General features: G+C 65.6%; 92 protein-coding genes (2 of these 92 only partly in view). 46 read left to right on the top strand and 46 right to left on the bottom strand.

The window, feature by feature from the left end; translation table 11 throughout:
- A protein-coding gene (locus DLM85_RS13070; RefSeq protein ID WP_111478544.1) for a DUF5723 family protein crosses the window boundary here: on the bottom strand, window positions 1–752 show its 5' portion. It extends 649 nt beyond the left edge of the window; only the first 752 of its 1401 coding nucleotides appear in the window; the start codon lies at window positions 750–752; its stop codon lies beyond the left edge, outside the window.
- A gap of 159 nt (window positions 753–911) precedes the next feature.
- Between DLM85_RS13070 and meaB the strand changes: the two genes are divergently transcribed.
- Window positions 912–1898 (top strand): methylmalonyl Co-A mutase-associated GTPase MeaB, encoded by a 987-nt coding sequence (gene meaB / locus DLM85_RS13065; protein WP_111478543.1) that lies wholly within the window; start codon window positions 912–914, stop codon window positions 1896–1898.
- 384 nt (window positions 1899–2282) lie between these two features.
- Here the strand turns inward: meaB and DLM85_RS13060 are convergent, their stop codons facing one another.
- From DLM85_RS13060 to DLM85_RS13045, 4 genes are all read right to left on the bottom strand, one after another.
- The gene (locus DLM85_RS13060) at window positions 2283–2672 is read right to left on the bottom strand and encodes a VOC family protein (RefSeq protein ID WP_111478583.1); all 390 of its coding nucleotides are present in this window, start codon (window positions 2670–2672) and stop codon (window positions 2283–2285) included.
- Between the two features lie 753 nt (window positions 2673–3425).
- On the bottom strand, window positions 3426–6014 hold the full coding sequence (locus tag DLM85_RS13055) for a DUF5916 domain-containing protein (RefSeq protein WP_111478542.1): 2589 nt from the start codon (window positions 6012–6014) through the stop codon (window positions 3426–3428).
- 214 nt (window positions 6015–6228) lie between these two features.
- Window positions 6229–8838 (bottom strand): M56 family metallopeptidase, encoded by a 2610-nt coding sequence (locus DLM85_RS26215; protein WP_111478541.1) that lies wholly within the window; start codon window positions 8836–8838, stop codon window positions 6229–6231.
- Window positions 8825–9247: a BlaI/MecI/CopY family transcriptional regulator gene (locus tag DLM85_RS13045; RefSeq protein ID WP_111478540.1), complete on the bottom strand. Its 423-nt coding sequence runs from the start codon at window positions 9245–9247 to the stop codon at window positions 8825–8827. Before DLM85_RS13045 ends, DLM85_RS26215 begins: the two co-directional genes overlap by 14 nt.
- 190 nt (window positions 9248–9437) lie before the next feature.
- Here DLM85_RS13045 and DLM85_RS13040 point away from each other — a divergent pair, with 190 nt between their 5' ends.
- Window positions 9438–10082, top strand: a complete 645-nt coding sequence (locus tag DLM85_RS13040; RefSeq protein WP_111478539.1) for a hypothetical protein — start codon at window positions 9438–9440, stop codon at window positions 10080–10082.
- Between the two features lie 4 nt (window positions 10083–10086).
- On the opposite strand, the gene folB is transcribed toward DLM85_RS13040, so the two are convergent.
- The 3 genes from folB to DLM85_RS13025 form a co-directional block, all read right to left on the bottom strand.
- Window positions 10087–10458: a dihydroneopterin aldolase gene (folB, locus tag DLM85_RS13035; RefSeq protein WP_111478538.1), complete on the bottom strand. Its 372-nt coding sequence runs from the start codon at window positions 10456–10458 to the stop codon at window positions 10087–10089.
- Between the two features lie 289 nt (window positions 10459–10747).
- Window positions 10748–11755 (bottom strand): DivIVA domain-containing protein, encoded by a 1008-nt coding sequence (locus DLM85_RS13030; protein WP_111478537.1) that lies wholly within the window; start codon window positions 11753–11755, stop codon window positions 10748–10750.
- Window positions 11756–11855: 100 nt separating this feature from the next.
- Entirely contained in the window at window positions 11856–12803 is a 948-nt protein-coding gene (locus DLM85_RS13025) for a WD40 repeat domain-containing protein (RefSeq protein ID WP_111478536.1), read from the bottom strand.
- Between the two features lie 127 nt (window positions 12804–12930).
- On the opposite strand from DLM85_RS13025, the gene DLM85_RS13020 reads away from it, so the two are divergent.
- Together DLM85_RS13020 and DLM85_RS13015 are read left to right on the top strand one after the other, a co-directional pair.
- Entirely contained in the window at window positions 12931–13602 is a 672-nt protein-coding gene (locus tag DLM85_RS13020) for a 4'-phosphopantetheinyl transferase family protein (RefSeq protein WP_111478535.1), read from the top strand.
- Window positions 13603–13617: 15 nt separating this feature from the next.
- Window positions 13618–14226 carry a redoxin domain-containing protein gene (locus DLM85_RS13015; protein ID WP_111478534.1) on the top strand — a complete coding sequence of 203 codons (609 nt, stop codon included), beginning with the start codon at window positions 13618–13620 and terminating at the stop codon, window positions 14224–14226.
- Window positions 14227–14422: 196 nt separating this feature from the next.
- Here DLM85_RS13015 and DLM85_RS13010 read toward each other — a convergent pair whose 3' ends face one another.
- Window positions 14423–15310 carry a transglutaminase-like domain-containing protein gene (locus DLM85_RS13010; RefSeq protein ID WP_111478533.1) on the bottom strand — a complete coding sequence of 296 codons (888 nt, stop codon included), beginning with the start codon at window positions 15308–15310 and terminating at the stop codon, window positions 14423–14425.
- A gap of 305 nt (window positions 15311–15615) precedes the next feature.
- Between DLM85_RS13010 and DLM85_RS13005 the strand changes: the two genes are divergently transcribed.
- Window positions 15616–15966, top strand: a complete 351-nt coding sequence (locus DLM85_RS13005; protein ID WP_111478532.1) for a hypothetical protein — start codon at window positions 15616–15618, stop codon at window positions 15964–15966.
- An 82-nt stretch (window positions 15967–16048) separates the two neighbouring features.
- Here the strand turns inward: DLM85_RS13005 and poxB are convergent, their stop codons facing one another.
- The 3 genes from poxB to DLM85_RS12990 form a co-directional block, all read right to left on the bottom strand.
- Window positions 16049–17776, bottom strand: a complete 1728-nt coding sequence (gene poxB, locus DLM85_RS13000; protein ID WP_111478531.1) for a ubiquinone-dependent pyruvate dehydrogenase — start codon at window positions 17774–17776, stop codon at window positions 16049–16051.
- A 96-nt stretch (window positions 17777–17872) separates the two neighbouring features.
- Window positions 17873–18247 (bottom strand): phosphotyrosine protein phosphatase, encoded by a 375-nt coding sequence (locus tag DLM85_RS12995; protein ID WP_111478530.1) that lies wholly within the window; start codon window positions 18245–18247, stop codon window positions 17873–17875.
- 67 nt (window positions 18248–18314) lie between these two features.
- Window positions 18315–19349: a LacI family DNA-binding transcriptional regulator gene (locus DLM85_RS12990; RefSeq protein WP_111478529.1), complete on the bottom strand. Its 1035-nt coding sequence runs from the start codon at window positions 19347–19349 to the stop codon at window positions 18315–18317.
- A gap of 455 nt (window positions 19350–19804) precedes the next feature.
- Here DLM85_RS12990 and DLM85_RS12985 point away from each other — a divergent pair, with 455 nt between their 5' ends.
- From DLM85_RS12985 to DLM85_RS12965, 5 genes are all read left to right on the top strand, one after another.
- Complete coding sequence (locus tag DLM85_RS12985) at window positions 19805–20305, top strand: helix-turn-helix domain-containing protein (RefSeq protein WP_111478528.1); 501 nt, start codon at window positions 19805–19807, stop codon at window positions 20303–20305.
- Between the two features lie 465 nt (window positions 20306–20770).
- Window positions 20771–21949 carry a galactokinase gene (gene galK / locus DLM85_RS12980; RefSeq protein WP_111478527.1) on the top strand — a complete coding sequence of 393 codons (1179 nt, stop codon included), beginning with the start codon at window positions 20771–20773 and terminating at the stop codon, window positions 21947–21949.
- A 166-nt stretch (window positions 21950–22115) separates the two neighbouring features.
- Window positions 22116–23174 carry a UDP-glucose--hexose-1-phosphate uridylyltransferase gene (locus DLM85_RS12975; protein ID WP_111478526.1) on the top strand — a complete coding sequence of 353 codons (1059 nt, stop codon included), beginning with the start codon at window positions 22116–22118 and terminating at the stop codon, window positions 23172–23174.
- A gap of 238 nt (window positions 23175–23412) precedes the next feature.
- Window positions 23413–24447, top strand: a complete 1035-nt coding sequence (locus DLM85_RS12970) for a LacI family DNA-binding transcriptional regulator (RefSeq protein WP_165822130.1) — start codon at window positions 23413–23415, stop codon at window positions 24445–24447.
- Window positions 24448–24711: 264 nt separating this feature from the next.
- Complete coding sequence (locus DLM85_RS12965) at window positions 24712–26199, top strand: serine hydrolase domain-containing protein (protein ID WP_111478524.1); 1488 nt, start codon at window positions 24712–24714, stop codon at window positions 26197–26199.
- 185 nt (window positions 26200–26384) lie between these two features.
- Here DLM85_RS12965 and DLM85_RS12960 read toward each other — a convergent pair whose 3' ends face one another.
- From DLM85_RS12960 to DLM85_RS12945, 4 genes are all read right to left on the bottom strand, one after another.
- Window positions 26385–26825, bottom strand: coding sequence for a hypothetical protein (locus DLM85_RS12960; RefSeq protein WP_133257042.1), 441 nt, complete (start codon window positions 26823–26825; stop codon window positions 26385–26387).
- Between the two features lie 118 nt (window positions 26826–26943).
- Entirely contained in the window at window positions 26944–28599 is a 1656-nt protein-coding gene (locus tag DLM85_RS12955) for an acyl-CoA carboxylase subunit beta (protein WP_111478522.1), read from the bottom strand.
- A 258-nt stretch (window positions 28600–28857) separates the two neighbouring features.
- Window positions 28858–29889 carry an MlaD family protein gene (locus tag DLM85_RS12950; RefSeq protein ID WP_165822129.1) on the bottom strand — a complete coding sequence of 344 codons (1032 nt, stop codon included), beginning with the start codon at window positions 29887–29889 and terminating at the stop codon, window positions 28858–28860.
- An 82-nt stretch (window positions 29890–29971) separates the two neighbouring features.
- Window positions 29972–30805, bottom strand: coding sequence for an N-acetylmuramoyl-L-alanine amidase family protein (locus tag DLM85_RS12945; protein WP_111478520.1), 834 nt, complete (start codon window positions 30803–30805; stop codon window positions 29972–29974).
- 178 nt (window positions 30806–30983) lie between these two features.
- Here DLM85_RS12945 and DLM85_RS12940 point away from each other — a divergent pair, with 178 nt between their 5' ends.
- The 8 genes from DLM85_RS12940 (at window position 30984) to rplS (ending at window position 39531) form a co-directional block, all read left to right on the top strand.
- Entirely contained in the window at window positions 30984–33710 is a 2727-nt protein-coding gene (locus DLM85_RS12940) for a putative LPS assembly protein LptD (RefSeq protein WP_243635951.1), read from the top strand.
- A 114-nt stretch (window positions 33711–33824) separates the two neighbouring features.
- On the top strand, window positions 33825–34640 hold the full coding sequence (gene panB, locus DLM85_RS12935; protein WP_111478518.1) for a 3-methyl-2-oxobutanoate hydroxymethyltransferase: 816 nt from the start codon (window positions 33825–33827) through the stop codon (window positions 34638–34640).
- A 261-nt stretch (window positions 34641–34901) separates the two neighbouring features.
- Window positions 34902–35618, top strand: a complete 717-nt coding sequence (locus DLM85_RS12930; RefSeq protein ID WP_111478517.1) for an RluA family pseudouridine synthase — start codon at window positions 34902–34904, stop codon at window positions 35616–35618.
- 200 nt (window positions 35619–35818) lie between these two features.
- Window positions 35819–36586: an acyl-CoA desaturase gene (locus tag DLM85_RS12925; protein ID WP_111478516.1), complete on the top strand. Its 768-nt coding sequence runs from the start codon at window positions 35819–35821 to the stop codon at window positions 36584–36586.
- 388 nt (window positions 36587–36974) lie between these two features.
- Complete coding sequence (locus DLM85_RS12920) at window positions 36975–37517, top strand: 30S ribosomal protein S16 (RefSeq protein WP_111478515.1); 543 nt, start codon at window positions 36975–36977, stop codon at window positions 37515–37517.
- Window positions 37518–37664: 147 nt separating this feature from the next.
- Window positions 37665–38264, top strand: coding sequence for a ribosome maturation factor RimM (gene rimM, locus DLM85_RS12915; RefSeq protein ID WP_111478514.1), 600 nt, complete (start codon window positions 37665–37667; stop codon window positions 38262–38264).
- An 80-nt stretch (window positions 38265–38344) separates the two neighbouring features.
- On the top strand, window positions 38345–39082 hold the full coding sequence (trmD, locus tag DLM85_RS12910) for a tRNA (guanosine(37)-N1)-methyltransferase TrmD (RefSeq protein WP_111478513.1): 738 nt from the start codon (window positions 38345–38347) through the stop codon (window positions 39080–39082).
- Window positions 39083–39174: 92 nt separating this feature from the next.
- Entirely contained in the window at window positions 39175–39531 is a 357-nt protein-coding gene (gene rplS, locus DLM85_RS12905; RefSeq protein ID WP_111478512.1) for a 50S ribosomal protein L19, read from the top strand.
- A 94-nt stretch (window positions 39532–39625) separates the two neighbouring features.
- Here rplS and DLM85_RS12900 read toward each other — a convergent pair whose 3' ends face one another.
- Window positions 39626–40000, bottom strand: coding sequence for a hypothetical protein (locus DLM85_RS12900; protein ID WP_133257040.1), 375 nt, complete (start codon window positions 39998–40000; stop codon window positions 39626–39628).
- A gap of 150 nt (window positions 40001–40150) precedes the next feature.
- Between DLM85_RS12900 and DLM85_RS25480 the strand changes: the two genes are divergently transcribed.
- Together DLM85_RS25480 and DLM85_RS12895 are read left to right on the top strand one after the other, a co-directional pair.
- Entirely contained in the window at window positions 40151–43144 is a 2994-nt protein-coding gene (locus DLM85_RS25480; protein WP_165822128.1) for a M1 family metallopeptidase, read from the top strand.
- A 19-nt stretch (window positions 43145–43163) separates the two neighbouring features.
- Window positions 43164–43751 (top strand): inorganic diphosphatase, encoded by a 588-nt coding sequence (locus tag DLM85_RS12895; RefSeq protein ID WP_165822127.1) that lies wholly within the window; start codon window positions 43164–43166, stop codon window positions 43749–43751.
- Between the two features lie 78 nt (window positions 43752–43829).
- Here DLM85_RS12895 and DLM85_RS12890 read toward each other — a convergent pair whose 3' ends face one another.
- Window positions 43830–44534: a hypothetical protein gene (locus DLM85_RS12890; RefSeq protein ID WP_133257039.1), complete on the bottom strand. Its 705-nt coding sequence runs from the start codon at window positions 44532–44534 to the stop codon at window positions 43830–43832.
- A 266-nt stretch (window positions 44535–44800) separates the two neighbouring features.
- On the opposite strand from DLM85_RS12890, the gene DLM85_RS12885 reads away from it, so the two are divergent.
- The 4 genes from DLM85_RS12885 (at window position 44801) to DLM85_RS12870 (ending at window position 48184) form a co-directional block, all read left to right on the top strand.
- The gene (locus tag DLM85_RS12885; protein ID WP_111478508.1) at window positions 44801–45208 is read left to right on the top strand and encodes a 6-pyruvoyl trahydropterin synthase family protein; all 408 of its coding nucleotides are present in this window, start codon (window positions 44801–44803) and stop codon (window positions 45206–45208) included.
- Window positions 45201–45866, top strand: a complete 666-nt coding sequence (folE, locus tag DLM85_RS12880; protein WP_111478507.1) for a GTP cyclohydrolase I FolE — start codon at window positions 45201–45203, stop codon at window positions 45864–45866. Before DLM85_RS12885 ends, folE begins: the two co-directional genes overlap by 8 nt.
- 94 nt (window positions 45867–45960) lie before the next feature.
- The gene (locus tag DLM85_RS12875) at window positions 45961–46890 is read left to right on the top strand and encodes a TIGR01777 family oxidoreductase (RefSeq protein ID WP_111478506.1); all 930 of its coding nucleotides are present in this window, start codon (window positions 45961–45963) and stop codon (window positions 46888–46890) included.
- 25 nt (window positions 46891–46915) lie between these two features.
- Window positions 46916–48184 carry a hypothetical protein gene (locus DLM85_RS12870; RefSeq protein WP_133257038.1) on the top strand — a complete coding sequence of 423 codons (1269 nt, stop codon included), beginning with the start codon at window positions 46916–46918 and terminating at the stop codon, window positions 48182–48184.
- A 56-nt stretch (window positions 48185–48240) separates the two neighbouring features.
- Here the strand turns inward: DLM85_RS12870 and DLM85_RS12865 are convergent, their stop codons facing one another.
- The 9 genes from DLM85_RS12865 to DLM85_RS12825 all read right to left on the bottom strand — a co-directional run bounded on the left by DLM85_RS12865 (window position 48241) and on the right by DLM85_RS12825 (window position 55946).
- Window positions 48241–50637, bottom strand: coding sequence for a transglycosylase domain-containing protein (locus DLM85_RS12865; RefSeq protein WP_111478504.1), 2397 nt, complete (start codon window positions 50635–50637; stop codon window positions 48241–48243).
- Window positions 50638–50727: 90 nt separating this feature from the next.
- Window positions 50728–51078, bottom strand: coding sequence for a hypothetical protein (locus DLM85_RS12860; RefSeq protein ID WP_111478503.1), 351 nt, complete (start codon window positions 51076–51078; stop codon window positions 50728–50730).
- Window positions 51075–51839: a hypothetical protein gene (locus tag DLM85_RS12855; RefSeq protein ID WP_111478502.1), complete on the bottom strand. Its 765-nt coding sequence runs from the start codon at window positions 51837–51839 to the stop codon at window positions 51075–51077. The genes DLM85_RS12860 and DLM85_RS12855 overlap by 4 nt, the downstream gene beginning before the upstream one ends.
- A gap of 105 nt (window positions 51840–51944) precedes the next feature.
- Window positions 51945–52283, bottom strand: a complete 339-nt coding sequence (locus DLM85_RS12850; RefSeq protein WP_133257037.1) for a hypothetical protein — start codon at window positions 52281–52283, stop codon at window positions 51945–51947.
- 71 nt (window positions 52284–52354) lie between these two features.
- On the bottom strand, window positions 52355–52684 hold the full coding sequence (locus DLM85_RS12845; protein ID WP_111478500.1) for a hypothetical protein: 330 nt from the start codon (window positions 52682–52684) through the stop codon (window positions 52355–52357).
- A gap of 12 nt (window positions 52685–52696) precedes the next feature.
- Window positions 52697–54364, bottom strand: a complete 1668-nt coding sequence (locus DLM85_RS12840) for a DUF4153 domain-containing protein (RefSeq protein WP_111478499.1) — start codon at window positions 54362–54364, stop codon at window positions 52697–52699.
- Window positions 54365–54420: 56 nt separating this feature from the next.
- Window positions 54421–54819, bottom strand: coding sequence for a hypothetical protein (locus DLM85_RS12835; RefSeq protein WP_133257036.1), 399 nt, complete (start codon window positions 54817–54819; stop codon window positions 54421–54423).
- An 18-nt stretch (window positions 54820–54837) separates the two neighbouring features.
- On the bottom strand, window positions 54838–55137 hold the full coding sequence (locus DLM85_RS12830; protein WP_111478497.1) for a winged helix-turn-helix domain-containing protein: 300 nt from the start codon (window positions 55135–55137) through the stop codon (window positions 54838–54840).
- Between the two features lie 92 nt (window positions 55138–55229).
- The gene (locus DLM85_RS12825) at window positions 55230–55946 is read right to left on the bottom strand and encodes a hypothetical protein (protein ID WP_111478496.1); all 717 of its coding nucleotides are present in this window, start codon (window positions 55944–55946) and stop codon (window positions 55230–55232) included.
- Window positions 55947–56099: 153 nt separating this feature from the next.
- On the opposite strand from DLM85_RS12825, the gene DLM85_RS12820 reads away from it, so the two are divergent.
- The 3 genes from DLM85_RS12820 (at window position 56100) to DLM85_RS12810 (ending at window position 58630) form a co-directional block, all read left to right on the top strand.
- Complete coding sequence (locus DLM85_RS12820; protein ID WP_111478495.1) at window positions 56100–56903, top strand: class I SAM-dependent methyltransferase; 804 nt, start codon at window positions 56100–56102, stop codon at window positions 56901–56903.
- Window positions 56904–57034: 131 nt separating this feature from the next.
- Window positions 57035–57928, top strand: a complete 894-nt coding sequence (locus tag DLM85_RS12815) for a UbiA family prenyltransferase (protein ID WP_111478494.1) — start codon at window positions 57035–57037, stop codon at window positions 57926–57928.
- 54 nt (window positions 57929–57982) lie between these two features.
- The gene (locus DLM85_RS12810) at window positions 57983–58630 is read left to right on the top strand and encodes a hypothetical protein (RefSeq protein WP_111478493.1); all 648 of its coding nucleotides are present in this window, start codon (window positions 57983–57985) and stop codon (window positions 58628–58630) included.
- A gap of 4 nt (window positions 58631–58634) precedes the next feature.
- Here DLM85_RS12810 and DLM85_RS12805 read toward each other — a convergent pair whose 3' ends face one another.
- On the bottom strand, window positions 58635–59504 hold the full coding sequence (locus DLM85_RS12805) for an SDR family oxidoreductase (protein ID WP_111478492.1): 870 nt from the start codon (window positions 59502–59504) through the stop codon (window positions 58635–58637).
- Window position 59505: 1 nt separating this feature from the next.
- Complete coding sequence (locus DLM85_RS12800) at window positions 59506–60168, bottom strand: DsbA family protein (RefSeq protein WP_111478491.1); 663 nt, start codon at window positions 60166–60168, stop codon at window positions 59506–59508.
- Window positions 60169–60367: 199 nt separating this feature from the next.
- Here DLM85_RS12800 and DLM85_RS12795 point away from each other — a divergent pair, with 199 nt between their 5' ends.
- Entirely contained in the window at window positions 60368–61597 is a 1230-nt protein-coding gene (locus tag DLM85_RS12795) for a T9SS type A sorting domain-containing protein (protein ID WP_165822126.1), read from the top strand.
- Between the two features lie 88 nt (window positions 61598–61685).
- Here DLM85_RS12795 and rho read toward each other — a convergent pair whose 3' ends face one another.
- Window positions 61686–63956 carry a transcription termination factor Rho gene (rho, locus tag DLM85_RS12790; protein ID WP_111478489.1) on the bottom strand — a complete coding sequence of 757 codons (2271 nt, stop codon included), beginning with the start codon at window positions 63954–63956 and terminating at the stop codon, window positions 61686–61688.
- 523 nt (window positions 63957–64479) lie between these two features.
- On the opposite strand from rho, the gene serS reads away from it, so the two are divergent.
- Entirely contained in the window at window positions 64480–65757 is a 1278-nt protein-coding gene (gene serS / locus DLM85_RS12785; protein WP_111478488.1) for a serine--tRNA ligase, read from the top strand.
- Between the two features lie 248 nt (window positions 65758–66005).
- Here the strand turns inward: serS and DLM85_RS12780 are convergent, their stop codons facing one another.
- Both DLM85_RS12780 and DLM85_RS12775 read right to left on the bottom strand, forming a co-directional pair.
- Window positions 66006–66278 (bottom strand): UBP-type zinc finger domain-containing protein, encoded by a 273-nt coding sequence (locus tag DLM85_RS12780; RefSeq protein WP_111478487.1) that lies wholly within the window; start codon window positions 66276–66278, stop codon window positions 66006–66008.
- 25 nt (window positions 66279–66303) lie between these two features.
- Window positions 66304–66777 (bottom strand): OsmC family protein, encoded by a 474-nt coding sequence (locus DLM85_RS12775; RefSeq protein ID WP_111478486.1) that lies wholly within the window; start codon window positions 66775–66777, stop codon window positions 66304–66306.
- A gap of 163 nt (window positions 66778–66940) precedes the next feature.
- Between DLM85_RS12775 and DLM85_RS12770 the strand changes: the two genes are divergently transcribed.
- Window positions 66941–67243 carry a DUF2695 domain-containing protein gene (locus DLM85_RS12770; protein ID WP_111478485.1) on the top strand — a complete coding sequence of 101 codons (303 nt, stop codon included), beginning with the start codon at window positions 66941–66943 and terminating at the stop codon, window positions 67241–67243.
- Between the two features lie 12 nt (window positions 67244–67255).
- Here the strand turns inward: DLM85_RS12770 and DLM85_RS12765 are convergent, their stop codons facing one another.
- Complete coding sequence (locus DLM85_RS12765) at window positions 67256–68326, bottom strand: glycosyltransferase family 9 protein (protein ID WP_111478484.1); 1071 nt, start codon at window positions 68324–68326, stop codon at window positions 67256–67258.
- Between the two features lie 120 nt (window positions 68327–68446).
- Window positions 68447–70216, bottom strand: a complete 1770-nt coding sequence (gene polX / locus DLM85_RS12760) for a DNA polymerase/3'-5' exonuclease PolX (protein WP_111478483.1) — start codon at window positions 70214–70216, stop codon at window positions 68447–68449.
- Window positions 70217–70342: 126 nt separating this feature from the next.
- On the opposite strand from polX, the gene DLM85_RS12755 reads away from it, so the two are divergent.
- The 4 genes from DLM85_RS12755 to DLM85_RS12740 all read left to right on the top strand — a co-directional run bounded on the left by DLM85_RS12755 (window position 70343) and on the right by DLM85_RS12740 (window position 73725).
- The gene (locus DLM85_RS12755; RefSeq protein WP_243635946.1) at window positions 70343–70729 is read left to right on the top strand and encodes a hypothetical protein; all 387 of its coding nucleotides are present in this window, start codon (window positions 70343–70345) and stop codon (window positions 70727–70729) included.
- Between the two features lie 177 nt (window positions 70730–70906).
- Window positions 70907–71314: an EVE domain-containing protein gene (locus DLM85_RS12750; RefSeq protein WP_111478481.1), complete on the top strand. Its 408-nt coding sequence runs from the start codon at window positions 70907–70909 to the stop codon at window positions 71312–71314.
- Window positions 71315–71565: 251 nt separating this feature from the next.
- Complete coding sequence (locus tag DLM85_RS12745; protein ID WP_133257035.1) at window positions 71566–73098, top strand: hypothetical protein; 1533 nt, start codon at window positions 71566–71568, stop codon at window positions 73096–73098.
- A 66-nt stretch (window positions 73099–73164) separates the two neighbouring features.
- A complete protein-coding gene (locus DLM85_RS12740; RefSeq protein ID WP_111478479.1) occupies window positions 73165–73725 on the top strand; it encodes a DUF4252 domain-containing protein in 561 nt (186 codons plus the stop codon).
- 304 nt (window positions 73726–74029) lie between these two features.
- Here DLM85_RS12740 and DLM85_RS26210 read toward each other — a convergent pair whose 3' ends face one another.
- From DLM85_RS26210 to DLM85_RS12725, 3 genes are all read right to left on the bottom strand, one after another.
- Entirely contained in the window at window positions 74030–75496 is a 1467-nt protein-coding gene (locus tag DLM85_RS26210; protein WP_111478478.1) for an OmpA family protein, read from the bottom strand.
- Between the two features lie 276 nt (window positions 75497–75772).
- Window positions 75773–77065 (bottom strand): aminopeptidase P N-terminal domain-containing protein, encoded by a 1293-nt coding sequence (locus tag DLM85_RS12730; RefSeq protein ID WP_111478477.1) that lies wholly within the window; start codon window positions 77063–77065, stop codon window positions 75773–75775.
- A 176-nt stretch (window positions 77066–77241) separates the two neighbouring features.
- On the bottom strand, window positions 77242–84021 hold the full coding sequence (locus DLM85_RS12725; RefSeq protein ID WP_133257034.1) for a T9SS type A sorting domain-containing protein: 6780 nt from the start codon (window positions 84019–84021) through the stop codon (window positions 77242–77244).
- A gap of 379 nt (window positions 84022–84400) precedes the next feature.
- Here DLM85_RS12725 and DLM85_RS12720 point away from each other — a divergent pair, with 379 nt between their 5' ends.
- From DLM85_RS12720 to DLM85_RS12685, 8 genes are all read left to right on the top strand, one after another.
- A complete protein-coding gene (locus DLM85_RS12720) occupies window positions 84401–85453 on the top strand; it encodes a glycosyltransferase family 9 protein (protein ID WP_111478475.1) in 1053 nt (350 codons plus the stop codon).
- A gap of 214 nt (window positions 85454–85667) precedes the next feature.
- Window positions 85668–86915, top strand: a complete 1248-nt coding sequence (locus DLM85_RS12715) for a M16 family metallopeptidase (protein WP_111478474.1) — start codon at window positions 85668–85670, stop codon at window positions 86913–86915.
- Between the two features lie 5 nt (window positions 86916–86920).
- Window positions 86921–87379 (top strand): YDG/SRA domain-containing protein, encoded by a 459-nt coding sequence (locus DLM85_RS12710; RefSeq protein WP_111478473.1) that lies wholly within the window; start codon window positions 86921–86923, stop codon window positions 87377–87379.
- A complete protein-coding gene (locus DLM85_RS12705; RefSeq protein ID WP_111478472.1) occupies window positions 87376–87723 on the top strand; it encodes a hypothetical protein in 348 nt (115 codons plus the stop codon). The genes DLM85_RS12710 and DLM85_RS12705 overlap by 4 nt, the downstream gene beginning before the upstream one ends.
- Window positions 87724–87898: 175 nt before the next feature.
- The gene (locus tag DLM85_RS12700; protein WP_207891021.1) at window positions 87899–88561 is read left to right on the top strand and encodes an O-methyltransferase; all 663 of its coding nucleotides are present in this window, start codon (window positions 87899–87901) and stop codon (window positions 88559–88561) included.
- Window positions 88562–88674: 113 nt separating this feature from the next.
- On the top strand, window positions 88675–91677 hold the full coding sequence (locus DLM85_RS12695) for a TonB-dependent receptor (RefSeq protein ID WP_111478471.1): 3003 nt from the start codon (window positions 88675–88677) through the stop codon (window positions 91675–91677).
- 325 nt (window positions 91678–92002) lie between these two features.
- Window positions 92003–94345, top strand: coding sequence for a LysM peptidoglycan-binding domain-containing protein (locus tag DLM85_RS12690; protein WP_111478470.1), 2343 nt, complete (start codon window positions 92003–92005; stop codon window positions 94343–94345).
- A 146-nt stretch (window positions 94346–94491) separates the two neighbouring features.
- Entirely contained in the window at window positions 94492–95709 is a 1218-nt protein-coding gene (locus DLM85_RS12685; RefSeq protein ID WP_111478469.1) for an NAD(P)/FAD-dependent oxidoreductase, read from the top strand.
- Window positions 95710–95812: 103 nt separating this feature from the next.
- Here the strand turns inward: DLM85_RS12685 and DLM85_RS12680 are convergent, their stop codons facing one another.
- Window positions 95813–96880, bottom strand: coding sequence for a fatty acid desaturase family protein (locus tag DLM85_RS12680; RefSeq protein ID WP_111478468.1), 1068 nt, complete (start codon window positions 96878–96880; stop codon window positions 95813–95815).
- A 377-nt stretch (window positions 96881–97257) separates the two neighbouring features.
- Between DLM85_RS12680 and DLM85_RS12675 the strand changes: the two genes are divergently transcribed.
- Window positions 97258–97740: a hypothetical protein gene (locus tag DLM85_RS12675; RefSeq protein ID WP_111478467.1), complete on the top strand. Its 483-nt coding sequence runs from the start codon at window positions 97258–97260 to the stop codon at window positions 97738–97740.
- A gap of 7 nt (window positions 97741–97747) precedes the next feature.
- On the opposite strand, the gene DLM85_RS12670 is transcribed toward DLM85_RS12675, so the two are convergent.
- From DLM85_RS12670 to DLM85_RS12660, 3 genes are all read right to left on the bottom strand, one after another.
- Window positions 97748–98884, bottom strand: coding sequence for a DUF4249 domain-containing protein (locus DLM85_RS12670; RefSeq protein WP_111478466.1), 1137 nt, complete (start codon window positions 98882–98884; stop codon window positions 97748–97750).
- 172 nt (window positions 98885–99056) lie between these two features.
- The gene (locus tag DLM85_RS12665) at window positions 99057–100205 is read right to left on the bottom strand and encodes a DUF4249 domain-containing protein (RefSeq protein ID WP_111478465.1); all 1149 of its coding nucleotides are present in this window, start codon (window positions 100203–100205) and stop codon (window positions 99057–99059) included.
- Window positions 100206–100370: 165 nt separating this feature from the next.
- The gene (locus DLM85_RS12660) at window positions 100371–101480 is read right to left on the bottom strand and encodes a DUF4249 domain-containing protein (RefSeq protein WP_165822125.1); all 1110 of its coding nucleotides are present in this window, start codon (window positions 101478–101480) and stop codon (window positions 100371–100373) included.
- Between the two features lie 301 nt (window positions 101481–101781).
- Between DLM85_RS12660 and dnaE the strand changes: the two genes are divergently transcribed.
- A complete protein-coding gene (gene dnaE / locus DLM85_RS12655) occupies window positions 101782–105498 on the top strand; it encodes a DNA polymerase III subunit alpha (protein ID WP_111478463.1) in 3717 nt (1238 codons plus the stop codon).
- Between the two features lie 274 nt (window positions 105499–105772).
- Complete coding sequence (gene trxA, locus DLM85_RS12650) at window positions 105773–106102, top strand: thioredoxin (RefSeq protein ID WP_111478462.1); 330 nt, start codon at window positions 105773–105775, stop codon at window positions 106100–106102.
- Window positions 106103–106182: 80 nt separating this feature from the next.
- Here trxA and DLM85_RS12645 read toward each other — a convergent pair whose 3' ends face one another.
- The 5 genes from DLM85_RS12645 to DLM85_RS12625 form a co-directional block, all read right to left on the bottom strand.
- The gene (locus DLM85_RS12645) at window positions 106183–107124 is read right to left on the bottom strand and encodes an energy transducer TonB (protein ID WP_111478461.1); all 942 of its coding nucleotides are present in this window, start codon (window positions 107122–107124) and stop codon (window positions 106183–106185) included.
- A 127-nt stretch (window positions 107125–107251) separates the two neighbouring features.
- Window positions 107252–110212: a T9SS type A sorting domain-containing protein gene (locus DLM85_RS12640; RefSeq protein ID WP_111478460.1), complete on the bottom strand. Its 2961-nt coding sequence runs from the start codon at window positions 110210–110212 to the stop codon at window positions 107252–107254.
- A gap of 249 nt (window positions 110213–110461) precedes the next feature.
- Complete coding sequence (locus DLM85_RS12635) at window positions 110462–110926, bottom strand: Lrp/AsnC ligand binding domain-containing protein (protein ID WP_111478459.1); 465 nt, start codon at window positions 110924–110926, stop codon at window positions 110462–110464.
- Between the two features lie 598 nt (window positions 110927–111524).
- Window positions 111525–112628 carry an isoaspartyl peptidase/L-asparaginase family protein gene (locus DLM85_RS12630; protein WP_111478458.1) on the bottom strand — a complete coding sequence of 368 codons (1104 nt, stop codon included), beginning with the start codon at window positions 112626–112628 and terminating at the stop codon, window positions 111525–111527.
- 108 nt (window positions 112629–112736) lie between these two features.
- A complete protein-coding gene (locus DLM85_RS12625) occupies window positions 112737–114956 on the bottom strand; it encodes a protein-disulfide reductase DsbD family protein (protein ID WP_111478457.1) in 2220 nt (739 codons plus the stop codon).
- Between the two features lie 147 nt (window positions 114957–115103).
- Between DLM85_RS12625 and DLM85_RS12620 the strand changes: the two genes are divergently transcribed.
- Window positions 115104–115343, top strand: the start of a protein-coding gene (locus tag DLM85_RS12620; RefSeq protein WP_111478581.1) for a hemolysin family protein. It continues 1095 nt past the right edge of the window; only the first 240 of its 1335 coding nucleotides appear in the window; it begins with the start codon at window positions 115104–115106; the stop codon falls past the right edge of the window.

The raw sequence follows: 115343 nt of genomic DNA, 5'->3' as shown, positions 1-115343 counted from the left end.
AGCTTGCCGTAGTTGATGTCGAACAGCGGCGAGACGGCTCCGAAGGCTTCGAGCTTGCCGTCCTCAGCCCGGATGTCGACCACGCCCACGCCCTCGATGTAGCGGTAGCCCACCCCGGCCGAAAGCTGAAACATGTCGTTGTCGAGCAGGCGGCGGCCGAAGGCCACGTTGAACTCGTTCAGCCAGCTCATCTGCAGGCGCGTGCCCTGCAGGGCCGTCGACACCAGCGGAATGGTGGTGCCGGAGGTGTATTGCTGGTAAATCGGCGCGTTCTTGCCCAGGAACAGGATTTCGGCCATGTTCTTGTTCAGCCCCATGTGCGTCACCACGCGCTGCTGGTTGCTGATGGCCACCGTACCGATGCCCAGCAAATCCACCGAAGCCCCGAAGGTCATCACGTCGGCGTTCAGGTTCAGGGCGTTGTCGGAGGTGAAGGCCTTGGCCAGCTCCTGCTTTTCGGCCGTGGTCAGCTTGTCGTCCACGCGCTTGACGAAGCGCAGCATTTGCTCGCGCGTGAGCGACTGGGAGCCGATGCCCACCCCGTACTGCAGCAGGCCGATGGAAAACTTGGGGCTGCCGATGCGGGCCAGGTTGGCCGGGTTGATGCCGATGGCCTGGTAGTCGCTCACGAAGGTATTGGCCACGCCGCCGCGGCCCGTCGAGCCGAAGTTGCTCAGCTCGTTTTGCGCGTGCAGGCTTAGCGGCGCCAGCGCCAGGGCGCCCAGGGCCAGGCCGGGTAACAGTAGTTTCATGCGAAGGAGGTAGGGAGAAGAGAACAGGAACGACGCCGAAGGATAACAGCACATGGGCGCAACGCCGGGGCAAGTAGCTACATTTAAGCGTCCGAACCAAAGCCGCCGCGTTACGAATCGATGAGTAGCCGCTGAAAATCGGCCTATTACCCGCTCGCTTTGCCCAAACGCCTCACCGCCGACCAGTACATCCAGGGCCTGCTTGCCCACGACCGGCTCGTGCTCAGCCGCGCCATTACCCTGGTCGAAAGCACCCTGCCCGCCGACCAGGCCCTGGCGCAGCAGGTGCTGGCCGCCGTGCTGCCGCACACTGGCCGCTCGGTGCGCGTGGGCATTACCGGCGTGCCGGGCGTGGGAAAAAGCACCTTTATCGAAGCCCTCGGGATGCACCTCGTCGGGCAGGGCCACCGCCTGGCCGTGCTGGCCGTCGACCCCACCAGCCAGCGCAGCGGCGGCAGCATCCTGGGCGACAAAACGCGCATGAATCAGCTGGCGGCTCACCCGCAGGCCTTCATCCGCCCCTCGCCCGCCGGCCGCTCCCTGGGCGGCGTGGCCCGCGCCACCCGCGAGGCGCTGCTGCTCTGCGAGGCGGCGGGCTTCGACGTCATCTTCGTGGAAACCGTGGGCGTGGGCCAGAGTGAAACCGCCGTGCACGGCATGGTCGACTTCTTCCTGCTGCTGATGCTGGCCGGCGCCGGCGACGAGCTGCAGGGCGTCAAGCGCGGCATCATGGAAATGGCCGATGCGGTGGTCATCACCAAGGCCGACTCGGGCAACGAACTGGCCGCCAAGCGGGCGCGGGTGGAGTACCAGTCGGCCCTGCGGCTGTTTCCGCACGCCGCCTCGGGCTGGGCGCCGGTGGCCCGCACCTGCTCGGCCCTCACGGGCGACGGGGTGGCGGGCGTGTGGGAGGAAATCGGCCGCTACCTAACGCTGACGCAGGGCAACGGCTACTTCGAGCAGCGGCGGCAGGAGCAGAATCTGCAGTGGCTGCGGCACAGCATTCGGGAGGCGCTGGAAGAGCGGTTCTACGCCCGGCCCGAGGTGGCAGCCCGCCTCGCCGACGTGCAGCAGCGGGTGATGAGCGGGCAGCAGTCGGCCTTTGCGGCGGCGGCCGAGCTGCTCGGGCTGGACGGCGGGGCTTAGTCCGTAGTCGTCGGCAGCGCTGGCGGCTTCTGCCGGAAGGTTCGGAAGTCGTTTCCTAACCTTCGGAACTTACTCCCGAACCTTCCCAAGTCACTTCCGAACCCTCGGAAACTGTTAGCTAATCCTCGGAAGTTCTTCCCGAACCCTTGGAAGTCCTTAGCTAATCCTCAGAAGTCACTTCCGAGGGTTTGGAAGTTCTTAACTAAACCTCGGAAAGTCTTCCCGAACCTTCGGAAACGACTTTTAAACCTTCCCAAACAAGTATATAACCCCGAGAAGCTGCTTTTGGGGCTTAATCAAGCCGATTGCTTGCCTGTACAGCCTACACTTTCAGCCTCAATATTCGGTTGGCAGCTCCGGCTACCGGTCACGCAACGACGCCGCTTATTTCAGCTGCAGCAGGTCCCACTTGTTGCCGTAGAGGTCGGCGAAGACCACTACCGAGCCGTAGTCCTCGTGGCGCGGCGCCTCCAGAAACTGCACCCCGGCGGCCTGGTAGCGAGCGTAGTCGCCTTGGAAGTCGTCGGTGTTGAGGAAGAGGAAGACACGGCCGCCAGCCTGGTTGCCGATGTGGGCGCGCTGCTCGTCGGTAGCGGCCTGGGCCAGCAGCAGCGCCGGAGCCCCCGCACTGGCCGGTGCTACGCGCACCCAGCGTTTGCCCTCTCCGCGGTCGGTGTCTTCGAGCAGCTCGAAGCCGAGCACGTCGACGTAGTAGCGGATGGCTTCGTCGTAGTCGCGGACGAGCAGGGTGAGGTTGCCGAGGTGTTGGGCCATTAGTTGGGGGGGCTTAAGCGTCTGTAGCAGGTTCGTAAAATCCGCTTGGAGGCGCTTTTGTTCGAGTTGCAAGTATGTTTGGTCTTTCGGCACCCCGTAATCTTGCGGATCAAGCTGGTGAATCAGCCGCCCATGCCAGAAGTAGCTGCGACTTTCTTCAATCGTTGATTTTTCCAGGTCAAAGGCTTCTGTATCGTTGTGTTTCTTGGCAGTGATGGAGTCGTAATAGATAGGGCGGTTGTAGTGGGAGTACCGCTCAAATATGAAGGATAACTCCTCATGCGGCAGCAGGTAGTATTCGGTCAAATGTTGAAACGTTTCGCCGTAATAGCGCGCCACAATTTTCCGCAACTGTCCACCTGTATAATAGTAGCTAACCTCTCCTCCCTCGGTAGAACCGGCTAGTTCGCGTTTTACTACTTTTTCCCACTGCCGGACAGCATTCAACCGTTTGACCGTAGCACGAATGTTCCGGAGGTACTCAGTAGAACGGCCATGAGTTGCCGTATCGGGTTCTGCTTGGGGCTGTTCTAATATCGATGTATCGGACTGTACCTGACCCTCAACCGACGGAAAAGGTTCTTGCCGACTGAGGACGGTAGCGTGCTGTTTATCGGGGCCGCAGGCTACCGCGGCTAGGGCTAGCAACACCAAGAGCGGCACGAAACGAGTAATCATGTGGCGCTAAAAACACGTTGCGGGTGCCGGCCGTCTGGCCCGCACCCGCAACATACAAGAGCGTGGTCGATGAGCCTACACCCGGCGCGGGCGCAGGGTCAGGTAATCGAGGTAGTAGAGGATTTTCACCGACAGCGAGTTGTTGTGCGGGGTGTTGATGGTGTTCGACAGGTTGTCGAAGTACAGCGGGGTGGCTTCGTTGGAAAACAGCTGCGAGCTGCTCGCGTTTTTCCAGACCACGCTGATCTGCGAGCCGGGCGCAAACCACCAGGAGTACACCGCGTCCACGTTGAAGGCGTTGTAGGTGTTGTCGCGGTTGCGACGGTAGTCCACCAGCTCCTCCTCGCCGCCGGGCGTGAGGCGGGCAAAGTCGCGGTAGCGCACGTTGCTGGTGTAGTGGCGCGTGCGGATGGTCAGCGACATGCGGTTGGTGAAGGTGTAGGAAGCCTGCAGCACGTTCGACACCGTCACCACGTCGCGGCGCCCGAGCATGACCTGCCCCAGGAAAGGCTGGTCGAGTGGCTGCCTGCTGTCCATGCCCCCGTTGACGTAGCCGATCTGGTTGTGGGCGTAGTTCCAGTCGATGCTGTAGCGGAAGTTCAGGCGGTTGTTGACGCGGTAGCGCGGCGAGATGCCCAGGCCCGTGGCCGAGCGGCGCGGGCGCGGCAGGCGGCCGTCGGCTTCGTAGAGGCGCACGCCGGCGTTCAGGTCCAGGGCCAGCTTCTTGCGGTAGTCCGAGGAGATGAAGCCGCCCACGTTGGCGTTGGCCGGCACGCGCACCCAGTACGGGCCCAGCGGGTACTGCCGCGGCTCGTAGTAGTCGCGCGTCACCGGGTTGGCGTCGACGTTCATGCCGGTGGTCAGAAACATCTTCGTGAAGGTGGTGTTCCAGCCGCCGTACACGTTCAGGTTCTGGTAGCGCGTGGGCTGGTAGAGCAGCGAGTGGGCCACGCCCCACCAGGAGTAGAAGTTGTTGACCTTCCAGAAGGGCTTGTACTTGTTGTAGCTCATGTACAGCTCTTGGGAGATGTTGTTGTTGCCAAACAAAATGCCCAGGTCGTTCGGGTTGTAGGTGCCCGATTCGATGCCGTGCGAGAGGTTCCAGGTGAAGGCCCCGCTGATTTTGCCCACGCTCACCCGGTACTTGTAGCCGTCCCGGTCGTCGATCTGGTCGTCGGTGCCGAACACGGTACCGCGCCGCCGCGAGTACACCACGCGCCCGTCGACGGCGTAGGAGTTCTTCTTGTTGGCGAAGCGAAACAGGCCGCCGGTCACGTTCGCGTCGTAGGTCTGGCCCCAGCGCGTCACGTTGGTGTTGATCAGCGACACGTAGGAGTTGTTTTTCAGCGACTGGTCGAGCACCACGATGTTGTAGTTCGAGAAGGGCTGCGTGAGCACCTTGCGCCGCTCGCCCGAGGCGCTGTCCTGCAGGGTGGCGTACACGTCGCCCGAGAGGGCGTTGAACACGCCCACGCCCAAGCCGTTCTTGGTCCGTCCCGATACCTTGGTGGCGTTCAGCAGCTGCGTCACGCCCGGGTTCTGCACCACGTACTCGCCCGCAATGCGCCGCCCTTCGGCGTCGTAGCGGCCGGCGCGCAGCTGCCCGTCCACGTTGCCGAAGCCGATGGGCTGGGCGCCCACCCGGCGGGAGTAGAACAGGCCGCCCTTGTTGAACAGCTCGGTGCCCTCGGTGAAGAACTGCCGGTTTTCGGCAAACTGCACCTCGAAGGGCGAGAGGTTCAGCACCTGGTTGTCGCTCTGCACCTGCCCGAAGTCGGGTACCAGGGTCGCGTCGAGGGTGAAGCTTTCGTTGATGCCCCACTTCACGTCGGCCCCGCCGTTGAAGGAGGTCGAGGTGTTGCGCTTGCCCTGCTCGTCGAAGGGGTAGTGGTTCACGTAGCCCGACACGTAGGGCGTGAGCGAGAGGCGCAGCGGGGGCTTGATGTCGCGCACGCCTTCCAGCGTGCCCCACTGGTTCACGAAGCCGTCGACGGCGGGCTTCACTTCGTTCCAGAAAAAGGCCTGGTTTTCCTTTTTGCGCTGGCGCATGAAGTTGATGCCCCAGAGCTGCTCGGGCTGATTGGCAAAGCGAATGGCCGAGTACGGAATGCGCAGCTCGGCCACCCAGTCGGTGCCCTGAATAGCCGTGCGCGAGTCCCACACCGCGTTCCAGTTGAAGTCTTCGCCGCCGGCCGGGGAGTAGCGCGCGTCCATCTGCACGCCGCCCGTCGTCACGAAGAAGCCGTAGCCGTTGAGCTTGTCGTGGTAAGTATCGAGGAAGATGCCGATGAAGTCGGTATTGCCGAAGTTGTCGCGGGCACCCAGCTCGCGCATAATGGAGTCGGGGCTCACGTCGTGCATGATGGCCCCCACGTAGAGGTTGGCGTCGTCGTAGAGGATGCGCACCTCGGTTTTGTGGCGCTCGGGCGGGCCGGGGTTGGGCCGGTTCTGGATGAAGTCGGTGGCAACGGGGGCCTGCTGCCAGGCGGCCTCGTCGAGCACCCCGTCGAGCTTGACGCCCCCGCTGATGCGGGCGGCTTGCAGATGTTTTTTGATGGCCGGCGTGGCCGCGGCGGCGGCAGCCCCGTCGGAGGGAGTTTGGGCACTGGCCTGCCAGCTCAACAGCAGACTCAGCAGCAGAAAAAGAAACGCGCGGGGTAACATTCGGAATAGGCGGGAGAAAGGGAGTGCGCGATAGATGAAGCCGCCGGGGCAAGCGTTGCTTGGCGGCCCCGGAATTTGTTTTGTGCTGCAGCTGCCCCGGAAATGTACCACCTGCCCAAACGCACGGCGGGCCGGCCAGGAGTAGTTCCCGGTCGGCCCGCCGTGGTTGGGCGCCAGGCGGTTGCCTTGGCGCTACCCCAGTTGCAGCGGGACGCTAGTCGGCGTTGACGGTGATGTTCATGTTCACCTTTTCGCCCTTGGCGCCGCCCATCAGCTTGCGGTATTTGGCGGCCAGGTCGGCCGACTGCTTTTTGCCGTTGACCACCATTTCCGTGCCGTTGAGGCGGAACTGGTAGCTGCGGTCGGCTTCGCCGATCAGCCCGTCCTGGCGCAGCTGGTCGCTGAGGTTCACGCCGTTGACGGTGGTGGTGCGGGGTGCCAGCGGCGCCCGGGGGGCGCGCGGCGCGCGGGGAGCCACCGGAGCCACCGGGGCGACTCCGCGCCAGGTGCGGGGCGCGGCGGGCGGAGCCGGGGGCAGCGGCGGCTCGGGGGCCGTCCAGTGTTCCGTGTTGGAGGTTGAGTTGCTGCTGAAGATGCGGTTGACGTTGCTGCCGTTGACGTTTAGCACCAGCGTGCCCGACTCGCCGAGGGTGCGGCCGGTGCCTTCCTCGTACATCCGGCGGTACTTGGCCGCCACCGTCTCCGACTGTTTCTGGCCGTTCACCACCAGGTCGCGGCCGCTCATCGAGAGCTGAAACACCGTGCGGTCCTTGATGATACCTTCCTTTACCATGTCGTTGATGATGGCATCCTCGGCAGCGCGGTTGCGGGCGTCACGCTCGGCCCGCACCCGGTCGCGCTCGGCGCGGGCCCGGTCGCGTTCGGCCCGGGCTTCGTCGCGCTGGCGGTTCAGCTCGTCGCGGCGGGCGCTTTCGGCCTCGCGTAGGGCTTCTTCCCGGTCGCGTTGGGCTTCGCGCAGGGCCTCGGCGTGCTCACGCTGGGCATCCGACTGTTCGCGCACCCGCTCGCGCAGGTCGTTGCGCTGGTCGCGGATATTGTCGAGGGCTTCCTCGATTTTCTCCCGCTCGGCTTCGCTCAGGTCGCGGTCCGTCCGGGCTTTGGCCAGCGACTTCTCGGCCGAAGCCAGGGCCTCGCGCTGCACCTGGGCCCAGTCGTTGCCGCTGTAGCTGAAGTTCAGCCCGTTCAAGTGGTTGAGCTTCTCCAGTTGGCGCAGGTCGATTTGCAGCTTCTTCATCTGCTGCTGAAACTCGGCGCTGTTGAATTTCTGGTCGAAGTTGTAGTTGAACTTGTAGTCGCCGGGGCCCACGTAGGTGTAGGTCTGCCTGCCGTTCGACGGCACCCGGATAACCTGCGTGCGGCTGTCCTTGTCCTTGCCGCCGTCGGCCGAGGCGGCGTCAACGCGCTGCCCGTTCACGTACATGTCGGTCACGCGGCCCTTCTTGTCCTTCTCGATGATGACCGTGCCCGGCTCGCCGCGGCGCCCAGCCCCGTCGACCACCACCACCTGGCTGCTGCCCTTGGCTTTGCGCTTGTTTTTGCGCTTGGGGTCGTCATCGTCGCTGGTCGTCACCGTCGTGCTGGTGGCCGTCGTGGTGGTGGTCTGCGTGGTTTGTTCCGGCCGCTCCGCCACTTGCCAGGCTTCCGGCACATCCTCGGTGCACACGTCCTCGGGCGTGGCAACCTCGCCCATAAACGGCCGCAGCATGGTGTTGCGAAGCAGGCGCGGGGCTTCGGCGAAGCGCGGGTTGGCCAGGGCGGCGGCGGCGGTGAAGGACAGCAGCAGCAACCCCACCATCACCACGCAGGCGGCCATGAAGCCCTCGGTGAACGTGGGAGCAGTGCGGCCCTGCACCAGGCGGCGCACCCGGCCCAGCAGGGAGCCTTTAGGGCCGGTGGCGGCCATGCTCAGGCGCGGAGCGGCGGTGCGCTCCAGGCCCAGCTCGGCCAGGGCGGCCAGGGCGCGGGCCAGCACCAGCGGGTCGCCACAGAGGGAAGCGGCCACGTCGTCGCAGCAGTTTTCGCGCTCCGAGCGCAGCGTGGCGGTCAGGAACCACACGGCCGGGTGGTAGAACAGCAGGATTTCGGCCACCGACTGCAGCAGATTGATGAGATAGTCGCGGCGCACCACGTGGGCCAGTTCGTGGGCCAGAATGGCCTCCAGCTGGGCCGGCGCGAGGCCGGCCACGGCGCCCATCGGCAGCAGAATCAGCGGCTTGAGGTGGCCCACCACCACCGGCACGCGCACCAAGGACGACTCCAGCAGCTGCACCGGCTTATCCAGCCCGGCGCGCTCGGCGAGGTTGTTGAGGCGCGTCTGCCAGAGCAGGCCCAGCGGCCGGGTGCCGTAGTGGCGCAGGCGCTGCACGTAGGCCAGGCCGCCAAGCAGGCGCAGGGTCATCGTGAGCAACCCCAGTAGCCAGATGGTGACGAGCAGCGGCAGGTTGTGCTCCACGTAGCGCAGCACGGTGGCGGTGCTCAAGGGCCCCTCGACTGCCGCAGCGGCTACGGCCGGAGTGGCCACGTCGGCGGTGGCCGGCAGGGCGGGAGCGGCCGTAGCGGCTACGTCGGTGGCGGGCAGGGCCGTGGCGTAGTAGCGCACGAAGGTGACCAGCGCCAGCAGCAGCACCAGCCCGAGGGCGGCGGCCGTCACGCGGTAGCGCACCTGCGCCGAGTGGCGGCGCAGCACCAGCATCAGCCCGCCCAGGGCCAGGGCCACCACGGCCCCCTGCCACAACGAGTGCAGAATGGTGTAGCCGACGGCGCGCACCAGCGCGGGCGTCAACAGGGTTTCAAGCCAGTTCATCGGGGGTGTCGGTTGCGGATGGGGTTGCGTGCGGGTCGATGTTGTCGAGCAGGTCCCGGATCTGGTCCAGCTCTTCGCGGGTGGTGCGGCGGTTGCCCAGGGCCTGCTGCACCAGCTTCAGGGCCGAGCCGCCGAAGGCCGCCTCCAGCAGCCGGTCGATAAGCTGGCCCTGGGTTTCCTGCTCGCGCAGGGCCGGGCGGTACACGTGGGTGCGGCTGCTGTCGTCGCGCGCCACAATGCCTTTTTCGTGCATCAGCTGCAGCAGCTTCAGGGTAGTGGTATAGCCCACGTCGCGGCGCTTGCTCAGCTCGTCGTTGACGAGGCGCACCGTGCTCGGGCCGTGTTGCCACAGCACCTGCAGGATTTCCAGCTCCGATTCCGTCGGGCGCGGTATGTTCTTCTTGCTCATCAGGTGGGGTCAGCCTTTACGAACGGCTTCGTACAAACATATACGAAACACGTCGTAGATGTCAAGTTTTTGCTACGAAATATTTCGTCAGCTGCCAGGACATAGACTGCACCCTAGATGCCCGGGCTGCACGCGGCCGCCTTCATCGCCCCTACAAATCGGCGCCGAACCCGTTATTTGCGAACTGCTTATGCCCAACACCTCCCCTGCCCTGGCCCGCTTCCGCACGGCCTTCTTCGGCGAAATCGACCACTACCTGGCCTGGCACGACGGCTACGAAGCCGACACGACCACTCTCGACGCGCTGACGCCCGCCGAACGCGCCGCGGCCGAGCAGGAGCTGCTGGCGGCGCTGCAGGCCCCGCGGACCGACCCGCGCGTCATCATCGGCCTGGGCCACCTGCGCAGCCGGGCGGCCCTGCCCCTGCTGCACGACTACCTGCCCCACGCCGGGGCCTACGTGCTGGCGGCGCTGGCGCAGATCGACGCGGCGGCCGTGGACTGGCCGCGCCTCGACGCGCTGCTGCGCTCGGAAGCTTCGCCGTACCAGCTGCTGGATATGCTGATGGGCCTGCGGCAGTATTTCGGCCTGGCCCAGCTGCCGCCCTACGTTCCGGCCACGGTGCTGGCCCTGCTCATTCACCCCGAATACCTGGTGCGCTACCACGCCCTGGCCGCGCTGCGCACCTGGTACCATTTGCCCGCACCGGCCAGCAGCGCGCCCCGGGCCGACCATATTTTCGGCCTGATCTGCTCCGACCAGTCGGCCGACCAGCACCGCGAAGCCCAGCGGCTGATCCGGGAGCAGCTGCGGGCCCGGGGCAACGCTGGCTGACGGCCTACATCAGCGGCTGCGGGCGCTTGCGCTTCAGAGTCACGCGGGCGCGCTGGCAGATGCCGCCCACCGGCGGGTTGAACTTCGACACGCTCACCTCCACCCAGCGTACGTGCCCGAACTCGTGCATGATGCGGTCGATGATGCGGTGCGCGAGGTGCTCCAGCAGCCGGGCCGGGGCCTGCATTTCCTCGGCCACCACGCGGTAGAGCACCTCGTAGTTGACGGTTTCGGCCAAGTGGTCGGTGCTGCCGGCGCGGTAGAGGTTGGTGCGCACGCGCAGGTCCACGCCGTACTTGTTGCCGATTTTCTGCTCCTCGTCGTAGTAGCCATGAAACGCGAAGAACTCAAGGCCTTCCAGTGCAATCTGACCCATCGGTGGTAAAATGGTGAGGTGGTGAAATGGGGAGTTTGACGGTCAGAGCCCCGGCGTGGCAGTTCACGGCGACAACGGTGCCTTTCAGCTAGCCACTCACCCTTGGCAAAGGAAACAAAAAACGCCCCCAATGGGCAGGCACTTCTGACTGCTCAGCAGCTGGCAACGGGCGGCTTAAACGTCGTGGTGCCACGACTCCAAAGCCGTGGCACCACCTTGTTGGACGACAATCGTCCCCAAAATCCGTGAGGCGTAGGCAGACGAAGTCAAATCCGCCGGAATCCGCGGTCTAGATTTCGTCGAAGAACGACTTTTCCGCCTCAGCAGCCACGGCCGGCGCGGCCGCAAAGCCGGGGTGCGGCGTGGGCTGCGGCGCAATTTCGGGCGTCGAGGGGCCCAAGGGCTGGATATCGGGCTGGGTGGGCTCGATGCGCGGCTCCACGGGATTGGGCACGGTGGCCGGCTCGGGCTGGTGAATGCGGCCGGGCTCGGCCACGCCGGGGTTTTCGTAGGGCTCTTTCGGGCTGATTTCGGGGTGCGAGGGCGAGCCGGGCTGGGGCTGCTTGCCGGGCTGGGGCCCGTTCGGCTCGAAGCCGATGGCGCGGGGTTGGGCATCGAAGGAGCCGCCGCCCACGGCGGGCGCGGTGACGGGAATGGTAGCAGCGGCAGCGGCGGCGGGAGCGGGCACGTACATGGCGGGTTCGGTTGCAGGCGAGGCGGGTTCCTCACGAGCTACCTTTACGCTGGCCGCCCGGGAAAGGATGGCGCCCACCGCCGTGCGCTGCCGCTGCTGGGCTTTGGAGGCCTTTTCCTGCACGGCCCCGGCCAGCTGCTGCAGGTCGCGCACCATGCCGTCGTATACATTTTCGAGGCGCTGATGGTCCTCGCCCAGGCCCTGCACCTCGCGCTGCATGTCGGCCACGGCTTTTTCGGCCTGGCGGTAGGCGTCGTCCACCACCGCGCGGGCTTTCTGGCGGGCTTCGGCCAGCAGGCGCTCGGCCTCCACCTGGGCCTCGCGCAGCTTCAGCTCGGCCCCCTTCTGGGCCTGGTCCACGATGCTGGTACTGGTGTCTTCGGCCGTTTTGAGGGTGCGGTAGAGCGAAGTTTCCACTTCGCGCATGCGCTGCACGTCCTGCTGGGCCTGGTCCAGCTGCCGGCGCAGCTCCCGGTTTTCGTCGGTCATCCGCTCCCACTGCTGCGAGAGGGTGAGCAGAAACCCATCTACTTCGTCTTTGTCGACGCCGCGAAAGGCGCGCTCAAAGGTTTTCTGCCGGATATCGAGAGCGGTGATTTTCATTGTTGCAGGAGCTAGGAGTGGGAAGCTGGAAGATGAGAGGGAGTCCTGGCCACCGGCCAGGGAGCTGTGCTACAAGAATGAAGGCCCGGGCTCCTAACTCCTAGCTTCTCTCTCCTAGCTCCTCCGAGATTTGCCAAACGGCCAGGCTACGGTCGTCGCTACACGAAACTAGCCGATTCTGCCGCCCCGACCAAAACAGGCGGTTCACGGAGGTGCCGTGCCCGGCGTGCCGCGCCCGATCCACCACCCGCAGCAGCCGGCCCGAGGCCGCGTCCCAGAGCTTGATGCTCTTGTCCATGCTGCCGGTGGCCAGCAGGCGGCCGTCGGGGCTGAAGCAGAGGTGGTTGATGGCATACAGGTGGGCCACCACCGTCAGCGCTTCGGCGTAGTCGTGGTCGGCGTCGTAGGCGCGCAGGTGGGCGTCGCGGCCGGCGGCGTAGAGGCGGCGGCCGTCGGGGCTGAAGGCGCAGGTAAACACGGAGTTGCTGGCCTCCGTCAGGGTGTGCTTCACCTGCAGCGAATCGGCGTCGAGCACGCGCAGGCGGTGGTCGGAGCTGCCCACGGCCAGCTCGCCGCGGCCCTCGTGCAGGCTCAGGCAGCGCAGGCTTTTGTCGGCCACGCGCACCAGCTGCTCCACGCTGAAGTCGGTGGTGCGCAGCACGGCCAGCGTGCCGTCGCCCAGGGCCACGTAGAGGCGCTGCCGCGGCTCGGAGTAAGCAAAATCGAAGATGGCCAGCGGGGGCAGGGCCGTGGCGTGGCGCAGGGTTTTGTCGCGCAGGTCGATTACCTGCACGCCCTGGTAGTTGTGGCCGATGACCAGCAGCTGCCGCGCGGCCTCGTAGTGCAGGGCATACACCGAGTTTTCGACGCGGGCCACCAGCTGTCCGTCCTGCGCGGGCGCGTCCACGTTCCAGGCCACCACCAGCCCATCGGCGCCGGCCGAGTAGAAGGTCGCGTCGGCGGAATGGCCGCTGAGGGCGTATACGCAGTCACGGTGCCCGGTCAGGGCGGCCAGCTTGTGTACTTGCGGGCGGGGCGCTACGGTCATGGGTACTTCTCGGGCAAACACACCGGGCCACCCGGGCCAGCGGCAGCACGAAAGTACGCCTGCCGGGCCGCCCGCGGGCCGTTGCCCCGAAATTCGCTTCCTTCGACCTCCCGCTTACCCCGCTGCCGTGCCGCTGCATAGCCTTACTCCCCTGCCCGCCGCCACTCCTACCCTGCTGGGAATCTGGCAGCTCACCGAGCCCGCCGAGGCCCTGCTCGAGCAGCTGCCCGCCCCCGCCGACTACGCCACGCTGCTCCCCGCCGGCCGCGACCCGCAGCGCCCGCGGCAGTGGCTGGCCGGCCGCGCCCTGGCCCACACCCTGCTCCGGGAGCTGACCGACGCGCCCGCCCGCATCCAGAACGACGCGGCCACCGGGCAGCCGTTCGTCGCCGGGCAGCCGGGGTTTGGCGTGTCCCTCTCCCACTCCGGCGAGTGGGTGGCGGCTTTACTTACCGAGCGCGGCCGCGTTGGCATAGATGTTGAACAAGTGCGGCCCAAAGCGCGGCAGCTTGCCCGTAAATTTCTCACGGACAAGGAGCTGACCGATGCGGGTCTTGATGATGTAAAACACAGCCTGTACTGGAGCGCCAAGGAAACCCTCTACAAGCTCCACAGCCGCCGCCGCCTGCTATTCAAGGAGCACATTCAGCTGGAGCCCTTCTCGCTGGCCGAAACCGGAACCCTCACCGGCCACCTGCTCCCCCCCGACGAAGCGCCCTCGCGCCACCGGCTCGGCTACGAGCAGCTCACGGCCGGCTGCGTGCTCACCTGGACTTTTTCTCCCGAACTTCCCCGCTGATTTTCAGCCCCCGATATGTCTTTTCGTCGTCTTTCCCTGCTGGCCGCCGCGCTGCTGCTCACCGCTACCGTGGTTGTCACCTCGGCCCGCGCCCAGACCGCCGTTATTTCCGATTTCACCCTGAAGCGCGCCGACAACTCGGCCCTTACGCTCAGCTCGCTCAATGGGCGCAAAGCCGTAGTGGTCGTCTTCACCAACCCCGGCTGCGCCTTCTCGCGGGTGTACCAGAGCCGCCTCACCGACCTCAGCAGCGCCTACGCCGGCCAGGGCGTGGAAGTGCTGCTGGTGGCGGCCCCCATCCGGCTGATGGACCAGCCCGCCGAGGGCAGCGACGTGAGCAAAATCAAAGTGAAGACCACCGGCGCCGAGCCGGCCGTCCTGACCGACGACGACATGAAGACGGCCACGCTGCTGGGCGTCAACCGCACCAGCGAGGCGGTGGTGCTCCAGCCCGTGGCGGGCGGCTACACCATCCGCTACCGCGGCGCCATCGACGACAACCCGCAGATGGAGAGCAACGTGCAGGAGGCTTACCTGAAAAACGCCATCGACGCCGTGCTGGCCGGCCAGAAGGCAGCCATTGCCAACAAACCGGCCTCGGGCTGCATCATCAAGAAAAACTAAGTGCCGGCCGGCGGCTAGAGTGGCTGCTTGGTTAAGTCCTGGCTGAAAAAAGAACGTCATTCCGAGCTTGTCGAGGAATCTCGCGTGCTGACGGCCGGTAGGAACTCCAATCGTTGAGGTTACTATCGGCTTAAACACGCGAGATTCTCCGGCTGCGCTCGGAATGACGTTTTGGTGTCGGGCCTTGCCGCTCCGGCTACTCCTCGTCCGGCTCGCCTTCTTCGCCGGGGGCAGCCGCGGGCGTTTCTTCGCCCGTCAGAATGGCCAGCAGCATGCTCACTTCGGCGGCTTTCTCGGGCTCCTGCATTTTCTCGAAGCTCACGGCGAGGTTGCGCAGGGCGCGGCGCACGATGTCGAGGTGCGAGCAGGGCTCGAAGAAGATGTCGTTGGCCGGCAGGTTCAGCTGGGCCACGTAGTGCTCGATGTCGGTGCGGGTCAGGATCAGGCCGCGGTTGTAGCAGTTGATGTAGAAGGGCTGGTGCTGCGCATCCTCGGGCCGGTAGGTGAGAATGAAGAGGTTGGGCAGGTTCACCCCGTACACCGGCAGCTTCAGGCGCTGGGCCACCAGCAGGTAAATCACGCAGAGCGTGAGCGGGTTGCCGCGGCGCGTTTCCAGCACCAGGTGCAGCATGGAGTTGGCCGGGGCGTGAAAGTTCTGGGTGTTGGCCGCGAAGCGGTGCACCTTGAAGAGCACGTGGTTCAGGGCCCGCACCTCGTCGATGGGCCCCATTTCGGGTGACAGCAGCGTCCAGGCCTCGTAGCGCAGCTGCTCGATGGCGCGGTTCAGGGCCTGCAGGTCAGCGTCGGGGTACTGGTAGCTGTTGATCAGCCACATGCCCTCCAGCAGGTTCTCGCCGCCCGAGTCGCGCCACACGCGCAGACGCTCCTGCAGCCCCGAAAACTGCAGGTTATGAATCAGCTCTTCCAGGCGCTGCTGCTGCGCCGGGTCGAGGCTTTCCTCCCAGGCTTCCTCCAGAAAGGGAATCACGCTTTCGCCCAGCTCGTGGATACGCTCCTCGATCTGCGGCCGGATTTCGGCGTCGTCGAGCAGCGAGATAAGGGCTTTTAGTTCTTTGTTGGTCATGGAGGGCGTAAGCAGGCCCGCCACCGGGCAGCAACTCGGGAGCGGTAAAGCACAAATAAACGCAAGCCAGGCGGTTTTGCCACGGCCGGGCGGCGGGTTTGTTTGGCGGCCCTGCTGCGGGCGGCGGCCCGAACGTACCCGCCGCGGAAGGCAGCGCCACCCTGGGCCCGAAGCGGAGTGCCCGGGGGTAGAACTACGTAGTCGGGAAATCAGGCAATTGTACGCTTATGCGGGCTGCCGCGGCGGGTCACTTTTGTACCGTCAGCACCCGCTGTCAGCTCGCAGTTTTCTCTAACCCATTTCCTATGAACCAGCCCAACAATCCGCAAGTGCTCCAGCTTGCCCACGAAGACCTCGCCCAGTTAGCCAACGTCGGCAACGGCAGCATCAGCTTTGGTCCGCTGACGCTTTCCTGGAACTTCACCCTCGATCCGCTGGCCTTCAACGCCTCCGCCACCATCCTGGGCGTCAGCATCGGCCAGGTGACGCTCGACGCGCAGCACCCGACGATGACCATCGGCGGCCACGTCAGCAAGTTTACCGCGGAAATTACCCTGACGCTGGACATTCCCAGCAAAACCGTCAGCTACCACATCGTCGTGCAAGTGCCCATCATCGGCACCATCATCGACAAGTCGGGCAGCATCCATCTGTAAGCCGGCTTGCCCGGGCTACCGGCGCCGAAAACCGGCTTCCCGCGTGGGGAGCCGGTTTTCGGCGTTCAGGAGCCTGCCTCTTCTACCGCAGTAAGTTGGTTTTGGCCAGCTCCAGCAGCTCGTCGCCGCGGCCGCTCATGATGGCTTTGAGGGCGTACACGCTGAAGCCCTTCACCTGCGCGGCCTCGATGGTGGGCGGCATCGACAGTTCCGTGCGCTTCACGGCCACGTCGAGCAGGGCGGGGCCGGGGTGGCTCAGGAAGCCGGCCAGGGCCGAGGGCAGCTGGCCGGGGTCCGTTACGCGGATGCCGTGCAGGCCGGCCGCTTCAGCCAGGGCGGCGAAGTTGGGGTTGTCCAGCTCGGTGCCGTAGCTGAGGTAGCCGGCGGCCTTCATTTCCAGCTCCACGAAGGCCAGGCTGGCGTTGTTGTAGACCACGATTTTCACCGGAATTTTCAGCTGCCGCACCGTCAGCAGCTCGCCCAGCAGCATGGCCAGGCCGCCGTCGCCGCAGAGGGCAATGACCTGCTGGCCGGGCCGCGTCAGCTGCGCGCCGATGGCCTGCGAGAGGGCGTTGGCCATGCTGCCGTGGTTGAACGACCCGATCAGGCGGCGCTGCCCGTTCATGCGCAGGTAGCGGGCGGCCCACACGGTGGGCGTGCCCACGTCGCAGGTGAAGATGGCGTCGGGAGCGGCCTGCTCGTCGAGCAGGCGGGTGAGGTATTGCGGGTGCAGGCTGGTGTCGCCGGGGGTGCCGGTGGCCAGCTCGTCGAGGCTCTGGCGGGAGTCGCGGTAGTTGCTCAGGGCCGTTTCCAGGTGGCGGCGGTCGGTTTTGGCTTCGAGCAGTGGCAGCAGCCCGCGCAAGGTGTCGGCTACGTCGCCCACCAGGCCCACTTCCACCCGGGTGCGCCGGCCGATGTGCTCGGGACGCACGTCCACCTGCACGGTGCGCACGTCCTGGGGCAGAAACTGGGTGTAGGGGAAGTCGGTGCCGAGCATGAGCAGGGCGTCGCAGCTCATCAGTGCCTCGTAGCCGGAATGGAACCCCAGCAGGCCCGAGAGGCCCACGTCGTAGGGGTTGTTGGGCTCCACGTATTCCTTGCCGCGCAAGGCATGCACGACGGGTGCCCCGAGCGTTTCGGCCGCCTGCAGCAGCTCGGCGTGGGCTTCGGCGCAACCGGCCCCGGCCATGATGGTGACTTTCGTGGCCGCGTTGAGTAGGGCGGCGGCCTCCCGCAGGTCCTCGTCGGCGGGGCGCAGCACGGCGCGGCGGCCCAGCACGGGCAGGCGCGGCGCGGGCGCATCGGGCACTTTTTCGTGGCTCACGTCGCCGGGAATGACGAGCACGGCCACCCCGCGCTGGCCCAATGCGTGCTGAATAGCGGCCTCGGTCATGCGCACGGCCTGGGTGGGCTGACTCAGCAGCTCGCAATAGTGGCTACACTCCTTGAAGGTGGTTTCGGGGTGCGTCTCCTGGAAGTAGCCGGTGCCGATTTCGGGGCTGGGAATCTGGGCCGCTATAGCCAGCACCGGCACGCGGCTGCGGTGGCAGTCGTAGAGGCCGTTGATGAGGTGGGTGTTGCCGGGGCCGCAGGAGCCGGCGCACACGGCCAGCGTGCCCGTCAGGTGGGCTTCCGCCCCGGCCGCGAAGGCGCCGGCTTCCTCGTTGCGCACGTGAACCCATTCGATGCCCTCGCGGGCGCGGATGACGTCGGTGATGCCGTTGAGCGAGTCGCCCACCACGCCGTACACGCGCGTGACGCCGGCGGCAATGAGGGTGTCGACGATGATTTCGGAGACGGTTTTGGCCATAGCTGCGGTTGGTTGCGGAGCTAGGCTATACGGTCGGGCCGCCGCGGCAGCCAAAATGGGTAGTATCGGCGGGGTGGCTCCGATGTAACCGCTGCGTTACTCCAGCGGCTCCGGCGGTAGTATGCGCAGCAGCCCGCGACGGTACACGTCCTCCACCCGCTCACGCAGGGCCGTTAGCAGCTGCGGCTCCATGTAGAGGTAATCGTCGGGCAAGTACGGGCACACGATGCGCTTGTGGCGGTACACCTGCGGAAAATGCTTGCGGATGTGCTGGCGGTGGTGCTTTTCCATCACCACCACGGCGTCGGCCCAGGCCAGCAGCTCGGGCGTGAGCACCTGCCGCGCCAGGTCGGAAGTGCCCGCCGACCGCACCTCGAAGCGCGGGTCGTCGCGGTAGATTTCGTGGGCCGTGGCGCTGCGCATGTGGCTGACGGTGCACACGAACAGGAGCTTGAGCGGTTGCTCGGGCATCAGACTAGCTGCACTCCGTTTCGACAGCAATAACAACAGCGGCAGCCGCTGGCCGCGCCAGCAGTCGTCAGCCCCGCCTGCCGGCCTGCTGCGACGACTCGCGGATAACCAGCTCGGGCTGCAGCACCACGCGGCGGGGGGCATACTGGTGGGGCTGCTCGGCCACCATATCCAGCAGCAGGCGCACGGCGGTGCGGCCCATTTCCTCGCAGCGCTGGTCGACGGTGGTCAGGTGCGGCTCGGTGAGCAGCGTAAACAGCTCGTTGCTGAAGCCGGCCAGGGCCACGTCCTGCGGAATGCGCCGGCCGGCGGCGCGCAGCACCGGCATGGCCCCGGCCACGGCCAGGTCGTTGGCGGCAAACACGGCGTCGAGCTGCGGATTCTGGTGCAGCAGCGTTTCCATGGCCTGCCGGCCCTCGGGCAGGGTCAGGTCGCAGAAATGCACTAGGTGCTCGTCGTAGGGCAGGCCGTGGGCCTGTAGGGCGTCGCGGTAGGCGCGGTAGCGGTTGCGGCAGATGTTCAGGTGCTGCGGCCCGCCGATGTGGGCAATGCGCCGGCAGCCCTGCCCGATCAGGTGCTCCACGGCCTGGTAAGCACCTTGATAATCATCCAGCACCACGGCGCTGACCTGGGGCAGCTCCGGCACGCGGTCAAAAAACACCAGCGGCAGGTCGCGGCGGCGCACGTCCTCGAAGTGCTGCACGTCCTTGGTCGTCAGGGAAAGCGACACCAGAATGCCCTCTACCTGCGCCGTGAGCAGCGTATCGAGGTTTTTCTTTTCGTGGCCCGCGCTTTCGTTGGACTGGCACACCATCACGTTGAAGCCCGCCTGCGTGGCCCCGTGCTCAATGCCCTTGAGCACCCGGGCGAAAAAGTCGCCGTCGATGTGGGGCACGATGACGCCCAGCGTGTTGCTGCGGCCCTTGCGCAGGGCGGCGGCCAGGTGGTTGGGCTGGTAGTTCAGCTCCTGCGCCAGCTGCCGCACCCGCTGCCGGGTTTCCTCGCTGATGCGCCCCTGCCCGCTGAGCGCCCGCGAAATAGTTGAGGGCGACAGGTTTAGCTTGGTGGCCAGCTCAGCAATGGAAGCGCGGGAGAGATTCAAGGTACTGAAGGCAAAAGGACGGCGGCGCGCGGCGCGAAAGGCCAGCCCGGGCTGCTAAAAACGAAAAACCGCTGGATTCAGTCCCGGCCGTAGTGCAATAGTCGGGCATTGCGGAATACCAAAGCTACTATTAGCTGCCTTAAATGCGGAATCGATTGCTCGGAAAATCCCGGTTGCCGGCCTGTTCGACGAGTCACCCGCGCAGGCCGTACCGACTGCCCAAATTTGCGAGGCCAGTTGCCCGCGGTCTATCGATGCCCGCCATTCAAAGTAAAATATATGACTATCAATTAATTATAAATACGAAGATTAATTTTTGCAGGCCTTGGTGTCATCCGCTTCAGCCACGCGAACAAAATTTTTCATGCGCAATCGTTTGCGCATGAAAACGGATCTTAATACTTTCGAAGCGCCACTGAAAACATTCCCCGTCCCCCGCAGCCATAATCGTTTCAATGGGTCGTCAACGCCACTCCCTGCAACTCACCCGCAAGCAGCGGGCTTACCTGGAAGATTTCGTCAGCTCCGAAACCATCTCGCGGCAGCAGCGCAACCGCGCCCAGGTGCTGCAGCACTGGCTGCTGGACATGCCGGCCCAGGAATCGGGCGAGCAGCTGAACCTGAGCATCGACCGCGTGTACAGCATGCGCCGGGCCTTCAGCCAGCAGGGCTTCAATGACTACCTGCACGCCGTGCCCCGCTGCGGCGCCCCCACCAAGCTCACGCCCAAGCTGGAGTCGCTGTTGCGCCGCCTGATGCGCGGCCCGGCCCCGGCCAGCCACCGCCGCTGGACGCTGCCGCTGCTGGCCCAGCGCGTGGTCGAAATGGGCTACACCGAGCGCATCTGCACCATCACCGTGCAGAAGGCCCTCAAGCAGATGAGCGCCTCCACTCTGCCCCGCGAATCGGCCCTGACGACGACCGACGGCGCCCTGCAGCTGATGCAGGCTTCCTAACCCCCGTAGCCAACCCGCTTTCCGGCAGCGCCGACGGATACCCGTCGGCGCTGTTTTTTTTGGGGGTCTGGCGGTGCCTTATGGTCGCCCACCGTAGCGGCGGCGCAAAGACCTTGGCCGCGTCAGCCGGCACAGGCCTGGCCGTGGGCGGCGAAGTTCTTTGGGAAGAAATGAGGAAAAGAATTGGGCAACATTAATGCAAACGTTTGCATTAATCTTGCCTTGAATGACTGCGACACTATCAAAGCAGCAGGCGAGTATAATAAGCAGACTTATCGACAGAAAATGTCATACATTATACCTAAGAGCTGAATAACATCTTTATTACCATCCTTGTCAGGTGTTTAGGCAAGCTCGAATCCAACCAAATATCTTGCAAACGTTTGCACATTTTAAGGCAAATTATCACCTTTGGCCCCGCTAAAGCCGGTGGCCCGGTGCTTCGTTTCTCCCTTGCCTTTCCTCATGCTTGCCTCCCGCATTACCGCTGCCTTCCGGCAGCACTTTGGCTCCACGCCGCTGGTCGTACGCGCCCCGGGCCGCGTCAACCTGATCGGGGAACACACCGACTACAACGGGGGCTTCGTGCTGCCTGCCGCCGTTGACAAAGAAATCATCTTTGCCGTGGCACTCAACGGCACCACCACGGCCCGCCTTTACGCTTACGACAACCAGGAGCACTACGCCACGGACCTGGCCGCGCTGCAGCCCGGCCAGCCGCAGTGGGCCAACTACCTGAAGGGCGTAGTGGCCCAGTTTCAGCGGCGCGGCGTCCCGGTGCCGGGCTTCGACTGCGTATTTGGGGGCAACGTGCCGGTGGGGGCGGGCATGTCCTCGTCGGCGGCGGTGGAGTGCGGGCTGGCTTTTGCGCTGGATCAGCTGCTGGGCACCCACCTGGAGCGCATGGAACTGGCCCACATGGCGCAGAAGGCCGAGCACGAGTACGCGGGCGTCATGTGCGGGCTGATGGACCAGTTTGCCAGCCTGTTCGGCCGCGACGGGCAGGTGGTGCGCCTGGACTGCCGCTCGCTGGCCTACGCGTACTTCCCCTTCGATACCGAGGCCTGCCGCCTGGTGCTCTGCAACTCGGGCGTGAAGCACAGCCTGGCCGACTCGGAGTACAACAAGCGCCGCCAGGAGTGCGAGCGGGGCGTGCAGCTGCTGCAGCAGCACTACCCCGACGTGAAAAGCCTGCGCGACGCCACCCTGGCCCAGCTGGCGCAACACCAGGCCGCGTTCGACGAAGTGACTTACCGCCGCTGCCGCTACGTGGTGCAGGAAAACCAGCGCGTGCTCGACGCCTGCGAAGCGCTGCAGCGCCGCGACCTGGCCGCCGTCGGCCGGCTCATGCACGCCTCCCACGCCGGCCTGCGCGACGAGTACGAGGTGAGCTGCCCCGAGCTGGACGCGCTGGAGGAAGCCGCCCGCGGCCTGCCCGGCGTGTACGGCGCCCGCATGATGGGCGGCGGCTTCGGCGGCTGCACCCTCAACCTGGTGGCCCCCGCCCACGTCGAGGCCTTCATCCAGACCGTCGGCCAGGCCTACCAGCGCCGCTTCGGCCGCCCGCTGGAAACCTACCAGACCAGCATCGTGGCCGGCGTGTCGGAGGTAGCAGGGCCGGCCGCGGCGGCGCATTCCGCCTGAGCCAGCCGGCCCCGGCCGCAACCGGGCGGCCCGACGCCGGCGCCCAACCCGCTCCCCGGCGCAACGCCGGCAACCTGGCGGCGCCGCGTGGGTATAGTGTGGTAGTCGCCGTTATTCTTTCTTCCGCCCTTTCTGCCGGCTCCGTGGCCGCTGCACCTTTTCTCTCATGGCCTCATTCGACCTCGCCCAGCAACCGCACCGCCGTTTCAACCCGCTCACCGGCGAATGGCTGCTCGTGTCGCCGCACCGGGCGCTGCGCCCCTGGCAGGGGCAGCAGGAAGCCCCGGACCGCTCGCAGCGCCCCGCCTACGACCCGGGCTGCTACCTCTGCCCGGGCAACACCCGCGCCGGCGGCATCGTGAACCCGCCCTACACCGGCACTTTCGTGTTCGACAACGACTTCGCCGCCCTCACGCCCGATGCGCCCCACGGCGCGGTGGAAGTGGGCGGGCTGCTGCGGGCCGAGGCCGAATCGGGGCTGGCGCGCGTCATCTGCTTTTCGCCCCGCCACGACCTGACCCTGCCCGAAATGACCACCGAGGCCATTCGCGGCGTGGTGGACGTGTGGGCCGAGCAGTTTGCCGAGCTGGGCGCCCGCCCCGACATCAACTACGTGCAGATTTTCGAGAACAAGGGCCAGGTGATGGGCTGCTCGAACCCGCACCCGCACGGGCAGATCTGGGCGCAGCGCACCGTGCCCGGCGACCCGGCCAAGGAAACCGTGCAGCAGCGGGCTTACTTCCAGCAGCACGGCCGCACCCTGCTGACGGATTACCTGGAAATCGAGCTGCGGGAGCAGACGCGCGTGGTGCTCGACAACGAGCATTGGGTGGCGCTGGTGCCGTTCTGGGCGGCCTGGCCCTTCGAGACGCTGGTGCTGCCGCGCCGCCCGGTGCAGGATGTGACCCAGCTCCGCGACGCGGAAAAGGACGCCTTTGCCGACATCATCCGCCGCCTCACCATCCGCTACGACAACCTTTTCCAGACCTCCTTCCCCTACTCCGCCGGCCTGCACCAGCGCCCCACCGACGGCGAGGCGCACCCGGAATGGCACCTGCACATGCACTTCTTTCCGCCGCTGCTGCGCTCGGCCACGGTGCGCAAGTTCATGGTGGGCTACGAGATGCTGGCCAACCCGCAGCGCGACATCACGCCCGAGTACGCCGCCCAGCGCTTGCGCGAGCTGCCGGAAGTGCACTACAAGCAGACGGAGGCGCCGGAATAGCGCGTTCGGCAGCTGGCGCCCGCACGGGCTAACCGCCGTGGCTCCGGGCCTGCTACCGCACCGGAAACGGGCCGCCGCGTGGCCCCACGCGGCGGCTTGGCCGGCTCATCCGCTGCCGGCCAAGCCGACACCGCCGGGCCGCGCGCCGCTGCCGATGGGCCGCTTGCGTAATTTCGCCCGAGCGGTGGCCTACCGGCTGCGCGTTTCCTTCCATCAGCCCCTCAATCCCCGCTTCCCGTTGGCCCGCAACACAGCTTCCATCTCGGATTTGGCGAAGGCGCTGGACCTATCCGTTTCCACGATTTCGCGGGCGCTGAGCGACCATCCCGGCATCAGCGACGCTACCAAAAAGCGCGTCTGGCAGCTGGCCCGGAGCCTGAACTACCAACCCAACCACCTCGCCTCGGCCCTGCGCAAGGGCCGCAGCAACCTGCTGGGCGTCATCGTGCCCCACATCGACGGGCACTTCTTCATGACGGTGGTGAAGGGCATTGAGGCGCTGGCCACCAAGGCCGGCTTCAGCATCCTGATCTGCCAGTCGAACGAGGACGTGCGCCACGAGCGGCAGAACCTCGAAACCCTGCTCAATGCCCAGGTGGCGGGCATTCTGGTGTCGCTGGCGCGCACTACCCAGGACGACAAGCACTTCGACAAGGTGCGCAAGCGCGGCATTCCGCTGGTATTCTTCGACCGGGTGCCCGACAGCCCGGCAGTCAGCGCCGTGGTCATCGACGACTACCAGGGGGCCTACCAGGCCACCCAGCACCTGCTCGACCAGGGCTGCGGGCGCATTGCGCACTTCGCCGGGCCGCAGCACCTGAATATCTACCGCCACCGCCGCCAGGGCTACCTCGACGCCCTGCGCCACGCCGGCCGGCCCGCGGACGAAAGCCTGGTGCTCTACAGCGACCTGTGCGTGGAGGATGGCCGCGCGGGCGTGCGCCAGCTGCTCCGGCAACAACCTGCGCCCGACGCCATCTTTTCGGCCAGTGACTTTGCCCTGGTGGGGGCGCTGAAGGAGCTGAAGGCCCAGGGCTTGGCGGTGCCGCAGGATATGGCCCTGGTGGGCTTCAGCAACGAGTCGTTTACCTCCTTCACCGACCCCCTGCTCAGCTCCGTGGACCAGGGCAGCGAGCAGCTGGGGCAGTCGGCGGTGCGGCTGCTGCTGGAAATGCTGGAGGACGAGCCCGCCCGCTTTGCCCCGCGCCGCACCGTGCTGCAGCCCACGCTGCTGGTGCGCGAGTCGTCGCTGCGCCGGCCGCCACAAGCTTAACCCAGCGGCAACGCCCAGGTCACACGGCGGCCCGAGCTTTGCCGGCGAGTAAGGTGCTGCGCTTTGGGTGGGTGGCACCAGCTATAATGAGTGGAAACGCCCCGGCTGGATGGCCGGGGCGTTTTGCGTTTTTTCGCAGCTGCAGGTCAACTGCTTGGCCCAATTAGCCCGCAACCGGGCAACCTTTGCCGGCGCGGGCTCATCTGCCGCCCCAGATGCCCGGCAGCCGTGTTGCCGCGGCTCCGCTCTCACTTCCACCGTGCTATGAAAACGCATTTCCGCTCCCTGTGCGCCGGCCTGCTTGGCGGCGCCCTGACCCTGCTGCTGGGCCCGTTGGCCCCCGCTGCTGCCCAAACCGCCCCACCCGACAGCGTGGACCTGCTGGTGCAGCAGGCCATGCGCCAGCTGCGCATTCCGGGCGTGCAGCTGGCCGTGGTGCGCCACGGGCAGATCGTCAAGCTGAGCAACTACGGCTTGGCCAACGTGCAGGACTCGGTGCCGGTGACGGGGCAGACGCGCTTTTTCCTGAACTCCATCACCAAAGCCTTCGTGGGCGTGGCGGTGATGCAGCTGGTGGAAGCCGGCCAGCTCGACCTCTCGGCGCCAGCCGGGCGCTACCTGCCCGAGCTGCCCGCCGCCTGGCACCCGGTCACCGTCCGGCAGCTGCTCACGCACACCTCCGGCCTGCCCGACATCATGCCCGAGGACGCGCTGGTGACCGAGAACAACGAAAAAGCCGCCTGGGCCGAGGTGCAGAAGCAGCCGCTGGAAGCCAAGCCCGGGGAGCGGTTTGCCTACAACCAGACCAACTACCTGTTGCTGGGCAAGCTTATCGATAAGCTCAGCGGGCAGCCCTTCGCTGCCTTTATCCAGCAGCGGCAGCTCGACGTGGTGCCCATGCCCCGCACCAGTTCCGGCGACGCCCACACCGTGCTGCCCCGCCTGGCCCGCGGCTACACCTTCACCCAGTACATCGACGGCCGGCCGCGCCGGGGCAAGGAGCTGCAGAACCTGTTCGAGGTGTTTCCGCCCTCGCTGCGCCCGGCCGCGGGCATGAGCTCCACTGCCCAGGAAATGGCCCGCTGGCTGGTGGCCCTGCAGCAGGGCAAGCTCCTGCAGCCCGCCAGCCTGCCCACGCTCTGGACGCCCGGCCGGCTCAACGATGGCACTACCCGCAGCTTCGGCGGCAAGCTCACCGGCTATGCCCTCGGCTGGCCCACCGTCGACCGGCCCGAGCACCCGGCCGTGGCCCCGGTGGGTGGCGGCCGCTCCGCCGTGTTCGTGTACCCGCAGGACGACCTGGCCATCGTGGTGCTGACCAACCTGCAGGGCGCCAACCCCGAGCGGTTCATCGACGCGCTGGCGGCCTGCTACCTGTCCGATATGCGCGTGGCCGACGGCTTCGGCCTGCCCCCGACCCTGCGCGCCCTGCACCGCACCCTGCGCCAGCGCGGCTTCACGCACCTAGAGGAGGAAGTGAAGAAAGCCCGCCGCAAAGACCCCGCCTACGCCCTGCCCGAAACTGCCGTCAACGCCTGGGGCTACTCCCTGGTGGAGCAGGGCCAGCTGACCGATGCCCTGGCCGTGTTTCAGCTGAACGTGCGCCTCTACCCCGCCAGTGCCAACACCTACGACAGCCTGGCCGAAACCTACGCCGCCCTCGGCAACAAGAAGCTGGCCACCCAGCACTACACCCGCGCCCTGGCCCTGAACCCCATGAACCGCACCGCCGCCGAGTATTTGCAGCAGTAATCCGCGCCGAAACACCGAAATCGTAACGGCCCGGCAACGCCCAGGTCACACGGCGGCCCGAGCTTTGCCGGCGAGTAAGGTGCTGCGCTTTGGGTGGGTGGCACCAGCTATAATGAGTGGAAACGCCCCGGCTGGGTGGCCGGGGCGTTTTGTTTTAGCAGGCGTTGGAGTGGCCGTGGGCCAGGCTACTCGGCTATCCACCTGTAGCATTTAGAAGCCTGACTTTGCAGGCGCTGCCAGTCTTCCGCCGTCACGCCTTGTAGCACCAGGGTCAAGCTTCCGGCAAAGCCCGGCACCTGCTTGACCACCAGCTCGGCCGTATCGTCCGAATACCGCCGGAATTCCGCCAAGTAGAGGCCTTCGCACGCCGCCGCGTCTGCTTCGGTGGCCTGCAGTTCTTCCTGGCCATAGTAGGTATCCGCGGGCCAGTCGAAGCGCATGTCCAGATACAGGCGCTGGTATTCGTCTACTCGCAGCCTTGCGTAGCTGAAGTTGTGCTCTTGCCACTGCAGCAGCGCACCGGTAGTCAGCGGCGTGGCCAAGCTGCTGCGCTCCTGGATGCGCCAGTCGGCCGACGTGTCAACCCAGCGGCCGGGGTTGTTCTTGGTGTACCGGGGATGAGCCACGGGCGGCAGGGCGGGTCCGAGGGGCCCGCGCAACCACGTCCACAAAGCCTCAACGACCGTTCCCCACCCATTTTTTAACATACGCGTTCCGAGTTCTTGAGCGGCCAGGCCTACTGCCTCACACCTGAATTACCCCCACGTTGTACGCCTTCTCAATCGGGGCGTGGTTGGCCATACTGATGCCTTCCGAAATCAGCTTGCGGGTTTCCAGCGGGTCGATGATGGCGTCGACCCAGAGGCGGGCGGCGGCGTAGTAGGGCGAGAGCTGCTCGTCGTAGCGGGCCTTGATCTTGTCGAACATTTCCTTTTTGGCCTCCTCGGTGAGCTTTTCGCCCTTGCCCTCGGCGGCGGCCACCTGAATCTGCAGCAGCGTATTGGCCGCCGCGGCCCCGCTCATCACCGCCAGCTGGGCCGTGGGCCAGGCCACGATCAGGCGCGGGTCGTAGGCCTTGCCGCACATGGCGTAGTTGCCGGCCCCGTACGAGTTGCCGATGATGACCGAGAACTTCGGCACCACGGAGTTGGACATGGCGTTGACCATCTTCGCCCCGTCCTTGATGATGCCGCCGTGCTCCGACTGCGAGCCGACCATGAAGCCCGACACGTCGTGCAAAAACACCAGCGGAATGCGCTTCTGGTTGCAGTTCATAATAAAGCGCGCTGCCTTATCGGCCGAGTCGGAGTAGATAACCCCGCCCATCTGCATGGCGCCCTTCTTGGTCTTCACGATTTTGCGCTGGTTGGCCACGATGCCCACCGCCCAGCCGTCGATGCGCGCCAGCCCGCAGATAAGCGTCTGGCCGTACAGGTCCTTGTAGGGCTCAAATTCGGAGTTATCCACCAGGCGGTTGATAATATCCATCATGTCGTAGGGCTTCACCCGGTCGGAGGGCAGCAGGCCGTAGATTTCCCGCTCGTCCTGGGCCGGTGCCTGGGGCGTTTTGCGCGAAAAACCGGCCGTGGCGTGGCCCCCAAGCTTGTCGAAGATATTGCGGATGTGGTCCAGGCACTCCGCGTCGTCCTTGAACTTGTAATCCGTCACGCCCGAAATTTCCGAGTGTGTGGTGGCCCCGCCCAGCGTCTCGTTGTCGATGGATTCGCCGATGGCCGACTTCACCAGGTACGAGCCGGCCAGGAACACCGAGCCCGTGCCATCCACAATCATGGCCTCGTCGGACATGATGGGGAGGTAAGCCCCGCCGGCCACGCAGGGGCCCATGATAGCCGCCAGCTGCACGATGCCCATGCTGCTCATCACCGCGTTGTTGCGGAAGATGCGGCCGAAGTGCTCCTTGTCGGGGAAGATTTCGTCCTGCATCGGCAGGTACACGCCGGCCGAGTCCACGAGGTAGATAATCGGCAGCTTGTTTTCGATGCTGATTTCCTGGGCGCGCAGGTTTTTCTTGGCCGTAATCGGGAACCAGGCCCCGGCCTTTACAGTGGCGTCGTTGGCCACGATGACGCATTGCCGGCCCTGCACGTAGCCGATGACCACGACCACGCCGCCGCTGGGGCAGCCGCCTTCCTCCTTATACATACCCTCGCCGGCAAACGCGCCGATTTCGACGGTGTTGGAGCCGGGGTCGATGAGGTAGTCAATTCGCTCCCGGGCCGTGAGCTTGCCCTTGGCCTTGTGGGCGGCAATGCGCTTTTCGCCCCCGCCGAGCCGCACCTTCTCCAGGCGCTTCTGCAGCTGGAAGTTGAGCTGCTTGAGCTGGTCTTCGTTTTTGTTGAATTCGAGGTCCTGACGGGAGGGCGTGGCGGGCTGGTTCACGGGAATGGGAAGCGTTGGGGAGACGAAACGCCCGCCTGCGCGGGCTGATTTCAAAGGTAATTGATTTCGCGCATCAGCCTAACAGTCGTTAGGCTAGAAGCATAAGGGGATGGAAAGGCCGTCGTCCTGAGGCGCAGCCGAACCGAAGGTCAGCGTAGTCAAAGACCTTCGGTTTGCTTTCCTCAGGACGACGGCCTTACCAGCAACAAAAAAGCCCGCGTCTTTCAACGCGGGCTTTCCGTTCAAAGCAAGGCGGGCTCAGGGCCGCACGGCCGTATCCACCGGCGTAGTGGCTTGCTGGGTCACGGTTTTGGTTTCGCGCTTGCGGGTGCCGTCGGGCTTCACTTCCGTTTCGGTTTTCTTCTTTTCCTTGTCGCCGCCGCCGAACACGGAGAAGTGCACGTAGCGCTTGGGGTTGGCCTTCAGATCCACCAGCAGGGCATTGGCCGAGGCCGACGTGGCGTTCAGATTGGTGTAAAGCGAATCGTCGTTGAGCAGCAGGCCCAGGGAGCCTTTGGTGCTGGTCAGCTGCTGGTTCAGGCCCTTGATGGCCGACTGCGTCTGGGCCACGGTGGTGTTCAGGTCGCGCACGGTTTTGGCCAGCGGGGCGCGCTTGAGCGTGTCGGTGATGGAGGCGAGGTTGGTAGCCACCTGGTCGAACTTGCGCTCCGTCACGGCCAGCGAGGAGCTGAGCGCGGCCATATTGGTGGTAATCTGGTTGATGTTGCGCTGGTTCATCACCAGCATGTTGCGCAGGGCCTCGGTGGTGGCCTGCGAGTTCAGCAGGGTCTGCTGCAGGCTCAGGCGGGCTTCCTTGCTCAAAAACTGGTTGACGCGGATCAGCGTGGAGTCGACGGTGCCGAGCACGGGCAGCGCCTTGGCCTGGAAGGCGTCGGTGAGGCTGGCCGCGTGGTAGCTGCGCAGCTCCTCGCCGCCCTCGAAAATCTTGGTGTTGCGCCCCTGAATCAGCGTCACCGACTTGGAGCCCAGCAGCGAGCCGCTGAGGCTGGCCAGCGTGGAGTCGCCGACTTCCACGTCCTTGCGGATTTCGAGGGCCACCCGGACGCGGTTGCCCTGTTCGGGCATCAGTTCGCGCTTCTTGACCTGGCCCACGGCCACGCCGTTGAGCAGCACGGCCGCGCCGTCGTTCAGCCCGTCGACGTTGTCGTAAACGGTGTAAAAGGTGCGGTCGGAGGAAAACACATTGCTGCCTTTCAGGAATCGAAAGCCAACAAACAACGCCACCAGGGCGACAATGGCCAGCAGGGCAACTTTGGCTTCTTTGGACACGGGGAAGGCGGAGAGAGAAAAAGAAAGAGAAATATCGGGGCCGCCGACGAATGCCGGGGCAAGATAGGCGAACGGCGCGCAGTTAGTCGGCCGCGCTGCTGGCCTCCAGGTCCTGCTTGTATTGGCGGAAGGCGCGGTAAATACCCGCAGCCATATACGACTGTCCGGCCTTATCGTTTAAGTACTGCTCCTCGCCCGGATTGGTCAGAAAGCCAACCTCGATCAGGGCCGAGGGCATGGTGGATTTCCAGAGCACCAGAAAGCCCGCCTGCTTCACCCCGCGCGAGGGCCGCTTCACCGTGGTGCGGAACTCGTGGTCGACCTTGGCGGCAAAGCGCAGGGAGTTGTCGATGTGGGCGCTCTGGTAAAGCGAGAAGAGGATGTGCGACTGGGGCGAGCGGGGGTCGAAGCCGCTGTAGCGTTCCTTGTAGTTGTCTTCCTGCAGAATTACGGCGTTTTCGCGCTTGGCCGTGGCCAGGTTGGCCTCGGTCTTGTGCGGCCCCATCGTCCACACCTCGGTGCCGCGGGCGGCCGCGGGGCCGGCGTTGCAATGGACCGAGATGAAGAGGTCGGCGTTGTGTTTGTTGGCCACGCCGGCGCGGTCGGCCAGCTCCACGAAGTCGTCGGTTTTGCGGGTATACACCACCTTCACGTCGGGCATGTTATCCTCGATGAGGCGGCCCAGCTCCAGCACGATTTTCAGCGCCACCGCGGCTTCGCGGGCGCCGTCGGGCCCGGCGCAGCCCTTGTCTTTGCCGCCGTGGCCGGCGTCGAGCACCACGGTGCGCAGGCGGTACTGGGCCGCCGCGGGGCGCCGCGGGGCCTCGGCGCTCGAATCGGGCTGCTGCGCCACGCTCGCGGCCGGGCCGGGGCCCAGCGCCAGCAGCGCCGCCACGAGAAGGACAATATTCCGCACGGTGTTCGTTAGATGGGGCGGCTACCCGCTATTTTTGCACTCTTAGCCACAAAATAAAGCAAATCTGCCCTTCGTGACTCTTTCCGCGGCGCATATTCAAACGCTATGCCGCAGCAGACGGGTGCTTCGCCCTTGGCGTACGCTCGCCCTGCTGATTAGTTATTGCCTATTGCTGGACGTGGCGCAGGCCCAGCAGCGCCCCGCCGCGCCGCAGCCCCGCCCCGCCGGGCAGGCCGCGCCTCCCCTGGCCGCCCGCCCCGATACGGCCCGCACCGGCGCCGACTCGCTGCGCGTGGGCGTGAAGCCCAAGGGCGACATCGAAACCACGGTGAAGTACCAGGCCAAGGACTCCATCCGCTTCAACGTGCAGGAAAAGCGGGCGGTGCTCTACAACAAGGCCAGCGTGAACTACGGCACGATGGACCTGAAAGCGGGCGTCATCACCGTCGACTACAGCCAGAACCTGCTCACGGCCGAGGGCCGGGCCGACACCACCGGCAAGGTGCGCGACAAGCCCGTGTTCAAGGACGGGGCCGAAACCTACCAGGCCGGGCGCATTGCCTACAACTTCAAGTCGCGCAAGGGCAAGATTGCGGAGGCCATCACCCAGCAGGGTGAGGGCTACATCCACGCCGAGGTGGTGAAGAAAAACGAGCTGAACGAAATCTACGGCCTGCACGGACGCTACACCACCTGCAACCTGGAGCACCCGCACTTCTTCATCAACGCCTCGAAGATGAAGGTGATTCCGCGCAAACAGGTGGTGACCGGGCCCTTCAACCTCGTCATCGGCGACATTCCGACGCCGCTGGGCTTTTTGTTCGGCTACTTCCCCACCCCGGGCAAGTCGCGCGCCTCGGGCCTGATCATTCCGACCTTCGGGCAGGCGCTGGACCGGGGCTTCTACCTGACCAACGGCGGCTACTACTTCGTGGTCAACGAGCACATCGGCCTGCGCGTGACCGGCAGCGTGTACTCGGGCAACGCCGACTCCTTCGGGGGCTGGGGCGTGAACACCGACCTGACCTACCGCAAGCGCTACAGCTACGACGGCCGCCTGGAGTTCAGCTATTCGCGCCGGCCGGCGGGCCTGATTCTGGGCTCCTCGGACCTGAGCGCCAACGCCAACCTGCGCCGCAACTTCAAGCCCCGCACCTTCTGGCTGTCGTGGAGCCACGCGCCCACGCCGCGGCCGGGCGGGGGCCGCTTTTCGGCCAGCGTGCGCACGGGCAGCCCCGAGTTCAACCAGCAGAACACCATCGACGTGCGCAACTACCTCACGCCGGCCTTCAACTCGTCGATCAGCTACTCCAAGCAGCTGCGCAACCTGCCCATCAACTACTCGCTGCAGGCCACCCAGGATTTGAACACCATCACCCGCACGGTGAACCTGACGCTGCCGGATGTGACGCTGGCCGTGCAGCGCCAGAACATCTACCAACTGCTGGGCATGCCCACGCGCGGCAAGTTCTACGAGCAGTTTTCGGTGGATTACCAGTTTACGGGCCAGAACCGGCTGACCAACACCGAGGCCGCCCGCACGCTGGCTTCGGGCCTGCCGCTGCTGGGCGGCAACACGGCCACGCGCACCGTCCCCATTGAGCTAAGCAACCTCGGCCCGCTGCTGCGCAACTACCAGACCAGCCTGCAGCACCGCTTCGGCCTTTCGCTGGGCAACTACACCCTGCTGCGCCACCTCTCGTTTGCGCCCAGCGCCTCGTACGGCGAGTCGTGGTTTCTCAAGCGCCTGAACTACCGCTACGTGCCCGATGCGCAGGCCATCCGGGTCGATACGGCCCGCGGCCTGTTCCGGGTGGGCAACTTCAGCGCCGGCGCCGCCCTCTCCACCAACCTGTACGGCACCGTCAACTTCGGCAAGACCAAGCGCATTCAGGCCATTCGCCACCGCCTGGCGCCCAGCGTGAGCTACACCTACTCGCCGGATTACCTCTCCAACCCGAACTACTACGAGCAGCCTTACAACGATGGCCTGCTGCCCTTCGACCTGCGCAACACGGCCGGGGCCCTGTTTACGGCCTCGCAGTTTTCGCGCTACCAGGGCTTCGCGGGCACCGGGCCGGGTGGCGGGCCGGTCAGCCAGGTGAGCTTCAGCCTGCAGAACCAGGTGGAAATGAAGGTGCGCAACGACAAGGATACCACCGGCACCCAGCCCACCAAGAAAGTCAGCCTCATCGACGGCTTCGACCTTTCCTCCGGCTACAACTTCATTGCGCAGTCGTTTAAGCTGGCCCCGCTCAACGCCAGCCTGCGCACGCAGGTGGCCCAGAAGCTGAGCGTGCTGGTATCGGGCACCTTCAGCTTCTACCAGCGCGACTCCTCGGGCACGCTCATCGATAAGTACCTCTTCGACCAGCCCAACCCGCGTCTGGCCCGCCTGGATCAGGCCTCGGCGCAGCTCAGCTATCAGTTCGACAGCAACCGCCGGCCGGGTCAGCCCAGCAGCCGTCCCCAGCGCACGGCCCCGGTCAACGACCCGGTGCTCGGCAACCCCAACCAGCCCGATTCCTACGTCGACTACCTCGACTTCTCGATTCCGTGGACGCTGAATGCCTCGCTCGGCGCCCTGTACTCCGACCCCGGCCCGCGCCTGGCCCGCACCGGCGTGACGCGCAACCGCTCCTGGCCCACGGTGGCCATGAACGTGAGCGGCGAAATCAAGCTCACCGACAAGATGCGCCTGAGCTACACCTCGGGCTACGACTTCGTGTCGCGCAAGGTCACGCTGACGTCCATCAACTTCTTCCGCGACCTGCACTGCTGGCAAATCACCGGCTCCTGGATTCCGACCGGGCAGATTCAGGGCTTCAACGTGACCATCGGGGCCAAGTCGGCGCTGCTGCAGGACCTGAAGCTGAACCGCAACCGCACCTTCCTGAACCGCTAAGCGGTGACAGGTGCGTACTTGCCGCTTGGCCGGCTGGTTACGGGGCAAAAGTTACTTTTGGGCCGCAGAGCTGACGCGCTACGTGTCGCCTGTCACCTCATCACCCCAAAAACCATGTCGCAGCACAAGGAAATCAAGCGCGTGACCACGCATCAGCTGCTGGCCATGAAGCAGCGCGGCGAGAAAATCTCGATGCTCACGGCCTACGATTACTCGATGGCCAAAATCCTCGACGGGGCGGGCATCGACGTGCTGCTCGTCGGCGACTCGGCCTCCAACGTCATGGCCGGGCACGAAACCACGCTGCCCATCACGCTGGACCAGATGATTTACCACGCCGCCTCGGTGGTGCGGGCCGTTACGCGGTCCTTTGTGGTGGTCGACATGCCGTTTGGCTCTTACCAGGGCAATTCGTCGGAGGCACTGCGCTCGGCCATCCGCATCATGAAGGAATCGGGCGGGCACGGCGTGAAGCTGGAAGGCGGCGCCGAAATCAAGGACTCGATTATCCGCATCCTGACGGCCGGCATCCCGGTGATGGGCCATTTGGGCCTCACCCCGCAGAGCATCTACAAGTTCGGCACCTACACCGTGCGGGCCAAGGAAGAAGCCGAAGCCCAGAAGCTCATCGAAGACGCCAAGCTGCTGGAAGAGCTGGGCTGCTTTGCCTTGGTGCTCGAAAAGATTCCCTCGGCCCTGGCCAAGCAGGTAGCCGAGCAGCTCTCGATTCCGGTTATCGGCATCGGGGCCGGGCCCGAAGTCGACGGGCAGGTGCTGGTGGTGCACGACATGCTGGGCATCACGCAGGAGTTCAAACCGCGCTTCCTGCGCCGCTACGCCGAATTGGGCGACCTGATGCACCAGGCCGTGACGCAGTACATCGACGATGTGAAAAGCCGCGACTTCCCGAACGAGAAGGAAGCCTACTAAGCCCGCTCCGCAACCGGCAAAAAAATCCGCGCCACGGCCCAACCAGGTCGTGGCGCGGCTGTTATAAGGCTGTCTGACAGCCCGCCGCCGACCGGCTCGGCGCCGCCCGGGCAATGCATATCCGAACTCTGTCGTTTATTTGCAGTTACCGTTGGTCGGCGCGGCAACCGGCTCCCCGCGAGGAGCGTGCGTTTGTGACTGTGAGTTGACTTATTCCGGGCCTGCCCCGCCGACGTTGTTTACCTTTTCCGGATTCCAGTAGTGAACAGACCCGCCATCTGGTCGGAGCAGAAAGAAATTCTGTTCGAAGACAACCACCTGCTCATCGTCAACAAAACCGCCGGCACGCTGGTGCAGGCCGACGAAACCCGCGACGAGCCGCTCTCCGTCAAGGCCGCCGAGTACCTGCGCCTGAAGTACAAAAAGCCCGGCAACGCCTTTATCGGCGTGTGCCACCGCATCGACCGGCCTGTGTCGGGCATCGTGGTGCTGGCCAAAACCAGCAAGGCCCTGAGCCGGCTGAACGAAATGTTCCGCGACAACCACATGCACAAAACCTACTGGGCGCTGGTGGGCAAGGCCCCGCAGACGATGGAAGGCACCCTGGTGCACTGGCTGGTGAAGGACCCGATGCGCAACGTGACCAAGGCCTACCCGCAGAAGCACCAGCAGGGCCAGCGCGCCGAGCTGAACTACAAGGTGCTGGGCCAGGTGGGCCACCGCTACCTGCTCGAAGTCAACCCCATCACCGGACGCCCGCACCAGATCCGGGTGCAGCTGAGCACCGGCCTGGGCACGCCCATTACCGGCGACGTGAAGTACGGCGCCATGGCCCCGCTGCCCGATTTGAGCATCGCCCTGCACGCCCGCCGGCTGCAGTTCAAGCACCCCGTCACGCAGCAGGAAATGGACATCGTGGCCCCGCTGCCCGACGCGGAAGTATGGGACCCGATCCGCAGCGGCGAAATGGTGAGCTAGTGCACTGGTGAGTTTTTATATTCTCCCGAACTGAACCATACTCCCCGGTTCACCATTTCACAGACGCCCCGGATGGGCGCTGACGAAAGTCATTGGCCGGGCCGCGGCCGGGCGCTACGTTTGCGTCAGCTCTTCGAACCAAACCGGCTTGTACGCGTTTACGCGTCAAGGCTTTAACCCTTTTTCCTTCCTCCCGCCTCATGCCGATTCTGCTGTTTTTCGTCGGGCACTGGTACCTGTCGCTGTTCGTGCAGACGTTCTACCTGCACCGCTACGCGGCCCACAAGATGTACACCATGAACCGCTTCTGGGAGCGGTTTTTCTTCCTGCTGACCTACCTGGCGCAGGGCTCCTCGTACCTCTCGCCCCGGGCCTACGCGCTGCTGCACCGCATGCACCACGCCTACTCCGACACGGAACACGACCCGCACAGCCCCCACTACTCGTCGAATGCCTTCACGATGATGTGGAAGACGAAAAACATCTACAACTCGGTGCTCAACAACGAGTACGAGTTGGCCAAGCGCTTCGAGGGCGACTACCCCACCTGGGGGGCGCTGGAGCGCATCGGCGACCATTGGATTTCGCGCGTGGCCTGGGGCACGGCCTACGTGGGCGTGTACGTGGCCCTGGTGCCGGCCAGCATGTGGTACCTCTACCTGCTGCTGCCCTTCCACTTCCTGATGGGCCCGGTGCACGGCGCCATCGTCAACTGGAGCGGCCACAAGTACGGCTACCAGAACTTCGACAACAACGATAAGTCGCGCAACTCCCTTTTCTTCGACTTCCTGACCGGCGGCGAGCTGTTTCAGAACAACCACCACAAGCTGCCCATGCGCGTCAACTTCGGCGTGAAGTGGTGGGAGCTGGACCCCACTTACCCCGTCATCTGGACGCTGGACAAGCTGAGCATCATCAAGATCAAGCGCGAGAAATCGGCCAAGCAGCCGGTGTCGATGGCGGCCTAAAGTCGCTTCGCCTCAACAAAAAAGCCGCTCCGGGAAACCAGGGCGGCTTTTCTGTTGAGGATGAGAGTGAAAAAAAGCCTGTCATCCTGAGCTTGCGAAGGACCTTCCTCGCACCCTGCCTCGCCACTACCTATGAAGTGCTGACGCTTTTTACCAACCGGCATTGACGTCACCGCAGTCCGGACGAAAGAGAGTTGGTAGCTGCGCTTTATGGCTGGTGCAAGGTTCGAGCAAGGTCCTTCGGCTACGCCCCAGGATGACGTTCTGGTTACGCTCACTGACAAATCTTTAAACTCAGAATCAAACTGCTGCTTCTTTTCCCTACCTTTGCAGCCCAAATCTTTTTTTCATCCGACGCACGAGCTGCGTCACCTAACCGACACGGTTTATGGCAGTTAAAATCCGCCTCGCCCGCCGCGGCCGCAAAAAGGCCGCTATGTACGACATCGTAGTAGCTGATTCGCGCGCTCCGCGTGACGGCCGCTTCATCGAGAAACTCGGCACCTACAACCCGCTGACCAACCCCGCCTCCATCAACTTCGACGCCGACAAGGCTTTCGATTGGCTGATGAAGGGCGCCCAGCCCACCGACACCGTGCGCGCCATGCTGTCGTACCGCGGCGTGCTCTACCGCAAGCACCTGCAGCTCGGCGTTATCAAGGGCGCCATCGGCCAGGACGTAGCCGACCAGCGCTTCCAGCAGTGGACCGAGGAGAAGAATGCCAAGATTGAAGGCAAGCGCACCGACGTGGGCGCCGCTAAGGACGAAGCGCGCAAGCAGCAGCTGGCCGCCGAAACCAAAGTGCGCGAAGCCCGTGCCGAGGCGCTGCGTCAGAAGCAGGCCGCCGCTACCGCCGCCAACGCTCCGGCTGCCGAAGAAGCTCCCGAGGCTGCCGAAGCTCCGGCCGAAAGCACCGAGGAAAACGCCTAAGCTCAGTTTAGGAGCCTTTCCAGTTTAGGAGTTTTTGAGTTTGAGAGTTTAAGAGTTTCCTCCGGGAGTTCTTAAACCTCGGACTCAAAAACTCCTAAATTTTTTACCTCCTAAACTCACCAACTCTTACCATCCTACCCTGTCAACATGACTCTTGACGAAAGCTATGAGCTGGGCTACGTGGTGAAAACCCACGGCCTGCGCGGCCAACTGGTGGCCGAGCTGGACGTGGACGACGTGGCCGACTACCTCGACGTGGAAGAGGTATTCGTGGAGCGCCCCGCCGGCTCGGGCAAGCTGCACCGCTTCGAGGTGGAGCGCCTCACGCCCCAGAACGGCACCCGCGTGCTGCTCAAGCTCCGGAAGGTGGACCGCATCGAGGACGCCGAGCTGTTTCGCGGCCTGAAGCTGTTTCGTCCGCTGGAAGATTTGCCCGAGCTGGAGGACGACCAGTTTTACTTCCACGAGGTGGTCGGCTACACCGTAGTCGACGCCAACCTGGGCCAGCTGGGCACCGTGGAGGCCTTCTACGAGCTGCCCGAGCAGGTGCTGCTGGCCATGCGCTACCAGGGCCAGGAAGTGCTGATTCCGGTGGTCGGCGAGCTGGTGCAGCACGCCGACGAGGACACCCGGGAGCTGCACGTGACCCTGCCCGAAGGTCTGCTCGACATCTACCTCAAGCCCTCGGCCCCCGACGACGAAGAGGACGCCGAGGATGCCGGAGCGGACAAAGCCGCCGAAGCCTAGCCCGTACCGGCGTCGGCCACCGCTTTTCTGACACCGCGAACCGCTCCGGCGCTTCGCTCACTTCCAGCCCGCGCCCAGCCATGCGCTTCGACATCATCACCTGCCAGCCCGAACTGCTCGTCAGCCCCTTCGCGCACTCCATCGTGAAGCGGGCCCAGGAAAAGGGTCTGGCCGAAATTCACCTGCACGATCTGCGCCAGTTCGCCATCAACAAGCACGGGCAGATCGACGACTACGCCTTCGGCGGTGGAGCGGGCATGGTGCTGCGCCCCGAGCCCATTGCCGCCTGCATCGACGGGCTGCGGGCCGCGCGCCCGTACGACGCCATCATCTACCTCACCCCCGACGGGCCCACTTTCCGGCAGGCGGCGGCCAACCGGCTGTCGTTGCTACAGAACGTGATACTGCTCTGCGGGCACTACAAGGGCGTGGATGAGCGCATCCGTGAGGAGTACGTGACCGAGGAAATCAGCGTGGGCGACTTCGTGCTCAGCGGCGGTGAGCTGGGCGCGGCCGTGGTGGTGGATGCCGTAGTACGGCTGCTGCCGGGCGTGCTCGGCAACGAGGAATCGGCCCTGAGCGACTCGTTTCAGGACAATCTGCTGGCCCCGCCGGTGTACACCCGCCCGGCGGAGTGGCGCGGGCGCGAGGTGCCGGCCATCCTCGTGTCGGGCGACACGCCCAAGGTGGAGGACTGGCGGCACGAGCAGGCCCTGCAGCGCACCCAGCAGCGCCGCCCCGATTTGCTGGCGGATATGCCCCAGGAGGCGTTTGAGGAGCCGCGCAAGCCGCGTCGCCGGAAAAAACCTAACGCTTAGTGTTGTAGCGCGGGCGAAACTCACTATATTTGCGCCTCCTTACTGAAACCACTCGGGCGGCGGCGCCGCCTTTTTTAGATTTTTTTGCTGTCATGAGCCAACTTCTCGACCTCATCAACCAGGAAGCCAAAGAGCGCCGCGCCAGCTTCCCGGACTTCGCTGCCGGTGATACGATCAACGTACACGTAAAAATCCGCGAAGGCAACAAGGAGCGCATTCAGCAGTTCCAGGGCGTAGTAATCCAGCGCCGGAACGCAGGCCACAACGGTGAAACCTTCACCGTGCGTAAAGTGTCGAACCAGATCGGCACCGAGCGTATCTTCCCGATCATCTCGCCGAACCTCGACAAGATCGAGCTGGTGCGCCGCGGCAAAGTACGTCGCGCCCGCCTGTTCTACCTGCGCGGCCTGTCGGGCAAAGCGGCTCGTATCAAAGAGAAGCGCGCCTAAGGCACCCTGCTCCCCCTACGCAAGCGGGGCCTTCACCTTTCGGTGGAGGCCCCGCTTGTCGTTTCCGGCGGAGAGAGGAGTTGGCGCGCAGCGTTTAGTCGGCCGCAGCCCGCCCGCCGGCCACCTGCTTGGCCGCTTCCAGCAGCGCCTTGCCTAGGTTTTCCAGGCGCAGGCGCACGGGCGGCTCGGTAGCCAGGGACGTCACTTTCGCGGTGTTGTCGCCCAGGCGGTGCAACAGCTGCCCCACCAGCTTGTGGTCGAGGGTGCCGCCGCCGAAGTGGGCTTTCAGCGCCTGCAGGTCCGTCACGACGGGGTGCAGCTCGGGTACGTGCAGGTCCTTCAACTCCTCAATCCAGCGCTGCAGCCGGTTGTCGAGCCCGGCTTTGGTAATGGCTTCCTGCAAGTCGCCACCGAGAAAATCCGTGGTGGCATCCAGGTGTACCTGGTGTTGTGATTCGTGCTTTTGCATCGGGCTTAGGGGGTTAGGTGAGACGGATGATGCGGCCCGGAGCGGGCGTAGGCCAACGCGCAAAGCGAAGCCCGGCTTATGCCCAACTCCGGCCCGTAAACGTCATACGTCCGCAACGCGTACTTTCGCCACGCATTCCGCACATTCCCTATGCAAAAGTTATTGACCGGCCTCGCGCTGGCGGTGCTGCCCCTGGCAGCCGTGGCCCAGACTGAACGCGCCTACTGGCAGCAGGAAGTCAACTATTCCATCGACGTGACCCTCGACGACCAGCAGCACGTGCTGACGGGGCGCGAGGAGTTTCAGTACGTCAACAACTCGCCCGACGCGCTGCCCTTTATCTGGATTCACCTTTGGCCCAACGCCTACAAGGACAATTCCTCGGCCTTTGCCCGCCAGCAGCGCGAGCAGGGCAAGCGCAAGTTTGAGTTTGCCAAGCCCGGCCAGCGCGGATCCATCGACCAGCTGGATTTCCGCGTGGAAGGGCAGGTGGTCAAGCTGGACTACGACCCCAACAACCCCGACATTGCCAAGCTCACCCTGCCGCAGCCGCTGCCGCCGGGCCAGCGCGTGACCATCACGACGCCCTTCCGGGTGAAGCTGCCCGACTCGTTCTCGCGCATGGGCCACGTGGGCCAGAGCTACCAGATCAGCCAGTGGTACCCCAAGCCGGCCGTGTACGACCGCACCGGCTGGCACCAGATGCCCTACCTCGATCAGGGCGAGTTCTACTCCGAATTCGGCTCCTTCGACGTGCGCATCACCCTGCCCGACAACTACGTGGTGGGCGCCACCGGGGAGCTGCAGAACCCCGACGAGCGGGCCCGCCTCGACCAGCTGGCCGCCACCACGGCCCAGAAATCGGCCGAGGGCTTTGGCTCGGACGTGAGCTTCCCGCCATCGGCGGCGACGACCAAGACGCTGCGCTACACCCAGGACCGCGTGCACGACTTCGCCTGGTTTGCCGACAAGCGCTTCAACGTGCTCAAGGACACGGTGAAGCTGCCCGGCTCGGAGCGCGTAGTGACGACCTGGCTGCTGTTTACGAACCGCAACGCCGCCGACTGGCTGAAGCACCGCAACGACATCCGCTACGCCCTGCAGGGCTACTCGCGCTGGGTGGGCGAATACCCCTACTCCGCCGCCACCGCCGTCGACGGGGCGCTGAGCGCGGGCTCGGGCATGGAGTACCCGATGGTGACCGTGACGGACCCGTTTGCCACCATCCACGAAGTCGGCCACAACTGGTTTTACGGCATCCTGGGCTCCAACGAGCGGGAGTTTCCGTGGCTGGACGAGGGCGTGAACAGCTACATGGAAAACCGCGTGTCGGAAGCCTCGGGCGCCGAGCTGACCGACCCGATTGCCAAAGCGGCTACCACGCCGAAAGTGGCCAAGGGCTTCGATTTGCAGGGCGTGCCGTCCTACGCCGTGTCGCAGCTGCAGTGGCAGGTGCCGGCCAGCCGCGGCTACGACCAGGCCGTGGCGGGCGTGCCGGCGGCCAAGTACGTCAACTATAACTACGGGGCCGTGGTCTACGGCAAAACCGCCGGCCTGCTGCGCTACCTCGCCGCCTACCTGGGCCAGGAGAAGTTCGACCAGGGCATGCGCCTGTACTACGACCGGTGGAAGTTCCGCCACCCCGCGCCGGCCGATTTTCAGGCCGCTTTCGAAGAAGCCGGCGGGCAGAAGCTGGACTGGTTTTTCCAGCCGATGCTGAGCACCACCGCCCGCTACAACGCCACGGTAGCGGACATCATGAGCACCGACCAGCAGGTGAAAGTGCTGGTGCGCAACGAATCCAACGCGCCCTGGGCCGTGCCGGTATCGACCGTGGACGCCGCGGGCAAGGTGCTGGAAACGCTCTGGACGCCGGTGTTCGGCGGCCGTGAAGCCGAGGAGAAATCGGATACCGAGGACACGGACGTGGTCCAGCTCAACTTCCGCCGCACGCCCGACGTGGCCGCCGTGGTGGTGGATGCCCAGTACCTCACGCCCCAGCTCAACCGCCGCGACGACCGGCGCCGCCTCAGCGGGGCCTTCCCGACCCTGGAGCCGATTCGCCTGCGCCCGCTGCTGAGCACGGAGCGGTGGGACCATGCGTCGTTTAACTGGCTGCCGGCTATGGGGGCCAACACCTACGACAAGTTCATGCTCGGGGCGGCGTTCTACAACAACCCGCTGGTGCTGAACAAGCTGAGCTACCTGGCCATGCCCATGTTCAGCTTCAACCGCGGCGAGTTGAAGGGCGTGGGCCAGCTTAGCCTGAACGCGCTGCCCACCGGCCCGCTGCTGCAGCGCGTGACGACCAGCTTCCTGGCCACCCGCTTTGAGCGCTACACCAAGCTGGAGCCCAGCGTAACGCTGGAACTGCGCCGCAACCGCCCCGCCGGCCCGCAGCAAACCGTGCAGCTGGCCTACACCATCGTGCGCTCGAAGGATGAGCTCAGCAACAACATCATCCCCACGCTGCGCTACGAGCTGGACGGCGGCGACGCCGTGAACCAGTACGGGGCCGAGGCCGAGCTGAACACTTTCAGCCCGCGCAATGCCGGTACCAGCTACGACTCACCGGTGCTCGGCCGCCTCGCGCTGCGCTACCAGCACTACTACAAGCCGAACAAGAGCGTGCGGGCCCGCCTGTTCGGCGGCTACTTCTTCCAGCAGACCGCCGTCGAAGCCCAGCGTTACTTCATGGGCCTGAGCGGCAGCTTCGACTACCGCCGCCAGACGGCCTTCCTGGACCGCCAGCAGATTTCGGACGCCTACACGGCCCAGCGCCACCAGTTCGATGACCGCGACGGGGCCTTCAAAGCCTACCTGCCCGTGGCGGCCGACAAGTGGCTGACCACCCTTAACCTGGAAGCTGAGCTGCCCGTCACTTCGTTCACCGTTTTTGCCGATTTTGGGGCCGTCAACCGCCGGCAGCTGCTGCCCGACGGCCGCAACCAGCGCCTGTTTTACGATGCCGGGCTGGGGCTGCCGTTGTTCAATAACGTATTCCGCCTATACTTGCCGGTGGCCGGCTCGCAGTACACCGACGGGCTGCCCAACAACTTCAAGGACTTCAGCCACCGCATCCGCTTTGTGCTCGACCTGCAAAAAATCAGCCCCTTCCGCCTGCTCGACCAGACCCTGCGCTAAGCACGGGCTTCGGGGCAGCATGCTGTTGCTGGCAGCCGGCCTCGTGGTCGGCTGCCAGTCGCGTTTTAACGAGCTGCCCACCTACTCCGACGAGCGGCACCTGCTGCAGGTGGTGGTGGAAACGCCCGCCGGCACCAACCGCGTGCTGCACTACGACGCGGCCTCCAACGACTTCAAACCGGAGCAGCGCGCCGGCGTCGACCGGCTGATCAACTTCCTGCCCTACCCCGCCAACGCCGGCTTCGTGCCCTCTACCAAGCTGCCGGCCTCGCCACGGCACCCGACCGGGCAGGCGCTGCCGGCCCTGGTGCTGGCCGAAAGCCTACCCGCCGGCACGGTGCTGGAGGTGCTGCCCGTGGGCCTCGTCACCCTCGACCGCGCCGGTGAGCTGGAGCCCGTGGTGCTGGCGGTGCCCGCCCGGCCCAGTCAGCGCATTCTGCCCGTCACCAGCTGGCGCGAGCTGCGGCAGCAGTACCCGGCCGCCCAGGAAGTGCTGCGCCTGTGGCTGCTGCGCTCGGCCGAGCACGGCGAGGTGCGTGTCGTGGGCTGGCGCGACGAGCAGACCGCCGAGCAGCAGATCCGGCAGGTGCAGCAGAAATCCGACTAGCCGGCAAACCACGCCACTAAATACAAAACGGCCCCGCCATTGCTGGCGGGGCCGTTTTTAGTACGAGGTCGGGGTCGACTACTCGATTTTGTTCATGCGGTCTTTTACCGACTCCAGCTGCACGCGCATGTTCACAATGTCGGCGCGGGCGGCTTCCTGCTCTTTCAGGTTGGCGTCCACCATGTTGTTGAGCTTCACGAGGTCAGCGGCGTTTTCGGCCAGCTGCTGCTGAATTTCAACTTTCTTGGTTTTGTTCTTTTCGATATCCTTCTTGATGGCGTCCTGCTTGGCAATAACGGCCATGTGGTTGTTCTGCGAGTTGATCAGGGCCTTTTCGGCTTCCTGCACCTGCAGGGCAATGTCTTCGCGGTACAGGCCGCGGGCGAAGTCCTTCAGGTAGGCTTCGGCCGACTTCCACTGCTGGGGCGTGGCGTCTTTGCTCAGGTAGGCGTTGCCCAGGTCAATCGACCACCACACGGTGGTACCGGTCGGTACGGCATCGACTTTCGAGATGATGCGGATCGGAGTCTTGGAGATGGACTCCACCACGACGCCGTCCATGGAGTACACGCCCTTGTCGGCCTTTACTTTGCCGATTTTCTCGTTGATCATTTTCACCCACGAGTCTTCGACGCGCTTGCTGTCGAGCTGGATGGTGACGCGCTGACCTTTGCGCGGAATGCCCTTAACGGCCATTTCCGTTTCGTCAACGGGCGAACGTTGCGCAAACCCGGCAGTCGTCAGGACGAACAGCAACAGAGAAAGGAGTACGCCTGATTTCATAAGAAGTGAAATGAGTTGGAAGAAACGTTGGGAAAGAGGTCAACCGGTAGTAGGCTTGGTTAACAACTCACCAAATTTAACCACCTCCCAACAAAGCACCACCCGGCCGGCCGTGATTTTTTTTGGAATACAGCACTTTTGTTAGATAAATCATTGCACATATTTATTAAATACAATATCCAAAAAATCCATCCTTCCCAAAGTACTGTAATTGAAGAGGTTGCAAAACTCGAAACAAAGTTTATCTTCCGCCGGTTATGGGGCCCATGAAAGTTACCATCGGCCGGACTGAGTACTTCAACGCCGCGCACCGCCTGTATCAGCCCGCGTGGTCGGACGAGCAGAATGCGGCCGTGTTCGGGCCCTGCAGCAACCCCAACTACCACGGCCACAACTACGTGCTGACCGTGCGCCTGACCGGGGAGCCCGACCCCGAAACCGGTTACGTGTACGACCTGAAGCACTTGAGCCGCCTCATCAAGCGCGAGATTCTGGATACCTTTGACCACCGGAACCTGAATCTGGACACCGAGGATTTTCGCCAGCTCAACCCCACAGCCGAACACATTGCGGCCGTCTGCTGGCGCCGCCTGCGGCCGCACCTGGCGGAGCACCTGGCCCTATCGGTCACGCTCCACGAGACGGACCGCAATTTTGTAGAATACCATGGCTAACCAGCCCGACCCCGGCGCGGCCCCCCTGACCGACGCCCACCTAGCCCCTTCCCTGCGCACGCCGCTGCGCCCCGACGCCTTTGCCCTGAGCGAGGAGGAAAAAATTGCGGGCATCACCGAACATTTCCGCCACATCATGGACCTGCTCGGCCTCGACCTGACGGACGACAGCCTGGCCGGCACGCCCCGGCGCGTGGCCAAGATGTACGTGCACGAGTGGTTTCGCGGCCTCGACCCGGCGCAGCGCCCCGAGGTGCGCCTCTTCGATAACCGCTACCAGTACGAGCAGATGCTGGTGGAGCGCGACATCACCCTCTTCAGCTGCTGCGAGCATCACTTCGTGCCCATCATCGGCAAGGCCCACGTGGCCTACCTGCCCGGGCAGCACGTGGTGGGCCTGAGCAAGCTCAACCGCGTGGTGCAGTACTACGCCCGCCGCCCGCAGGTGCAGGAGCGCCTCACCCGGCAGATTGCCGAGGAGCTGAAGCAGAGCCTGCAGACCGACGACGTGGCCGTGCTCATCGAGGCCGACCACCTGTGCGTGATGAGCCGCGGCGTAAACGACACGAGCAGCTCCACCATCACGGCGGAGTACGGCGGGCGTTTCGGGCACGACGAGAGCCTGCGCCGGGAGTTTCTGCGCCTGATCGGCAAATAACGAACTGACGCTCTACCGATTTGCGTTTGGGCTGTACATTTGCGGCCCGTTTCGGCTTTTCCCCACTCCGGGCCGACGACGTAGCACCCTCCCCATGAAACCATCCTTGCGCAAAGTGTTGATTTCGGGCGGCCGCGGCCTGATTGGCATGCGGCTGTCGGAAATGCTGATCGACGCGGGCTACGAGGTAGCGCACCTCAGCCGGCAGACCTCCTACGGCCACTACTGCTCGTTTCGCTGGGACCCCACCACCGGGCAGATCGACGAGGCCGCCATCGGCTACGCCGACTTCGTGGTGAACCTGGCCGGGGCGAGCGTGTCGGAAGGCAAGTGGACCGACGAGCGGAAGCAGGACATCATGGCCAGCCGCGTGGGCGGCACCAACCTGCTGGCCCGCGAGCTGCGCGAAAAGCCCCACCGCGTGAAGGCCTTTATTTCGGCCTCGGCCATCGGGGTGTACGGCGACGCCGACGCCCGCCTGCTGACCGAGGATGCCCCGCCCGCCCCCGCCGACGACTTCCTGGCCGAAGTGGCCACGCAGTGGGAACGGGCCGCGCAGCAGGTACAGGCGCTGGGCGTGCGCACCGTGGTGGCCCGCATCGGGGTGGTGCTCAGCGACGAGGGCGGGGCCCTGCCCACCATTGCCCGGCCGGTGAAGCTGGGCGCGGGCGTGGTGCTCGGCTCGGGCCGGCAGTACATGTCCTGGATTCACATCGACGACCTGTGCCGCCTGCTGATTCAGATGATGGAGGAGCCGGAGTGGCAGGGCACCTACAACGCCGTGTCGCCGAACCCGGTGACCAACCGCGAATTCACCGAAACGCTGGCCGAGGCCCTGCACCGCCCGCTGGTGCTGCCCAAGGTGCCCGAGTTCGGCCTGAAGCTGGTGATGGGCGAAATGAGCGAAATCGTGCTGGCCTCGCAGCGGGTGAGTGCCCAGAAAATCGAGCAGCAGGGCTTTCAGTTCGAGTACCCGGAGCTGCGCGGGGCGCTGGCTTCGTTTTATCAGAAAGAGGAAGAGTAAACGAGTATAACTTGCCAGCTTACCGGTGCAGTTGGTTCAGCCCGGTCACTCGCTGGTCATCGTGTTCCTCCGTCGATTCTTCAAAGTCCTGCTGAGTCTGCCGCTGCTTCTCGGATTGGCGTTTTTGCTCTACCTGAACGCGGCCCTTTACTACCGGCCCCACTACTTTGACGTTGGTGGCCAGCGGCTGAATGCCGACGTGCTGGCCCAGTTGCGGCACCTGCAGGAGCGCATGCACCAAGGGGCTGCGGCCGACATGCAGGAGCTGTTCCCAGAAGGCTTCGTTTTCACGAATGCGTTCTACAGCCTGAGCTGGAGCGAGGTGGCCGCCGCCGCGCCACCGGCCAGTCAACTGCACCAAGATGCCGTGTCCGAAAGCCGCTGGGCCGTGCAGCAGATTGCCTCACCCCAGGGCCGGGCCATCTTCAACCCCGATCTACCCCTGCCCTACGGCGCCTTTTACGTGGGCTGGCTGAACTACGCCCTGGGCAAGCAGCTGGCCGCCCAGCTGCCGGCGCAGCGCCTGACGGCTGATACCGCCCTATTCCGCCACAACTGCGCCCGGCTGGCCCGCGTGCTCGACTCCACGGCGGCGCCTTATCCCGAAACCTACCCCAACCTGACCTGGCCGGCCGATGTGGCCGTGGGCGTGGCCTCCCTGGCCGAGCACGACCGGCTGTATCCGCCGCGCTACCAGGGCCCCATCCGCTCCTGGCTGCGGCGGGCGGCAGCTCTTACCTATTCGTCGGGGCTGCTGCCGCACGAGGTGGAGTTTGCCAGTGGCCGCCCGCGCGAAGGGGCGCGGGGCTCTTCGCAAAGCCTGCTGCTCTGCCTGCTCGCGGATATTGAGCCGACTTTCGGGCGGGCCCAGTTTCGGCAATACCGGCGCCACTTCGTTGACCGGCGCCTGGGGCTGCCGGGCATCCGGGAGTACCCGTTTGGGAGTGCGCTGGGTGCCGACGTCGATTCCGGGCCGGTTATCTGGGAAATTGACGGCGCGGCCTCGGTGGTGGGGCGGCGCGCGGCCCAGCAGTACGGCGACGTAGCGCTGGCCGAAGGCCTGCACTGCAGCATGGAGACCTTCGGCCTGGCCCGCACCGTGGACGGCAAACGGGCCTACCTGTTCGGGGAGCTGCCTTTGGCCGATGCGTTTTTAGTTTGGGGGAATGCGGCGGCCATCAAACCCGGGCCCGCGCCGGCCGCCAACTGGCGGTGGCGCTTTCAGCTGTACTGCCTGGCCACAGCGGCCGTGACGGGTGCCTTGTTGTTCTGGCTCTGGCGCCGGCCTCGCTGACAAAACCAAAACAAAAAAGGGTGCCCGTAGGCGCCCTTTTTGTACTGCCATAATCTTTACTGCGGCACCTTCAGGCTGTCCGGAATGGGCGTTTCGCCGCTGTTGATGCGCTCCAGCAGGTCGTCGGTGGCAATGGAGTCGATTTCAATCTTTTTGCGGCGGGGCCGGTCGTCTTCGCTGTAGCAGATGTACTTGCGGTTGATTTTGCCGGGGTACTTGGCGAAGTGGCCGGGCGTGATGCCCAGCTCGGAATCCTTATACACCTTCTCCATGTACGAGCCGAAGATGGGCAGGGCCATGCGGCCGCCTTCGCCCTGCTCGGAGCGGAAGAAGTGAATCGAGCGGTCCTCGCCGCCAACCCACACGCCCGTCACCAGGTCCTTGGTCACGCCCATGTACCAGCCGTCGGAGTAGTTCGAGGTGGTGCCGGTTTTGCCGCCGATCTGGTTGTCGTTTTTCCACAGGTCATACTCCCACAGGCCCTGCGAGGTGCCGCCGGGCTCCTCCATGCCGCCGCGCAGCATGTAGAGCATCAGCCAGGCCGTTTCGGCCGAAATGGCGGGTTTCTGCTGCGGATCAAACTGCTTGATGACGTTGCCGTTGCGGTCCTCGATGCGGGTAACGATGAGCGGCTCGGGCCGGAAACCGCCGTTGACGAAGGTGCTGTAGGCGTTGACCATTTCGTACACGCTCACGTCGCCAGCCGAGCCCAGGCCGATGCTGGGTACCGGCAGCAGCTTGCTCCGAATACCAACCTTGTGGGCGTATTTGGCCACTTCGTCCCAGCCCACGCGCTCCGTGAGTTGGGCCGTGACGGAGTTGACCGAGCGGGCCATGGCGTGGCGCAGGGTCATGTTCGAGCCGGTATACTCGCGGGTTACGTTGTCGGGCTGCCACTCCATGGGCTTGCCGTCCTCCACGTACTTGATGGTCACGCGCTGGTCCCGAATCCGGTCACAGGGCGCGTAGCCTTTGTCGAGGGCGGTCAGGTACACGAAGGGCTTGAAGGTGGAGCCAGCCTGGCGCTTGCCCTGCCGCACGTGGTCGTACTGGAAAAAGCGGTAGTTCAGCCCGCCCACCCAGGCCTTGATGTGGCCTGTGTAGGGGTCCATCGACATCATGCCTGCCTGCAGGAAGTGCTTGTAGTAAGCCAGGGAGTCGAGCGGCGACATAACCAGCGTGGTGTCGCCGTCGCCCTTCCAGGTAAAAACCTTCATCGGCCGCTTGGTGCGCAGGGCCATTTCCAGCTGGTCGGGGTGGCCCTTGTATTTCTCGGCAAGGCGCTTGTAGAGCTCCGTGCGCTTGATCTGCGTCTCGATGAAGTTCGGAATTTCCTTGCCCTGCTCGTCCACCCACGGGGCCGAGTCGCGGTTGCGCCAGAAGTTGTCGAAGGTGCGCTGCAGGGCTTTCATGCGCTTCTGCACGGCTTCCTCGGCGTGCTCCTGCATGCGCGAGTCGAGGGTGGTGTAAATCTTCAGCCCGTCGCGGTACATGTCGTAGCCGTTCTGCTCGCACCAGCTGCTGACGAACTGGCTGATGGCCGAGCGGAAGTAGTTTTCGGGGCCGTCGACGTGCTTTTCCACCTGGTACTGCAGCACGATGGGCCGGGCCTGCAGAGCCTGGGCCTGGGCCGCGGGCAGCACGCCCGCCTGGGCCATGCGCGTGAGCACGAGGTTGCGGCGGCGGGTGGCGGCTTCGGGGTGAAACTTGGGGTTGAAGGCCGTGGGGTTGTTCAGCCCGCCCACCAGCACGGCGGCCTGCTCGGGCGTGAGCGAGTCGGGCGTGGTGCTGAAGAAGGTTTTGGCCGCCACCTTGATGCCGTAGGCCTGCGAGCCGTAGTCCACGGTGTTCAGGTACATGCGCAGGATTTCGTCCTTGGTGTAGCGGCGCTCCAGCTCCACAGCCGTCAGCCACTCCTTCAGCTTGGCCACCACGGTGCCCACGCCGGGCACCTTGCCCAGGGCGCCCTGCTCCTCGCGGCGGGTTTTGTAGAGGTTTTTGGCCAGCTGCTGGGTGATGGTGGAGCCGCCGCGCTTCTGCCCGCGCAGGGCGGCCACCACCGAGCCGCCCAGGGCTTCGGGGTCGATGCCGGCGTGCTCCTGAAAGCGGATGTCCTCGGTGGCCACCAGCGCCTTCACCAGCCAGGGCGACATGCTGTCGAGGGGCACGGGGTAGCGGTTTTCGCGGTAGTAGCGGCCCAGCTGCACGCCGTCGGCGGTGTACACCTCCGAGGGCTGCTCCACCTTGGGATTTTCCAGCTCCTCCAGGCTCGGCGACTTACCAAACAGGAACAGGAAGTTGCTGCCGACGAGGATGGGCAGCAGAAAGAAAAAGCCGGCCAGCAACGCAAACGTGGCCCAGGCCAGCCGCGACAGTCGGTTGGGCCAGGAGCGTTTCGGGCGCGGAGCTTTGGGCGGGCGGGCAGCGGTATTCGGAGCGTCTTTCGAAGGCATCGGGCAGAAGGAACCGGGCTGCCACAACGCGCACGCACCGGGGGAAGTGCAAATATACCGCTTACCGGCCGGGTGCGCGGCGCCCCGGCTTCAGGCAATGGCCGCCACCAGCCCCCAGAGCACCACCAGCACTATGCCGAACGAGGCCAGCAGCGCCGCGCACCAGCCCGCCAGGGCCAGCGCCATGCTCAGCAGCCGCACCCACCAGCGCCGGCAATACTTGCCCAGCTCCCAGAGCAGCCCGGGGCCCAGCCACGCCAGCACCAGCAGGCTCAGGCCCAGCACCACCGCGGCCACCAGCTCCGCCGGTTTGGGCCGCAGCCACATTTCGGCGGCGAAGCGCCACTGCAGCCCGCCCAGCAGCCCGCCGGCCCCGGCCGCCAGCCAGAGCCGGCGTGTAGTCCGGCTCTGGCCGAACCACGCCCGTTGCAGCGCGCTCATGCGGCGCGCTCCGCTGCCGGGCGCTGCGGCGTGCGGGGCGCGGGCAAATTGATGCGAATGGCGTCGGGCTGGCGCAGCAGCTGGCAGGCCCGGTCCCACTCTTCGGCTACGGCCGCAAAAAAGCCTACCGGGCCCATGCCCCCGGCCCAGAGCGCGCGGTTGAACCACAGCCAGACCACCACGGCCGTGCCCGCCGTGAGGCCGCCGTGCAGCAGCTGCCGCAGGCCCCAGCTGAAAGCGTTGCGGCGCGGGCGCAGCCGGGCGAGGGCAAAGCACTGAAAGTTGACGTGCATTTCTTCGTCGCGGATGATGCGCAGGCACAGCTGCTGCAGCAGGCCGGAATAGGTGGCGTGGTAGAGGGCGCGGAAGTACACCGTGCCCACCACTTCGGCCGTGAGCAGTACCCGCACGGTGGTTTCGAGGCCGCCCCAGCGGCGCAGCCAGCGGAAGGCGTCGTTGACCCAGCTGCGGCCCAGCCGCGGCAAGCCCTGCGCATCCAGAAACTGCCCCAGGGCAATGGAATGGTCGGCTTCCTCGCTGATGAGCCCGCCGATGGCGGCTTCGTAGTCGGGGTCGTGCATATCCTCGGCCCGGCGGCGCAGGTGCCGGCCCTCCCCGGTTTCGAAGCGCTGAAAATGCTGCAGCGAGCGGCCGGCGGCGCGCTTTTCGCGCTGAGTGAGGCGGTAGGGGTCGTCCCAGCTCAGGTCGGCGAGGTGAGCGTGGTTGGCACGGAAGTAGGCAGTCCAGTTGGCAAAGGTCATGGCAGTAGCAGGCCGCGGCGAGGCAGCGGGAAGTCGAAGGTGAAAAATCAAGAAAACCGGGCCGGAGCAGCCTTCGGCTACCGGGTAGTGGGGTAGTCCCCGCGCCTAAAACCAGGGTTGGTTGGTAGCACGGCTGGAGGCTCCCAGCAGCCAGAATAGTAGCAGGGCGAAGTCCGTCAGCAGCCACATCCGCGTTAGCAGCAGCAGCAGAGCTACCCAGATTTGAGCGGCCAGTTTCAGGTGCCAGGGACTGTGCCGGGCCGTTTCATCGTACAGGGTGCCGAACGCAGCAACCTGTCGCCCCAGCAGCATTGTCATTCCGATGTGCACCAGTAGTAGCACGAACAAGCGGAAGCCGGAGGCCGGATGAACGTCCAGTAGAAACGATTCGCCGACGTACCACACACCTGCCACCAGGACGAAGCACAGAATCGTGCAGCTCATGCTCCGCAGCAGCCACTGCCGCAGCGTGGCAGACGGGCTAATCAGCGGAAAAGCGCACATGCTTCGTCGGCTTAGTGCGGATTGATATCCAGGGCGATGAACACGCTGACGAGCAGCACCACCAGCCCGCTGAGCACGTGAATCAGTACGGCCAGCGCCACCAGCAGCGTCTGGGCGGCCTGGGCGGCGCCGGGCGTGGTGTCCCCCCGGCGCGTGACCAGCAGATAGAGCAGCGCATTGGCCGTGAACAGGCCCAGGAAGAAGACCGTGCGCTGCATCGCCTCGGGCAAGTCGTCGATGAAGCGGAGCATCAGCACGATCAGGCCCACGCTGAGCAGCAGGCCCAGGCTGCGCCGCAGCCAGGCGCGGTGCGCCGTCGGGAAAGTTGGTTGAGGGTTCATAGGAATGGCGGGTTAGTGCGTGGAGGAAGCTTTGCCTGCGGCGGGCAGCAACTGGTGCGCCCGCCAGTCCATGTAGTTCCAGTCCTGCCAGCTGGCTTCTGCCCGGTAGCGCTGCTGCCAGCGCAGCACCCGCTCGTCGAGCATGCGCTGGGCCACGGCCGGGCTCACCTCTTCGTAGAGGCTGTAGAAGCCGCCGGCGTCGCGGGTGATGTGCCGGGTGCGGTTCAGGATGGCGCGGTGCTTCACCAGGGCGGGCAGCACCCGGCCGGGCATGTCGAGCAGGAAGCCGTAGTCGACCTGCGTAAAGCCCACCGTGAGGTTGTAGCGCACGATCCAGACTTCCCAGTTGCCCAGCGCCAGCGCCAGCAGCACCAGGTAGGCGGCTACGCTGTTGAGGCGCACCAGCGCGAAGGCCGAGCGGCGCTGCCAGATTTTGAGCAGGATGGTCACGAGCCCGAACAGGGTCAGCAGCAGGAAAAAGCACACCCCGATACGCTTGTAGGCCAGGCCCATGCGCGAGATGTAGTGGTAGTTGCGCACGCCCACCGACACGGCCAGCACCGCGTTTTGCAGCACCCACACCGTGGCGCCCCAGCGCAGGGCCGGCAGGCCGGGCTGGTAGAAGTTGAGGTTGCGGCGGAAAAACCAGAGCACGATGCCCATGGCCAGCAGAATGCTAAAAATGAGCACGTAGGTGCCTTCGTGCACGAACTGCGCCAGGTCGAAGCCCGGCTCGGGCCGGAAGTCAATCCAGATCCAGCTGATGTCGATGGCGTTGACGGCCAGCAGCAGCAGGTTTACCAGCCCGAACACGGCCAGGGCCGCCAGGTACTCCTTGCGCAGATCGGCCGTGCGGAAGTCGCGGCGGCGGAAATCGGGGCGCGGCACGCTGAAGGACGCCACCCCGTCGCGGCGGCGGCGCACAACCTCGCCGAAGCGGGCCTCCCACTGGGCCAGGCCCGGCAGCGGCACCCGCAGCAGCGCGGCGGCCGTCACCATCAGCCCCAGGGCCAGAAACAGCAGGTGCCCCAACGAGAGCAGCTCGAAAAACCGCCCCAGCCACTCGCCCAGCGCCTGCCAGGCCAGGCCGGCCAGCTGGCTGTAGCGCGGGTTGGCCACCACAAACAGCAGGTGGAATACGCCCAGAATGAGCACCGGCACCAGCAGCAGGCGGGCGTACCAGCCGGCGCGGCCCGCCTTGGTGGCGCGGCCGGGCAGGGCGCGCAGCAGCAGTGCGGGCAGGCCCGTCACCACCTGGGCCGCCGCGCCCAGCCCGGTGAGCAGGGCCAGCGAGGCCTGCTTGAGCACCGGCTGATTGGCGTAGCCCCACAACATCAGCAAGGAGCCCGTACAGGCCAGCGCCGCCGTGGCCGAGCCGTACCAGGCCACCGCCCCGCAGCTCACCAGCGCGCCCAGCAGCACGAGGCGGAAGTAGGCGGAGCGCCAGGCGGCGCGGGGCTGCCCGGCTAGCAGCGCCAGCACCGCCAGCAGCGTGTAAATGGCCAGGTTCAGCCCCAGGCCCTGCTGCCAGAACAGCACGTCGAAGGCCAGCACGCCCAGCGGCAGCAGCCATTTCTGGGTGGCGGTGAGGGCCAGGCGCACCGGGCGCCACACCGGCGCGGCGTAAGGCGGGGCTTCGGCCCGGGCCGTGTTGGGAGTGAAAAGGGGGAGAGCGTTCATATGTAAAGAACTTTGTGTTTCAAAGTTTACAAGCAAAAAAGGAAAGTGGTATTTTCTCAGACGCAGTACACGCCGGTAAGGCAAAGCCCGCATGCCCCACCCGCCCAGAGCCAACCGATTGTCAGGCCCAAGCTCAGCAAAAGGGTAGCCAGCGCCCCGGAGGAATAAGTGCGGCGACAGCGGGTCCACATCGGCCGGACTACCCACCACGCAATGCACAGCGGGCTGGCCAACAGCACCAGCACCAGGGAACCGACTGCCACTATTTTGGCCCAACCCGTTGTCGATCCAAGCCATATCCCCAAACCGGCCACGCTCAGCAGCAGGGTGCCGGCCAGGATGGCCAGTAGTATCACCCAGGCATCGAATACGGCGGTCAACTCCGTTTCGCTTGCTTGCCAGTCGGGCTTCTCGTAGCGCAGAATACTCATTTCAAAAAGAACTTTGTGATTCAAAGTTTATGCACAAAAAAATTACCCGTCGCGGCGCAGCAGCTTTTCGAGGGTGTCGAGGTGGTCTTGAAAGGCCTGGCGGCCCTCCTTGGTGGCGGTAAAGGTGGTGTTGGGCTTTTTGCCGACGAACTGCTTGTTGACCTGCACGTAGCCGGCTTTTTCCAGCGCGGCGGCGTGGCTGGCGAGGTTGCCGTCGGTCAGGTCCAGGGTTTCCTTCAGGTCGCCGAAGCTCACTTCCTCGTTGGCCATGAGCACGGCCATCACGCCCAGCCGCACGCGGTGGTCGAAGGCCTTGTTGAGCTGATGGATGGCGTGCTTCACGGAGCTGGAACGCGGCCGGCGGGCGGCGCGCTGAATCGAAAAAAGGAAACGGAAAACGCGAACGTGGCGGCGAAGGTAGCACCGCGGCGCGCTTACACCACCGGATCGGCGCGGCGCTGCCGCTCGTAGCGGTTGTACATCAGCAGCCCGTAGCCGATGTGGCAGAGCCCGAAACCGACGGCGAAGAAGGCAAACGCCCAGTCGGGAAACAGCATGGCCACCAGCCCCACCCCGATTTCGGTGATGCCGAGCAGCTTGATTTCGTCGAGGGTGTACTTGCTGGCGTTGAGCAGGGCCAGGCCGTAGAAAATCAGCATGGCGGGCACCACCAGCCCAGCCGCGCCGTGCAGGTACAGCCGCAGGCAAAACAGCCCGCCGGCCACCAGCGGCACGGCCATGCTCCAGAATAGGCGGCGCACCACCGGGTCCCACAACGAGCGGCCCGCGCTGCGCGAGCGACGCCGGGTGAAGTACACGGCCACCAGCCCCGCCAGCACGATGATGCCCAGCGCCAGTGCCAGCAAAAACGGCAGCGTCGCCATGCGGGCCTCGGCCGAGCCTTCCATCAGCCGCACGAAGCCCGACGAATCCCCCAGGGTACTGTCGTAAGGCGCTGAGTAGGGGTTCGTATCGGCGTTGGCGCTCCGGAACTGCGTGTGCAGGTACCAGTGGCCGAAGGCGGCCCCGGCCAGGGCCACCACCCCCGCCCCTACCCCCGACAAGCCGCTCAGGGAAATGAAGCGCGAGGAGCGCTCCATGATGGTGCGGATTTCGGCAAGCTGGGCTAAGGGGTCGACGGCTGGCTTCATATACAGAGCACTTTGTGTTGCAAAGCTTCACAGAATAGCGCTATAATACAAGCTGCCGGCGAAAAATCTTTTCGGCGGCAGCCTGATCCGGGGCGGTATCGGGGCGCTAATCGGCGAAATGGTAGCTTGCCCGCTCCTTCTTCCCCGCCCGTCATGAAGCTGCGCCTGCACCTGTTCGAGTTTGAAGACCAGCCGTGGTTTCCGGCGCCCGTGCGGGCCGGCATGATGGACTACCTGCGCTTCATGATAACGCACCTGCACACCTACCGGCCCGTAGCGCCGCTGCTGGCCGAGGGCCTGCGCCGCACCGGCCAGCCGCAGGTGCTGGAGCTGTGCGCGGGCGGCGGCGGCGGCACCGAGGACGTGCTGCGGGCCCTGCACGCCGCGGGCCTGCCCAACGCCCGCATCACCCTCACCGACCTTTACCCCCAGCCCGCCGCCTGGCGCCACCTTCAGGAGCAAACCGGCGGCGCCATCGGCTACGAGCCCGCCGCGGTGAATGCCCTGCAGGTGCCGGCCGGGCTGCCGGGCTTTCGGGCGGTGTTTTCGGCCTTTCACCACTTCCGGCCCGCACCGGCCGAGGCCCTGCTGCGCGACGCGGTGCGGGCCGGCACCGGCGTGGGCGTGTTCGAAGGCGCGGGCAAGCACTGGCTGGAGCTGCTGCTGGCCGGCACCGTGATGCCGGTGGCGCTGCTGTGCATCATGCCCTTCGTGCGGCCGTTCAGCCTGAGCCGGCTGTTTTTCACCTACCTCGTCCCCTTGATTCCGCTGTTTACCATCTGGGACGGTATGGTGAGCATCCTGCGCATGTACCCGCCCGAGCAGCTGCTGGCCCTGGCCCGCCGCGCCGACCCCGCGGGCCGCTACCACTGGCAGGCCGGCCGCGTGCGCCACTCCTGGGGCCCGGAAGTCACTTACCTCGTGGGCTGGCCGCAGCAGGCAGACGCGCAACTGTAGAGTGCACCGCAGATCTGCGCTGTCAGTTCTCTCCTGACGTATTCCGGCACGCCAAGCATCCACGCAGCCGCGCGGGCTGCGCTACGCGAACTAAAAGTTCGCGCTACATTCCGGCCTTATTTCCCGTTGTCATGCCCCTGCCCGCTTACCGCCGCGCCCTGCCGCTGCTGCGCATCCCGTTTTCGGTGTACCTGATGCCGGTGTACTGGTTTGCGCTGAGCGCGCTGCGCGGGCCGTTTTCGTCGGGGCGGGCGGTGGCCGTGTTCGTGGTGCTGCACCTGCTGGCCTACCCCGCTTCCAACGGCTACAACTCCTGGTTCGACCGCGACGAGGGCAGCATCGGCGGGCTGGAGCGGCCGCCGCAGGTCACGCCGGAGCTGTGGCGCTTGGTGGTGCTCTTCGACGCGCTGGCCGTGCTCGGCGCCCTGCTGATTTCGCCCGCCTTTGCCGGGCTGCTGACGGTGTACCTGCTCGTGTCGAAGGCGTACAGCTACGACCGGATCCGGCTCAAGAAGTATCCGCTGGTCAGCACGCTGGTGGTGGTTGTGTTTCAGGGCGCGTTTACGTTTCTGATGACGCAGGTGGGCGCGGGCGCCACGCGGGCCGAAATCGGCTCGGCCGACAACCTGCTGCTGGCCACCGTCAGCAGCCTGTTTCTGTGCGGCTCCTACCCGCTCACGCAGGTGTATCAGCACCAGGAAGACCGGCAGCGCGGCGACCAGACGCTGAGCTTGCTGCTGGGCGTGCGCGGCACTTTCGTGTTTGCCGGGCTGGGCCTGCTGGCGGGGGCGCTGGTGCTCGGCTACGCCTATTTGCGCCGGGACGAGCTGCCGTTTCTGGCCGTTTTCGCGGTGGCCACGCTGCCGGTCGTCGGGCTGTTTGCGCGCTGGGCCTGGCAGGCCTGGCACAACCCGGCCGCGGCCGATTTTCGCCACACCATGCGCATGAACCAGGTGTCGTCGCTGTGTTTGAGCGCGGCCTTCATCCTGATGTTTATCCTGCAGCAGCGCGGCCTGCCGGGGTAGGGCGCCGTCGGCCGCGGGCCAACACCCCGCCGCCCGGGCGCGTAAAACCGGGCTATGTTGATCCGCCGCTTCTCCCCCGCCCTGCTGGCCCTGGCCGCGCTGGCCGCCTGCTCCCCCCCTTCTTCCGACCGCGCCGCCGGCACCCCCGCGGCCACTACCGACACCGCCACTGCGTCGGACGCGCCCGCCCCGGAGCCCATGGATACCACCGCCGCCTCCGTGGCCGATGCGCAGTCGGATACGCTCAAGGCGGTGCGCACGCGCCACCTGTTTTCCTCGCCTTCCGCTCCCGACCTCTTTCAGCTGGTGCTGCGCGGCGACTCCCTGCTCAGCAGCGAAGCCACCTTCACCATCACCGCCGCCGACGGCACGGTGATTTTCCGCGAGGCCCTCAGCTCGGCCGACCTGGAAGCTTCGATGGTGTATGAAATGACCAAGCCCGGCGCCACCCGCCAGGAGCGGGAAGCCTACGTGCGTCGCCGCATGGACGAGTTCTTCGCCGCCAGCAACTTCCACACGCCCGCCATCGATGCGCGGGCCACCTTCCAGCCCGGCACCGCCGACCGCGCCACCTGGGACGATTTGCGCCGTCGCAGCGGTACCGTGGGCTTTCAGTACCTGGTGGGCAAGGAAGACCGGCGCCGCATTGCCTGGTCGCCGCTGAAAAAGCAGGTGGTGCGCGTGGGCAGCTTCGGCAGCTAGCGGCTTATTGCCGGGCCGCGAAGTCGCGCAGGGTTTCGGTGGCCGGCCCCAGCTCCTGCCACGTTGCCTCGGCCCGGAAAGGTTCGGGCATTTCGTTCAGGGCTTCGATGAGGTGGTAGCCGTAGTTCATGCGCGGCAGCAGCTGCCCGAAGAGTTTAATCAGCCCCAGCGGCGCGTAGGCCACCCGCAGCCGGCGGCTGCCGTGGTGCCGGCTTACTTCGCGGGCCGCTTCCAGCGTCGTGAAAGCCTGCGGACCCTGCACCACGTACTCGCGGCCCGCCGCGGCGGGCCGGCGCAGCGCGGCGGCCACCTGCCGGCCGTAGTCGCGGCCGGATACCCAGTGCATGGGGTGCCGGGCCTGGCCGGCCACCAGGATAAACGGCCCCGCCAGCTGGGTATTCACCAGCGTTTCCATAAAAGCCGAGGGATGAAAAATGGTGTAGGGCAGCCCGCTGCGGCGCACCAGCTCGGCGGCTTGCTTTTTCAGCCCGAACACCCACCAGCGGAAGCCGGCGTAGTCCTTGATCAGCGACGAGAGGTACACCACCCGCCGCACCCCGGTGGCCCGGGCCGCCGTCAGCACGTTTTCCAGCCCCTGCAGCTCGGGGTGAAACGCCCGCTCCCGCTCCGTTTGCCGCACCGAAAGGTTCAGGTACACCGCGTCGTGCCCGGCCAGCGCGGCCCGCAGGCTGGCTGCGTCGGCTACGTCGCCGGGGAATAGCTGCACGGCAGCGGGCAGTTGCGGGCGGGCCCGCGCCACGTCGCGCACCAGCGCCGATACCTCGAAGCCGGCGGCGACCAGCTCCTGCGTCACCGGCCGGCCCATCATGCCCGTGGCCCCGATGACCAGCACCCTGCGCAGCCCCGGCTCCATCTCAGCTGGCCGAATCGGCCGAAATAGTCTGCAACAGCTGCTCCAGCCCGGCCTTCAGCTGCTCGTAAGGCTGATAGCCGCGCGCCAGCACGTAGCCCTGGCTGCCGTGGGCCAGCACCAGCGTGGGGAAGCCCTGCACGCCGAGGCGCTGCACCACGCCGAATTCGTGCTGCGTGGCCTGCCGGCTGGCGTCGTTGTCCCACCAGCGCAGAAACTCGGCCGGGTCCAGGCTGAAGGCGCGGGCCAGCGCGGCGTAGGTGGCGGGGTCGTTTAAATCCTGCCCATCGACGAAATGCGCGCGCTGCAGGGCGTGGGCAAAGGCCGCTTCGCGCTCCAGCGGGTCGAGCTGCTTGAACACCATCAGTGCCCGGCTCGGCGGCTCCGAGTCGAGGCGGTACTCGCCCGCTGCGCCCAGCTGCCGAAACGCCTCGCCGAACTCAACGCCGGTTACCTGGGCCACCTGCTGCGAGGCCTGCTGAATGTAGGGCCACATCTGCCGGATCGGGCCCGCTTCCTCGCCGGTAATCATGCCGCCGCTGAGCACCGTCACCGAAACGCGGCCGGCAAACTCATCGGCCAGGCGCTGCACGAGCGGGCTGGTTCCGTAGCACCAGCCGCACAGCGGATCGAAAATATAGAGCAACTCAAGGGTATCCGTGGCCATGGGGCAAATATGGCGCTTTTGCCTCGCTGGCCCCCGCTGGCCGCTGGCCGTGGCGGGGGCCAGCGGGGCAGAATCCAACGACGTAGGAATAGGAGTATTATAACTATTTTAATTATAAATATTATTTAAACAGATATTAATTAGATATATTCAAATGGTTTTTGAAAAAACCCTACACACCTTTTTCCCTTCAGTTGCCATGCGGATACTCTACTTCCTCGTTTTAGCCTCGCTGGGCCTAAGCTGGACCGCCCAGGCCCAATGCACCTATACGTCCCAGAAGGACGGCAACTGGAACGACCCGGCCACCTGGAAAACCACCGGCACGGGCTGCGGCACGGTGCCCGGCGCCGGCGCCACCGTGTCCGTCGGTCACCACGTAGCCTTCACCGGCGACTACCTGGTCAACGGCGAAGGCAGCCTCACCATTGCCACGACCGGGTCCTTGGTGCAGGACCAGAGCGGCCGCACCCTCACCCTGGGCGACGGCACGGGCAGCCAAACCACCCGCCTGACGCAGTCGGGCCGCCTCGCGGTGTCGTCGCTGGCCATCAACAAATCGAACGTGGCCATCCACAACGGGGCGACGCTGACCCTGTACTGCAACCTGACGCAGAGCAACCAGTCGAACATCACGCTCGACGGCGACATCAACCTGCTGGGCACGCTCAACATCACCACCGGCAACGTGTCGGCCAACGGGGCCGGGCGCATGCGCGTGGCGGGCTGCGTCAACTCGTCCAACGGGGGCTTCAACAACTACAGCAGCGCCCTGACCATCTGCGTGCAGGAAATAGTGGCCAACAACTGCGGCGCGGGGGCGGGCACGTGCGCGCCCAACGCGCCCATCAACAACGACGCGGCCTGCCGCTCGGTGCTGCCCGTGCTGCCCGTCACGCTGCTTTACGCCCGCGCCGCCTGGCAAGCCAAGCAGGCCGCCGTGCAGGTGCAGTGGGCCACGGCCACCGAGGAGCAGAACGCCGGCTTCACCGTGGAGCGCTCCGCCGACGGCCGCGAGTTTCAGGCCGTGGGCGCCGTGCCGGGCGCGGGCACCAGCCTTACGCCCCGCTACTACGCCTACGCGGATGCCAAGCCCCTCTCCACCCGGCTCAGCTACTACCGCCTGCGCCAGAACGACTTCGACGGCGCGGTGCACTACTCCCCGCTGATGGTCGTCCGAAACGGGCACTCCGGCCTGGGCCTGGAGCTGCAGCCCACCACGGAAGGCGTGTTCCGGGCGCTGCTGCCGGGCCTGACGGGCACCGGGCAGCTGGCGGTGTACTCGGCGGCCGGCCGGCTGGTCAGCACCGCCGCCATCAACGACCACGACGCGCTGCCGCTCATCGACCTGCGCCGCCAGCCGGCGGGCATCTACCTGGTGCGGGCCCTCACGCCGGCCGGCACCGTCACGCAGCGCGTGGCGCGGTAGCCGCCGGCATTCCAATACCCTCCCAACGCCAACCGGCCGCCTGCAAGTACTTGCAGGCGGCCGGTTGGCGTTGGGCAACGGGGGGGCGTTAGCCGTTCATCGACACGAGGAACTCCAGGTTGTCCTTGGTGCCCTTCATACGGTCCTTGAGGAACTCCATGGCCTCGGTGGCCGACATGTCGGACATGAACTTGCGCAGCACCCACACGCGGTTCAGCTCGTCCTTGCCCATGAGCAGGTCTTCGCGGCGCGTGCCCGAAGCCGGCACGTCGATGGCCGGGAAGATGCGCTTGTTGGCCAGCTTCCGGTCGAGCTGCAGCTCCATGTTGCCGGTGCCCTTGAATTCCTCGAAGATAACGTCATCCATCTTCGAGCCGGTGTCCGTCAGTGCCGTGGCAATGATGGTCAGCGAGCCGCCGTTTTCCACGTTGCGGGCCGCACCGAAAAAGCGCTTGGGCTTCTGCAGGGCCCCGGCGTCGATACCGCCCGAGAGGATGCGGCTGCTGCTGGGCTGCACCGTGTTGTAGGCGCGGGCCAGGCGGGTGATGGAGTCGAGCAGGATAACCACGTCGTGGCCGCACTCGACGAGGCGCTTGGCCTTGTCCAGGGCCATGGCCGCGATTTTCACGTGGCGGTCGGCCGTTTCGTCGAAGGTCGAGCTGAGCACTTCGGCTTTCACCGTGCGCTGCATCTCGGTCACTTCCTCGGGGCGTTCGTCGATGAGCAGAATCATCAGGTACACCTCGGGGTGGTTTTCGGCGATGGAGTTGGCAATTTCCTGCAGCAGCACCGTCTTACCCGTCTTGGGCTGGGCCACGATCAGGCCGCGCTGGCCCTTGCCGATGGGGGCAAACAGGTCCAGAATGCGGGTGCTGAGCTGCGAGGGCGTAGTGGTCAGCTTCAGGCGCTCGTCGGCGAAGAGCGGGGTGAGGTGCGAAAAGGAAATCCGGTCCCGCACGTCTTCTACCGAGCGGCCGTTGATGCTCTCCACCGACAGCAGTACGTAGTACTTTTCGCCTTCCTTGGGCGGGCGCACCTGGCACTTCACCGTGTCGCCGGCCTTCAGCGAGTACTGCTTCACCTGCTGCGGCGACACGTACACGTCGTCGGGCGAGGCGAGGTAGTTGTAATAGGGCGAGCGGAGGAAGCCGTAGCCGCCGTCCGGCATCATTTCCAGGGCTCCTTCGCTGGTAATGGCAATTTCCAGGGATTCGAGGCGGGGCGGCTGCGGCTGGCGCTGTGGCTGGCCTTGGCCCTGACCCGGGGCCTGCTCGCCCTGCCGAACCTGCGGCTGGCGGCCTTCGCGGTTGAACCGGTCTTCGCGGCGGTTTTCGTCGCGGCGCAGCTCCTCACGGCGGCCTTCCTCCCGACGGGGCTCTTCGCGGCGGCCCCCATCCTCGCGGCGCGGCTCTTCCGGGCGCACTTCGTCGCGCCGAACTTCCTCGCGGCGCGGTTCCTCCCGACGCGGCTCATCGCGGCGCACTTCTTCCCGGCGGGGTTCATCGCGGCGGCGGGGCTCGTCGCGGCGCAGGTCGCGCGGTTCGCGGCCTTCGCGCTCCTCGGTACGGGGCGGCTGCGGAATAATAATGCGCGGGGCCGGCGGGGCTTCCGGACCAGCCGGCCGCACGGCCACGGGCGGGGCCTGGGGCGCCGCCGGGGCCGCTTCGGGGGCCCGGTTGCGGTCGGGGCGCGGGGCGTCGCGGCGGTAGTCGGCCGGACGGATTTCGCGCGGCTCGCGGCCGGGCTGCGGCACCACGAAGCGCACGGGGCGGTTTTCGCGGGGGGCTTCTTCGGCCGGGCGGGCAGCGGGCGCTTCCGGAGCGGCGGGAGCTGCTGCGTCGGCTGCCGGGGCTTCGGCCACCGGCAATTCGGCGGGGGCAACGGCCGGAGCCGGCGCGGCCTCGGCCGGGACGGCGCTACGGCCACCACGGGCGGGGCGCTGGGCCCCGCGCGGGGCACGGCCATTAGCGGCGGCGGGAGCGGCCGTTTCGGCCGGCGCCGCGGCTTCGACCGGGGCTGCAGCCGGAGCAGACTCAGCGGCCGCGGGGGCTTCGGGAGCCGCTACTTCGGCGGCCGAGGCTTTGGCGGCCGACTGCACGCCGTTGCGGCCGCGGCGCTCGGGGCGGGCGGGTGCCGCCGGAGCCGGGGCGGGCGGGGCAGCCGTAGCGGCGGGCGCCGGCTCGCCGTCGGTGGCGCGTTTGGCGGGCAGTTTGTCGAGGGGCGTTACGGCCTGTTGATCCAGAATCTTATAAATCAGGTCCTGCTTGCTCAGGCGGCGGAAATTGCCCACGTTCAGGGATTCGGCAATTTCCTTCAGCTCGGACAACAACCGGTCCTTGAGCTCGTCAATAGTGTACATATAACGGTACGGGGAGAGGGAAAATCGGGGTGGAGAAGCCCGGCAACGGCCGCGGAACTGGCTGACACGAATTGCCACGGCACACAACCCAACGGAACAGCAGCGCCAACGCGCGGGCAGAGGTGGCAGGAAACAGCGGGAGTTTGCGGGCGCCGGAACAACAGCAAAGCGGGTTCGGGGCGCGGCTCCCAGACAGGAGCGGCCCGGCAGCTGGCGCCGGCTTGCTTCTGCAATGTTACGCAATACGCCCAAATGCCCCAACAGGATGCAGCATTTTTCTGGGCGGCGGCTGGAAATTCAACTCCGGGCCGCCGGCGAAAGTTCAGCCGGGCCTAGCAGGCTGATTAGCAGACCGGAATACGTAGCCCGCTGCCGGCCCCGCCGCGGCCGCGGCGCTTCCGTTAATGCCGCAAACCAGGCCCGCGGGACGCAATAACGCTATGCGGCGGTGCGCGGGGCCGGCGGGCCGACCCGACCGAAAACCGCTACTTTTGCCCCCGACTCATTGTGTTTTGACTGCGTTATGCTGCAAGTTTCCGTTCTGAAGGAGCAAACCGACCGCGTGCTGGCCGGCTTAGCAAAAAGGAATTTTCCCAACGCCGACGCCGAGGTGCAGCGCATCCTGGGCCTCGACCAGCGCCGCCGCCAGCTGCAAACCGAGCACGACTCGGCCCAGGCCGAAGCCAACAAGCTGGCCCAGCAGATCGGGGGCCTGATGAAAAGCGGCGATAAAGCCGGCGCCGAAACCCTGAAAGCCCGCACCGCCGAGCTGAAAGGCCAGACCAAAGCTGCTGCCGAGGAGCTGACCACGGTGGAAAAAGACCTGCAGGACGCCCTCTACCGCATTCCGAACGTGCCCCACGAGAGCGTGCCCCACGGCCGCACGCCGGAGGAAAACGAGGTGGTGCGCGAAGTGGGCCAGAAGCCCGAGCTGCCCGCCGACGCCCAGCCGCACTGGGAGCTGATCAAAAAGCTCGACATCATCGACTTCGAGTTGGGCAACAAGATTACCGGCGCGGGCTTCCCGGTGTACAAGGGCCAGGGCGCCCGTTTGCAGCGCGCGCTCATCAACTTCTTCCTGGAGCAGGCCCTCGACGCGGGCTACACCGAAATTCAGCCGCCCATCCTCATCAACGAGGCCTCGGGCTACGGCACCGGCCAGCTGCCCGACAAGGAGGGCCAGATGTACCACGCCACCGCCGACGACCTGTACCTGATTCCGACGGCCGAGGTGCCCATCACCAACCTCTACCGCGACGAAATCATTCCCGCGGAGCGCCTGCCCATCCGCAACGCGGGCTACACGCCCTGCTTCCGCCGCGAGGCCGGCAGCTGGGGCGCCCACGTGCGCGGCCTGAACCGCCTGCACCAGTTCGATAAGGTGGAAATCGTGCAGATTGCCCGGCCCGAGGACAGCTACGCCGCCCTCGACGGCATGGTGGCCCACATCGAAGGACTGCTGCAACAGCTGCACCTGCCCTACCGCGTGCTGCGCCTCTGCGGCGGCGACATGGGCTTCACCTCGGCCCTGACCTACGACCTGGAAGTGTGGTCGGCCGCTCAGCAGCGCTGGCTGGAAGTGTCGTCGGCTTCGAACTTCGAAACCTACCAGGCCAACCGCCTGAAGCTGCGCTACCGCGACGAAAACAACAAGACGCAGCTGCTGCACACGCTCAACGGCTCGGCCCTGGCGCTGCCGCGCATCGTGGCCGCACTGCTGGAAAACAACCAGCAGGCCGATGGCACCATCAAGCTGCCGGAGGTGCTGCACCGCTACTGCGGCTTCGGGCAGATCGGGTAAGCAATTAGACAAGCAGAAAAAGGCCCGCCGGATAGCCCGGCGGGCCTTTTTTGGTTAATGGTTAGCTGAACGAGCACACTAGAACGTCATGCTGAGCGCAGTCGAAGCATCTCTACCGCTTCGTCAAATAGTAACCTGCCATCAGCACGCGAGATTCCTCGACTTCGCTCGGAACGACGACCTGAATCGAGCTCAACAAAGCGGTAGCAATGCTGCGTCTGCGCTCAACATGACTGGTGCTATATCACTTAATACTCGGCAAACGACTGATCGACGAAGCACCAGAGCCATCTTTCGCCCGGCTCGGCGGAGGCCACGACGGGGTGCTGGGTACTGTGGTAGTGCTTGGTGGCGTGCTTGTTCTTGGAGTCGTCGCAGCAGCCGACGTGGCCGCACTGCTGGCACACGCGCAGGTGCACCCAGGTGTCGCCCAGGGCCAGGCACTCGGCGCAGGCGTGGGTGCTGGCGGGCGTAACGTGGCCCCCGAGGGCCGCGAGGTGGGCGCAGAGTTTGGGTTGCATGATTTCGGCGGGGCTGGGATGAAGACTAAGCGGGAAAAGCGGCTTCGGCGGGCAGCAGGGTGGTATTGATGCGCACCCCGGCCAGCAGGGTTTTCTGCACCGGGCACTTCTGCGAAATCTGCTCCAGGCGCTGGCGCTGCTCCTCGCTCAGCTCCCCGAGCAGGCGCAGTTCCTTGTGGATTTCGTCCAGGCGGGCGTCGCCGGCTTCGCAGGCCTGGCAATCCTCGACGTGCACGCGGCGGTGGCGCAGGCGCACTTCGATGCCCTGGAGTGGCCACTTCTTCTGGGTGGCGTAGAGGCGCAGGGTAATGGCCGTGCAGGCCCCCAGAGCCGAGAGCAGCAAATCGTAGGGCGTGGGGCCGCGGTCCTGCCCGCCCACGTTTTCGGGCTCGTCGAGGACGAAGGTGTGGCGGCCGGCCTGCACGTCGGCCAGCAGGGCGTCGGCGCCGACGCGCACCACGACGGTGTGCGGCTCGGCAGTGGTGGGAGTGGCTTCCATGGGCGGCGGCAAACGGAGCGAAAAAACAATGGACCGCCAAAAGGTAGCCAATGAGCCGGGTTTTGCCGGCGCGCAGTTCGTAAAGTTTTACCCCGGGTCCGCTTCGGCTTGGGTTGGGGCAACCGGTTGCTTATCTTGAAGCACTAGCCAACCGAGCCGGCCTATGCCCACGCCTACCGACAAAACGCACCGCCAGCAGCTCCGGCTGCAGCTGCGCCAGCAGCACCGCACTGCCCTACTGACCAATCTGCCCCTGACCACGGAGCAGCTGGCCGAGCTGTTCGACTACCTCGATGCGCGCCTGAGCACCCACTGCTGCGACGACACGCTGGGCCATACCCGCTGCTTCGCCGCCGCCCAGGACCTGGCCTTTGCGCCCCTGCAGCAGTTTTTGCAGCAGCACGGCGGCCACTGCGACTGCGAAGTGCTGGCCAACGTGGCCGACGCGTACGCCACCATTCTGTAGCCGCCCGGCACTCTACCGGGCGTCGCGCCCCGGTGGCAGGTCCAGGTCGAAGCGGATGTCGCGCATGCAGCGAAAGTGGCCCTGCGGGCACTTGTCGTAGCCGATTTTCGAGCAGGGCCGGCAGCTCAGGCCCGGCACTTCCAGCACCCGAAACTCGGTGCGGTAGGGGTACATGCCAAACTCCGGGATGGTGTTGCCCCACACGCTGAAGATTTCCTTCCCGAAGGCCGCCGCAATGTGCATCAGCCCGGTGTCGTGGCTGATGACCAGCTGGGCCTGCCGCACCAGGGAGGCCGACTGGTGCAGCGAAAACCGTCCGCAGGCGTTGTAAATCAGCGTTTGGGTGGCCGGCAGGGCATTCTTGTCGAAGTAGTGCGCCCGCGGCGACAACGCTTCCGGCGTAATGCCCGCCGGCGCGGCCGCGGTCGGGGCGTGCTCGAAGTGCAGCTCCACCACGTGGCCGGTGCTTTCGTCCTCGGGGCCGCCGAGCAGCACTACGGGCCGCCGCAGCTGCGCGCACAGCTCGATAATGCGCTCCACCGGCAGGCGCTTGGTGGCGTGCTGTGCCCCGATGGCAAAGGCCACGTAGCCGCGCTGAAATTCCGGGGGCAGCGCGTCGGCCACGTTTATTTCCTGCCCGGGCGGGATGAAGTAGTCGAGGCCGCGGCCGTCGTCGCGCACGCCCAAAGGCGCGGCGGCCTGCAGGTAGCGCTGCACGATGTGCACGCGCGGGAGCACGTCCCACTTCCAGTTTACCATCAGCCACTTACGCCAGTTCAGCTTGTCGAACGAGGCGCCGGGCACGCCCAGCTGCAGCTTGATGAGCAGGGTGCGCAGGTTGTGGTGCAGGTCGACCACGAAATCAAACTGCTCGGCGCGCAGCTCCTTCACCAGCTCGCCGAGCTTGCCCGTGAGCGTGTGCACCCGGTCCACGTAGGGGTTGGCTTCGAGCAGGCCGCGGTAGCCGGGCTTGGTGCAGTAGTGTACCACGGCACCGGGAACCTGCTGCTTCAGCGCCCGCACCACGGGCGTGGTCAGCACAATGTCGCCGATGGAAGAAAAGCGCAGGACGAGAATTTTCATGCGGAAAGAAAGGTCGGGCGACGAGGCCTGAAGAAGAACGTCATGGCGAGCCTAGCGAGACGTGACCGGCTGCGTTGGCTGCTTTTTCGTGCCGGTCTTCCTCATCCGTCCCTGTAGCCGTTACCCGAACAGCGGGCCGTAGTCTACCGGTTTCCGGGCCGGGGCCGGGCTGCCGAACTTCACCGCTTTTTCGCGGCGCTGGCGGAAGTACTCGGCCAGCTCGTCCAGGGGCAGCGCGTTCAGGGTCATGGCCGCCGTTAGGCCGCCCTTGCGGCCCTGCAGCACGCCGTAGCGCATGTCGGCGTAGCCGTCGGTGTGGTGGGCGTCGGGGTTGATGCTCATGCGCACGCCTTTTTCCAGGCAGCGGCGCACCCAGTGCCAGTCGATGTCGAGGCGCCAGGGGTTGGCGTTGATTTCGATGGCCACGCCGTGCTCGGCGCAGGCGTCGATGACGGCTTCGTAGTCGATGGGGTAGCCTTCGCGGCGCAGCAGCAGGCGGCCGGTGGGGTGGCCCAGCATGGTGCAGTACGGGTTCTGAATGGCGCGCAGCAGCCGCTCGGTGGCGCGCTCCTGGTCCATTTTCAGCCCCGAGTGCACCGAGGCCACCACGAAGTCGAACTCGGCCAGCACTTCGTCGGGGTAGTCCAGCGAGCCGTCGGCCAGAATGTCGGACTCGATGCCCTTGAAGATGCGGAACGGGCCGAGCGCCTTATTCAGCTGCTCGATTTCACGGTGCTGCTCGCGCACCCGCTCGATGCTCAGGCCGCCGGCGTAGTGCGCGGCCCGCGAATGGTCGCAGATGCCGAGGTACTGGTAGCCGTTGTCGCGCAGAAACTCGGCCATCTGCCGCAGCGAGTGGGCCCCGTCGGAGTAGGTGCTGTGGTTGTGCAGGGAGCCGCGCAGGTCGGCATCGGTGAGCAGGGTGGGCAGCTTGCCGGCCGCCGCTTCCTCGATTTCGCCCTGGCCCTCGCGCATTTCGGGCTCCACGTACTGCAGCCCGGCGGTTTCGTAGATGGCCTGCTCGGTAAAGAAACGGGTGCTTTTTACCAGCCGCCGCAGCGTGGGCGCCGGGGCCTTGGCCGGCAGCGGGGCCGTCAGGTGCGCTTCGGAGCCGGTCTGCAGAAACAGGCAACCGGCAAAGTCCTCCGGCTTGCTCAGCTGCACGTCGATTTTGACGCCTGACTGCGTGGCCGTGCCGCGCCAGGCAAACGGGCCCGAGGTTAGCTCGTCGGCCGCGAGGCCCTCGATGCCGCCGAGAATTTCGTGGGCCTGCCAGGGCTGGTTGGTGCCCACCACCACGCGTACGGTTTCGACGACAGGCAACCCGCGGCGCACTTCGCCGGCCACGGCCACCTGCTCGGTGCGCAGGCCGTTTTGCAGCAGCTCCACCAGCTGCCGGCCCAGCGCCTGGCCCTGGTTGATGAGCACTTTGCCCCGGCTCTGGGCCGTAAATTCCAGCGCGGCCAGGATGGCGTCCTGGGTTTTGGCGCCGAAGCCCTTCAGCCCGCTGATGCGGTTTTGCTCGGCGGCTTCGCGCAGCGCGTCCACCGACTCCAGGCCCAGCTCGCGCCACAGCGCCCGGATTTTCTTCGGACCGATGCCCTTGATGTCGAGCATTTCGACCACGCCGGGCGGGGTGGCCTCCTGCAGGCGGGCCAGCTCGGGAAAGGTGCCGGTCGTGAGCAGGGCCTGCGCGGCCTGGGCGGCGCTTTTGCCGAGGCCGCCCGTGGTGGTGAATTCGGCCGGCGCGAGGTCGGCCAGGGGGAAGTCGAGGCGGTCGACGGCGGCGGCGGCGCCTTCGTAGGCGCGCACTTTGAAGGGGTTTTCGTCGTGCAGCTCCAGCAGCTGGGCCATCAGCCGGAAGGCGCGAATCAGGGCGCGGTTGTCCAAGGCAGTTCGGTGGTTTGGGGCGGTAAAGCTACTACGCAAAACGCGGCCCGGGCGTCGGGTACGGGCCCCAACTTCCGCCCGAAGCCGCGGCGCTTGCGTATGTTAGGGCCCATGCGACTCCCCGCCTTGCTTTTCGCCCTGTGCAGCGTGCTGCTGCTCGCCAGCACCTGCCGCCCCGACACTGCCACCAGCGTGCAGCAGCAGCAGCTGAACCTGCTCACCCGCACCTGGCTGCACGCCCACGAGGAAGACCAGGGCGACGTGCTGGTGTACCGCCCCAACACCTACAACTTTCCGCCCTCGCGCGGCCGCACCGGCATGGCCTTCGACCAGAACGGCCTGTTCACGCAGTACGACATTGCCCCCACCGACGGCGTGCAGGGCCGCAAAGGCCAGTGGATGGTGATGGACGAGCACACGCTGCGCATCACCCTCGACGACAAGCAGGACCCGGCCTACCTGCTGGAAATCGTCTCGCTCGACAACAACCTGCTGAAGGTGCGCCGGAAATAGAACGCAAGAGAAACCCCAGAACGTCATTCCGAGCGCAGCTGAGGAATCTCGCGTGTTTGGTCCGATAGTAACTTCACCCGTTGAGTTTACTACCAGGCGTCAGCACGTGAGATTCCTCGACTGCGCTCGGAATGACGTTCTTTTGCACTTCGCTTACTCACCTAATCACCCAACGAAGTGAATTTCTGGCTCGTCAAATCCGAACCAACTGCCTACTCTTTTGCCGACCTGGAGCGCGACGGCCGCACCGACTGGACCGGCGTGCGCAACCATCAGGCCCGCGCCTGCCTGGCCCGCATGCAGCCCGGCGACCTGGTGCTGGTGTACCACAGCGTGACCGACAAGGAAGTGGTGGGCGTGGCCCGGGTGGTGGCCCCCCCCGCCCCCGACCGCACGGCCGAGGCCGGTTCGCCCTGGGTGGCCGTGGACCTGGCCCCGCACCAGCGCCTGCCCCGCCCCGTGCCGCTGGCCGCCATCAAGGCCGAGGCGCGCCTGCAGCAAATCGGGCTGCTGCGCCAGTCGCGGCTATCGGTGATGTCGCTCACGCCGGAGGAATTCGATGTGGTGCTGGCGCTGGGGCACTGAATACCCGGTTTGTAGCCCTGCCAACGGCCGGCCCGCAGCGCTGCGGGCCGGCCGCTTGTTTTTGCCGCCCCTTCTGCCGGCCGCCCCGCGGCGGGCCCGGGGAGCGGCGGCGGCGAAGCGAAATAGCCCGCGGGCTTGTGGAGTCCGGCTGCCCGGCGCATCTAATCAGCAGTTCCGGCGGCGGCGGTGCGGCCTTTGCCCCGTTTTGCCGTATTTTAGCTATCCGCCTCCCGCGTCGTTTTCCCACCGCCATGTCCCGCCTTTTCCCGCTCCTGCTGCTTGTGCTGAGTCCGTTGGCGTTGCGGGCCCAGCTCACGCCCACCCAGCCCCGCCGCCTGGAGCTGCCCCTCGACCCCGCTTCCAGCGACGTGCGCGTGCTGCCGCTGGCCGATACGTCCGTGGCCGTCTTCGTTGAGAGCACCGCCGGCAACTCGTTTCGCCCCGCCTACAGCTTTCAGCACTTCGACCGCGACCTGCGCCCGCTGCGCACCGTGCCGGTGAAGGTGGACCGCGAGTACCGGCTGGTGCAGGCCACGGCCGCCGCGCCCTACGCGTTTGCCCTGTTCGAGTCGGAGTACGTGGCGGCCCGGTTCCAGGTGTTTCGGCTGGACCTGCGCACGGGCGAGGTGCTGGGTTTCGCCTTCGATACCAAAACCGTGGAGGACCTCTACGACCTGGAGGTGCTCGACGGCAAGCTCTTCGCCACGGTGCAGGTGCAGCGCCACCTCACGGTGCTCCACATCGACGTGGACGAGGAGGAATTCCGGCTGCTGCCGGCCGTGTACGAGTCGATTCCGACGGAAGTCACCTTTCTGCCCGACTCGGCCACCCAGCGGGCGGGCTACGTGGTCAGCCAGTCGAACGGCTTTCTGTCGCGGCTGCAGGTCAAGCAGCTCTCGGCCCAGGGGCAGCTGCTGGCCTCGCGCTTTATCCAGGCCGAAAGCGGGCGCGGGCTCATCACGGCCCAGCTTAGCCCCGGCGACAGCACGCAGCGCCTGCTGGCGGGCACCTACACCCTACGCGACCCGCGCTACTCGCAGGGCCTGTTTGCCTCCAACCTGCCCGGCGACCCGACGCTGCGCCCCCCGCTGCGCTTCTACGACTTCGCGGTGCTCAAGCATTTTTTCGATTTCATGAAGCCGCGCCGGGCCGAGCGCCTGCGCGCCCGCAGCGCCGAGCTGCGCGCCGCCGGCCGCGAGCTGCACCTGCGCTACCGCATCCTCACCCACCGCATGATTCCCTTTCAGGACGGCTACGTGCTGGTGGGCGAGGTGTACTATCCGCAGTACCACAGCGGCAACAGCGCCTACGGCTGGCCCGGCGCCGTGGGCCCGCGCTACTTCGACGGCTACCGCCCCGCTTACCTGGGCCCGCGCAATTTCGACGGGTACCGCTCCACCCACGCCGTGGTGTGCGGCTTCGACCGCTACGGCACCCTGCTCTGGGACAATACCTTCGTGCTCAAGAACGCCGAGCAGAACACGCTGACCGAAACCGTGCGCCTGCGCCCGCTACCCGACGGCAAGCGCCTGGTGCTGGCTTACCTCGACAAGGACAAGTTCCGCTACAAAATTGTGGACGGCACAGCTGCTTCGCCCAACGACCTGCAGGTGCCCATTCAGACCACCGCCGAGGGCAGGCACGAGAAGACGCTGGAAACCGAGCAGCAGGGCGTGCTGCCCTGGTACGGCAGCCGCTTCCTCACCTACGGCTACCAGCGCGTGCGGCCCGAGCACGGCAGCCCGCGGGAGGTATTTTTCCTGAACGTAGTGGCCTTCGACTAAGGCCCCGGCCACATCCCCGGCCGCCGGGCGCGCGTAAGCAGGGTTTCCAACCTTACTTCCCTGCTTATGACCTCCCGACTGTTTCGTTTCTGGCCCCTACTGGTGCTGCTCTGGCTGGGCGCCTGCCGCGCCGCCGGCCCCGAAAAGCCCGCCCGCACCGTGGCCGAGTTTTTCAGCAAGTACGAAAGCCGCTCCGGCTTCCGGGCCACCACTTTCCAGCCCGATTTCCTGACCCGCATCCTGCTCGGCCGCCTCGGCAACCTGACCGATGCCAGCGCCGTGCAGGCCCTGACCAACGTGCGCAGCATCCGGGCCCTCACCTTCGCGCCCACCTCGGCCTCCTCGCGCGACCTGACGGAGCGCGGCCTGCTCAACGAAGTGGACGGGCTGCTGCGCAATGAGCGCTACGAGCCGCTGCCCACCAAGGACGCCAGCGCCGGCAACGCCGCCTACCGCTACGCCGTGCGCCGCTCGGGCGACAAAATCAAGGAGGTGGTGGCCACCGGCCGCCAGACCGACGCGCCCGACTCGTTCGTCATGCTGGCCATCAGCGGCGACTTCACCCAGAGTCAGCTGGAGCAGCTGCAGAAGATTCTGCCCGGCCTCTCGGGCGAAATCACCAAGTAGGATTCCGGCTTTTCGTGCCTGAAGCCCCGGCTGCCTCGTGGTGGCCGGGGCTTTTTCATGCTGGTAGCTTTAGCCCGCAGCAGGGTGCGCGGAAGGCGCAGAGCTGTTGTGGAACGACTCTGCGCCCTCGGCGTCTTATGGCCCCGCTCGCGCCACTGCTTGTTCTTCTCAGTTGTGGAACGACTCTGCGCCCTCCGCGCACCCTGGCTGCATCCTCAGCGGGCTAAAAACCGTCCGCCCATCAAAAAAAGCGGCGCCCCGAAGCTCGGGACGCCGCTTTTCACGTCAGGCGCAGGGGCCCGGGTTAGGGCTGCGGCGTGGTGCCGCCTTCCTGGCCGGGGATGTAGAACTCGAAGCGGAACTCCACGCGGCGGTTCTTGGCCATGTTGGTCGACGAGGAGTTGGGCGCGGCCGGGGCCGATTCGCCCATGCCCAGCGTCGGGATGCGGGCCGCGTCGATGCCTTTGCCGGTGAAGTACTGCTTGGCCGAGGCGGCGCGGCGCTCCGAAAGGCCCTGGTTGTACTCCTCGGTGCCGCGCGAGTCGGCGTGGCCGACGATGCGCAGGCCGTACTCGGGGTGCTGCTGCAGGGCCTGCACCATCTTGTCGAGGGCCGGGTACGAGCTGGGCAGGATCTGGGTGCTGTTGGTGCGGAAGCGCACGGGCTGCTCCAGCTTGCGGATTTCGGCCGGAATTTCGGGGCAGCCGAGGGCATTGACCTTCGCGCCGGCCGGGGTGTTGGGGCAGCGGTCCTGGGCGTCGGGCACGCCGTCGCCGTCCGAGTCGAGCGGGCAGCCGTTGGCGTCCACCTGGGTGCCGCGCGGCGTGTCGGGGCACTTGTCGAACTTGTCGGCCACGCCGTCCCCGTCGGCGTCGGGGCAGCCGCGCAGGGCGGCGGTGCCGGGCTGGTCGGGGCAGTCGTCTTCGCCGTCGGCCACGCCGTCGTTGTCGCGGTCGGGGCAGCCCTGCAGCTCGGGCTTACCGGCTTCGGTGGGGCACTTGTCCTGGTAGTCGGCCACGCCGTCTTTGTCGCCGTCGAGCGGGCAGCCGTTGGCATCCACCTGCACGCCCGCGGGCGTGTTCGGGCACTTGTCCTTGCGGTCGGGCACGCCGTCGCCGTCGGTGTCCTTGGCTTTGCCCAGGCTGATGTTCAGGCCCACGGTGTGCTGCAGAAACTTGTCGTCCCACTTGTTGTCGTCGCGGGTCGGGTCGCCGTCGAGGTTGGCGTTGAGCGGGATATGCTGCCCGGTCTGGATGAAGAGGCCCACCGTCTCGCCGAGGCGGAAGTTGATGCCCGCGGCCCCGAACAGGTCGAAGTAGCTTTTGTCTTCGTCGGTGACGGCGTTGTTGAAGCGGCCTTCGCGCGAGGTGTAGGTCCAGCCCGGGGCGGCCAGCAGGTAGGGCTGCACCACGGCGTCTTCCTTCAGGGCCCAGCCGTTGTTGAGCTTGAGCTTCAGGCCCAGGTTCACGTTCACCACGTTGGTCTGGAAAAAGCGGGTGGTGCCGTTGCCGAGGTCGTTGCTTTTCAGCTCCCCGTAGTTGCCGTGCAGGCCCAGGTCGAGGCCCGGCGTGAGGTAGCGGTTGAGGGAGATGCCGGGGCCGATCTGACTTTCCCCGAGCTTCCAGTAGTTGGAGCCGAAGTTGCCCTTGTACTGAAAGGCATTGCCGGTCAGGCCAATGCCCCATTTCTTGTCGGCGGTCTGAGCGTGTCCGCGCGGGGTGGCCGCCAACAGCGCCAGACCCAGGACAGCGGTAGTTACGAGGTGTTTCATAAACGAAACGGTTAGGTTGAACAGAGCAGAATGGTGCGCGCGGCCAGCCGCCCCGCACCACGCATTAATGCCTGCCTATACCCCCGCCGCAGCCTTCAAGTTGTATTAAAACGCATTTTTCGTGCCCCGACACCCCTATAAATTACACAATATCAATTATAAATTACACAATATCAATATATAACACGGCAAACAACCGCCGGGCCGGCCGTACCAAAAAAGCCGGGCCGCCTCCCGCGTGCGGGAGGCGGCCCGGCCGAAGAGGCCCGCCGCAGCTTAGCCGCGGGCCATCAGCCGCTCGATGTCGTCGGCTTCCAGCGGAATGTCGGCCATCAGGTCCTCGCACTGCGAACGGGTGATGACCACGTCGTTTTCCAGACGGATGCCCAAGCCCTCCTCGCGGATGTAGATGCCCGGCTCGACGGTGTAGACCATGCCCGGCTCGAAGCTGCGGTACTTGGCGCCCACGTCGTGCACGTCGAGGCCCAGGTAGTGCGAGGTGCCGTGCATGAAGTACTTCTTGTAGAGCGGGGCGCTGGGGTCCTGGTTGTTCACGTCGCCCTCGGAGAGCAGGCCCAGGCCGATGAGCTGCTGCTCCATAAAGCGGCCCACCCCGGCGTGGTACTCCTCGATGTTGTTGCCGGCCACCAGCTGCGACTTGGCGTACTGCAGCACGCGCAGCACCGCGTCGTACACCTCGCGCTGGCGCTTGGTGAATTTGCCGTTCACCGGGATGCTGCGCGAGAGGTCGGCGGCGTAGTTGGCGTACTCGGCCCCGAAGTCGAGCAGCATCACGTCGCCGTCCTGGCACGCCCGGTCGTTCGAGACGTAGTGCAGGATGCAGGCGTTTTCGCCCGAGGCGATGATGCTGCCGTAGGCCGGCCCGCGCGAGCCGCTTTTGAGGAACTCGTGCACGATTTCGGCCTCAATTTCGTACTCCATCACGCCCGGTTTCACGAAGCCCAGCAGGCGGCGGAAGGCGTTGCCGGTGATTTCGCAGGCCTTGCGCATCAGCCGGATTTCCTCGGGGTGCTTGATGGCGCGCAGCTGGTGCATGATGGGGGCGGCGCGCTTGTAGTTGTGCAGCGGGTACTGCTCCCGGATGTCGCGGATAAAGCGCGCGTCGCGGGTTTGCACTTCCACCACGGCGCGGATGTGCTCGTTGGTGTTCAGGTACACGTGCTCGGCTTCGTTCATCAGCGCGGGCAGCACCGATTTAAAGCTGTCGAGCCACAGGATGGTCTGAATGCCGGACTGCTCGCGGGCCTGCTGCTTGGTGAGCTTGTAGCCCTCCCAGATGAGAATATGCTCGCTGGTTTCCTTCAGAAACAGGATTTCGCGGTACTGAGGCAACTTCGCGTCGGGGAAGATGACGAGGATGCTTTCCTCCTGATCGACGCCGGAGAGGTAGAACAGGTCGTTGTTCTGGCGGAAAGCCATGGTGCCGTCGGCGTTGGTCGGCAGCACGTCATTGGAGTGGAAGATGGCCAGGGAGCCGGGCAGCAGCTGCCGCTCGAAGTTGCGGCGGTTCGTGGTGAAGAGGTCGGGCGAGATGGAGCCGTAGCGCATAATTCGGGATTGGGAAAACGCGGGAAAGACGGCCGCCGGGGCCGCCGGCTGCAAGTTAGCCGGATTGGCTTACCCGAAAATCGGCCGCGCTACCGGCCGGCCCCAAACGCAACCGGGGGAGCGGCTGCTCCCCCGGTGCTCGTCTGCTGGGTTTCGGGCTGGTCGGCCGGGCCGCGCTACGGTACCACGGTCAGCTTCTGCACCACCACGCCCTTATCGGTGAACACCCGCACCACGTACAGGCCCGGCTGTGCGGGTGTGGGCAGCTCCACCGCCCCGCGCTGGCGCACGTCCTGCTCGTACACCAGCCGGCCCACGTCGTCGAGCAGCTGAATGCGGCGCAGCGTGGTGGGCGCGGCATTCAGGGCCTCAGCCGTCACCACGAAGTGCCGGCTCGCCGGGTTCGGGTAGATGCGCACGGCTTGCTGCTGCTGCGCCCGCGCCGCCGACAGCACCGTCAGCGTCGTCGAGCGGGCGGAGAAGCACTGGTTGGTGCCGCGCACGCGCACGGTGTAGGTGCCCGCCTGCGTGATGCGGATGGTGCGCGTGGCCACGGGCAGCACCACGTTGTTGACTTGCCACTCGTAGCTGGCCCCGACCACCGAGGAGCGCAACGAATCGAGCCCGACGCGCAGCACCTGCGGCGTGGCCGGCACGGCTTTCACCCGCACCGTTTTGGCCGCCACCTGCGTCTGGCCCGACACCGTGACGGTGTACACCAGCTCGTTGTCGCCGGGCAGCAGGGCGCTGGGCGTCACCAGGCCGGCGGCCGTCACGCCCCGGCCCGACCACGTGCCCCCGGCCGGGGCAAAGCCGGTGAGCTGGTAGGCGGCCGCGTTGGCGCAGATGGTATCGTTCAGGCCGGCCAGCACCTGCAGCTGCCCGATGTGGGTGGTGGCGTCGGGCTGGGCGGGCGCGGCTTCCTCGTTCAGGGCCGTGTCGCGCGCCACCGAGTAGAAGCGGTACGTGGAATCGACGCGCCCGGTGAAAATGGCCGAGGTCAGGCGCGTGTTGCGCAGCCAGGGCTGGTAGCTGCGCCCGTTTACGGAGTAGTAGACCGTGTAATCGGCCACGCCCGAGCCGGTGTCGCTGCCGCTCCAGTTCACGGCGAAGCTGCGGCTGATCTGCTGGGCGGGCAGGGCCTGCACGGCGCTGGCGGGCGCCACGTTGTCCACGCGGTTGGTCCAGGTAGGCGTGCAGATGACGGCGTTGTTGTCGAAGTAGATGCAGGCCTTGTTGCGGATGGCCGTGTGCGTGGTCAGGCCCGCCCGGGGCATGATGGTGAAAAACACGCCGCCTTCGCCCTCGGGCGCCGTCACGTTGGGCGGCAGAAAGCCGGCCAGCGGGTCCAGGGTCGGGCGCATGGTGGTCGGGTCGAGGGAGGTGAAGGTCCAGCTCAGGATGCCGCTGGTTTCGTTGAGCGCGGCCACCACGCGCACAATCAGGTCGTTGCCGGGCCGCAGGTCCACGTCGGCCGTGAAGTTGCGCAGACCGCGCGGCACCTCCACGCGGCGGTTGCCGAAGCTGATGTAGCCCAGCTGCAGCGAGGCCGGGTCCAGCTTGGTCACGTCGAGCGTGTCGATGACGCGCACCTCCTGGGCCGCCGCGCTGGCCGTGGCGTAGTTCTCAAACCGAATCAGGTAGCGGAACGGCACGCGGGTACTCACGTAGGGCGAGCCGCCCAGGCCGCTGCTGCCCAGCTTGTCGTTGGGGTCCATGGAAACCACCACCCGGGTTTGGTGTTTTACGGGGGGCGTCGGCGGGTTAAAAGCATCGTAGCAGGACTTGATGGTGCCGGCGTAACCCGACCCGCCGACCCCTGCCCCTACGCGCTTGTAGTTGCCGCTGGCAATGACTTTGAGGACGTCCCGGCCCGTTCTGATGGCATTGACGGCTGGCAAACAGCCCGCTACCACATTGATCAGGTCAAGCGAGATGGAGCCTACCGTCAAGCCCGGGTCGCCGGTAATAGCCGTTCGGACCAATCCTCGATAAGCAAAATCCATTGCTCCGATGGCACAGCCGACTCCCGGCGTATTGCTCCACACTACCCCGGCAATACCCGTTGCGACGCCGACGAAGCAGTCGATATGATCATTCGTAATCGCGTTTACCCCTGCAACGCCCCGGCTGCCCGCCTCACTTAAGGAGCTGTAAAGCGGCTCACCGACCCAAACCTGGCATTGCAAGGGTACCGTTGCCGGGGTGCCGCTGGTCCGAATCTTAAACGTAAACGTGCCCACCTCGCCGGGCCGAATCACGGGTATCATCAGTGGCATCAGCCGCGCACTGGTCGGCTCGTCATGAATGGAGTCCGTCAGGAACGACGTACCGACCGTGTCCCACGGAATACCCGTCGAAGACGGCCGGGCTACCGCCACATCCGATTCGAAGCTCACATTGGCGGGCACGGCTACCCACAACGGCACGCCCACGGCATTCACGTTGCCGTTGTTGCCGTACGCGACGGTGTACGTTTGCCACTGCCCCGGCCGGATGGCATTGAAGCCCATTATATCCGCCCAGGGAGCCGCCTTCCGACCCGCCTCCACGTTAAAAGCGTTTGTCAGTGTCATGGTCGTATCGCCTGGCACCGCTACCACTACGTTCCAGGCGCCAACGGCCAAACCCGTAAGATTAACCTTGGTGCGGAGCCGTATGCCATCGATAACCCCCACCAGCGAATCGGGCACTACCAGCGCGGGCTGGCCGGTGCGCGTCAGGCGCAGGGTGGTACCATCGGCAAAGCCGGACCCGATAACATCCACCGCCACGTCGCCGATATTGCCCCCCTGGTTCGGCGTGATGCCGTCGACGCGCGGGCGGAAGTAGTTGCGCGGGAAGCTGTAGCGTACGTAGGGGCCGGTTTGCTGCCCATCAACGATGGAAAAGGAGCCGCCCATATACACCCCGCTGCGGTTGTCGATGTAGATGGTCTGCACCGTGCTGTTGAAGCTGGGGTACCAGTCGTTGTTGAGGCCGGTATTGGCGTTGAGCGAGGCGAAGTTGCGCACCGTCTGCCCGCCGGCGGCCGTGAAGCTGCCGCCGATGAAGACGAAGTTGTTTTTGACCTCGATGTCGTTGATGGTGCCGTTGGCCCCCGGGTTCCAGGGCATCACCGCCCCGGTCGTTTTGCTGACCACGCCCACGTTCTGCCGGTTGGTGGTGCCGATACGCGTGAAGGAGCCGGCCAGGTATACCTGCCGGGCTGTCACGTGCAGATCCTGCACGGTGCCGTTGGGGTTGGGGTTCCAGGGCAGCGTGGCGCCCGTGGCGCTGGCCAGGGCGGCCACGCTGCGCCGGGCCTGTCCGCCCACGTTCGTGAAGTTGCCGCAGATGTACACCACGTTGTCGCTTTCGCTGATTTTCAGCACCCGCCCGTCGGGGTTGGGCGTCCAGGCCAGCGCGGTGCCCGTGCCGGTGGTGCCCACGGCCGCCAGGTTGTTGCGCGTCTGGCCGCCGGCCTGGGTGAAGCTGCCGCCCACGTACACCCGGGTGCCGCTCAGCAGCAGGGCCGCGACTTCGCCGTTGGGGCCGGGGTTCCAGGTAGAAGCGGCCCCGCTGGTTTTGTTGAGCGCGGCCAGGTTACTGCGCGGCTGTCCGCCGATCTGGCTGTAGCTGCCCCCCACGAAAATGGCGCTAGCTGTGGTCAGCAGGGTGTTGATGCGGCCGTTGGGCGCCGGGTCCCAGCCGCTTACCAGGCCCGAAACCAGGTCCACCGCAAAGAGGTTGCTGCGGTTTTCCGCCTTCAGAAAGACGAAGGAGCCGCCCATGAGCACGCCACTGCTGGTCGCGGCCAGGTGGTGCACCGTGCTGCTGGCCCGCGGGTTCCAGCTGGTGGGCGTGCCCGTGCCGGCGGTGCTCAGCGCCGCGGCGTAGTTGCGGTCCAGTCCGCCGATCTGGGTAAACGAGCCGCCCGCGTAGATGGTCGTGCCGTCCAGGGCCAGGGTCTCGATGCTCCCGTTGGGGGCCGGGTTCCAGGCCGTGGCCAGCGCGGTCGTTTTGTCGACGGCGGCCAGGCGCGTGCGCTGCTGCCCGCCGATGCTGGAAAACGAGCCGCCCACGTACACGCTCGTGCCGCCCGTGGCCAGGGCCGTCACCGTGCTGTTGGGCCCCGGGTTCCAGCTCGTCACCGTGCCGTCGGCCGCGCCCAGCGCCGCCGCGTAGCTGCGCCCCACGCTGTGCAGCAGGCTGAAGCTGCCCCCGATCAGCGTTTCTGAAGTGGAGCGGCTTAGCACCTGCACCGGGCCGTTGGGTTCGGGCAGCCAGCTGGTGGGCGTGCCCGTGCCGGTGGTGCCCAGCCCGGCCGCGTAGCGCCGCGCCTGCCCGCCGATCTGGGTGAACGAGCCGCCCGCGTAGATGGTCGTGCCGTCCAGGGCCAGGGTCTCCACCGCCCCGTTGGGCGCCGGGTTCCAGGCCGTGGCCAGCGCGGTCGTTTTGTCGACGGCGGCCAGGCGCGTGCGCTGCTGCCCGCCGATGCTGGAAAACGAGCCGCCCACGTACACGCTCGTGCCGCCCGTGGCCAGGGCCGTCACCGTGCTGTTGGGCCCCGGGTTCCAGCTTGTCACCGTGCCGTCGGCCGCGCCCAGCGCCGCCGCGTAGCTGCGCCCCACGCTGTGCAGCAGGCTGAAGCTGCCCCCGATCAGGCGGCCGTTGCCGTTACGGGCAAGCAGGTAAACGGGGCCATTGGGCTCGGGCAGCCAGCTGGTGGGCGTGCCCGTGCCGGCGGTGCCCAGCCCGGCCGCGTAGCGCCGCGCCTGCCCGCCGATCTGGGTGAACGAGCCGCCCGCGTAGATGGTCGTGCCGTCCGGAACCAGGGTTTCCACCGCCCCGTTGGGGGCCGGGTTCCAGGCCGTGGCCAGCGCGGTCGTTTTGTCGACGGCGGCCAGGCGCGTGCGCTGCTGCCCGCCGATGCTGGAAAACGAGCCGCCCACGTACAGCGTGTTGCCATCGAGGGCCAGGCACTGCACCGTGCTGTTGACCGACGCATTAAAGCTGCCCACGGCGTTGGTGCCGGTGTTGAGCGTGGCCAGGAACTGCCGCGTCACCGTCCCGATCTGGCTGAACGAGCCGCCCACGTACAGCGTGGTGCCGTCGAGCAGCAGGGTGTTGCCGGTGCTGTTCAGCTCCGGAACGCCCGTCACGCTGGCGCCCGTGGTTTTGTGCAGGGCCCCCAGTCCCCGCTGGGCCAGGCCGTTGAGCTGCGAAAAGCTCCCCGCCAGGTAAAGGGAATTGCCGGTCAGCGCCAGCGCGTGCACCGTGCCGTTGGTGGTCGGGCTCCAGGTGGCCACGGCCAGGCCGGTGCCCGCGGCCACCGCCGCCAGGTTTTGCCGCGCCAGCCCGCCGATATTGGAAAACGAGCCGCCCGCGTACAGCGTGCTGCCGTCCAGCAGCAGCGTTTGCACCGCCCCGTTCGGGTTGGCCACGAAAGCCGGGTCCAGGGTCAGATCGGCGCGCACATGGACCAGGTTATTCCACTGCTGGGCGCCGCTGCTCCACGTGAAGGAGCCGCCCACGTACCAGCCGTCGGCGCCGTCGGGCTCGGCGCAGTACACGGTGCCGGTATAGCGGCCGAGCCCGTTGGCCGGCGTATCGGTGGAGCCGGGCAGCCAGCCGAGGGCGCCGGTGAAGTAGCCGGTTTCGGAAAAGGAGCCGCCCAGGTAGAGCGTGTTGCCGTCCAGGGCCAGGGCCTGCACCGTGCTGTTGGGCCCGACGGTGTGGGCCGCCGCCCCGCTGGCTTTGTCCAGCTGCGCGTAGTAGCGCTGGGGCTGGCCGCCGGCCTGCGTGAAGCTGCCGCCGGCGTGCAGCCGCGGCCCGTCCAGGCGCAGGGCCTGCACCGTGCTGTTGGCCCCCGGGTTCCAGTTCGTGGCCAGGCCCGTGCCCGCCGCCACCGCCGCCAGGTTTTGCCGCGCCAGCCCGCCCGCGTTGGCGAAGCTCCCGCCCACGTACACCGTCGTCCCGTCCACCGCCACCGTATTCACCGCCCCGTCCGGGTTGGGCGCAAAAGCCGCGTCGAGCGTGCGGCTGGCCGTCAGGTGCACCAGGTTGCGCAGCGTCAGGGTGCCGCTGGTGATGGAAAACGAGCCGCCCACGTACCAGCCGCCCGCCCCGTCGGGCTCGGCGCAGTACACCGTGCCCGACAGCCGCGGCACGGTGTTGTCGGGGATGCTGGTCGTGCCGGGCAGCCAGCCGAGGGCGCCGGTGAAGTAGCCGGTTTCGGAAAAGGAGCCGCCCAGGTAGAGCGTGTTGCCGTCCAGGGCCAGGGCCTGCACCGTGCTGTTGGGCCCGACGGTGTGGGCCGCCGCCCCGCTGGCTTTGTCCAGCTGCGCGTAGTAGCGCTGGGGCTGGCCGCCGGCCTGCGTGAAGCTGCCGCCGGCGTGCAGCCGCGGCCCGTCCAGGCGCAGGGCCTGCACCGTGCTGTTGGCCCCCGGGTTCCAGTTCGTGGCCAGGCCCGTGCCCGCCGCCACCGCCGCCAGGTTTTGCCGCGCCAGCCCGCCCGCGTTGGCGAAGCTCCCGCCCACGTACACCGTCGTCCCGTCCACCGCCACCGTATTCACCGCCCCGTCCGGATTCGGGCGGAAGGCCAGGTCCAGCGCGTGGTTGCTGCGCACGTGCACCAGGTTGCGCAGCGTCAGGGTGCCGCTGGTGATGGAAAACGAGCCGCCCGCGTACCAGCCGCCCGCCCCGTCGGGCTCGGCGCAGTACACCGTGCCCGACAGCCGCGGCAGCGAGGCCACCGGAAAGCCGCCGGTGCGGTCGACGAAGGCCGCTGCGCCCGTCTGGTAGCCGGCCTGGCTGAACGAGCCGCCCACGTACAGCGTGTTGCCGTCGCGGGCCACGGCCTGCACCGTGCCGTTGGTGGTAATGCCAATCGAATCAAGCTGCTGGCTTTGGGCGCTTCGGCACACGCAAAGGCACCCCAACAGCAGCAGCAAATAGGGCAGAGGTCGTCTCATAGGACTGGGTTGAAATGAGCGGAAAAAGAAAGCCATGCCCAACAGCAGCGCGGCCCCGCGCACGTGAGGCCGCGCTGCTGTTGGCAGCACCAGGAGGGTGCTTGTTGTCGGATAAATACTCGGGCGCCCCCGCCGACGAGGCCGCTCGAAGCGGGCCCGGGCAGCGTTTAGCGCCTGCGCTGGCTGCGCAAGGCCCTTGCAGCAGATGACCCACAAGTATCAGTGTTCGATCAGGAATTACAATACCCTTTTCCGGGTATTATTATAAATAATATAACAATATTTAAATAGTTACAAAGCTGTCGGCAACCGCGCGGGGGGCCTCTTTATCAATATGGCGGGCCGGTAAACTTATCTTTGCGTCCCGCTCCGCTCGTTCATGCCCCAGTCCCTTCCTACCGCGCCCATCCTGCTGATCCAGACTGCCTTCATCGGCGACGTTATCCTGGCCACTGCCCTGCTGGAGCGCCTGCACCAGACCGAGCCCGCCACGCCGGTGGACGTGCTGGTGCGCCGCGGCAACGAGGGGCTGCTGCAGGGCCACCCGCACGTGCGCCGGGTGCTGATCTGGGACAAGAAGGCGGGCAAGTACAGCGGCCTCTGGCGCCTGCTGCAGCAAATTCGCGCCACCGGCTACGGCCGCGTGTATAACCTGCAGCGCTTCGCCTCCACCGGCCTGCTGACGGCCTTTTCCGCCGCCCCCGAGCGCGTGGGCTTCGATAAGAACCCGCTGAGCCGGGCTTTCACGCGCCGGGTGCCGCACGGCTTCGCGCCGGGCCTGCACGAGGTGGGGCGCAACCTGGCTTTGCTGGAGCCCCAGCCCGAAGGCCCGCTCACCCGCCCCCGCCTCTACCCCACCCCCGCCGACGAGGCGGCGGCCGCGCAGGCCGCGCGCGACGCGGCGGGCGGGCCCTACATCTGCATCGCGCCCACCTCGGTGTGGTTTACCAAGCAGTTTCCGCGCGAGCAGTGGGTGAAGCTGCTGCACGCCCTGCCGGCGCACTACACCGTATTCCTGCTCGGCGGCCCGCCCGATACGGCCGAATGCGAGGCGCTGCTGCAGCAGGCCCGGCGGCCGGGCGTGGTCAACCTCAGCGGCCAACTCTCCCTGCTGGCCTCGGCAGCCTTGATGCGCGGGGCGGTGCTGAACTTCGTCAACGATTCGGCGCCCATGCACCTGGCTTCGGCGGTGGATGCGCCCACCTGCGCCGTGTTCTGCTCCACGGTGCCCTACTTCGGCTTCGGGCCGCTCAGCTCGTTTTCCCGCATCGTGGAGCTGCCCGAGGAACTGGAGTGCCGCCCCTGCGGGCTGCACGGCTACCGCAACTGCCCGCTCGGCCATTTCCACTGCGCCCACGGCATCCGCACCAGCCAGCTGCTGCTGGCCCTGGCCGAGGCCGAAAAGTGGGCCGTGCAGGCGGCCGGGCGCTAGCACTGAACCCGGCGGGTCAGATGACAGTCGGCAGCACAAGCCAGCGGGGTGAACCGCTGGCTCAACTTCCGATTGGCCAAACCGTTGATGGGGCTTGCGGGTTATCTTTGCACCCTTTGCGCGGCGGGCCCGGACGGCCGCCGCGTTTCCCTTCTTTTGCTGACTTCGAACGCGTTGGCGGCCCGCCCGGGCGCCCCGCGTTGTTGCCCCTAGTATGCTCGACTACGATTTTCACGAATACCCCAACGGCATCCGGCTGCTGCACAAGCAGGTGCCCCACACCAAAGTGGCCCATTGCGGCTTCCTGCTCGACATCGGCTCGCGCGACGAGCGGCCCGAGCAGTACGGGCTGGCGCACTTCTGGGAGCATATGGCCTTCAAAGGCACCGAAAAGCGCCGCTCCATCCACATCCTGAACCGGCTGGAAACCGTGGGCGGCGAGCTGAACGCCTACACCACCAAGGAGAAAATCTGCTTTTATGCCTCGCTGCTAAGCTCCCACTTCGAGCGGGCCTTCGAATTGCTGACCGATCTGACCTTTCATTCCACCTTCCCGGCCAAGGAAATCGAGAAGGAGCGCGGGGTGATTCTGGAGGAAATGGCCATGTACGTCGACGCGCCCGAGGACGCTATTATTGATGATTTCGACGCGGTGGTGTTCGGGGACCATGCCCTGGGCCACAACATTCTGGGCACCCGGGAAAGCGTGTCGGGCTTCGGGCAGGCCGATTTCTTTCAGTTCCTGAAGGAAAACCTGCGCACCGACCAACTGGTGTTCAGCTCGGTGAGCAACCTGCCCTTCGCCCAGGTGAAGCGCCTGGCCGACAAGTACCTGGCCCCGCTGCCAGCCCAGCTGGGGGCGCGCACGCGGCAGCCGTTCGGGGCCTACCAGGCCCGGCAGCAGACGGAGGCGCGGCCCATCACCCAGGCTCACAGCCTGATCGGCTGCCCGGCCTACGCGCTGACGGATGCGCGCCGCCTGCCCTTCTTCATGCTCACCAACATTCTGGGCGGCCCGGGCATGAACTCGCGCCTGAACCTGGCCGTGCGCGAGAAGTACGGCTTCGTCTACAGCATCGACGCCAACTACGCGCCCTACACCGACACGGGGCTGTTCGGCATCTATTTCGCCACCGAAAAGGCCCGCCTGGAGCGCACCACCCAGCTGGTGCTCAAGGAACTGCGCCTGCTGCGCGAAAAGGCCCTCACGACCTCCCAGCTGCACATTGCCAAAGAGCAGCTGATGGGTCAGCTGGCCATGGCCGAGGAAAGCAACGGCGGCATGATGCAGCTGCTGGGCAAGAGCACCCTCGACCTGGGCCGGGTGGAGTCCTTGAACGAAATCTTCGAGCAGATCCGGGCCGTGACGGCCCCGCAGCTGCAGGAGCTGGCCAACGAGGTCTTCGCCGAGGACAACCTGAGCACCCTGCAGTACGTGCCCGAAACCGGTAAGCGCCGCTAGCTGTCGTGGCCGTGCCCGTTTTCGGCCACGTGGGCTCTTTCCGGCCGGGCGACGCGTTTCGCTCCCGGCTGGAGCTGCGCCTGAGCGGCATGCACCGCCCGGTGCGGGCGGGCATTGCCGGCTCGCAGCACACCGGGGCCGAAAGCATTGTATTGTCGCAGGTGTACGAGGACGACGTGTTCACGGAGGACGAAATCCTCTACACCGGCCAGGGCGGGCGCGACCCAAAAACCGGCCGCCAGACCACCGACCAGACGCTCAACGACCGGAACCTGGCCCTGCTCAAAAGCCAGGAAACCGGCCAGCCGGTGCGCGTGCTGCGCAAAGTCCTTGACGAAACAAGCGGGGAGCTGGTGTTTCGCTACGAGGGACTGTACCGCGTGGTCGGGCACGCGTTCGAAACCGGCCGTTCCGGCTTCGGCGTGTGGAAATTTCGCTTGGTTCCCGCGCAATTACTCGCATGAAATACTTGAACGCGCTGTTCGTAGCCATGCACCGGCGGCAGCCGCTTAATCCGTACCGCAGCATCGGTGTGCTTTCGCTAATGCTGTTTCTGAACCTGCTTGCTGCTGTGTTACTGCTGCCCTGCGCCTGGGGGCATTTTACCCTCCATCGCCTTGTCTTTCTGAGCTTCTACCTAGGGCCGTTCGCGCTGCTGACGTACCGCTACCGCTGGAGCGGCTCGTTTTTCTACCTCGACAAGACTGACCTGCCGGCGGCAACCCTTTGGCACGTGTGGGGGTACTTCCTGCTTTCTGCCCTGCTGGTTTTCTCCGCCGGCGCACTCGGCCAACGACTGGGCTGCTGACACCCCCAACGGCACCGCCGTGCGCCGGCCAACCAGACCAGCCGGGCAGGCGCTAACCAGCACAGCACAGGAGAGCAAGCCGGCGGCGGCCGTCAATCTTTAGACTGCCGCTCGTCAGGAACGACAAACCGGGTTGCCGCCTGCCTCTCCTACCCCTAAATCGTCCACGCAATCCGTGCAATCCGATAACAATCCGCGGGAATCCGTGGTCCAGCAGTACGCCGACGCGCACACCTCGCCCGAGCCCGCGCTGCTCGGCCAGCTCGTGCGCGAAACTCACCTGCAGACGCTGATGCCGCGCATGCTCTCGGGCCACTTCCAGGGCCGGCTGCTGAGCATGCTCAGCCACATGATCCGGCCCCGGCGGGTGCTGGAGCTGGGCACTTTTACCGGCTATTCGGCCCTGTGCCTGGCCGAAGGGCTGGCCGACGGCGGCGAGCTGCACACCGTGGAGCAAAACCCTGAGCTGCGCAGCCGGGTGGAGCGCTACGTGCAGCAGGCCGGGCTGACGGGCCGCGTGCACCTGCACATCGGCGACGCGGAGCAGATCATTCCGGCGCTCGGGGAAACCTGGGATTTGGTGTTCATCGATGCCGACAAAATCCGCAACCGGGTGTACTACGAGCTGGTGCTGCCGCAGCTGCGCCCGGGCGGCTTCGTGCTCATCGACAACGTGCTGTGGAGCGGCAAGGCCCTGCCCGACTACCCGCTGAAACCGGCCGACAAGGACGCCCACGCCGTGCGCGCCTTCAACGACTTCGTGCAGCAGGACGCACGGGTGGAAAACGTGCTCTTGCCCTTGCGCGACGGGCTCTTGCTGGTGCGTAAGTGTAACTAGATCAGCCAGCTATTAAAACCAGCTTAAAAAATTCACCCTGCGTATACGACTCCCGGTTAAACAACCGCGTCGTTGGCCGGTCCAAGGCCCCACGGGGGCTTCGCTTTGTTGATATGAAACACGCTTTAGGGTTACTTTTTCCGCTGGTGGTAGTCACGGCTCCGGCCCTGGCGCAAACGGTGCCGGTCTCGGGCCGGGTGCTCGATGCCAAGGACCAGGCGCCGCTGATCGGGGCCAACGTGCTGCTCACGCGCCTGGCGGCCGACTCGGCCCGCACCGGCGCGGCCGTGGAGCCGACCGGCGCCTTCAACGTGCCGGCCGTGGAGCCGGGGCGCTACCGCCTCACGGTGTCGTTTCTGGGCTACCAGACCATCAAGCGGGCCGTCACCGTGAGCGGGCAGCCCGTGGACCTGGGCACCCTGGCCCTGACGGCCGGCGGCGTGACGCTGAAGGGCGTGGAAGTAACCGGGCGGGCCGCGGCGGCCATTCAGAAGGGCGACACGGCCCAGTACGACGCGCGCGCCTTCAAAACCAACCCCGACGCCAACGCTCAGGACCTCATCACCAAGATGCCGGGCGTGACGGTGGACCCGAGCACCGGCAAGGTGCAGGCCCAGGGCGAGCAGGTGCAGCGCGTGCTGGTCGACGGCAAGGAGTTCTTCGGCAACGACCCCGACGCGGTGCTCAAAAACCTGCCGGCCGAGGCCATCGACAAGATTCAGGTGTACGACCGGGCCTCGGACCAGGCGCAGTTCAGCGGCTTCGACGACGGCAACCAGCAGAAAACCATCAACATCGTGACGCGCCCGCAGTACCGCAACGGGCAGTTTGGGCGGGTGCTGGCCGGCGTGGGCCAGGGCGGCGACAACCAGACGCGCTACCGCGCCTCGGGCAACCTGAACTCCTTCCGCGGCAAGCAGCGCTTCTCCATCATCGCGCAGACCAACAACGTGAACGAGCAGAACTTCGGCACCGACGACCTGCTGGGCGTGGTGGGCAGCTCGGCGCGCGGCGGGGGCGGCGGCCGCAACGGCGGCGGGGGCAACCCGGGCGGCGGGGGCGGCAACAACGCCTCGGGCAACTTCCTGGTGGGCCAGAGCGGCGGTATTTCCAATACCAACGCCGTGGGCCTGAACTACTCCGACAGCTGGGGCAAGAAAACCGAGGTGCAGGCCAGCTACTTCTTCAACCGCAGCACCAATACGCTCAACAGCAGCACCAACCGCCGCTTCACGGCGCAGGATTCGCTGGGCCAGGCCCTGCGCTACCAGGAAGGCTCGCTCACGCGCAGCACCAACACCAACAACCGGGTGAACCTGCGTTTGGAGCACAAATTCGACTCGCTGAACTCGGTGCTGTGGCAGCCGCGGCTGTCGATGCAGAGCAACAACAGCACCAACCACCTCGACGGGGCCACCTACCGTGGGCAGCCCAACTCGGAAAACATCGGGATACTGCGCAGCAGCAACCTGAGCGACTACAAATCCAAGAACGACGGCATCAACTTCGGCCAGAGCCTGCTGTATCGGCACCGCTTCCACAAGCGCGGACGCACCTTCTCGCTGGGGCTGAACATGGGCTACAACACCCGCGACGCGGAAAACTTCCTCAACTCCGTCAACGACGACTACACCCGCTCGACTACTCCGGGCGTGCCCAGCACCTCGCGCACCGACCAGTACTCGGACCTGACGCAGGCGGGCTGGCAGTGGAGCGCCAACGCCAACTACACCGAGCCGCTGAGCCCGAAAAGCCAGCTGCAACTGACCTACAACGCCAACTACACGCCCAACGACTCGGACAAGAAGACCTACAACCTCAACGGCCCGACCGGGGAGTACACCGTCTTCAACCCGGCGCTGAGCAACGTGTTTACCAGCCGCTACCTGACCAACGCGGGCGGCATCAGCTACCGCTTCAACAACAAGGAGCTGCAGTGGTCGGTGGGCGCGCAGGTGCAGCACGCGCAGCTGCGCAACGACCAGGAGTTTCCGCTCTCGACGAGCACGCGGCGCAGCTTCCTGACGGTGCTGCCCAACGCGCAGGCCCGCTACAACTTCTCGCGCCAGCAGAACCTGCGCCTGAACTACCAGATGCGGACCCAGGCGCCGAGCATCAGCCAGCTGCAGGAAGTGGTGAACAACTCCAACCCGCTGCAGATTACGACCGGCAACCCCAACCTGCGCCAGGAAAACACGCACAACCTGTTCGTGCGCTATTCCTCGGCCAACGTGGAGAAGTCGACTTCGTTTTTCGCCTTGATTGGCGGCTCGTACACCAGCAACAACATCACCAACAGCACCCGCATCTTCAGCTCGCCCACGCCCTACCGCGGCGTCATCGTGCCGGCCGGCGGGCAAGTGACCGAGCCGATCAACCTCGACGGGCAGTACTCGCTGCGCACCTTCGGCAACTACACTTTGCCGCTGACCTTCGTAAAATCCAACCTGAACCTGAACGCCAACGCGAACTTCGCGCAGACGCCGGGCCTGGTTTCCATCAACCGCGACGCGGGCCAGCAGCTCAACTACAGCCGCACGCCCAGCTTCGGCTTCGGGGCGGTGCTCAGCTCCAACATCAGCCCCAACCTGGACTTCACGCTCTCGTCGAACTCCAGCCAGACCTTTGTGCGCAACACGGCCCAGACCACGGCTGACCGGGAGTACTTCCGCCAGAACACCAACCTGCGCTTCAGCTGGATTGTGGTGAAGGGCCTGACGGTGCAGTCGGACGTGGCGCACGTGGCCTACACCGGCCTCTCGGCGGGCTACAACCAGAGCTACGTGCTGTGGAACGCCTCGGTGGGCAAAAAGCTGTTTGCCCGCCAGCAGGGCGAAATCAAGCTGTTCGCCTTCGACATCCTGAAGCAGAACAACAGCATTCAGACCAACTCGACGGCCGCCTACGTGGAGGACGTGCGCACCAACATCCTGACGCGCTACGTGATGCTGATGTTTACCTACAACATCCGCAACTTCCCCGGCAACAAGGGCGGCACGCCCGACCTGGACCAGCCCCAGCAGCGCGAACGGGGCAACTTCCCCGGCGGCCGGCCGGGCGGTTTTCCGGGCGGCGGCCCCGGCCCCGGCGGCCCTCCCGGCGGCGGCCCGTACTAGCTTCTGCGTTCCGAACCGGGCCGGCTCCTCAGCCGGCCCGGTTTTTTGTTCCGCCGGCGCGCCGATTTTCTCGGGCGCGCTGGCGCTGAGCGGTCGGCTTGCTCCACCTCCGCCGCGGTCTTCGGCCCGGGGATGCGGCCATTGTAAGGTCCGTGCGGGGCGCCGCTGGCCGGGCCCCGGCGCCGCCGATTCGTCTTTTTACGGGCCGGCGGCTTGATTTTCAGCCCGATCAGGGCCCGGCGCCGCGTTTTTTTCGCCTACTTTGTAGGCTGAGGGGTCGGCGGCGGCGCAGTGCCGGGCTGGCCCCGCCCGTTTTTGCCTGCTTATGAAACGACTGCTGCCCGTTTTGCTCGTGGCCTTGCCGCTCGTGGCCCCCGCCCAGCGCAAGGCGGCCACGACGCCCGCTGCTGCCGCCGCCCCGGCCTCCCTGCCCCCTTTGCCCGTTCCCGCCGAAGTACAGTTTGCCGGGCTGCGCCTGCGCCTCTCCGACGGCGGCCGCGCCGCCGTGCAGCAGAAGGTGGACGCGCTGCGCCGCCACCCGGCCTCCTACCAGCAGCGCGTGGCCGCCGCCGACGCGGCCTTTCCCATCATCGAGCGCGTGTTTCAGGAAGAAGGCGTGCCGCTGGATTTCCGCTTTCTCTGCATCCAGGAAAGCGGCCTGCAGGGCGACGCGCAGAGCATCCACGACGCCATCGGCTACTGGCAGTTCAAGCGCGATGCCGCCACCGACTTCGGCCTGGAAGTCAGCGACGACGTGGACGAGCGGAAGCACCTGGTGGCGGCCACCCACGGGGCGGCCAAGTACCTGCTGCGCAGCCAGCGCATGTACCAGAACTGGCTGCACACGCTGCTGAGCTACAACCTCGGCCCCGGCGGCGTGAAGCCCTACACCCTGCCCACCGACGCCCGCGCGACGGAAATGCAGATTACGGAGCAGACGCACCCGTACGTGCTCACGTTCCTGGCCCACAAGCTGGCCTACGAGCCGGCCATCGGCACGAACCCGCGCCCGGCCATGCGGCTGCGCGAGTACCCCGCCATTACCGGGCAGCCGCTGGCGGTGCTGGCCCAGGCCATTCAGACCAACCCCGCCGAGCTGGCCCGGCACAACCGCTGGCTGCTGGGGTCGGCCGTGCCCGCCACCGGCAAAAACTACACTGCCTTGGTGCCCGTGACGGACTCCTTGCAACTGCTGGCCATGTCGGTGCAGCAGCGGCAGACGGCCACCAAGCTCGTCACCGCGCCCCAGACCGACGCCCGCAACGCCGCCTACGTGACGGTGAACGGGCTGCGCGCCGTGGTGGCCCTGCCCGGCGAAACCAAGGAAGACCTGGCCCGCCGCGCCGGGGTGAAGCTGCGCAAGTTCATGCAGTTCAACGACCTGATGCCCTTCGACAACGTGGTGGCCGGGCAGCCCTACTTCACCCAGAAAAAGCGCGACAAGGCCGACGTGGAGTACCACGTGACCCAGCCCGGCGAATCGGTGGTGACCGTGTCGCAGAAGTACGGGCTGCGCGCCCGGGCCATCCGGAGCAAAAACCGCATGGCCGGCAATGAGCCCCTGCAGCCCGGCCGCGTGCTCTGGCTGCAGCACACCCGCCCGCGCGCCGTGGCCGTGGAGTACGTGCAGGATAAGACCGGGGCCGTAGCCGCCGCCATGGAGCGCCCCACCGGCACGCCAGCCCCGACGCCGACGCCCGCTCCGCCCGCCAAGCGTAAGCCCGCCGACGCGGAAGTGTACACCGGCCGCACGGCCGCCGCCCAGCGCGTCATCGACGACGCCCCGGAGGCCGGCCAGGACAGCTCGCGGGTGGGTGGCCTATTCGGCAAGCTGCAGCGCCGCGCCGACGCCGTGGCCGACGAGCCCGCCGATACCACCGCCGACGTGGCCGTGGAAACCATCAACGAAGTGGCGGCCGCCACGCCGGCAGCGGCGGCCCCGGTGCCCGCCCCGACGGCCAAGCCCGACCGCACGCTGTACGGCGGCCAGGCCGACGCGCAGGCCAAGCTGCCGACCTCGGCTCCGCTGGCCGACGAGCCCGCCGCCACCGCTGCGGACGAAGAGCCGGCTCCGGTAGCGCCCAAGCCCGCGGCCAAAGCGCCCGTGAAGCCCGCGCCCCAGCCGGCAGCAGCGGCTCCGGCGCCTGCGGCAGCCAAACCCACCACTAGCGCCACGACACCTGCACCGAAGCCGGCGGCTCCGCACCCGGCCCCCGCCGACCCTTCGATGACGCCGGGCGCCGGGTGGCCCGTACCGGCCGACGGCCGGCACACGGTGCAGCCCAAGGAAACGCTCTACGCCGTGGCCCGCCGCTACAACCTGCGCCCGGCCGACCTGATTCAGTGGAACGCGCTGCCGCCCAACCCCTCGCTGCAGCTGGGCCAGGTGCTGCGCCTGACGCCCCCGCCCACCGGCGCGGCCCCGGCTGCTGCAACCAAACCGGCAGCCCCGGCCCCGGCCAAACCCGCGGCTCCGGCTACGGCCAAACCGGTTAGCCCGGCCACGGCCGCCGGCGCCGTCAAGCACACCGTGGCCGCGGGCGAAACGATGTACAGCATCTCGCGCAAGTACGGCGTGAAGCCCGAGCAGCTTATGCAGTGGAACGGCAAAACCGACCCGGCCGTGCGCCTGGGCGAAGTGCTGACGGTGCAGCCCGCCGCCAAGTAACCCAGGGCCTTCAATGCCCAAGGCCGTCCTCCGGGGCGGCCTTTTTTGTTTGGCCGCCGCCCGGCCCCGGTCAACGGCCGGGCCGGCTTCGTCGTAGGAAAAGCCAGCGGCGGTGCCACAACCGCCCGTTTACGCATCTTATCCACATGATTCTGACTACCGGCCAGCCGTTCTGGCTTACCGAGCAAGGCCTTGTGCGTTACCCTACGCTAACCGACGACCTGAGCTGCGACGTGGTCATCATCGGCGGCGGCATCACCGGGGCGTTTCTGGGCTACTACCTCACCCGCGCCGGGTTGCGCGCCGTGGTGCTCGAGGGCCGCTACGTGGGCGGCGGCAGCACCTCGGCCAGCACCGCCATGTGCCAGTACGAGTTGGACGTGGACCTCATCGACCTGCGCGACAAGCTCGGCACCAGCCGGGCCAACGACGCCTACCTGGCCAACGTGTACGCCGTGCACGAGCTGGGCCGCCTTTGCCGGGAAGAGCTGCCCGACAGCTGCCGCTTCGAAGACTGCCGGAGCTTTTACCTGGCCAGCCGCGAGCGGGACGCGGCCCACCTGGCCGACGAAGGCGAAGCCCGCCGCGGCATCGGCATCGACGTGGAATACCTGGAGCGCGCCGAGCTGCTGCGCCGCTACCACCTGCAGGCCGCAGCCGCCCTGCGCTCCGGCGACACCGCCCAGGTCGACCCGTACCGGCTCACGCACACGCTCTTGGCCGAGGCCATCAAACAGGGTCTGCGGGTATTTGAGCGCAGCCCGGTGCAGCACTGCGCCGCCGAGGCCGACGGCCAGGCGGTAACCGTGCACGCCGGGGAGCGGCGCGTGCGGGCCCGGCACGTGGTGGTGTGTACCGGCTACGAAGCCGACAACCTGGTGCCGCGGGACCTGGTGAACCTGCACTCCACCTACGTGGTCATCAGCCAGCCGGGCGAAATGGCTACGCTGCCCACCGGCACCGCCCAGATCTGGGAAACGGCCCGCCCCTACCTCTACACCCGCACCACCGCCGACGGCCGCATCATGGTGGGCGGCCGCGACGAAGTGGTGAAAAACGCCACCTTCCAAAACACGGTGCTGGAGCATAAGGTCGAGAAGCTCGAAAAGCAGTTTCAGGACCTTTTCGACCAGCCCACCCCCTTCACCCGCGACTTTGTGTGGGCCGGCGTCTACGGCGAAACCGACGACGGGCTGCCCTACATCGGCCCGCACCACGACTTTCCGCGCACCTATTTTGCCCTCGGCTACGGCGGCAACGGCACCACTTACAGCCTGCTGGCCGCCGAAATCATCCGCGACGCCCTCACCGGCCGCCGCCACCGCTACCACGACACCTTCGCCTTTGACCGGGTAGGTGGCTGAGGCCCGCCCCGGCACGAAAAAAGGCAGCCCCGGCGGGGCTGCCTTTTTTCGTGCCGGGATTGGTTTGCTCCCGAAGCCGGGGGCAGAGCTGGCGGCTGTTTGCTTAAGCGGCCACCAGTTCCGGCTGCCGCTTCTCGATGCGGCGGGTGCGGCTCTTCAGCAGCTGAATGACTTCCGCCTCCGACTGGTACCGTTCGCCCAGGTTAACGAAGTGCTTGGCCATCAGATCATAGCGTTTCAGCATCAGCCAGGCAAACACGTGCAGGAAGTGGATGCCGTCGAAGACGATGGCGTCGTTCTGAATGTACTTGGGCAGGTCTTTCTGGAAGGCGGCCGGGTGCTCGGTCCAGTGGCGCGCCGGCCGGATGTGGTGGCTGGCGTGGTAGCCGTCGTTCCAGCACTTGTGGTTGTACTTGGTGTTGAGGCAGGTGATGCTGTTGGTGTAATCGTTGCCGGGGTCGTTGCCGTCGATGAAGGCATGCTGGGTCCAGTTGCCGAGCATCATGATGACGCGCGAAATCAGGAAGGGCAGCACGAACACCACCAGCGTCGCCTGCCAGTTGACCAGCCACAGGCCCACGCACAGCAGGGCGTAGAGGATTTCGCCGCGCATGGAGCGGAACAGCAGCTTCATCTTGCGCTTCTTGATGAAGTAGTGCGCCAGGTGAAAGATGCCCACCGTGATGAACGTGCCCAAGTAGTGCAAAAAGCCCCGCAGCGAGTCGCGCTGGTAGTGCATAGTGGAGCTTTTGTCTTCCTCCTGGTTGTTCTCGGCGTGGTGCATGCCCAGGTGGTGGGCGTAGTAGGTTTCCGGAGTCTGCCCGAAAAACGGCCCGATAACCCAGGGCAGGTAGTGGTTCAGAAATCCGTATTCCTTCTTGAAAAAAGCGCGGTGGCTGGTGCAGTGCAGCATCAGCCCGAACGGCCCCTTGAAGGTGATGTTGTTCAGAAACAGGTAGGCCACGGCCGCCGGCCACCAAGCCCAGCCGGGCAGGCCCGGCACGAACAGCAGCGCCGCCAGCGGCAGCAGCGTGGCCGTGATTTGCAGCGTAAGAACCAGGAAGGGCAGGTCGCGCTTATCCTGGATCAGGCCCACCAGCCGTTGATTGAAGGCGGAACGCTGGACCGGCTCCCGGTAGGTCGGGTCCGTAAGGGCAGTGAACGATTTCATAGGCTGGATTCGGACGCATCAGCGAGCCGGCATCAGAAAAATATGAGCTGACGGGGAAATGCATCGGATTCGCAGCCGGAAAAAGACCGACGAAGTGCGGACGGGAGCAGACGACAACCCGGCCAGATGCCGGCGCCGGGCGGCTAAGCCGTCGGCACCTTGCGCACAAGGTACGCGTTTTAAGCCGGGCCGGGCCGGCAGGCTCCACCGCTGCGGCGCCCGACTGGCCAACGCCGCCCCCCGCCTTTTCGTGCGGACCGGGCCATATATTACCGGCCGAACGGGCGTTGCCGCCGAGCCGGCCGGCGCCGCCCCCGGTGTCCGCCGGCCCCCGCCACTCGTATCGGCTAGTTCACCTGCCGCCCACTGCCTGCGTTATGATCCGTTTTCCGTTTGTGCTAAGTCTGCTGCTCGCCGCCGCGCCGCTGGGCGCCCAGACCCCGGCGCCGGTTGCCCGGCAGCTGCCCCTCAGCCCGGCGCTGCGCCCCTTCGACGCCCACCTCACCCAGTATTACGCCGACTTCAACCAGCGCCTGCGCGACATCTACTTCGCGCCCAGCGACGCCCGCGCCATTACGCTGCTGAGCACCGCCACCGAGGAGTTCGGGGCGCGGCGCCGCGGCCTGCGTCAGCAGCTGCAGCAGCTGCGCGCCACCCTGGGCCCGGCCGAGCGGCAGGCCCTGGCCGCGCGGCTGCAAAGCCCGGACTGGACCCGCCCCCAACAAACGATTCTGAGCAGCCCGGCCGCCGCCAAGCTGGCCGACCGGCTGCGGCGTAACCCGGCCCTGGAAACGGCCTTTCAGCGCTTCACCGCAGCCCGGCTGGCCGAGCTGGAGCCTGCGGCCGCGGCCCCGCGGTAAGCCGTGCTTACCAGAAGCTTGGGCGCACGTTGGTGCCGCGCGTGCGGCAGTCCACGCAGGCCGGCGTGGAGGACAGCCAGGAGCCACCGCCCAGGGCATCGACGGGGATAAAATTACCGTCGCGAAAATGATCCAGGGGTAGCGGCCGCCCCGATAGCGGGTCCGGAATGGTGTCGTAGTTGGTGCAGTTGTCGTAGGGCGTCACCGCCGTCCAGCCCTGCGGCAACTGGTTGCGGGCCACAAAAATCCGCTTTTCCGTCACCGACTGCGCCCCGACGAACCCGATGACGGGCTCCTCGGCATTGCTGAGGCACCGCACGTTGCCGGTCAGCTGCGAGGGCATGGGGCCGAACACGGTGCCCAGCTGCTCGGTGTTCTTGTTCAGCAGCTCCCAGTAAGTGCTTTCCTCCTCGGTCTGCGCGTACTGACGCACCAAGATGCTGTAGCGGTAGCGCAGCCGCTCCTCGCTGGGGCCCAGCAGCAGCAGCGGGGCCTCCCGCAGCACGTCGTGGGCCAGGCGCTTGGTGTTGCCCAGCTGCATGGCCGTGGCTTTCTCGGTGCGCCAGCACCGGTAAATGTCGCTGGTGCGTACGTCCAGGCGGTTGTTGCGGTACTCGTAGAGCGCGGGGCGGGCCGAGGTGAACTCCCAGGTTTCCTCGTAGTCCCAGCGGTAGAAGCGCGTCTGGTCGGTGGCGTCGTGGGCGTTGACGTACAGCTGCAGCCCGCGCGCATCGGCCCGCCACGTCACCGAATCGATGGGCGGCGTCTGCTTGGCGGTGGTGTAGTCGGAGGCGTACTCCCGCGGGCCGGCGGTTTTGATGTAGAGCCGCACGCGGCGCCCCGCGCCCAGGCGCAGGTTGGCCGAGGTGTAGGTGCCGGCCGCGCCCTCGGTAAGCGGGTAGCGCGCCCCGCCTTCCTCCTCGATGGTCACCGTGGCCCGGGTTTCGGCCGGCACGGGCTTGTTGCTGTCGAGGGCGGTGGTGCGCGAGAGGCGGATGCTGGTAACGCCGTTCGTGTTGATGAATCCGTCGACCACCAGGTAGTTGACGGGCTTGCTGATGGCCTCTGGCTTGTACGATTCGACGCAGCCGGCGGTGGCGGCCCACAGCCCGCCGCAGATAATAAGCTTATTCCAGAAGTTCATTGGTATCGGCAAGTTAAGGGGGGCCCGCCACCAGTCGGCTGGCCCACAGGCATAAGAGCGGGACCATAGCCCCCAGGTTGGCTGGCGGTCGGGGCCAACCGCACCCAAAGGTAAACCGGTGGCCGCTTGCGCATCACCACGGCCGCTTACATAATCATGTCAGCCGCCGGGCCTAGCGCCAGAAGCTCGGCCGGGCGTTGTTGCCCCGCTTGCGGCAGTCCAGGCAGTCCACTGTGGAATAGTAGTACTCGTCCGCCGTCAGGTTGTAGCTGATCGGCACCATCATGCCAAAAGAGAAGGACCGGATGATTTCCTCCAGCGTAGGCTCGGGAAACACCTTGGGCTTGGGAATGGTGTCGAGCGGGCAGCCCTCGTAGCCGCTGACCAGGGGCCAGCCGGCGGGCAGGTCGTTGCGGTCGATAAAGCGGCGCTGCTCCGTCATCGACTGCGCCCCCACCCAGCCCAGCACCTGCTCGGCCGGGTCGCTGAGGCTGCGCACGTTGCCGGTCAGCTGCGAGGGCAGGGGGTCGAAGAGCGTGCCCAGCTGCTCGGTGTTCTTGCGCAGCAATTCCCAGTAGGCGTACTCCTCCGGCGTGACGGCGTACTGCCGCACCAGCACGCTGTACTTGATGAAGAGCTTGGGCGAGGTGTCCAGCAGCACCGTCAGCGGCTGCTCGGCCACCACGTTGCGGCTCAGGCGCAGGGTGTTGCCCAGCACGATGGTCGAGGGCAATTCCGAGCCCCAGCAGCGGTAGATGTTGTCGGTGCGCGGCACCAGCGCGTTGTTGCGGTACATCAGCTGCGACTCGAAGCGCGAGGTAAACTCCCAGGTTTCCTCGTAGCTCCAGCGGAAGTGGCGGGCCTGGTCCAGCGCGTCGTGCGTGTTCACGTACAGGCGCAGCTTGCCCTCCCCGGCCCGAAACGAAATCGAGTCGATGGGCGGGGTAACCAGCGCGCGGGAGTAGTCGGAGGCGTACTCGCGGCGCCCGGCCGTGGTCAGGTGCAGGCGCACGGGCCGGCCCGGGGTGAGCTGCAGCGGCGCCGAGGCGTAAGTGCCCGCGGCGCCCTCCGTCAGCGGGTAACGCCGCCCGCCTTCTTCCTCAATGAACACCACCGCCCGGGTTTCGGGCGGCGGTCCGCCCTTGGTGGTGAGGGTCTGCGCCCGGGAGAGCTTGATGGTCGTCACCCCGCTGGTGTTGATGAAGCCATCCACCACCAGCAGGTTTATCTCGCGGTTGTCCACCTTCGGGTCGTAGGGCTCGATGCAGCCGGCCAGCAGCGCCAGGCAGGCGTACCACGTGATTTTCAGCAGCTTGTTCATGTCGAAAACGATTTACCTCTGACCCGGTCAGCTCAACGAATAGTAACGTATTGAATCGGCGTACCGGAGCTGCCGCCGGCCCCGCGGGCAACTACCGAACCATCAAATAAACGATAACCGGGGCAAATGCCGGCCGGGCGAATCCACCTTTCGCGCCGCCGGCCCCTACGGCCAGAAGTCGGGCCGCACGTTGGTGCCCCGGGTGCGGCAATCGATGCAATCGGTCGTGCCGTAGTAAATGCCGCCGGGCGGCCCTTCGTCGACCGGGGTGTAGCGCCCGTCGACGAAGAGGTTCAGCGTCCCGTTCTCGTACAGCTCGCAGTTTTCGTAGCCGGTGACCAGGGGCCACGAGGGCGGCAAATCATTGCGGTCGATGAAGATGCGCTTTTCCGTCACCGACTGCGCCCCGACGAAGCCCAGCACTTTTTCGGCCGGGTCGCTGAGGCTGTGCACGTTGCCGGTCAGCTGCGAGGGCATAGGGCTGAACACGGTGCCCAGCTGCTCGGTGTTCCGGCGCAGCTCGACCCAGTAGGCGTATTCCTCGGGCGTGAGGGCGTACTGCCGCACCAGCAGGCTGTACTTGCTGGAGAGCTTGGGCGAGGTATCCAGCAGCACCGTCAGCGGCTCCGAGGCGGCATTGGGGCTCCGGTGCAGGCTGCTGCCCAGCTTGATAGCCGAGGGCTTCTCCGAGCCCCAGCAGTGCTGAATATCTTCGCTGCGGTAGCTCAGCCGCCCGTTGCGGAACTCCCGGTACGAGCGGTAGCGGGACTTGAACTCCCAGGTTTCCTCGTAGCTCCAGCGGTAGTGGTGAATTTCGTTGGCGTCGTCGTGGGCATTGACCAGCAGGCGCAGGCGCTTGTCGGCCCCGATAACGCTGGAAATCGAGTCGACGGGCGGGGTGTGCAGCACGCGCGTGTAGCCCGAAGCGTACTCGCGGCCCTGGGCCGTGGTTAGGCGCAGGCGCACCAGACGCCCGGCCGGCAGCAGCAGGGCGCCCGAGGTATAGGTACCCGCCACGCCTTCGCGCAGGGGGTAGCGCGCCCCGTTTTCCTCTTCCACGAATACGCGCGCCTGTTTTTCGGCGGGCGCGCTGCCTTTTGCGCTCAGGCTTTGGGTGCGCGAGAGGCGCACGCTCGTCACGCCCGCGCTGTTGATGAAGCCGTCGACCACCAGCAGGTTGGCGTCGCGGGCCTCCCGCGGCGGCTCGTACGGCTCGATACAGCCGGCCAGCCACCCCAGGCCCCCAAAGGCCAGACACCTGAACGACAAATGCATTGTATATAAAAAACAAAAACGAATGGCACCTTGTGATTTGAGCGAATATAAGCGGCAGCGCAGCGTTTTTCGGCGCGCCGCCGCCGGCAGTGGGCGCCCCCACCCGCCGCCCACCGGACCCATCGGCGGGTGGTTTTATTGTTACTGATACGCAAAAACTCCCGCCGCCGCAACGTTTCCTTTCCCCGCCGGCGGCGGTAACTTTACCCTACATAATGCTGAATTAGGAATACTGAATGCTGAGTTAGCAGGCGTTCGAGAATTCACAATTCAGCATTCAGAATTCCTAATTCCCCGAAGGATGCCCACGTTCTCGCACCTGCACTGCCACACCCAATATTCCCTGCTCGACGGCCAGGCCAGCATTTCGGCGCTGATGAAAAAGGCCCAGAAGGACGGCATGCCCGCCGTGGCACTGACGGACCACGGCAACATGTTCGGGGCGTTCAACTTTGTGGCCGAGGCCAACAAGTACAACGTGAAGCCCATCGTCGGCTGCGAGTTTTATTTGGTGGAGGATCGGCACAAGAAGGCCTTCAGCCGGGAAAAGGGCGAGCGGGACGTACGCCACCACCAGCTGCTGCTGGCCAAGGACCAGGCCGGTTACCAGAACCTGGCCAAGCTCTGCTCCACGAGCTTTATCGAGGGCACCTACTCCAAGTACCCGCGCATCGACAAGGAATTGCTGCTCAAGTACCACGAAGGGCTGATTGCTACCAGCTGCTGCATCGGCGCGGAAATTCCGCAGGCCTTGCTGTGGAAAACCGAGGCCGAGGCCGAGGAAAAGCTGAAGTGGTGGCTGGACGTGTTCGGTGAGGATTACTACATCGAAATCCAGCGCCACGGCATCGAAAACATCGATAATACCGGCAAAAGCCAGGAAGACCTCAACCAGACGCTGCTGCGCTGGGCCCAGAAGTACAACGTCAAGGTCATTGCCACCAACGACTCGCACTACGTCGACCAGACCGACTTCGCCCCGCACGATTTGCTGCTGTGCGTGAATACCGGCGAGGAGCACAGCATCCCGGTCGGCGACTTCCAGACCAAGTATTTCCGCCTCGTGTCGGGCGAAAACAAGGTGCTTTACAATCACCTTGACCAGCTGCGTCCTCTCGCGGCTAAAGACGACGCCGTGCGCCGGCAGCTCATGCGCATCGACGAGGAGATGCAGATGCCCAAGCCCAAGTCGCGCTTCGGCTTCCCCAACGACCAGTTCTACTTCAAGACCCAGGCGGAAATGGGCGTGCTGTTCGCCGATGTGCCCGAGTCGCTGGACAACACCAACGAAATCGTCGACAAAATCACGCCGCCCAAGCTACAGCGTGATATTCTGCTGCCCAACTTCCCCATTCCCGCGCCCTTCGCCAACGCCGACGAGTTTCTGCGGGAGCTGACCTTCGTGGGCGCTTTCGGCCCGAGCGCGGGCAAGGGCATCGTGACGATGACCAAGCCGCCCCGCTACTCCGAGCGCACGCCCGAAATCGAGGAGCGCCTGAACTACGAGCTGCGCATCATCGAGACGATGGGCTTCGCCGGCTACTTCCTCATCACCCAGGATTTCATCAACAAGGGCCGGGAAATGGGCGTGGCCGTGGGCCCGGGCCGCGGCTCGGCCGCCGGCTCGGCGGTGGCCTACTGCGTGGGCATCACCAACATCGACCCGATCAAGTACTCGCTGCTGTTCGAGCGTTTCCTGAACCCCGAGCGCGTGTCGATGCCCGATATCGACATCGACTTCGACGACGTGAACCGCCAGCGCGTCATCGACTACGTGGTGGACAAGTACGGCAAGACCCAGGTGGCCCAGATCATCACCTTTGGTACGATGGCCGCCAAGTCCAGCATCAAGGACGTGGCGCGGGCCATGGAATTGCCCCTGCCGCAGACCAACGAGCTAACCAAGATGGTGCCCGAGAAGCCCGGCACCACCCTCAACGACGCCTTCGCCGAAAACCCGGAGCTGGACTACATCCTGCGCGACGAGGCGCCCGACAACCTGCGCGGGCAGATTCTGCGCCTGGCCCACAAGCTGGAAGGCTCGGTGCGCAACACCGGCATCCACGCCGCCGGCGTCATCATCGCGCCCGACGACATCACGAAGTACATTCCGGTGTCGACCTCCAAGGACTCGGACCTCTTGGTGACGCAGTTCGACGGCAAGGTCATCGAGTCGGCGGGGATGCTGAAGATGGACTTTCTGGGGCTGAAGACGCTCACGATTATCGTGGACGCCCTCACGCTCATCAAGAAAAACCACGGCGTCGACATCAACATCGACGACATCCCGCTCGACGACCCCAAAACCTACGAGCTGTACCAGCGCGGCGACACCATCGGCACGTTCCAGTTTGAATCCGAGGGCATGCGCATGTACCTCAAGGACCTCAAGCCCACCAACATCGAGGACCTGATTGCCATGAACGCCCTGTACCGCCCGGGCCCGATGCAGTTCATCCCGAACTTCATCAACCGCAAGCACGGGCGCGAGGAAATCGAGTACCCGCACGACCTGCTGGAGCCCATCCTGAACTACTCCCAGGGCATCATGGTGTACCAGGAGCAGATCATGCAGGCCGCCCAGATTCTGGCCGGCTACTCCCTCGGCGGCGCCGACCTCTTGCGCCGCGCCATGGGTAAGAAGGACATGAAGAAGATGGCCCAGGAGCGGGAGAAATTCTGCGAGGGCGCCGAGAAGCTGCACGGTATCAAGCAGAAGAAGGCCAACGAGGTGTTCGACGTGATGGAGAAGTTTGCGGCCTACGGCTTCAACCGCTCCCACTCCGCCGCCTACTCGGTGGTGGCGTATCAGACGGGCTATCTGAAGGCCAACTACCCCGCCGAGTACATGGCTGCCGTGCTGACCAACAACATGTCGGACATCAAGAAGGTGACGTTCTTCATCGAGGAGGCCCGCCGCCAGAACGTGCCGGTGCTCGGCCCCGACGTGAACGAATCCGTCCTGAAGTTCAACGTGAACGAGAAGGGCCAGATCCGCTTCGGCATGGCCGCCGTGAAGGGCGCGGGCGAAGCAGCCATCGAGAACATCGTGGCCGAGCGAGAGAAAAAAGGCCCCTACGCCGATATTTTCGACTTCGCCAAGCGCGTGAACCTGCGCGCCGTCAACAAGAAAACCTTCGAAAGCCTGGCCCTGTCCGGCGCCTTCGACTCGTTTGAGCGGTATCACCGCCGGCAGTTCGTGGAAGCCCCCTCGGGCGACCAGAACCTGATCGACAAGGCCGTGAAGCTCGGCCAGCAGCACCAGGCCGACAAGGACTCGGCCCAGCAGAGCCTGTTCGGCGGCGGCGCTTTCGGGGCCGTGGCTATGCCCCTGCCCAAGGTGCCCGACATGGAGCCCTGGCCGGCTACCGAGCAGCTGCGCCGCGAGAAAGACGTGGTGGGCTTCTACCTCTCGGGCCACCCGCTCGACGACTTCAAGCTGGAAATCGACTCGTACTGCACCTGCGGCCTCGACAAGATTGAGACGTACAAAAACCGCGACATCAACGTGGCCGGGCTGATTTCCAACGTGATGTTCAAGACCACCAAGACCGGGCAGCCCTTCGTGTCCTTCAACATCGAGGACTACGACTCCAGCATCAACCTGGCCCTGTTCCGCGACGACTACACCAAGTTTTCCAACCTCATCAACCCGCGCAACTACGACAAGGAGCAGGTGCCGCCCATGTTTATCCGCGGCAAGTACGCACCCCGTTTCCGCGACTCCGACCAGTTCGAGTTCAAAATCATGACGATGGAGCCGCTGTTCAACGTGGCCGAGAAGCTGGCCGGCGGCGTGCGCGTGCAGCTGGACCTGCGCACCATCACCGAGCCCTTCATGGACCGTTTCATGGCCGCCGTGGAGGAGTGCTCGGGCTCCAAGAAGCTGGAAATCAAGTTTGCCGAGCCGCACGAGCACCTAACGGTGGACACCTACTCGCGCAAGTACCGCATCGAGCCGAAGGCCTTCATCTTCAAGATGCGCGAAATGGAAATCGACGCCTGCCAGCTGATTTAGGTGGCAAAAACCGACAAGAGGAAGTACATCATCCTGAGGGAAGCGCAGGAGCTTATCACGTTTGAGGGACTCATCCCAGCGTGGTGGGGGCCTGCGCTTCCCTCAGGATGAGGGGCGGTATTGCCAATCCCGGTCTATTCACATAGCCCAATCCAGATATTTGAACTTTCCGGCGGGCCGCATGTTTGACAACCAATCTGCTACCTTGCGCGCCCAATCCGCGTAAGCAGGTTACTCAACACTGACACCCACTTTTTCTAAACTGAATACGACAATGGGACATAAAGCCATTGAAATCACCGACGCCAACTTCGACGAAATCATCAACTCGGATAAGCCCGTGCTGGTGGACTTTTGGGCCGAATGGTGCGGTCCGTGCCGCATGGTCGGCCCGGTAGTAGAAGAGCTGGCCGGCGAATACGAAGGCAAAGCTGTCATCGGCAAAGTCGACGTGGACGCTAACCCGCAGACCTCCATGAAGTTCGGCATCCGCAGCATCCCCACGCTGCTGGTGTTCAAGAACGGCCAGGTAGTCGACAAGCAAGTGGGCGCCGTGCCCAAGCACGTGCTGGCTCAGAAGCTGGACGCGCAGGTAACGGCCTAACGCGCTCTATCTGCCCCCTGCAAACGCAATCGGCCCCGCTGTCATGGTGTGACAGCGGGGCCGATTGCGTTTGCAGGGGCTTACCAGTTGGCCCTTGCTTCCACCGGCGGCGAGGGCGGCGGCTTGGGGCCACCAAACAGGCTGAACTGCGGCGCGAAGTAAATTGGGACGGTGTAGGTAAAGCTCGTCGGCACGTTGTACTCGCGGCCGGGCCGAAAGCGCGGCAGGCTGGCCACCACGCGCTTGGCCTCGTTGTCGGCGTCGGGGGAGAGGCCGCGCAGCACGCGCACCTGGCCCACCCGGCCGTCTTCGCCCACGGTATAGCTCACGTACACCTTGCCGGTGATGCCCTTGCGCCGGGCTTCGCGCGGGTAGTTGGTATGCCGGGCCAGGTAGTCCAGCAGGGCCACCTCGCCGCCCGGAAATTCCGGCGCCTGCCGGCGCAGCGGCAGCCCGTCGAAGCGGCTGCCGTCCTCGTTGTAGATTGTCAGGTCGGTGGGCTGGCCGGCGCGGCTGACTTCGACGGCGGCGGGCTGCCCGCTGCTGTAGTAATAGCGCCACTCGCCGGTGGGGTGGTCGGAGGTGTAGTTGCCGGTAGAGCGGCGCTGCCCGTTGCGGTGCACGCTCAGCCAGCGGCCGGTTCGTTCGCCGTGGTGGTACTCGCCGCGCTCCTGCACTTTGCCGTCTTCGTACCACGCCACGTAGAGGCCCTCGGGCTGGTCGTCCTGAAAATGGACCTGGCTGGCCTTGGCCCCGTTGGGATGAAACCCGACAAAGGTCCCGCTGCGCAGCGGCGGGTCGATGCTGGTCAGGAAGCCGCGCAGCAGCAGCGTGCCATTCATGGCAAACTCGCGCATGGGGTAGAGGCTGCCGTCGGGGTGCTGCTCCACCACGCGGTAATGCGTGGCGCTGTCGGGCACGGTGGCCTGGTTCTGCTCGTTGAGGTATACGGCTGGCAAGCTCTGGGCCACCGCTGCCGGTGCGCCGCCGAATACCATAAATACCGCCAGCCAAGCCTTCATGAGCCCCGGAAAGTAACTACCGTCCCGAAATATACGCGTCTGCGGAAAAAAAGGAAAGTCAACTTCCCCGGTTTTTTACAAAAATTAACGCCGGCCGTGGCGCCACCCACGGCCGGCGTCGGGCGCCTCACTCTTTTAGGAAGCGCACCTGCACGCGGCTCTGCTTCGTCTCCACCTGCACGAAGTAGAGGCCGCGGTGCAATTGGTCCACGGGTAATCGGACGACGTCCGGCACTTCCGTGGCACTATACTGCTGCGTTCGGCACAACCGGCCCCGGGCGTCAAGCACCCGCACGGTCACGTCGCTTTGCTGATTGGCAGTCAGCTTGATATTTAGCCAGTCGGTAGTGGGCACGGGCCATATCAGCAGCGGCTCGGCTTTGGTCGTCGGGGCGGCTACGGCTACCACCGGCGAGAGGGTAAATTTGCCGTCGAAGTCAATCTGCCGCAGGCGGTAGTAGCGCACGGCAGTACCGGTCTGAAAAGCGTTGGCATCGAGGTGGGCGTAGCTGGAGGGAACGGACACCGTGCCCTGTCCATTGTAATAATCCAATACTCGATAGTCCAGCCCGTTATTGGAGGCCTGCACCTCAAAGCCCGCGTTGTTCAGCTCCTGCGCCGTACGCCAAGTTACCTGCACGTCTTTTCCGACCAGCCGGGCGCGGAAGTCGACCAGTGACACCGGCAGCGGGTTGATGGGCGAAGTGGTGCCGAAGGTCACATACGTGCCGCTGCCGTTGACCAGCGCCAGGGCCTGCCCGGCGTCGAGGTAGCGGGCCGTGGTGTTGGGCAGGGCGGCCTGTCCGTAATTTTCCCACTGCCCGCCTACCAGCGCGGCAATGCGCAGGGCCTGCTGGCCGGCGGTGGTTTCCTGAATGTCGCTGTAGGGCACGGTGTAGTACAGGCGCACGGTGGCATCGGCCGTGCCGGCCGTTCGGCTCACTTCCCAATATTCGCGGCGGCTCACGGTGAAGAGTTCCGAGCCGGGCGCCAGCGTGGTGGCATTGGGAGCAATGTTGGTGTAAGCCAGCATGCGGTACGTGGCGCTGCTGCCAGCCGTGGGCCGCACGCCCCCTACTTTCAGGCGCCCGTTGGCCCCCACCGGGAAGGTATACACCTGAGCCGCGCTGTTGGTCTGCCGGGCCAGCGGCCCGTCGACGTAGCTCGCGTCGCTGGCCTCGGCCCAGGTGGCCGCGGGCAGCATCGTGAGCAGAAAGGACGAGGTGAGCAGACGGCCGCGCCGCAGGCGCAGCGTGCCGGCGATGGAGGTGGCGCGGCTGAGCGTGACCAGGTTGGCGCTGTTATCGATGACCAGTGCGCCGCTGGCGGCCAGCGCAGCGGGCAGGCCCGAGCCGGTTACCTGGGTGGTGGTACCATTGTAGATGTAGGTAGCCCCGGTGTTGTAGGCGCGGGTGCCGCTAACCTGCACGTTGCCGGTGTAGGCCGTTGCGGCCGGCGTTTTTGCCGCCAGGCCCTGGCTGTGGCCAATGCGCAGGGTTGCGCCGGCGTTCAGCGTGAAGTCCCCTTCCCCGTCGACAACGGAACTGCCGACGTCGAGCGTGGCGCCGCTCAGCACCTGAAAATCCACCAGGCCGGTAATGGTGGTGCCGCTGGCCCGGCTGAAGTACTGGGGCTGCGTCCCGACGAAGTTGACCGTTCCGATGCCGCCGGTGACTTCGCGCCGCAGGTCGCTGCCGGTGCCCATCACCAGGTCGCCGCTCAGGTTGGCCGTGCCGCTGGCCGCGCCCCCGCTTAGTAGCAGGGTACCGCCGTTGAGCCGCAGCGCGCCGTTGACTTTGAGTACCCCCGGCCCCGACGAGGACGAGTTGCTCAGCTCAAACCGGCCGCTGCCCAGGGTAAAGTCGCCGGTCACGTTCAGCATGCGCGTCAGGGCCGAGCCGAAACGGGCCACGCAGACCTGCCCGCCCTGCTGCTCGTAGGCGCCCAGCTGGGTGACCACGGTGCCGCTGCCGCTGCTGTTGGGCGTCAGCTGCAGCCGTCCCAGGCCGGTGTTGCGCACCGTGAGCTTGCCGGCTATCTGCATGTTGCCGCTGCCGTTGAGGTAGAACACGCTGCTGCCGGTGCCGGAGGTACCGTAGTCGGGCGTGTCCCACACCACGTTGCCAAAGGTCTGGCCGTCGTTGGTGAAGCCCGATGCATCCACCACGCCTTTGATTTCCAGGGTCGAAGCCGCGTCCCAGAGGCAGGCCGGCAGCACGCCGCCGTTGGCGGTATGGGTGTAGAGGGCCCCGGCCTGCACGTGCATCTGCGCGCCGCCGGTCATGGTCACGCCCACGCTGTTGCTTTCGTTGCGCAGCTGCCCGAGCATGAGCAGGTCCGGCCCGCTGGCCGCCGCGTCGTGCACCACTTGAATCTCACCGCTGGCCTGCTGCACCAGCGTGCCGCCCGGTTCCACGCGGCATTTGGTGAGTTTGGTTACCGCGTTGATCAGGGCCTGTCCGTTTGCTTTGATGGTTAGCTCCTTAAGGGTCGCGCCGTTGCCGGTCACGCTCACCACGCTGCCGTTGCCGACGGTTACCGGCCCCACTACCGTGGCGGCACTCACGCCGGTTACCAGCTCCAGCGCGGCGCTGCTGTCGACGGCCACGGTGCGCAGGCTAGCGTCGCTGAGCAGCGTCACCAAGCCTTTGTTGCGAATAGTGGTGTTGTGAATCAGCACGTTGTCGGCTTTTACCACCGCCTCCGCCCCCACTCCGCTTACATCCAGGCTGTTGCACACCAACGGGCCGTTGATGTTCAATACCCCCACCGAACCCGCCGCGTTGTTGGCCGCCAGCACGATGCGCCCCACGGTAGCCGGGACGCCCGCAATAGGAATATTCTTACTGTGCAGCACGGTGAAGGTTTTCGTAAAATCCAGGGGTGCGGAATTGGCCACCCAATTGGTGCCGGTCCATCGTTCCCAGCTGCCGCGGTTGTTGAAATTAGCCGGTCCCGATGCCGCCGACCGGTAGTCGCCGATGGCCTGGGCCTGCCCGCGGTGACTCAATAGGCCCGCCGCAAGCAGGCAGGTCCACACGCACCAGCTTAGCAGCCGGTGGCTGAGGAGAGTAAGTGATGAGTTCATGACCTTGGGAAAATGGTGGTGGATAGCCGGCGGCCACTAGGTCGGATGTGGCGTCGGTAGAAACTGCGGGCCTTGGCGCTGCCCAAAAGAACAATTTCATGTAATTATAATACCATTAATTAAGTCTTCAAATAAATAAAGTAAAATTCTATCATATAATTTTAATATATGCAACGATATGGGCTAAACACAAAAAACGCTCTACCCAGGGGGTAGAGCGTTGCACGCAGGTAGCGCAAACCACTGCACTTACATCAGCTGGATCGGGCGGTTAAGCGTTTCTTCCAGCGAAATGAGCGTTTCGGTGCGCTCAATGCCTTCAATCAGCTGAATCCGGTCGTGCAGCACGTCGCGCAGGTGCTGGGTGTCGCGGCACACGAGGCGGGCGAAGACGCCGTAGGCCCCAGTGGTGAAGTGGATGCTGACCACCTCCGGAATGTCGCGCAGCTGCTCGGCCACGCTGCCGTACACCGAGCTTTTGAGCAGGTAGATGCCCAGAAAGGCATTGACCCCGTAGCCGAGCTTGGCGTAGTCAATCTTCAGGGTCGCGCCTTTGACGATGCCCAATTCCTCCAGCCGCGCCATCCGCACGTGCACCGTACCACCCGATACGTGTACTCGTCGGGCTATTTCGGTGTAGGGCATCTTGGCGTCGTCGAGCAGCAATGCCAGAATTTTCCGGTCGGTGTCGTCAAGTTCGTAATTCCGGGACATTTTAGAAGTCGTTGCTTGGAAAAGTTGCAAAAGGGAGTGTCTATTTAAAGAAAGAATGTAATTAGCTCATATTTTCACTGAAAATATTTTATCGTTTAAATAAAGCTATTACATTTGTCTCAATGCAACGCAGTCGGCGTTGCGAATCTTGTAGAAGAGCACCCCAAAGCTTTGCTGACGGTTCGGGTTCGGCAACCAGCCAGCCTCCGGAAAGATTTTCCGGAAGCCAGCGGTTGGGAAGGTTCAACTCCTTCATCTACAACTTGGGTGGATCGTGTGAGGAGGGAAAAACCGGGACGTATCTGGGTGGGTGCGTCCTTCAATAGAGGCGGCATCTGGGTGGGTGCCGCCTTTTTTGTGTCCTTTTGCCAGCAAGTTGGCAATTTTAAGGACGCCTGCAACCAAAAATGATAATCGGGCACCAGCAGCGTCATTGCGTCAATGACGGCAAAGCAAGCCCGGTGTTGCATAGTTTGATATCAGAATACCGATACGGGTATAAATTTGACAGTAACTCCCTCCTGCTGACGCCAATAAAAAAATTGAGCATCCGGTATCCGGATGCTCAATTAGCTTTTACGCCCCTGCCCAAGCGCCCTTATTTATAGATCAGCACCTGCGTCTGGCCGTCGGCTTTGATGTAGCCGCGGTACATGCCTTCGCTGTTGAAGGGCATGGTGAGGTTGCCCTGCCGGTCCAAGCCGATCAGGCCGCCGTCGCCGCCGAGCCGGGCTACCTTGTCGAGGCTGGCCTGGGCGGCGGCGGCCAAGGGTAGGTGCCCGTATTCCATGCGGGCGGCAATGTCGCGGGCCACGGTGCTACGGAGGAAGTACTCGCCCCAGCCGGTGCACGACACGGCGCAGCTCTGGTTGTCGGCATAGGTGCCCGCCCCGATGATGGGGGCGTCGCCCACGCGGCCGTAGCGCTTGTTGGTCATGCCGCCGGTGCTGGTGGCGGCCGCCAGGTTGCCGTACTGGTCGAGGGCCACGGCGCCCACGGTGCCGTATTTGCGGCCTTCGGTGAAAATGGGCGGCTCGGCGTAGCTGCCGGGCTTGCCGGGCTTCAGCTTCACCTTGCTTTTGGCCGGCACCGCTTCCTTGGTAGGCGTGTTCAGCTGATCGGGCACGGCGCCTTTCTCGGTGGCCAGCACCTTTTGCAGCTGCTGGTAGCGGGCCTCCGTGTAGAAGTAGCTGGGCTCAACGATGGCCAGGCCTTTGTCGCGAGCAAACTGCTCGGCCCCGGGGCCCATCAGCATCACGTGCTCCGACTTTTCCATTACTGCCCGGGCCGCGCTGATGGGGTTGCGCACCACCGTCACGCCGGCTACTGCGCCGGCCTTCAGCGTCTGGCCGTCCATGACGGCGGCGTCCAGCTCGTTGCGGCCGTCGTGGGTGAAGACGGCGCCCTTGCCTGCGTTGAACAGCGGCGAATCCTCCATGAAGCGCACGGTGGCCTCCACGGCATCGAGCGAGGTGCCGCCGCGCTTGAGCACGGCGTAGCCGGTTTGCAACGCCTGGTTTAGGGCCTCGGTGTAGGCTTTTTCCTTTTCGGGCGTCATGTTTTGGCGCGTGATGGTGCCCGCGCCGCCGTGAATCACCAGGGTGATGCGCGTCGGGTCGGGCACTTGGGCCGTTTGAGCGGCAACGGGCGACCAAGCAGTAACGAGCAGGGCAGCGCCCAGCAGCAGTAGCTTATTGAGCATGGCGAAATAAAAAAGATCCGCCCCGCCGGCCGGATGACCCGGGGCGGGGCGGGCAAAAGATAACAGGTAAGCAGCAGAGAGCGGAAACGCGCGGTAGCCCAACGGGTTTTAGCGCTTGGCCACCGGCTGGTGCTGCCGCCGGTAGTTGGCCAGGCCGGCGTCGAGGAACTTCACAAAGCTGTTCACGTCGGGCTCGTAGGCCACGGGCGGGGTCAGGGCGTGGGCCAGATCGGCGGGGGCACTGGGGTCGAGCAGCACGTAGTAGGGCTGGGCGTTGACGTTGAAGCCAGTCAGCTGCAGGTCGGCGTTTTTCTTGCCCAGCGTGGTTTTTTCCTTGTTGTCATACTTGGAGGTGTACCACTCGTTGCGGGGCAGCTCGGCCTTGTCGTCGACGTAGAGGGCCACCACCACGAAGTCGTCGCGCAGGCGCTGGATGACCTGCGGGTCGCTCCACACGCTGGCTTCCATCTTGCGGCAGTTCACGCAGGCGTGGCCGGTGAAATCGATGAACAGGGGTTTGTTCTGGGCCTGGGCGCAGCGCTGGGCCTGGGCCAAATCGAAGTAGCCGGGCAGGCCGTGGGGCAGCTCCAGGAAGTCGGCGTAGCGGGCCGGCTCGCAGGCGGTGGGCTGAGCGGCCGTGGTCATTACCGGCGCGGCGGGCGCGGCCAGGGTGAAGTCCTGGCGCGTCTGCGGGGGCAGGTAGCCGGCCAGCAGCGGCAGCGGGGCCCCGAACAGGCCAGGCACCAGGTAGGTCATAAAGCCAAACGCCAGCACGGCCATCAGCAGGCGCCCCACGCTCAGGTGCGAGAGGTCGGAGTCGTGGGAGAGCTTGAACACGCCCAGCAGGTACAGCCCCAGCAGGCCCGACAGGGCAATCCAGAGCACCAGGTACAGGTCGCGGGGGAGCAGGTGCCAGTGATAGGCCAGGTCGGCCATGCTCAGAAACTTCAGGGCCAGCATCAGCTCCACGAAGCCCAGCACCACTTTCACCGTGTTCAGCCAGCCGCCCGAGCTGGGCAGCCCCTTTAGCCAGGTGGGAAACAGCGCAAACAGCATGAAGGGCAGCGCGAAGGCCAGGGAGAAGCCCAGCATGCCGACGACCGGCTGAACCCGCTCCCCCTGCGCCGCCATCGTGAGAATGGACGCCACGATGGGCCCGGTGCAGCTGAACGATACCACCACCAGCGTGAGGGCCATGAAGAACACGCCGCCCCAGCCGCCGCGGTCGGCCTGCGCATCGATTTTGTTGACCATGCCGCTGGGCAGCGTTATTTCAAACAACCCCAGGAAGGACAGCCCGAACACCACGAACACCACGAAAAAAATCAGGTTGGGCAGCCAGTGCGTGCTGATCAGGTTCAGCCCGTCGGCGCCGAGCAGCACGGTGGTGAGCAGGCCCACTACCACGTAGATGAAGATGATGGAGAAGCCGTAGAACAGCGCCTTCATAATGCCCTGCTGCCGGCTGGCCGAGCCCTTGGTGAAAATGGACACCGTCATCGGAATCAGCGGGAACACGCAGGGCGTGAGCAGCGCCCCCAAGCCCGACAGAAAGGCCAGCAGCGCGAAACCCAACAGGCTGCCCCCGCTGGCCGGCACGGCGGCGGCGGCCGAAGGCGTGGTCGGCGGGGCCGCTACGACGGCGGGCGTGGCCTCGGCTACGGCCGCCGAATCGGTAGTGACGACGGCAGCGGGAGGCGTGGCCAGCGCTACGGCCGTGGTTTCGGGCTGCAGAACCGTCGGCGCGGCGGCGGACGTGGGAGCCGTCGTGGCAGCGGTCGGCGCGGAGGCCGGACCAGCTACCGGCGCAGTCGTTGGCTTGGTGAAGGGGGCTGCAGCCGCGCCGCTTACCGTTATCGGGCCGAAGCTCAGCGCGTCTTCACCGGGGATGCAGCGGCCGTCGACGTCGGTGCAGGTCTGGTACTCCACGTTGGCCTTGATGGTCAGCGCGCCGGGCTGCAGCACCTTGATGCGCTGGCGGATCTGCCCGGTGGTTTCGAAGTAGGTCACGTCGCCCTTGAAGACGTCGTCGTACTTTTTCTTCGTGCCTACTGACTTGGGCTTGCCCACCAGCTCGTAGGCCGGGCTCTTGGCCCAGCTGAAGGCAAAGACCGTGGGGCCCAGGTCGGGGTCGAAGTCGGTGGCGTAGAGGTGCCAGGTCGGATCGATGCGGGCATTGACGATGAGCTCCACCTCGTCGCCGACCTTGGCGGTGGCGGGGCTGACGGCGGTGCTGAGCTTGGTGGGCGTGAGCACCTGGGCGGCGGCCGGACCGGCTACCAGCAGCGGCAGGGCCAGAGTCAGCCACAGAATGATTCGCAAAAGCATAGGGAATTGGGTGTTTCCGCAGAAGAAACAAAGGTACGCGAACCTAGTTGCACGCGCCCGGGCCGACCGACCGAACCGCTTAGATGGATTCTCGTACTTTTGTGACATACAGCGACGGACCCGCGGGTGCCGGCCGCCGCTGACCTTATGGGCTTAAAAATATTCCTCACCCTTTTGTTAGTGCTGGCAAACGGGTTTTTTGTGGCGGCGGAGTTTGCCTTCGTCAAGGTGCGCCTGTCGCAGATTGAGATAAAAGCACAGAGCGGCAACCGGCTGGCCAAGCTGGTGCAGAGCATGCTGCTCGACCTGAATTACTACCTGTCGGCCACGCAGCTGGGCATTACCCTGGCGTCGCTGGCGCTGGGCTGGATCGGCGAGAGCGTAGTG

Origin of the sequence: Hymenobacter edaphi (assembly GCF_003258365.1) — a bacterium.
Lineage (GTDB): Bacteria > Bacteroidota > Bacteroidia > Cytophagales > Hymenobacteraceae > Solirubrum > Solirubrum edaphi.
Note: the sequence above shows the minus strand (reverse complement) of the source record. Positions and strands in the feature narration are given on the sequence as shown.

Bases quoted from the DNA above. Each gene is read 5' to 3' on its own strand.
- DLM85_RS13060 (WP_111478583.1), bottom strand. From the start codon at position 2,672: ATGGCCCAACACCTCGGCAACCTCACCCTGCTCGTCCGCGACTACGAC.
- DLM85_RS13055 (WP_111478542.1), bottom strand. From the start codon at position 6,014: ATGTTACCCCGCGCGTTTCTTTTTCTGCTGCTGAGTCTGCTGTTGAGC.
- DLM85_RS26215 (WP_111478541.1), bottom strand. From the start codon at position 8,838: ATGAACTGGCTTGAAACCCTGTTGACGCCCGCGCTGGTGCGCGCCGTC.
- DLM85_RS13045 (WP_111478540.1), bottom strand. From the start codon at position 9,247: ATGAGCAAGAAGAACATACCGCGCCCGACGGAATCGGAGCTGGAAATC.
- DLM85_RS13040 (WP_111478539.1), top strand. From the start codon at position 9,438: ATGCCCAACACCTCCCCTGCCCTGGCCCGCTTCCGCACGGCCTTCTTC.
- folB (WP_111478538.1), bottom strand. From the start codon at position 10,458: ATGGGTCAGATTGCACTGGAAGGCCTTGAGTTCTTCGCGTTTCATGGC.
- DLM85_RS13030 (WP_111478537.1), bottom strand. From the start codon at position 11,755: ATGAAAATCACCGCTCTCGATATCCGGCAGAAAACCTTTGAGCGCGCC.
- DLM85_RS13025 (WP_111478536.1), bottom strand. From the start codon at position 12,803: ATGACCGTAGCGCCCCGCCCGCAAGTACACAAGCTGGCCGCCCTGACC.
- DLM85_RS13015 (WP_111478534.1), top strand. From the start codon at position 13,618: ATGTCTTTTCGTCGTCTTTCCCTGCTGGCCGCCGCGCTGCTGCTCACC.
- DLM85_RS13010 (WP_111478533.1), bottom strand. From the start codon at position 15,310: ATGACCAACAAAGAACTAAAAGCCCTTATCTCGCTGCTCGACGACGCC.
- DLM85_RS13005 (WP_111478532.1), top strand. From the start codon at position 15,616: ATGAACCAGCCCAACAATCCGCAAGTGCTCCAGCTTGCCCACGAAGAC.
- poxB (WP_111478531.1), bottom strand. From the start codon at position 17,776: ATGGCCAAAACCGTCTCCGAAATCATCGTCGACACCCTCATTGCCGCC.
- DLM85_RS12995 (WP_111478530.1), bottom strand. From the start codon at position 18,247: ATGCCCGAGCAACCGCTCAAGCTCCTGTTCGTGTGCACCGTCAGCCAC.
- DLM85_RS12985 (WP_111478528.1), top strand. From the start codon at position 19,805: ATGGGTCGTCAACGCCACTCCCTGCAACTCACCCGCAAGCAGCGGGCT.
- galK (WP_111478527.1), top strand. From the start codon at position 20,771: ATGCTTGCCTCCCGCATTACCGCTGCCTTCCGGCAGCACTTTGGCTCC.
- DLM85_RS12975 (WP_111478526.1), top strand. From the start codon at position 22,116: ATGGCCTCATTCGACCTCGCCCAGCAACCGCACCGCCGTTTCAACCCG.
- DLM85_RS12965 (WP_111478524.1), top strand. From the start codon at position 24,712: ATGAAAACGCATTTCCGCTCCCTGTGCGCCGGCCTGCTTGGCGGCGCC.
- panB (WP_111478518.1), top strand. From the start codon at position 33,825: ATGTCGCAGCACAAGGAAATCAAGCGCGTGACCACGCATCAGCTGCTG.
- DLM85_RS12925 (WP_111478516.1), top strand. From the start codon at position 35,819: ATGCCGATTCTGCTGTTTTTCGTCGGGCACTGGTACCTGTCGCTGTTC.
- DLM85_RS12920 (WP_111478515.1), top strand. From the start codon at position 36,975: ATGGCAGTTAAAATCCGCCTCGCCCGCCGCGGCCGCAAAAAGGCCGCT.
- rimM (WP_111478514.1), top strand. From the start codon at position 37,665: ATGACTCTTGACGAAAGCTATGAGCTGGGCTACGTGGTGAAAACCCAC.
- trmD (WP_111478513.1), top strand. From the start codon at position 38,345: ATGCGCTTCGACATCATCACCTGCCAGCCCGAACTGCTCGTCAGCCCC.
- rplS (WP_111478512.1), top strand. From the start codon at position 39,175: ATGAGCCAACTTCTCGACCTCATCAACCAGGAAGCCAAAGAGCGCCGC.
- DLM85_RS12900 (WP_133257040.1), bottom strand. From the start codon at position 40,000: ATGCAAAAGCACGAATCACAACACCAGGTACACCTGGATGCCACCACG.
- DLM85_RS25480 (WP_165822128.1), top strand. From the start codon at position 40,151: ATGCAAAAGTTATTGACCGGCCTCGCGCTGGCGGTGCTGCCCCTGGCA.
- DLM85_RS12895 (WP_165822127.1), top strand. From the start codon at position 43,164: ATGCTGTTGCTGGCAGCCGGCCTCGTGGTCGGCTGCCAGTCGCGTTTT.
- DLM85_RS12890 (WP_133257039.1), bottom strand. From the start codon at position 44,534: ATGAAATCAGGCGTACTCCTTTCTCTGTTGCTGTTCGTCCTGACGACT.
- DLM85_RS12885 (WP_111478508.1), top strand. From the start codon at position 44,801: ATGAAAGTTACCATCGGCCGGACTGAGTACTTCAACGCCGCGCACCGC.
- folE (WP_111478507.1), top strand. From the start codon at position 45,201: ATGGCTAACCAGCCCGACCCCGGCGCGGCCCCCCTGACCGACGCCCAC.
- DLM85_RS12875 (WP_111478506.1), top strand. From the start codon at position 45,961: ATGAAACCATCCTTGCGCAAAGTGTTGATTTCGGGCGGCCGCGGCCTG.
- DLM85_RS12865 (WP_111478504.1), bottom strand. From the start codon at position 50,637: ATGCCTTCGAAAGACGCTCCGAATACCGCTGCCCGCCCGCCCAAAGCT.
- DLM85_RS12860 (WP_111478503.1), bottom strand. From the start codon at position 51,078: ATGAGCGCGCTGCAACGGGCGTGGTTCGGCCAGAGCCGGACTACACGC.
- DLM85_RS12855 (WP_111478502.1), bottom strand. From the start codon at position 51,839: ATGACCTTTGCCAACTGGACTGCCTACTTCCGTGCCAACCACGCTCAC.
- DLM85_RS12850 (WP_133257037.1), bottom strand. From the start codon at position 52,283: ATGAGCTGCACGATTCTGTGCTTCGTCCTGGTGGCAGGTGTGTGGTAC.
- DLM85_RS12845 (WP_111478500.1), bottom strand. From the start codon at position 52,684: ATGAACCCTCAACCAACTTTCCCGACGGCGCACCGCGCCTGGCTGCGG.
- DLM85_RS12840 (WP_111478499.1), bottom strand. From the start codon at position 54,364: ATGAACGCTCTCCCCCTTTTCACTCCCAACACGGCCCGGGCCGAAGCC.
- DLM85_RS12825 (WP_111478496.1), bottom strand. From the start codon at position 55,946: ATGAAGCCAGCCGTCGACCCCTTAGCCCAGCTTGCCGAAATCCGCACC.
- DLM85_RS12820 (WP_111478495.1), top strand. From the start codon at position 56,100: ATGAAGCTGCGCCTGCACCTGTTCGAGTTTGAAGACCAGCCGTGGTTT.
- DLM85_RS12815 (WP_111478494.1), top strand. From the start codon at position 57,035: ATGCCCCTGCCCGCTTACCGCCGCGCCCTGCCGCTGCTGCGCATCCCG.
- DLM85_RS12810 (WP_111478493.1), top strand. From the start codon at position 57,983: ATGTTGATCCGCCGCTTCTCCCCCGCCCTGCTGGCCCTGGCCGCGCTG.
- DLM85_RS12805 (WP_111478492.1), bottom strand. From the start codon at position 59,504: ATGGAGCCGGGGCTGCGCAGGGTGCTGGTCATCGGGGCCACGGGCATG.
- DLM85_RS12800 (WP_111478491.1), bottom strand. From the start codon at position 60,168: ATGGCCACGGATACCCTTGAGTTGCTCTATATTTTCGATCCGCTGTGC.
- DLM85_RS12795 (WP_165822126.1), top strand. From the start codon at position 60,368: ATGCGGATACTCTACTTCCTCGTTTTAGCCTCGCTGGGCCTAAGCTGG.
- rho (WP_111478489.1), bottom strand. From the start codon at position 63,956: ATGTACACTATTGACGAGCTCAAGGACCGGTTGTTGTCCGAGCTGAAG.
- serS (WP_111478488.1), top strand. From the start codon at position 64,480: ATGCTGCAAGTTTCCGTTCTGAAGGAGCAAACCGACCGCGTGCTGGCC.
- DLM85_RS12780 (WP_111478487.1), bottom strand. From the start codon at position 66,278: ATGCAACCCAAACTCTGCGCCCACCTCGCGGCCCTCGGGGGCCACGTT.
- DLM85_RS12775 (WP_111478486.1), bottom strand. From the start codon at position 66,777: ATGGAAGCCACTCCCACCACTGCCGAGCCGCACACCGTCGTGGTGCGC.
- DLM85_RS12770 (WP_111478485.1), top strand. From the start codon at position 66,941: ATGCCCACGCCTACCGACAAAACGCACCGCCAGCAGCTCCGGCTGCAG.
- DLM85_RS12765 (WP_111478484.1), bottom strand. From the start codon at position 68,326: ATGAAAATTCTCGTCCTGCGCTTTTCTTCCATCGGCGACATTGTGCTG.
- DLM85_RS12745 (WP_133257035.1), top strand. From the start codon at position 71,566: ATGTCCCGCCTTTTCCCGCTCCTGCTGCTTGTGCTGAGTCCGTTGGCG.
- DLM85_RS12740 (WP_111478479.1), top strand. From the start codon at position 73,165: ATGACCTCCCGACTGTTTCGTTTCTGGCCCCTACTGGTGCTGCTCTGG.
- DLM85_RS26210 (WP_111478478.1), bottom strand. From the start codon at position 75,496: ATGAAACACCTCGTAACTACCGCTGTCCTGGGTCTGGCGCTGTTGGCG.
- DLM85_RS12730 (WP_111478477.1), bottom strand. From the start codon at position 77,065: ATGCGCTACGGCTCCATCTCGCCCGACCTCTTCACCACGAACCGCCGC.
- DLM85_RS12725 (WP_133257034.1), bottom strand. From the start codon at position 84,021: ATGAGACGACCTCTGCCCTATTTGCTGCTGCTGTTGGGGTGCCTTTGC.
- DLM85_RS12720 (WP_111478475.1), top strand. From the start codon at position 84,401: ATGCCCCAGTCCCTTCCTACCGCGCCCATCCTGCTGATCCAGACTGCC.
- DLM85_RS12715 (WP_111478474.1), top strand. From the start codon at position 85,668: ATGCTCGACTACGATTTTCACGAATACCCCAACGGCATCCGGCTGCTG.
- DLM85_RS12705 (WP_111478472.1), top strand. From the start codon at position 87,376: ATGAAATACTTGAACGCGCTGTTCGTAGCCATGCACCGGCGGCAGCCG.
- DLM85_RS12695 (WP_111478471.1), top strand. From the start codon at position 88,675: ATGAAACACGCTTTAGGGTTACTTTTTCCGCTGGTGGTAGTCACGGCT.
- DLM85_RS12690 (WP_111478470.1), top strand. From the start codon at position 92,003: ATGAAACGACTGCTGCCCGTTTTGCTCGTGGCCTTGCCGCTCGTGGCC.
- DLM85_RS12685 (WP_111478469.1), top strand. From the start codon at position 94,492: ATGATTCTGACTACCGGCCAGCCGTTCTGGCTTACCGAGCAAGGCCTT.
- DLM85_RS12680 (WP_111478468.1), bottom strand. From the start codon at position 96,880: ATGAAATCGTTCACTGCCCTTACGGACCCGACCTACCGGGAGCCGGTC.
- DLM85_RS12675 (WP_111478467.1), top strand. From the start codon at position 97,258: ATGATCCGTTTTCCGTTTGTGCTAAGTCTGCTGCTCGCCGCCGCGCCG.
- DLM85_RS12670 (WP_111478466.1), bottom strand. From the start codon at position 98,884: ATGAACTTCTGGAATAAGCTTATTATCTGCGGCGGGCTGTGGGCCGCC.
- DLM85_RS12665 (WP_111478465.1), bottom strand. From the start codon at position 100,205: ATGAACAAGCTGCTGAAAATCACGTGGTACGCCTGCCTGGCGCTGCTG.
- DLM85_RS12660 (WP_165822125.1), bottom strand. From the start codon at position 101,480: ATGCATTTGTCGTTCAGGTGTCTGGCCTTTGGGGGCCTGGGGTGGCTG.
- dnaE (WP_111478463.1), top strand. From the start codon at position 101,782: ATGCCCACGTTCTCGCACCTGCACTGCCACACCCAATATTCCCTGCTC.
- trxA (WP_111478462.1), top strand. From the start codon at position 105,773: ATGGGACATAAAGCCATTGAAATCACCGACGCCAACTTCGACGAAATC.
- DLM85_RS12645 (WP_111478461.1), bottom strand. From the start codon at position 107,124: ATGAAGGCTTGGCTGGCGGTATTTATGGTATTCGGCGGCGCACCGGCA.
- DLM85_RS12640 (WP_111478460.1), bottom strand. From the start codon at position 110,212: ATGAACTCATCACTTACTCTCCTCAGCCACCGGCTGCTAAGCTGGTGC.
- DLM85_RS12635 (WP_111478459.1), bottom strand. From the start codon at position 110,926: ATGTCCCGGAATTACGAACTTGACGACACCGACCGGAAAATTCTGGCA.
- DLM85_RS12630 (WP_111478458.1), bottom strand. From the start codon at position 112,628: ATGCTCAATAAGCTACTGCTGCTGGGCGCTGCCCTGCTCGTTACTGCT.
- DLM85_RS12625 (WP_111478457.1), bottom strand. From the start codon at position 114,956: ATGCTTTTGCGAATCATTCTGTGGCTGACTCTGGCCCTGCCGCTGCTG.